The sequence below is a fragment of the Caulobacter sp. CCG-8 genome (assembly GCF_037402475.1).
Taxonomy (GTDB): domain Bacteria; phylum Pseudomonadota; class Alphaproteobacteria; order Caulobacterales; family Caulobacteraceae; genus Caulobacter.
On record NZ_JBBEUD010000003.1, the window covers coordinates 113,948 to 223,894 of the forward strand.

General features: G+C 69.5%; 111 protein-coding genes and 3 tRNA genes (1 of these 114 running past the window's edge). 46 read left to right on the plus strand and 68 right to left on the minus strand.

The window, feature by feature from the left end; translation table 11 throughout:
• The 5 genes from WAE60_RS03505 to WAE60_RS03525 all read right to left on the minus strand — a co-directional run.
• On the minus strand, positions 1 to 585 hold the 5' portion of the coding sequence (locus WAE60_RS03505; RefSeq protein ID WP_337684990.1) for an NAD(P)-dependent oxidoreductase. 336 nt of this gene lie to the left of the window's left edge; the window shows 585 of its 921 coding nt (coding positions 1-585); the start codon lies at positions 583 to 585; its stop codon lies off the left edge, out of view.
• A complete protein-coding gene (locus WAE60_RS03510; protein WP_029913910.1) occupies positions 582 to 1,235 on the minus strand; it encodes an acyltransferase in 654 nt (217 codons plus the stop codon). The genes WAE60_RS03505 and WAE60_RS03510 overlap by 4 nt, the downstream gene beginning before the upstream one ends.
• A 1-nt stretch (position 1,236) precedes the next feature.
• Positions 1,237 to 2,499 (minus strand): nucleotide sugar dehydrogenase, encoded by a 1,263-nt coding sequence (locus WAE60_RS03515; protein ID WP_337684991.1) that lies wholly within the window; start codon positions 2,497 to 2,499, stop codon positions 1,237 to 1,239.
• A gap of 312 nt (positions 2,500 to 2,811) precedes the next feature.
• Positions 2,812 to 3,816, minus strand: a complete 1,005-nt coding sequence (locus WAE60_RS03520; RefSeq protein ID WP_337684992.1) for a Gfo/Idh/MocA family oxidoreductase — start codon at positions 3,814 to 3,816, stop codon at positions 2,812 to 2,814.
• The gene (locus WAE60_RS03525; protein WP_029913901.1) at positions 3,813 to 4,340 is read right to left on the minus strand and encodes a GNAT family N-acetyltransferase; all 528 of its coding nucleotides are present in this window, start codon (positions 4,338 to 4,340) and stop codon (positions 3,813 to 3,815) included. Before WAE60_RS03525 ends, WAE60_RS03520 begins: the two co-directional genes overlap by 4 nt.
• Before the next feature lie 35 nt (positions 4,341 to 4,375).
• Here WAE60_RS03525 and WAE60_RS03530 point away from each other — a divergent pair, with 35 nt between their 5' ends.
• On the plus strand, positions 4,376 to 4,681 hold the full coding sequence (locus WAE60_RS03530) for a hypothetical protein (protein WP_029913899.1): 306 nt from the start codon (positions 4,376 to 4,378) through the stop codon (positions 4,679 to 4,681).
• A gap of 25 nt (positions 4,682 to 4,706) precedes the next feature.
• Here the strand turns inward: WAE60_RS03530 and WAE60_RS03535 are convergent, their stop codons facing one another.
• Genes WAE60_RS03535 through WAE60_RS03545 form a run of 3 tightly spaced genes read right to left on the minus strand, consistent with a single transcriptional unit; the run spans position 4,707 to position 6,417 of the window.
• Positions 4,707 to 5,252, minus strand: coding sequence for a tail fiber protein (locus tag WAE60_RS03535; RefSeq protein ID WP_029913897.1), 546 nt, complete (start codon positions 5,250 to 5,252; stop codon positions 4,707 to 4,709).
• Between the two features lie 33 nt (positions 5,253 to 5,285).
• A complete protein-coding gene (locus WAE60_RS03540; protein WP_029913888.1) occupies positions 5,286 to 5,840 on the minus strand; it encodes a tail fiber protein in 555 nt (184 codons plus the stop codon).
• A gap of 37 nt (positions 5,841 to 5,877) precedes the next feature.
• Positions 5,878 to 6,417 (minus strand): tail fiber protein, encoded by a 540-nt coding sequence (locus tag WAE60_RS03545; RefSeq protein ID WP_029913886.1) that lies wholly within the window; start codon positions 6,415 to 6,417, stop codon positions 5,878 to 5,880.
• A 433-nt stretch (positions 6,418 to 6,850) separates the two neighbouring features.
• On the opposite strand from WAE60_RS03545, the gene WAE60_RS03550 reads away from it, so the two are divergent.
• The 4 genes from WAE60_RS03550 to WAE60_RS03565 all read left to right on the plus strand — a co-directional run bounded on the left by WAE60_RS03550 (position 6,851) and on the right by WAE60_RS03565 (position 19,314).
• The gene (locus WAE60_RS03550) at positions 6,851 to 15,457 is read left to right on the plus strand and encodes a M10 family metallopeptidase C-terminal domain-containing protein (protein ID WP_337684995.1); all 8,607 of its coding nucleotides are present in this window, start codon (positions 6,851 to 6,853) and stop codon (positions 15,455 to 15,457) included.
• Between the two features lie 137 nt (positions 15,458 to 15,594).
• On the plus strand, positions 15,595 to 17,595 hold the full coding sequence (locus WAE60_RS03555; protein WP_337684996.1) for a ferritin-like domain-containing protein: 2,001 nt from the start codon (positions 15,595 to 15,597) through the stop codon (positions 17,593 to 17,595).
• An 8-nt stretch (positions 17,596 to 17,603) separates the two neighbouring features.
• Positions 17,604 to 18,509, plus strand: a complete 906-nt coding sequence (locus WAE60_RS03560) for a DUF692 domain-containing protein (protein WP_337684997.1) — start codon at positions 17,604 to 17,606, stop codon at positions 18,507 to 18,509.
• Positions 18,502 to 19,314 (plus strand): DNA-binding domain-containing protein, encoded by an 813-nt coding sequence (locus tag WAE60_RS03565; protein WP_337684999.1) that lies wholly within the window; start codon positions 18,502 to 18,504, stop codon positions 19,312 to 19,314. Before WAE60_RS03560 ends, WAE60_RS03565 begins: the two co-directional genes overlap by 8 nt.
• Before the next feature lie 9 nt (positions 19,315 to 19,323).
• Here the strand turns inward: WAE60_RS03565 and WAE60_RS03570 are convergent, their stop codons facing one another.
• Entirely contained in the window at positions 19,324 to 20,100 is a 777-nt protein-coding gene (locus tag WAE60_RS03570; protein WP_337685002.1) for a MipA/OmpV family protein, read from the minus strand.
• Between the two features lie 223 nt (positions 20,101 to 20,323).
• Positions 20,324 to 20,980, minus strand: coding sequence for a helix-turn-helix domain-containing protein (locus WAE60_RS03575; protein ID WP_337685003.1), 657 nt, complete (start codon positions 20,978 to 20,980; stop codon positions 20,324 to 20,326).
• 58 nt (positions 20,981 to 21,038) lie between these two features.
• On the opposite strand from WAE60_RS03575, the gene WAE60_RS03580 reads away from it, so the two are divergent.
• Positions 21,039 to 21,878, plus strand: a complete 840-nt coding sequence (locus WAE60_RS03580; RefSeq protein ID WP_337685004.1) for an oxidoreductase — start codon at positions 21,039 to 21,041, stop codon at positions 21,876 to 21,878.
• Between the two features lie 49 nt (positions 21,879 to 21,927).
• Here WAE60_RS03580 and purU read toward each other — a convergent pair whose 3' ends face one another.
• Together purU and WAE60_RS03590 are read right to left on the minus strand one after the other, a co-directional pair.
• Positions 21,928 to 22,797: a formyltetrahydrofolate deformylase gene (purU, locus tag WAE60_RS03585; RefSeq protein ID WP_337685005.1), complete on the minus strand. Its 870-nt coding sequence runs from the start codon at positions 22,795 to 22,797 to the stop codon at positions 21,928 to 21,930.
• Between the two features lie 171 nt (positions 22,798 to 22,968).
• A complete protein-coding gene (locus tag WAE60_RS03590) occupies positions 22,969 to 25,239 on the minus strand; it encodes a TonB-dependent hemoglobin/transferrin/lactoferrin family receptor (RefSeq protein ID WP_337685006.1) in 2,271 nt (756 codons plus the stop codon).
• Between the two features lie 172 nt (positions 25,240 to 25,411).
• Between WAE60_RS03590 and WAE60_RS03595 the strand changes: the two genes are divergently transcribed.
• The 4 genes from WAE60_RS03595 to WAE60_RS03610 all read left to right on the plus strand — a co-directional run bounded on the left by WAE60_RS03595 (position 25,412) and on the right by WAE60_RS03610 (position 27,663).
• Positions 25,412 to 26,209 (plus strand): DUF4198 domain-containing protein, encoded by a 798-nt coding sequence (locus WAE60_RS03595; RefSeq protein WP_337685008.1) that lies wholly within the window; start codon positions 25,412 to 25,414, stop codon positions 26,207 to 26,209.
• A 14-nt stretch (positions 26,210 to 26,223) separates the two neighbouring features.
• Entirely contained in the window at positions 26,224 to 26,685 is a 462-nt protein-coding gene (locus tag WAE60_RS03600) for an EF-hand domain-containing protein (RefSeq protein WP_337685009.1), read from the plus strand.
• A gap of 218 nt (positions 26,686 to 26,903) precedes the next feature.
• Complete coding sequence (locus WAE60_RS03605) at positions 26,904 to 27,350, plus strand: SRPBCC family protein (protein WP_337685010.1); 447 nt, start codon at positions 26,904 to 26,906, stop codon at positions 27,348 to 27,350.
• Positions 27,337 to 27,663 (plus strand): helix-turn-helix transcriptional regulator, encoded by a 327-nt coding sequence (locus WAE60_RS03610; RefSeq protein ID WP_337685011.1) that lies wholly within the window; start codon positions 27,337 to 27,339, stop codon positions 27,661 to 27,663. The genes WAE60_RS03605 and WAE60_RS03610 overlap by 14 nt, the downstream gene beginning before the upstream one ends.
• Positions 27,664 to 27,749: 86 nt before the next feature.
• Here the strand turns inward: WAE60_RS03610 and WAE60_RS03615 are convergent, their stop codons facing one another.
• Positions 27,750 to 28,433, minus strand: coding sequence for a VOC family protein (locus WAE60_RS03615; RefSeq protein WP_337685012.1), 684 nt, complete (start codon positions 28,431 to 28,433; stop codon positions 27,750 to 27,752).
• Positions 28,434 to 28,513: 80 nt separating this feature from the next.
• On the opposite strand from WAE60_RS03615, the gene WAE60_RS03620 reads away from it, so the two are divergent.
• On the plus strand, positions 28,514 to 29,677 hold the full coding sequence (locus tag WAE60_RS03620; RefSeq protein ID WP_337685013.1) for an alpha/beta hydrolase: 1,164 nt from the start codon (positions 28,514 to 28,516) through the stop codon (positions 29,675 to 29,677).
• 168 nt (positions 29,678 to 29,845) lie between these two features.
• Here the strand turns inward: WAE60_RS03620 and rnk are convergent, their stop codons facing one another.
• Positions 29,846 to 30,250: a nucleoside diphosphate kinase regulator gene (gene rnk / locus WAE60_RS03625; protein ID WP_337685014.1), complete on the minus strand. Its 405-nt coding sequence runs from the start codon at positions 30,248 to 30,250 to the stop codon at positions 29,846 to 29,848.
• A 369-nt stretch (positions 30,251 to 30,619) separates the two neighbouring features.
• Positions 30,620 to 30,709: transfer RNA gene (locus tag WAE60_RS03630), tRNA-Ser, on the minus strand.
• A 154-nt stretch (positions 30,710 to 30,863) separates the two neighbouring features.
• Here WAE60_RS03630 and msrA (WAE60_RS03635) point away from each other — a divergent pair.
• Positions 30,864 to 31,517, plus strand: coding sequence for a peptide-methionine (S)-S-oxide reductase MsrA (gene msrA / locus WAE60_RS03635; protein ID WP_337685015.1), 654 nt, complete (start codon positions 30,864 to 30,866; stop codon positions 31,515 to 31,517).
• A complete protein-coding gene (locus tag WAE60_RS03640; RefSeq protein ID WP_337685016.1) occupies positions 31,514 to 31,849 on the plus strand; it encodes an MmcQ/YjbR family DNA-binding protein in 336 nt (111 codons plus the stop codon). The genes msrA (WAE60_RS03635) and WAE60_RS03640 overlap by 4 nt, the downstream gene beginning before the upstream one ends.
• Before the next feature lie 163 nt (positions 31,850 to 32,012).
• Here WAE60_RS03640 and WAE60_RS03645 read toward each other — a convergent pair whose 3' ends face one another.
• The 8 genes from WAE60_RS03645 to WAE60_RS03680 form a co-directional block, all read right to left on the minus strand.
• Positions 32,013 to 32,750, minus strand: coding sequence for a DUF599 family protein (locus WAE60_RS03645; protein WP_029913857.1), 738 nt, complete (start codon positions 32,748 to 32,750; stop codon positions 32,013 to 32,015).
• Positions 32,751 to 32,862: 112 nt separating this feature from the next.
• Complete coding sequence (locus WAE60_RS03650; RefSeq protein WP_337685017.1) at positions 32,863 to 34,305, minus strand: MFS transporter; 1,443 nt, start codon at positions 34,303 to 34,305, stop codon at positions 32,863 to 32,865.
• Positions 34,306 to 34,417: 112 nt separating this feature from the next.
• Positions 34,418 to 34,573 carry a DUF3309 family protein gene (locus WAE60_RS03655; protein WP_081916837.1) on the minus strand — a complete coding sequence of 52 codons (156 nt, stop codon included), beginning with the start codon at positions 34,571 to 34,573 and terminating at the stop codon, positions 34,418 to 34,420.
• A gap of 89 nt (positions 34,574 to 34,662) precedes the next feature.
• Positions 34,663 to 35,493: a hypothetical protein gene (locus tag WAE60_RS03660; protein WP_337685019.1), complete on the minus strand. Its 831-nt coding sequence runs from the start codon at positions 35,491 to 35,493 to the stop codon at positions 34,663 to 34,665.
• Positions 35,494 to 35,601: 108 nt separating this feature from the next.
• Positions 35,602 to 36,003 carry a DUF983 domain-containing protein gene (locus WAE60_RS03665; protein ID WP_029913851.1) on the minus strand — a complete coding sequence of 134 codons (402 nt, stop codon included), beginning with the start codon at positions 36,001 to 36,003 and terminating at the stop codon, positions 35,602 to 35,604.
• A gap of 299 nt (positions 36,004 to 36,302) precedes the next feature.
• Positions 36,303 to 36,437: an entericidin A/B family lipoprotein gene (locus WAE60_RS03670; protein ID WP_029913849.1), complete on the minus strand. Its 135-nt coding sequence runs from the start codon at positions 36,435 to 36,437 to the stop codon at positions 36,303 to 36,305.
• A 274-nt stretch (positions 36,438 to 36,711) separates the two neighbouring features.
• A complete protein-coding gene (locus WAE60_RS03675) occupies positions 36,712 to 38,817 on the minus strand; it encodes an acylase (RefSeq protein WP_337685177.1) in 2,106 nt (701 codons plus the stop codon).
• 123 nt (positions 38,818 to 38,940) lie between these two features.
• On the minus strand, positions 38,941 to 39,186 hold the full coding sequence (locus WAE60_RS03680; protein ID WP_029913841.1) for a hypothetical protein: 246 nt from the start codon (positions 39,184 to 39,186) through the stop codon (positions 38,941 to 38,943).
• A 342-nt stretch (positions 39,187 to 39,528) separates the two neighbouring features.
• Here WAE60_RS03680 and WAE60_RS03685 point away from each other — a divergent pair, with 342 nt between their 5' ends.
• Positions 39,529 to 40,284, plus strand: coding sequence for a sensor histidine kinase (locus tag WAE60_RS03685; RefSeq protein ID WP_337685023.1), 756 nt, complete (start codon positions 39,529 to 39,531; stop codon positions 40,282 to 40,284).
• 222 nt (positions 40,285 to 40,506) lie between these two features.
• Here the strand turns inward: WAE60_RS03685 and WAE60_RS03690 are convergent, their stop codons facing one another.
• Together WAE60_RS03690 and WAE60_RS03695 are read right to left on the minus strand one after the other, a co-directional pair.
• Complete coding sequence (locus WAE60_RS03690; RefSeq protein WP_337685025.1) at positions 40,507 to 41,070, minus strand: hypothetical protein; 564 nt, start codon at positions 41,068 to 41,070, stop codon at positions 40,507 to 40,509.
• A 52-nt stretch (positions 41,071 to 41,122) separates the two neighbouring features.
• Positions 41,123 to 41,293: a hypothetical protein gene (locus WAE60_RS03695; RefSeq protein ID WP_197026716.1), complete on the minus strand. Its 171-nt coding sequence runs from the start codon at positions 41,291 to 41,293 to the stop codon at positions 41,123 to 41,125.
• Positions 41,294 to 41,307: 14 nt separating this feature from the next.
• On the opposite strand from WAE60_RS03695, the gene WAE60_RS03700 reads away from it, so the two are divergent.
• A complete protein-coding gene (locus WAE60_RS03700; protein ID WP_337685028.1) occupies positions 41,308 to 42,249 on the plus strand; it encodes a DUF3883 domain-containing protein in 942 nt (313 codons plus the stop codon).
• Here WAE60_RS03700 and WAE60_RS03705 read toward each other — a convergent pair.
• Positions 42,207 to 43,352, minus strand: coding sequence for an acyl-CoA dehydrogenase family protein (locus tag WAE60_RS03705; RefSeq protein WP_337685029.1), 1,146 nt, complete (start codon positions 43,350 to 43,352; stop codon positions 42,207 to 42,209). The two genes, WAE60_RS03700 and WAE60_RS03705, sit on opposite strands and share 43 nt — an antisense overlap.
• Before the next feature lie 173 nt (positions 43,353 to 43,525).
• Here WAE60_RS03705 and WAE60_RS03710 point away from each other — a divergent pair, with 173 nt between their 5' ends.
• Together WAE60_RS03710 and WAE60_RS03715 are read left to right on the plus strand one after the other, a co-directional pair.
• The gene (locus tag WAE60_RS03710; RefSeq protein ID WP_337685031.1) at positions 43,526 to 44,236 is read left to right on the plus strand and encodes a helix-turn-helix domain-containing protein; all 711 of its coding nucleotides are present in this window, start codon (positions 43,526 to 43,528) and stop codon (positions 44,234 to 44,236) included.
• Positions 44,237 to 44,302: 66 nt separating this feature from the next.
• Positions 44,303 to 45,148 carry a DUF3883 domain-containing protein gene (locus tag WAE60_RS03715; RefSeq protein ID WP_337685033.1) on the plus strand — a complete coding sequence of 282 codons (846 nt, stop codon included), beginning with the start codon at positions 44,303 to 44,305 and terminating at the stop codon, positions 45,146 to 45,148.
• A 9-nt stretch (positions 45,149 to 45,157) separates the two neighbouring features.
• Here the strand turns inward: WAE60_RS03715 and WAE60_RS03720 are convergent, their stop codons facing one another.
• Genes WAE60_RS03720 through lepA form a run of 3 tightly spaced genes read right to left on the minus strand, consistent with a single transcriptional unit; the run spans position 45,158 to position 49,268 of the window.
• Complete coding sequence (locus WAE60_RS03720; protein ID WP_337685034.1) at positions 45,158 to 45,781, minus strand: glutathione S-transferase family protein; 624 nt, start codon at positions 45,779 to 45,781, stop codon at positions 45,158 to 45,160.
• 26 nt (positions 45,782 to 45,807) lie between these two features.
• Positions 45,808 to 47,436 carry an NAD(P)/FAD-dependent oxidoreductase gene (locus WAE60_RS03725; RefSeq protein ID WP_337685035.1) on the minus strand — a complete coding sequence of 543 codons (1,629 nt, stop codon included), beginning with the start codon at positions 47,434 to 47,436 and terminating at the stop codon, positions 45,808 to 45,810.
• A 23-nt stretch (positions 47,437 to 47,459) separates the two neighbouring features.
• Positions 47,460 to 49,268 (minus strand): translation elongation factor 4, encoded by a 1,809-nt coding sequence (lepA, locus tag WAE60_RS03730; RefSeq protein ID WP_337685036.1) that lies wholly within the window; start codon positions 49,266 to 49,268, stop codon positions 47,460 to 47,462.
• A gap of 269 nt (positions 49,269 to 49,537) precedes the next feature.
• Between lepA and WAE60_RS03735 the strand changes: the two genes are divergently transcribed.
• Both WAE60_RS03735 and WAE60_RS03740 read left to right on the plus strand, forming a co-directional pair.
• The gene (locus WAE60_RS03735) at positions 49,538 to 50,143 is read left to right on the plus strand and encodes an EipA family protein (RefSeq protein ID WP_029913821.1); all 606 of its coding nucleotides are present in this window, start codon (positions 49,538 to 49,540) and stop codon (positions 50,141 to 50,143) included.
• A gap of 301 nt (positions 50,144 to 50,444) precedes the next feature.
• Complete coding sequence (locus WAE60_RS03740; protein WP_337685037.1) at positions 50,445 to 51,188, plus strand: hypothetical protein; 744 nt, start codon at positions 50,445 to 50,447, stop codon at positions 51,186 to 51,188.
• On the opposite strand, the gene WAE60_RS03745 is transcribed toward WAE60_RS03740, so the two are convergent.
• The 16 genes from WAE60_RS03745 to infC all read right to left on the minus strand — a co-directional run bounded on the left by WAE60_RS03745 (position 51,185) and on the right by infC (position 65,879).
• Positions 51,185 to 51,961 carry a transglutaminase family protein gene (locus WAE60_RS03745; RefSeq protein ID WP_337685038.1) on the minus strand — a complete coding sequence of 259 codons (777 nt, stop codon included), beginning with the start codon at positions 51,959 to 51,961 and terminating at the stop codon, positions 51,185 to 51,187. The genes WAE60_RS03740 and WAE60_RS03745 overlap by 4 nt on opposite strands.
• 51 nt (positions 51,962 to 52,012) lie before the next feature.
• Positions 52,013 to 52,546: a YqhA family protein gene (locus WAE60_RS03750; protein WP_029913812.1), complete on the minus strand. Its 534-nt coding sequence runs from the start codon at positions 52,544 to 52,546 to the stop codon at positions 52,013 to 52,015.
• 138 nt (positions 52,547 to 52,684) lie between these two features.
• Positions 52,685 to 53,206, minus strand: a complete 522-nt coding sequence (locus WAE60_RS03755) for a hypothetical protein (RefSeq protein ID WP_337685040.1) — start codon at positions 53,204 to 53,206, stop codon at positions 52,685 to 52,687.
• 70 nt (positions 53,207 to 53,276) lie between these two features.
• A complete protein-coding gene (gene msrA, locus WAE60_RS03760) occupies positions 53,277 to 53,873 on the minus strand; it encodes a peptide-methionine (S)-S-oxide reductase MsrA (RefSeq protein ID WP_035018589.1) in 597 nt (198 codons plus the stop codon).
• Between the two features lie 61 nt (positions 53,874 to 53,934).
• Positions 53,935 to 54,216 (minus strand): hypothetical protein, encoded by a 282-nt coding sequence (locus tag WAE60_RS03765; protein WP_337685041.1) that lies wholly within the window; start codon positions 54,214 to 54,216, stop codon positions 53,935 to 53,937.
• On the minus strand, positions 54,201 to 54,497 hold the full coding sequence (locus tag WAE60_RS03770; RefSeq protein ID WP_029913805.1) for a hypothetical protein: 297 nt from the start codon (positions 54,495 to 54,497) through the stop codon (positions 54,201 to 54,203). Before WAE60_RS03770 ends, WAE60_RS03765 begins: the two co-directional genes overlap by 16 nt.
• A gap of 116 nt (positions 54,498 to 54,613) precedes the next feature.
• Entirely contained in the window at positions 54,614 to 54,760 is a 147-nt protein-coding gene (locus WAE60_RS03775) for a hypothetical protein (RefSeq protein ID WP_197026715.1), read from the minus strand.
• A gap of 247 nt (positions 54,761 to 55,007) precedes the next feature.
• On the minus strand, positions 55,008 to 57,446 hold the full coding sequence (pheT, locus tag WAE60_RS03780; RefSeq protein ID WP_337685042.1) for a phenylalanine--tRNA ligase subunit beta: 2,439 nt from the start codon (positions 57,444 to 57,446) through the stop codon (positions 55,008 to 55,010).
• Positions 57,446 to 57,841 carry a hypothetical protein gene (locus tag WAE60_RS03785; protein WP_051695759.1) on the minus strand — a complete coding sequence of 132 codons (396 nt, stop codon included), beginning with the start codon at positions 57,839 to 57,841 and terminating at the stop codon, positions 57,446 to 57,448. The genes pheT and WAE60_RS03785 overlap by 1 nt, the downstream gene beginning before the upstream one ends.
• Positions 57,841 to 58,914, minus strand: coding sequence for a phenylalanine--tRNA ligase subunit alpha (gene pheS / locus WAE60_RS03790; RefSeq protein ID WP_337685044.1), 1,074 nt, complete (start codon positions 58,912 to 58,914; stop codon positions 57,841 to 57,843). Before pheS ends, WAE60_RS03785 begins: the two co-directional genes overlap by 1 nt.
• A 240-nt stretch (positions 58,915 to 59,154) precedes the next feature.
• Positions 59,155 to 59,514, minus strand: coding sequence for a 50S ribosomal protein L20 (gene rplT, locus WAE60_RS03795; RefSeq protein WP_018061453.1), 360 nt, complete (start codon positions 59,512 to 59,514; stop codon positions 59,155 to 59,157).
• Positions 59,515 to 59,529: 15 nt separating this feature from the next.
• Positions 59,530 to 59,730 carry a 50S ribosomal protein L35 gene (gene rpmI, locus WAE60_RS03800; protein WP_018061454.1) on the minus strand — a complete coding sequence of 67 codons (201 nt, stop codon included), beginning with the start codon at positions 59,728 to 59,730 and terminating at the stop codon, positions 59,530 to 59,532.
• A gap of 160 nt (positions 59,731 to 59,890) precedes the next feature.
• Positions 59,891 to 61,819, minus strand: coding sequence for a S9 family peptidase (locus WAE60_RS03805; RefSeq protein ID WP_029913792.1), 1,929 nt, complete (start codon positions 61,817 to 61,819; stop codon positions 59,891 to 59,893).
• Positions 61,820 to 61,876: 57 nt separating this feature from the next.
• Entirely contained in the window at positions 61,877 to 63,139 is a 1,263-nt protein-coding gene (locus WAE60_RS03810) for an MFS transporter (protein WP_337685053.1), read from the minus strand.
• 92 nt (positions 63,140 to 63,231) lie between these two features.
• Complete coding sequence (locus WAE60_RS03815; protein ID WP_337685178.1) at positions 63,232 to 65,145, minus strand: S9 family peptidase; 1,914 nt, start codon at positions 65,143 to 65,145, stop codon at positions 63,232 to 63,234.
• Positions 65,146 to 65,357: 212 nt separating this feature from the next.
• Complete coding sequence (gene infC, locus WAE60_RS03820; RefSeq protein WP_018061458.1) at positions 65,358 to 65,879, minus strand: translation initiation factor IF-3; 522 nt, start codon at positions 65,877 to 65,879, stop codon at positions 65,358 to 65,360.
• 256 nt (positions 65,880 to 66,135) lie between these two features.
• On the opposite strand from infC, the gene WAE60_RS03825 reads away from it, so the two are divergent.
• From WAE60_RS03825 to WAE60_RS03835, 3 genes are all read left to right on the plus strand, one after another.
• A complete protein-coding gene (locus WAE60_RS03825) occupies positions 66,136 to 66,747 on the plus strand; it encodes a YitT family protein (protein WP_029913785.1) in 612 nt (203 codons plus the stop codon).
• Positions 66,748 to 66,900: 153 nt separating this feature from the next.
• A complete protein-coding gene (locus tag WAE60_RS03830; protein ID WP_337685056.1) occupies positions 66,901 to 67,464 on the plus strand; it encodes a hypothetical protein in 564 nt (187 codons plus the stop codon).
• Between the two features lie 306 nt (positions 67,465 to 67,770).
• Positions 67,771 to 68,307: a hypothetical protein gene (locus WAE60_RS03835; RefSeq protein ID WP_337685059.1), complete on the plus strand. Its 537-nt coding sequence runs from the start codon at positions 67,771 to 67,773 to the stop codon at positions 68,305 to 68,307.
• 16 nt (positions 68,308 to 68,323) lie between these two features.
• Here WAE60_RS03835 and WAE60_RS03840 read toward each other — a convergent pair whose 3' ends face one another.
• Entirely contained in the window at positions 68,324 to 69,295 is a 972-nt protein-coding gene (locus WAE60_RS03840) for a glycosyltransferase family 9 protein (protein WP_029913783.1), read from the minus strand.
• The gene (locus WAE60_RS03845) at positions 69,292 to 70,458 is read right to left on the minus strand and encodes a glycosyltransferase family 4 protein (RefSeq protein ID WP_337685063.1); all 1,167 of its coding nucleotides are present in this window, start codon (positions 70,456 to 70,458) and stop codon (positions 69,292 to 69,294) included. Before WAE60_RS03845 ends, WAE60_RS03840 begins: the two co-directional genes overlap by 4 nt.
• A gap of 57 nt (positions 70,459 to 70,515) precedes the next feature.
• On the opposite strand from WAE60_RS03845, the gene WAE60_RS03850 reads away from it, so the two are divergent.
• Together WAE60_RS03850 and WAE60_RS03855 are read left to right on the plus strand one after the other, a co-directional pair.
• Complete coding sequence (locus WAE60_RS03850; RefSeq protein WP_337685065.1) at positions 70,516 to 71,388, plus strand: alpha/beta hydrolase; 873 nt, start codon at positions 70,516 to 70,518, stop codon at positions 71,386 to 71,388.
• Between the two features lie 5 nt (positions 71,389 to 71,393).
• The gene (locus WAE60_RS03855) at positions 71,394 to 71,927 is read left to right on the plus strand and encodes a hypothetical protein (RefSeq protein WP_337685067.1); all 534 of its coding nucleotides are present in this window, start codon (positions 71,394 to 71,396) and stop codon (positions 71,925 to 71,927) included.
• Here the strand turns inward: WAE60_RS03855 and WAE60_RS03860 are convergent.
• A complete protein-coding gene (locus WAE60_RS03860) occupies positions 71,924 to 72,784 on the minus strand; it encodes an SDR family oxidoreductase (RefSeq protein ID WP_337685179.1) in 861 nt (286 codons plus the stop codon). The two genes, WAE60_RS03855 and WAE60_RS03860, sit on opposite strands and share 4 nt — an antisense overlap.
• A gap of 203 nt (positions 72,785 to 72,987) precedes the next feature.
• Here WAE60_RS03860 and WAE60_RS03865 point away from each other — a divergent pair.
• The 6 genes from WAE60_RS03865 to WAE60_RS03890 all read left to right on the plus strand — a co-directional run bounded on the left by WAE60_RS03865 (position 72,988) and on the right by WAE60_RS03890 (position 77,987).
• Positions 72,988 to 73,062: transfer RNA gene (locus tag WAE60_RS03865), tRNA-Gly, on the plus strand.
• Between the two features lie 46 nt (positions 73,063 to 73,108).
• Positions 73,109 to 73,183 (plus strand) — tRNA-Gly (locus WAE60_RS03870).
• A gap of 132 nt (positions 73,184 to 73,315) precedes the next feature.
• The gene (locus WAE60_RS03875; protein ID WP_337685069.1) at positions 73,316 to 73,951 is read left to right on the plus strand and encodes a hypothetical protein; all 636 of its coding nucleotides are present in this window, start codon (positions 73,316 to 73,318) and stop codon (positions 73,949 to 73,951) included.
• A gap of 63 nt (positions 73,952 to 74,014) precedes the next feature.
• A complete protein-coding gene (locus tag WAE60_RS03880) occupies positions 74,015 to 75,769 on the plus strand; it encodes a DUF885 family protein (RefSeq protein WP_337685071.1) in 1,755 nt (584 codons plus the stop codon).
• A 207-nt stretch (positions 75,770 to 75,976) separates the two neighbouring features.
• Complete coding sequence (locus WAE60_RS03885) at positions 75,977 to 76,909, plus strand: sugar kinase (RefSeq protein ID WP_337685073.1); 933 nt, start codon at positions 75,977 to 75,979, stop codon at positions 76,907 to 76,909.
• Positions 76,910 to 77,039: 130 nt separating this feature from the next.
• Positions 77,040 to 77,987 (plus strand): IS1595 family transposase, encoded by a 948-nt coding sequence (locus tag WAE60_RS03890; RefSeq protein WP_337685075.1) that lies wholly within the window; start codon positions 77,040 to 77,042, stop codon positions 77,985 to 77,987.
• A gap of 160 nt (positions 77,988 to 78,147) precedes the next feature.
• Here WAE60_RS03890 and WAE60_RS03895 read toward each other — a convergent pair whose 3' ends face one another.
• The gene (locus tag WAE60_RS03895) at positions 78,148 to 78,993 is read right to left on the minus strand and encodes a hypothetical protein (RefSeq protein WP_337685077.1); all 846 of its coding nucleotides are present in this window, start codon (positions 78,991 to 78,993) and stop codon (positions 78,148 to 78,150) included.
• Between the two features lie 125 nt (positions 78,994 to 79,118).
• Between WAE60_RS03895 and WAE60_RS03900 the strand changes: the two genes are divergently transcribed.
• Together WAE60_RS03900 and WAE60_RS03905 are read left to right on the plus strand one after the other, a co-directional pair.
• Positions 79,119 to 79,505: a helix-turn-helix domain-containing protein gene (locus tag WAE60_RS03900; protein ID WP_029913761.1), complete on the plus strand. Its 387-nt coding sequence runs from the start codon at positions 79,119 to 79,121 to the stop codon at positions 79,503 to 79,505.
• Positions 79,502 to 80,227 carry a DUF6456 domain-containing protein gene (locus tag WAE60_RS03905; protein WP_337685080.1) on the plus strand — a complete coding sequence of 242 codons (726 nt, stop codon included), beginning with the start codon at positions 79,502 to 79,504 and terminating at the stop codon, positions 80,225 to 80,227. Before WAE60_RS03900 ends, WAE60_RS03905 begins: the two co-directional genes overlap by 4 nt.
• Positions 80,228 to 80,393: 166 nt before the next feature.
• On the opposite strand, the gene WAE60_RS03910 is transcribed toward WAE60_RS03905, so the two are convergent.
• From WAE60_RS03910 to WAE60_RS03920, 3 genes are all read right to left on the minus strand, one after another.
• Entirely contained in the window at positions 80,394 to 80,846 is a 453-nt protein-coding gene (locus WAE60_RS03910) for a PA2169 family four-helix-bundle protein (RefSeq protein ID WP_029913757.1), read from the minus strand.
• A gap of 42 nt (positions 80,847 to 80,888) precedes the next feature.
• Positions 80,889 to 81,245: a hypothetical protein gene (locus WAE60_RS03915; RefSeq protein ID WP_337685083.1), complete on the minus strand. Its 357-nt coding sequence runs from the start codon at positions 81,243 to 81,245 to the stop codon at positions 80,889 to 80,891.
• A gap of 64 nt (positions 81,246 to 81,309) precedes the next feature.
• Positions 81,310 to 82,248 carry a rhodanese-related sulfurtransferase gene (locus tag WAE60_RS03920; protein WP_337685086.1) on the minus strand — a complete coding sequence of 313 codons (939 nt, stop codon included), beginning with the start codon at positions 82,246 to 82,248 and terminating at the stop codon, positions 81,310 to 81,312.
• Between the two features lie 78 nt (positions 82,249 to 82,326).
• Here WAE60_RS03920 and WAE60_RS03925 point away from each other — a divergent pair, with 78 nt between their 5' ends.
• The gene (locus WAE60_RS03925) at positions 82,327 to 82,488 is read left to right on the plus strand and encodes a hypothetical protein (RefSeq protein ID WP_165185581.1); all 162 of its coding nucleotides are present in this window, start codon (positions 82,327 to 82,329) and stop codon (positions 82,486 to 82,488) included.
• A 149-nt stretch (positions 82,489 to 82,637) separates the two neighbouring features.
• Here the strand turns inward: WAE60_RS03925 and WAE60_RS03930 are convergent, their stop codons facing one another.
• Entirely contained in the window at positions 82,638 to 83,060 is a 423-nt protein-coding gene (locus tag WAE60_RS03930; protein ID WP_337685091.1) for a SufE family protein, read from the minus strand.
• Between the two features lie 38 nt (positions 83,061 to 83,098).
• Entirely contained in the window at positions 83,099 to 83,962 is an 864-nt protein-coding gene (locus WAE60_RS03935; RefSeq protein WP_337685093.1) for a HAMP domain-containing sensor histidine kinase, read from the minus strand.
• A 187-nt stretch (positions 83,963 to 84,149) separates the two neighbouring features.
• Here WAE60_RS03935 and WAE60_RS03940 point away from each other — a divergent pair, with 187 nt between their 5' ends.
• Complete coding sequence (locus WAE60_RS03940) at positions 84,150 to 85,904, plus strand: HAMP domain-containing sensor histidine kinase (protein ID WP_337685095.1); 1,755 nt, start codon at positions 84,150 to 84,152, stop codon at positions 85,902 to 85,904.
• A 149-nt stretch (positions 85,905 to 86,053) separates the two neighbouring features.
• On the opposite strand, the gene WAE60_RS03945 is transcribed toward WAE60_RS03940, so the two are convergent.
• A complete protein-coding gene (locus WAE60_RS03945) occupies positions 86,054 to 86,920 on the minus strand; it encodes a hypothetical protein (protein ID WP_337685097.1) in 867 nt (288 codons plus the stop codon).
• A 177-nt stretch (positions 86,921 to 87,097) separates the two neighbouring features.
• On the opposite strand from WAE60_RS03945, the gene WAE60_RS03950 reads away from it, so the two are divergent.
• Positions 87,098 to 87,436: a DUF1491 family protein gene (locus tag WAE60_RS03950; RefSeq protein ID WP_029913736.1), complete on the plus strand. Its 339-nt coding sequence runs from the start codon at positions 87,098 to 87,100 to the stop codon at positions 87,434 to 87,436.
• Positions 87,437 to 87,625: 189 nt separating this feature from the next.
• Here the strand turns inward: WAE60_RS03950 and WAE60_RS03955 are convergent, their stop codons facing one another.
• Positions 87,626 to 88,336 (minus strand): 2OG-Fe dioxygenase family protein, encoded by a 711-nt coding sequence (locus WAE60_RS03955; protein ID WP_337685180.1) that lies wholly within the window; start codon positions 88,334 to 88,336, stop codon positions 87,626 to 87,628.
• Between the two features lie 253 nt (positions 88,337 to 88,589).
• Between WAE60_RS03955 and WAE60_RS03960 the strand changes: the two genes are divergently transcribed.
• Entirely contained in the window at positions 88,590 to 88,970 is a 381-nt protein-coding gene (locus tag WAE60_RS03960; protein ID WP_029913729.1) for a hypothetical protein, read from the plus strand.
• A 57-nt stretch (positions 88,971 to 89,027) separates the two neighbouring features.
• Here the strand turns inward: WAE60_RS03960 and WAE60_RS03965 are convergent, their stop codons facing one another.
• Positions 89,028 to 89,171, minus strand: a complete 144-nt coding sequence (locus tag WAE60_RS03965) for a hypothetical protein (RefSeq protein ID WP_197026714.1) — start codon at positions 89,169 to 89,171, stop codon at positions 89,028 to 89,030.
• Positions 89,172 to 89,386: 215 nt separating this feature from the next.
• Here WAE60_RS03965 and WAE60_RS03970 point away from each other — a divergent pair, with 215 nt between their 5' ends.
• Complete coding sequence (locus WAE60_RS03970; protein ID WP_337685101.1) at positions 89,387 to 90,985, plus strand: hypothetical protein; 1,599 nt, start codon at positions 89,387 to 89,389, stop codon at positions 90,983 to 90,985.
• A 9-nt stretch (positions 90,986 to 90,994) separates the two neighbouring features.
• Positions 90,995 to 92,596: a peptide chain release factor 3 gene (locus tag WAE60_RS03975; RefSeq protein WP_337685103.1), complete on the plus strand. Its 1,602-nt coding sequence runs from the start codon at positions 90,995 to 90,997 to the stop codon at positions 92,594 to 92,596.
• 1,274 nt (positions 92,597 to 93,870) lie between these two features.
• Here WAE60_RS03975 and WAE60_RS03980 read toward each other — a convergent pair.
• Positions 93,871 to 95,133 (minus strand): pyridoxal phosphate-dependent aminotransferase, encoded by a 1,263-nt coding sequence (locus WAE60_RS03980; protein ID WP_337685105.1) that lies wholly within the window; start codon positions 95,131 to 95,133, stop codon positions 93,871 to 93,873.
• Between the two features lie 264 nt (positions 95,134 to 95,397).
• On the opposite strand from WAE60_RS03980, the gene WAE60_RS03985 reads away from it, so the two are divergent.
• The 4 genes from WAE60_RS03985 to WAE60_RS04000 all read left to right on the plus strand — a co-directional run bounded on the left by WAE60_RS03985 (position 95,398) and on the right by WAE60_RS04000 (position 98,420).
• Complete coding sequence (locus WAE60_RS03985) at positions 95,398 to 96,483, plus strand: hypothetical protein (RefSeq protein WP_337685107.1); 1,086 nt, start codon at positions 95,398 to 95,400, stop codon at positions 96,481 to 96,483.
• Complete coding sequence (locus tag WAE60_RS03990) at positions 96,480 to 97,049, plus strand: hypothetical protein (protein WP_029913712.1); 570 nt, start codon at positions 96,480 to 96,482, stop codon at positions 97,047 to 97,049. The genes WAE60_RS03985 and WAE60_RS03990 overlap by 4 nt, the downstream gene beginning before the upstream one ends.
• Before the next feature lie 69 nt (positions 97,050 to 97,118).
• Positions 97,119 to 98,012 (plus strand): hypothetical protein, encoded by an 894-nt coding sequence (locus WAE60_RS03995; RefSeq protein ID WP_156035792.1) that lies wholly within the window; start codon positions 97,119 to 97,121, stop codon positions 98,010 to 98,012.
• 36 nt (positions 98,013 to 98,048) lie between these two features.
• Positions 98,049 to 98,420: a methylglyoxal synthase gene (locus WAE60_RS04000; protein WP_029913708.1), complete on the plus strand. Its 372-nt coding sequence runs from the start codon at positions 98,049 to 98,051 to the stop codon at positions 98,418 to 98,420.
• Positions 98,421 to 98,427: 7 nt separating this feature from the next.
• On the opposite strand, the gene WAE60_RS04005 is transcribed toward WAE60_RS04000, so the two are convergent.
• From WAE60_RS04005 to WAE60_RS04015, 3 genes are all read right to left on the minus strand, one after another.
• The gene (locus tag WAE60_RS04005) at positions 98,428 to 99,228 is read right to left on the minus strand and encodes a hypothetical protein (protein ID WP_035018542.1); all 801 of its coding nucleotides are present in this window, start codon (positions 99,226 to 99,228) and stop codon (positions 98,428 to 98,430) included.
• 18 nt (positions 99,229 to 99,246) lie between these two features.
• Positions 99,247 to 100,380, minus strand: a complete 1,134-nt coding sequence (locus WAE60_RS04010; RefSeq protein ID WP_337685114.1) for an ankyrin repeat domain-containing protein — start codon at positions 100,378 to 100,380, stop codon at positions 99,247 to 99,249.
• 138 nt (positions 100,381 to 100,518) lie between these two features.
• Positions 100,519 to 100,989 (minus strand): ribonuclease H, encoded by a 471-nt coding sequence (locus tag WAE60_RS04015; RefSeq protein ID WP_029913703.1) that lies wholly within the window; start codon positions 100,987 to 100,989, stop codon positions 100,519 to 100,521.
• Positions 100,990 to 101,114: 125 nt separating this feature from the next.
• Here WAE60_RS04015 and WAE60_RS04020 point away from each other — a divergent pair, with 125 nt between their 5' ends.
• The 4 genes from WAE60_RS04020 (at position 101,115) to WAE60_RS04035 (ending at position 104,195) form a co-directional block, all read left to right on the plus strand.
• Positions 101,115 to 101,564 carry a DUF2214 family protein gene (locus WAE60_RS04020; RefSeq protein WP_337685117.1) on the plus strand — a complete coding sequence of 150 codons (450 nt, stop codon included), beginning with the start codon at positions 101,115 to 101,117 and terminating at the stop codon, positions 101,562 to 101,564.
• Positions 101,565 to 101,926: 362 nt separating this feature from the next.
• The gene (locus WAE60_RS04025; RefSeq protein WP_029913700.1) at positions 101,927 to 103,303 is read left to right on the plus strand and encodes a hypothetical protein; all 1,377 of its coding nucleotides are present in this window, start codon (positions 101,927 to 101,929) and stop codon (positions 103,301 to 103,303) included.
• 97 nt (positions 103,304 to 103,400) lie between these two features.
• On the plus strand, positions 103,401 to 103,670 hold the full coding sequence (locus tag WAE60_RS04030; protein ID WP_231499493.1) for a hypothetical protein: 270 nt from the start codon (positions 103,401 to 103,403) through the stop codon (positions 103,668 to 103,670).
• A gap of 102 nt (positions 103,671 to 103,772) precedes the next feature.
• Complete coding sequence (locus tag WAE60_RS04035; protein ID WP_337685119.1) at positions 103,773 to 104,195, plus strand: hypothetical protein; 423 nt, start codon at positions 103,773 to 103,775, stop codon at positions 104,193 to 104,195.
• 3 nt (positions 104,196 to 104,198) lie between these two features.
• Here WAE60_RS04035 and WAE60_RS04040 read toward each other — a convergent pair whose 3' ends face one another.
• From WAE60_RS04040 to WAE60_RS04070, 7 genes are all read right to left on the minus strand, one after another.
• On the minus strand, positions 104,199 to 104,480 hold the full coding sequence (locus tag WAE60_RS04040; protein ID WP_337685122.1) for a hypothetical protein: 282 nt from the start codon (positions 104,478 to 104,480) through the stop codon (positions 104,199 to 104,201).
• A 398-nt stretch (positions 104,481 to 104,878) separates the two neighbouring features.
• Positions 104,879 to 105,511, minus strand: coding sequence for a hypothetical protein (locus tag WAE60_RS04045; protein ID WP_337685123.1), 633 nt, complete (start codon positions 105,509 to 105,511; stop codon positions 104,879 to 104,881).
• A 53-nt stretch (positions 105,512 to 105,564) separates the two neighbouring features.
• Positions 105,565 to 106,656 carry a DUF2336 domain-containing protein gene (locus WAE60_RS04050; protein ID WP_337685124.1) on the minus strand — a complete coding sequence of 364 codons (1,092 nt, stop codon included), beginning with the start codon at positions 106,654 to 106,656 and terminating at the stop codon, positions 105,565 to 105,567.
• Positions 106,653 to 107,351 carry a hypothetical protein gene (locus WAE60_RS04055; RefSeq protein ID WP_337685125.1) on the minus strand — a complete coding sequence of 233 codons (699 nt, stop codon included), beginning with the start codon at positions 107,349 to 107,351 and terminating at the stop codon, positions 106,653 to 106,655. Before WAE60_RS04055 ends, WAE60_RS04050 begins: the two co-directional genes overlap by 4 nt.
• A gap of 122 nt (positions 107,352 to 107,473) precedes the next feature.
• Positions 107,474 to 108,229: an ABC transporter permease gene (locus WAE60_RS04060; RefSeq protein WP_337685126.1), complete on the minus strand. Its 756-nt coding sequence runs from the start codon at positions 108,227 to 108,229 to the stop codon at positions 107,474 to 107,476.
• A complete protein-coding gene (locus WAE60_RS04065) occupies positions 108,226 to 108,969 on the minus strand; it encodes an ABC transporter ATP-binding protein (RefSeq protein WP_337685127.1) in 744 nt (247 codons plus the stop codon). Before WAE60_RS04065 ends, WAE60_RS04060 begins: the two co-directional genes overlap by 4 nt.
• Positions 108,970 to 108,977: 8 nt before the next feature.
• Complete coding sequence (locus WAE60_RS04070; protein WP_156035807.1) at positions 108,978 to 109,937, minus strand: ABC transporter substrate-binding protein; 960 nt, start codon at positions 109,935 to 109,937, stop codon at positions 108,978 to 108,980.
• Between the last annotated feature and the right edge of the window lie 10 nt (positions 109,938 to 109,947).

Here is a 109,947-nt window from a genome sequence, read left to right on the forward strand (position 1 = left end):
GCCGCGATGCACCTCGATCGGCCGGCCGCGCGCCAGGTCGTGGGCGAAGCGGATCATGGCCGAGCGGTGGTCGCCGAAGTCCTCGTTCTCGTCATAGATCATGAACGGCCGCAGGGTGACCGCGCGCAGGCCGTGCTGGGCCACCTCGTAGTCGACCAGCTGCTCGCCCAGCAGCTTGGTCAGGCCATAGCGGTTGTTGGGGCGTGGGACGGTGTCGGCCTCGTCCATCGGCCCGTCGGTCGGGCCGTAGACTTCCGAGGTCGAGAAATAGACCAGCTTGGCGTCGGCGGCCTGGGCCAGCAGCACCACGTTGTTCAGCCCGCCCAGATTGGTGCTGACGGCCAGGCTGGAGGCCTGTTCGCAGGTGACCCGGCTGACCACGGCGGCCAGGGCGAAGATCACGTCGGGCTTCCAGCGCAGGGTGGGCATCAGGTCGGCCGGCTGGTTGATGTCGACCTGCAGGTAGTCCTTGCGCCAGCCTGGCTTGATGTCGGCGCACAGCACCTCCCAGCCCTGGGCGCGCAGATGGGCCGCCAGGGGCTTGCCGATATTGCCTTCCGATCCGATGACCAGGGCCCGCTTCATCCGACGCTCGCTGACTGTTCTTCACTGGAGTCTTCGGGCCGGTCCTCTCCGAAGCCCGAAAGGTTGATCACCCGCCGCAGCCCGTCCGGCCGCTCGGCGTAGCGGTCGCCGGTGCGGGGGCAGACCAGGTCCGCGCCCAGCACCTCGCCGGCGTGGCTGACCCAGCCGATCCGGCGGGCCGGGACGCCGGCCATCAGCGCCAGGGGCGGCACGTCGTGGGTGACCACGGCGCCGGCCGCGATCAGGCACCAGGCTCCCAGGTCGTGGCCGCAGACGATGGTGGCGTTGGCCCCGATGGTCGCGCCGCGTCCCACCCGGGTGGGCTTGAACTCGGCCTTGCGGTTGATCTCGGCCCGGGGTGTTGTGACGTTGGTGAACACGCAGCTGGGGCCGCAGAACACGCCGTCTTCCAGGACCACGCCGGCATAGAGGCTGACGTTGTTCTGCACCTTGCAGCGGTCGCCCACGACCACGCCGGGGCCGATGGCGACGTTCTGGCCGATCACGCAGTCGGCGCCGATCCGCGCGCCCGCCGCCACGTGACTGAACCGCCAGACGCGCGTGCCGGCCCCCAGCACCGCGCCGGGCTCGACCTCGGCCGACGGGTGGGCCCAGGCCGGCGGGCGGTCCGAAGCGTCGGGGGCGTCCATCTCAGGCCTTCACGATCTTTCCGGCCAGGGCGGGATCGACCTTGGCCAGGGCGTTGCGGGTGTCGATCACCACGGGCGTCTCGCGGGCCAGCCGCTCGTAGTCCAGCATGTCGTGGTCGGTGACGACGATGGCGCAGTCGAAGCCGGACAGCGCGTCGGCCCCGATGTCGACCGACTGCATCAGGGTGTCGCCGACCATCAACTCGGGCGCCAGGGGGTCGTGGTAGCTGACCCGGGCGCCGTGGCTGCGCAGGATCTCGATGATGTCGCGGGCCGGGGTCTCGCGGGTGTCGTCGATGTTGCGCTTGTAGGCCACGCCGACGACCAGCACGTGGGCGCCGACCGGCGACAGGCCGCGATCGGCCAGGGCCTGGAGGGTCTTGTCGACCACCCGCCGGGGCATGGCCTGGGAAATCTCGCCGGCCAGCTCGACCATCCTCAGCGCGGCCCCCTCGGCCTTGGCCCGCCAGGCCAGGTAGAAGGGGTCCACCGGGATGCAGTGGCCGCCGACGCCGGGGCCCGGGAAGAAGGGCATGTAGCCGAAGGGCTTGGTCTGGGCGGCCTGGATCACCTCCCAGATGTCGATGCCCAGGGCGTCGAAGCTGACCTTCAGCTCGTTGACCAGGGCGATGTTGACGAACCGGAAGACGTTCTCGGTCAGCTTGACCGCCTCGGCGGTGCGCATGTCGCTGACCGGCACCGTGGCGGTGATGGCGTCGTACAGCGCGCAGGCCGCGCGGCGCTCGGCCTCGCTGTCGGCGCCGACGATCTTGGGGGTCGAAGCGGTGGTGAAGGCGTGGTTGCCGGGGTCCTCGCGCTCGGGCGAATAGGCCAGGGCGAAGTCCTGGCCGGCGCGCAGGCCCGAACGCTCCAGGATCGGCTTGAGCACCTCGGCGGCGGCGCCGGGGAAGGTGGTGGACTCCAGCACGACCAACTGCCCCGGGCGCAGCACGGCGGCCAGGGTCTCGGCGGCCTCGACCACGTGGCTCAGGTCGGGCGCGTTATGCGAGGTGATCGGGGTCGGCACGCAGATCAGCAGCGCGTCGGCGCGGCTCAGGACGTCGGGCGCGCCCGTCGCGGCGAACCCGCGCTCGCGCATGGCCGCCACCCGCGCGTCGGCGAAGTGGCTCAGATAGGACGCGCCCCGGTTCAGGGTCGCCAGCCGGGTCTCGTCCAGGTCGAAGCCGATGACGGGGAAGCCGGCCGAGCAGAAGGCGTCCGACAGCGGAAGGCCGACATAGCCCATGCCGACGACCCCGATCACGGATTCGCGCCGCAGGATCTTCCGGATCAGACTTTGAAAGTCCGTCGCAATCTCATCGTCGTCGGGCAATGGAAACGTCGGAACGTGGACGTTCATCGGCCCCTCGCGCGGCCGGACTGCTGGGTTGAGATCGTTTCGCCCCTCGACATGGCCGAATCTTACGCGTTGGAAGCCTTCGGGAAAAGGGGCTTTGTCTTGGGTATATTTACCACAACCTTCCCGGTGTGCGCCTTAATGTTTCTTTTGGCGTCCATCTATACTTGGTATTGGAAAGTGTTGTAACGGCGTTATGCGAGTTTTCGCAAGATAAGGTCAGGGAATGGACGGCGCCGGTAGTTGGTCGAGGTGGCGCTTCAATTGAGCTTGGACCCGTTCTAATACCCGCTGTACGCGAAGTCCTTCATCGATGCCCGTAATGGGGGCGTTCCTGGTCTGGCAACACTGGACGAAGTGGCGGATTTCTCTGGTCAGCGGCGGCTCGGCCGGCAGGTCGACGAAGCGCGGCTCGCCGCCGGCGGCGAGCGGTCCGGCGTCGGTCAGGGCCACGGTGTGGTCGCGCCGCATCAGCTTTTCGGGCCAGGGGCGGACGTCGTCGAACACCAGGGAGCCGGTCTCGCCGACCACGACCAGCTTCTGCTCCTTGAACGGACTGAGCCAGCTGGCGGCGATGTGGGCGTGCAGTCCGCCGGCAGGGCCGAGAGGCGGGAAGCCCAGGTCGGCGTGGACCTCGTCGGCGACGCCGGGGGTGACGAAGGCGCGGCCGGCGGCCTCGACCGTCAGCGGCGCGGCGCCGGCCAGGGCCAGGATCATCGAGACGTCGTGGGGCGACAGGCTGAGGAAGGCGTTCTCGTGCGTGCGCACCCGGCCCAGGCTGAGCCGCGAGGCGGTGATGTAGCGCAGGGGCCCGATCTCGCCCCGGGCCACGATCGCCGCCAGGGCCTCGAACGCCGTGTGGTGGCGCAGCAGGTGGCCGACCATGAACACCCGGTCCGAGCGCGCGACGTGGGCGGCCAGGTCCTCGGCCTCGGCCAGGTCGGAGGCCAGGGGTTTCTCGACGAAGACGTCCTTGCCGTGGTCCAGGGCCAGGCGGCACAGGGCGGCGTGGGCCGGGGCCGGGGCGGCGACGATCATCGCGTCCAGCCGGGCGTCGTCGAGGGCCTGGGCCAGGGACGGGGCGGGGACGTTCCAGGCCCCGGCCTCGCGCCGGGCGGCGGCCGGATCGGTGTCGATCACCGCGCCCAGCACGCCCAGCTCCGCGCAGGTCCGGATCAGGTTCCGGCCCCAGGCGCCGCAGCCGACGACGGCGATCCGGGTCACGCGGTCGCCGCCGGGGTCGAGGACCAGCGCAGGGACAGGTGGGTGTCGTTGGCCTCGGCCAGGGCGAAGCCCAGCCGGTGGTACAGGCGCTGGGCGCCGAGGTTGTCGCGCGCCACCTGCAGGGTCAGCGGCGTCCCGGCGGCGGCGGCCTCGTCCATCAGCCCCCGCAGGATCGCCTCGCCGATCCCCTGGCCCCGACGCTCGGGGACCAGGGCGATGTCGATCAGGTGCACGCTGCGGGCGTCGCGGTCGGTGGCCAGCCGTCCGACCGGGGCGTCGTCGATCGTGACGATCTCGAGCCGGGCGTTCGGGAAGGTCGTGCTGTAGCCCTGGGTCTGGGCGCGGAACTGCTGCTCCATGATCCTGGCCAGCATGTCGGCGGGCAGGGGGACCTGCGCCCAGGCCGCGCCGCGCGACACGCTGAACAGCGCCAGGCGGAAAGGGGCGTCGGTCTCGACCTCCGGACGCAGGGCGAAGGGCGGCGAAGCGACGGGCTCTTCCCGTTCAGGTGGAGAGGTCGTCATAATGGCCGTGCTTCGATTCTGATCCGGGGAACGCCATGGCCGCCGAATTCGTCGTCCCGACCGCTGATGCCTTCGCTCCGCACAAGGGCGCGTCCTTCCGGATCGAAGGCGGGCGTCATGTCCTGTCGTTGCGGGAGATCGAGCTGTTCCAGCCCGAGCCGGGCCACGGGAGGCCGGATTTCCAGCCCTTCGTGCTGGTCTTCAGCGGTCCCCCCGGCGATGTGCTCGCCGAGGGGATGCACACGATGTCGGTCGAGGACGGAACCGCCTACGACCTGTACCTGATCCCGATCCACACCCCGGAGCGGGGGCGGCAGGACTATCAGGCGGTGTTCAACTGACGCCACGCCACGCAATCCCGGCAGCTTAGTTCCGCGAAGGATAGATCCCCGCCAGGGCGATGCAGATGTTCAGCGTCAGGAACGGCTGACGGTTCTCGTGCGGCTGGCTGCCGCCCGCATTGCCCAGCGCCTGGGGCGCCAGGGGCGCGGTGGGCGTCACCACGGTGCTGTACATGTTGTACGCCGGGGCCGTGCCCTCGTTGCTGCTGCTGCCGGTCTGGCCGAAGCTGTTGCCCGCCGCCGCCGTGCTGAGGTTGGTCGAGCCGGCCGCGGTGGCGTCCACCTTCAGGAAGTGCACGTGCTGCGGGATCTCGGTCTGGAGCAGGGTGTGGTTGTACTCGCCCGTGATCGCGCCCAACGGATAGGTCGAGCTCACGCCGCCCGGGGCGTAGGTCCGCAGGTCGGGCAGCTGGAAGGTGGTGACCCCGTTGCCGCCGTAAGTGGTGCCCAAGAGCGAAAACAGCGCCTGGTTCTGGGCGATCGACAGGACCTGCCCGTTGCACAGGGCCCAGTTCTTGGGCGGGAAGTTGAAGCCCATGATCCGGATTTCGCCCATATACTGCTGAGTCATCAGACTTGCTCCTCGTATTTGTCGCGATCGGGATCAGTTACGGGCGGGGAAGGCGCCCCGCAGGGCGATGCAGTAGTTCAGGAACACCGTCGGCATCATGTTGTTGTGCGGCTGGCCGCCGCCCGCCGCCGTGATGGTCTGGGGCGGCAGCTGCGTGGCCGGCGTGGCGACGGTGCTGTAGAGCAGGCCCTGGGTGTTCTTCGAGAAGTTGCCCGTGAAGGCCTTGGCGGGCTGGTTGTTGGCCGAGGTCGTGACGGTGCCGACCGCGGTGGTCACGACCGGCGAGTGGCTGTGCGCCGCCATTTCGGTGGTCAGCAGCGTCACGGTCTGCGAACCGCCCACCTGCCCCAGGTCGTAGACCTGCAGGCCGGGCCCGGGCTGGTTGCGGCCGATGTGGATCGGGATGTTGCCCATCAGGTTGGGCAGGGCGAAGTTGCTGGTGCCGTTGCCGCCGTAAGTGGTGCCCAGCAGCGAGAACAGCGCCGTGTTCTGCGAGATCGGCAGGATCTGGCCGTTGCACTGGGCCCAGCCGAAGGGCGCGAACGGGAAGCTGAAGATGCGGATTTCCGCGAGATATTGATCACTCATCTCTTTGAGTCTCCAAAGGATCTTCTAGCGGAATGGGTCAGTTCTGCGACGGGAAGATTCCGGCGATCGCGAGAATGAAATTGATGCCCAGATAGGGCTGCATGTTGTCGTGCGGCTGGTTGCCGCCGGCCGGCGTGGTCGAGGCGGCCGTCAGGGCGATCTGCTCGTTGCCGGCGTTGTAGGGCGCGTAGCCGAAGATGCCGGTCCCGCTCGGTCCCTGGTCCGAGATCATCGTCGCGGTGGTCGGCGTCGACACCGCGCCCGCCGTCGAGGCGGCGAAGAACGGGTGGGTGTGGGCCGGCAGCTGGCCGGAGGTCAGGGTGACCGACTCCACGCCCTGCTTCTGGCCCATGACGTAGGTCTGGCCGTTCTTGGTGCCCCAATGGGTGGGCGTGCGGCCGCGCAGGTCGGGGATGCCGAACGTGTTGATGCCGTCGCCGCCGTACGTTGTCCCTAGAAGTTGGTACAGCGCGTCGTTCTCGGCGATCGACATGATCTGGCCGTCGCACATGACCCAGCCCACAGGGGCGAAGTTGCCCCCGAACATGCGGATCTCACCAAGATAAGGCTCGGTCATGGTCGTTCCCTCGCTCCCAGAAAGTCTTAACTGCCCAAGCTTGTGGCGCCGGATCGACCAGGACTAAACCTTAAGTCGTCTCCGCTCTTAACCAAGATTAAGACAGGCGCCCCTACCCCCGCGATTGTCCCTCTCGTATCCCACTATCCTGAGCTGCACAATAGTTAGGAGAACGGAGTTCGCCGATCAGCGTGTGTCTACTTGTGCGCACATCGTCTCGTCGTTAAGGTTGCGTTCATGGCTTGACTAGAGCGAGGGGGGAGTGGGTTGCGTAAGATATGCGCTTTCGTGCGCGCTTTTCCGCCTCCGCGCCGTGCGCGGTCGCCCAGCGCCCCTAGCCCCTTCTTCCACCCATTTCCCGCGGAGCGTGTGCTCCGATGCCGTCGCACATGCGCGACGGCGCGTGGTCTTGCCTGAGGCAAAGGACTGATCCATGCCGTTCTCCGGCCAGTTGTGGTACATCACCGAAGGCGGCGACGCCGACACGAAGCTCGTCCGGATCAACGACGACGGCACCGGCAGCACCACCGTCGTCAGCAACGGCGGGGCGGGCACGGGCGATGACGCCTTCTCCAGCTCGTTCACGTCCGGCCTCGGCATCGACACCGCGGCGGGCTTCTATTTCGCCATCCTCAGCAACAGCATCGACGACCACGCCCTGCTGGTTCGGGGCTCGATCAACAGCGCCGCGGCCCCCACCACGGTGGTCGACTTCCCCGACACGATCATCGTCGAAACGATCGAGGTCGATGCGGTCAACCGCAGGATCTATGTCGGCTACCAGGACGGCGCGGCGACGCCGAACGGCAACATCACCGGCATCCGGGTCTACAGCTACGACGCGGCGGGCACCCTCACCGACCTCGGCTTCCTGACCACGGCGGTCAGCGACAACCGGGCCAACGAGGGCGGCTTCTTCGTCCTGGATCCGCGGGACTTCGCGATCGACACCACGATCGTGGCCGGCGGCCGGCTGTACTACACCGAGACGATCGGCGGCCTGGCGACCGGCCTCTTCCGCCTGGACCTCTCGAACCCGAACGTCGCGACCCCGCTGGTCTCCGACGCCCAGTTCAACAACACCACCTTCGCCGACGGCGTCTTCGTCGACGTCGAGGTCGATGAGACCACCGACCTCGTCTATTTCACGACCCACTCGCAGAATCCGTCGCCCAGCGGCAACTACGACGCCAACGACAACGCCCTCTGGTACATCAGCGGCAGCGCCACCAGCGGCACGGCCGTCAAGGTGACGCTGGTCGGCATGCCGGGCGGCAGCCACTACTACGGCGGCGACATGACGTTCGATCAGTCGACGCGCCAGATCTACCTCGAGAGCGAGGAGGTCGAGAACAGCGGCTCCGACACCGACGACGTCATCTACGTCTTCCAGCTGGACGGCGCCGGCACCACGGCCACCCTGATCCGCACGATCGACCCCGGCACCACGACGGTCGGGGCCACGACCGAGGGGATGGTCTTCGCCGACCTGGCGGCCCTGACCGTCACCGGCGCGGGCACGGCCGCGACCGAGCAGGCGGCCTCGGCGACCACCCTGCTGAGCGGCTCCCCGACGATCACCGACAACGACGGCGGCTACCTGACGGGCGCCACGATCCAGATCACCGGCGGCACGTTCAGCTCGAACGAGAACAGCACGGCCGACGACCATCTGGGCTACGGCGCGGCCAAGCAGATCACCGGCACGATCGCCGGCACCAGCATCACGGTCAGCTGGAACGCGGCGACCGAGACCCTGACCCTGTCCGGCTACGACACCATCGCCCACTACCAGACCGCCCTGGCGGGGCTGGTCTATTGGGCCACGGGCGACAACCCGACGAACTACGGCTCGAACACCAGCCGCACCCTCACCTGGACGATCACCGACGGCACGCCGGGCGTGCTGGCCGGATCGGTGAACAGCGGCACGACGACGATCAACATCACCGCGGTCAACGACGCGCCCGTCAACGGCACGGTCTCCAGCGCCACGGGCAACGAAAACGCCGACATCGCCGTCACCGGCCTGTCGATCAGCGACGCCGACGCCAATCCGGCCTCGGCCACCGTCACGGTCACCCTGAGCGTGACCAAGGGCATCCTGACCCTGCGGACCAACGTCTCCAGCGGCCTGACCGCCGGCAACATCAGCGGCAACGGCACCGGCACGGTGACCGTCACGGGCACGATCAACGCGATCAACACCACCCTGGCGGCCAGCAACGGCCTGCTGTTCCACGGCAACACCAACGTCAGCGGCACCGACACCCTGACCGTGGTCACCAGCGACGGCGGCTCGACGGGCACGGGCGGCACGCTGAGCGACACCGACAACTACACGATCACCATCATCGGCGTGAACGACGCGCCCACCGTCTCGGGCGACGGCACCGAGAGCGTGTCGGCCACCAACGAAGACATCAGCCCCACGACCCTGAGCAACACGGTCTCGAGCCTGTTCGGCGGCCAGTACGCCGACGGCGATGGCGACGCCATGGCCGGCATCGCGGTGATCTCCAACGGCTCCAGCGGCGGCACCGGCCAGTGGCAGTACTGGAACGGCTCGACCTGGGTGAACATCGGCTCGGCCTCGACCGCCGCGGCGGTCGAGCTGGCGGCATCGACGGCCATCCGCTTCGCCCCGGTCACCGACTTCAACGGCCCGGCCCCGACCCTGACGGTGAGGCTGGTCGACGCCTCCAACGGCGCCATCACCAACGGCACGGTCGTCAACACCACCACCAACGGCGGCACGACGGTCTTCAGCACTGGCACGGTGGTGCTCAGCCACACCGTCACGGCGACCAACGACGCCCCGGTCGTCATCAACGGCACGACCGTCAGCCTGACCTCGATCGCCGAGGATTCCGCGCCCGGCGCGGGCCAGTCGATCTCGTCGCTGTTCTCCAGCCACTTCAACGACGCCAAGGACACGGTCTCGGGCGGCTCGTCGGCCAACGCCTTCACCGGCGTGGCGGTGAGCGCCAACGCCGCCACGGCGGCCCAGGGCGTCTACCAGTACTTCGACGGTTCGGTCTGGCAGGACCTGCCGGCCGTCTCGACGACCAACGCCTTCGTCATCGGTTCGGCCACCCTGCTGCGCTTCGTGCCGGCGGCCGACTACAACGGCACGGCGCCGTCCCTTACCGTCTCGATGATCGAGGATTCGGCCGGCGCGGTCACCACCGGTCAGATCACCGACCTGACCAATGTCGGCGGCTTCACGCCATACAGCACGGCGATGACGCTGAACGTCGTGGTCACGGCGACCAACGACGCGCCGGTCGCCAGCGGCTCGGCCACCCTGGCCGCCGTCGCCGAGGACACCGCCAATCCGGCGGGCGCCACGGTCTCCAGCCTGTTCAGCTCGCACTTCAGCGATCCCGACGGCGACAGCTTCGCCGGCGTCGCGATTTCGGTGAACAACGCCTCGGGCGCCGAGGGCGTCTGGCAGTACCACAACGGCACGTCGTGGGTGACGATCGGCTCGCCCAGCGAGACCAACGCCCTGGTCCTGGCGGCCGGCGCCTCGCTGCGCTTCCTGCCGGCGGCCGACTACAACGGCGCGCCGCCCACCCTGGAAGCCTATCTGATCGACAATTCGGGCGGAGCGCTCACCACGGGCGCGACGCTCAACGTCACCAGCAACGGCGGCCAGACCCGCATCAGCGACGACACCGTCGCCCTGTCGACCAGCATCACGGCCGTGAACGACGCGCCGGTGGTCCCGGCCACGGCGACGACGGTGGGCGCCACCGAACAGACGGCGGCCGCTCTACTGGGGACGCTGGTCGTGTCCGACGTCGAACTCGACGCCCTGAACGGCGCTTCGGGCGACTATGCCGGCGCCAGCTTCACGGTGCAGCGCGGCACGCCCAACGCCGCCGACACCTTCGGCTTCAACACCAGCGGCGCCCTGTTCACCGTCAGCGGCGCCAACATCCAGGTCGGCGGCCTGACCGTCGCAACCTTCACGGTCGTGGGCGGCGTGCTGACGATCAGCTTCACCAGCTCGGGCGCGACGGCGACCACGGCGCTGGTCAACGACATCATCCAGCACATCACCTACACCAACACCAGCGACGCGCCGCCCAGCTCGGTGTCGCTGAACTACACGCTCAACGACGGCGGCGGCCAGGGAACCGGCGGCGCGCTGTCGGACAGCGGCTCGGTGACGGTCAACATCACCGCGACCAACGACGTCCACACCGGCGGCGCCAGCATCACCGGCACGGCGGCCGAGGACCAGGTGCTGACCGCGGTCTCGACCCTGGCCGATCCGGATGGCCTGGGCACGCTGCACTACCAGTGGCAGCACGACGTCGGCGGCGGCTACGTCAATGTCGGCGCCGACCAGTCGACCTACACCCTGGGCGACGGCGACATCGGCGGCGTGGTCCGCGTGGTGATCTACTACACCGACGCCGGCGGCACGGTGGAATCGGCGACCAGCACGGCCACGGCGGCGGTGACGGCGACCAACGACGCCCCGACCGGCGGCGCGTCGATCACCGGCACGACGACCGAGAACCAGGTCCTGACGGCCGACACCTCGACCCTGGCCGACTCCGACGGCCTGGGCACGCTGCACTATGACTGGCAGCGCAACACGGGTTCGGGCTTCGTCACGGCCGGCGCGGCCGACCAGGCGACCTACACCCTGGACGACGCCGACGTGGGCGCCACGATCCGCGTGGTGGTCAGCTACACCGACGGCCAGGGCTTCTCCAACAGCGTCACCAGCTCGGCCACGGCTTCGATCGCCGGGGTCAACGACCCGCACACCGGCGGCGCCTCGATCACCGGCACGGCGACCGAGGACCAGGTGCTGACGGCGGTCTCGACCCTGGCCGACGTCGATGGCCTGGGCACGCTGCACTACAACTGGCAGCGCGACGTCGGCTCGGGCTTCGTCAACACCGGCGCGGCCGATCAGGCCACTTACGCCCTGGGCGACGCCGACGTGGGCGGCCTGGTGCGGGTGGTGATCAGCTACACCGACGGCCAGGGCTTCTCGGAGTCGGCGACCAGCGCGGCGACCGCCGCGATCGCCAACGTCAACGACGCCCCGACCGGCGGCGTGTCGATCACCGGCACGACGACCGAGAACCAGGTCCTGACGGCCAACACCTCGACCCTGGCCGATAACGACGGCCTGGGCACGCTGCACTACGACTGGCAGCGCGACAGCGGCTCGGGCTTCGTCTCGATCGGCGCGGCCGACCAGGCGACCTACACCCTGGGCGACGTCGATGTCGGCAACCACATCCGCGTGGTGGTCAGCTACACCGATGGCGGGGGCACGGCGCAATCGGTCACCAGCTCCAACACCACGAACATCGCCGGGGTCAACGACCCGCACACCGGCGGCGCGTCGGTCACCGGCACGGCGACCGAGAACCAGGTGCTGACGGCGGTCTCGACCCTGGCCGACGTCGATGGCCTGGGCACGCTGCACTACACCTGGCAACGCGACGTCGGCTCGGGCTTCGTCAACACCGGCGCGGCCGACCAGGCCACCTACACCCTGGGCGACGCCGACGTGGGCGGCCTGGTCCGGGTGGTCATCAGCTACACCGACGGCCAGGGCTTCTCGGAGTCGGCGACCAGCGCGGCGACCGCCGCGATCGCCGGCGTCAACGATGCCCCGACGGGCGGCGCCGCGATCACCGGCACGGCGACCGAGAACCAGGTCCTGACGGCCAACACCTCCACCCTGGCCGACGTCGACGGCCTGGGCACGCTGCACTACGACTGGCAGCGCGACACCGGCTCGGGCTTCGTCACGATCGGCGCGACCGACCAGGCGACCTACACCCTCGGCGACGCCGACGTGGGCGCTACGATCCGCGTGGTGGTCAGCTACACCGACGGCCAGGGCTTCTCCAACAGCGTCACCAGCTCGGCCACGGCGGCCGTCGCCGGCGTCAACGACGCCCCGACGGGCGGCGTGTCGATCACCGGCACGGCGACCGAGGACCTGGTCCTGACGGCGGTCTCGACCCTGGCGGACGTCGATGGGCTGGGCACGCTGCACTACGACTGGCAGCGCAACACCGGCTCGGGCTTCGTCAGCACCGGCGCGGCCGACCAGGCGACCTACACCCTGGGCGACGCCGACGTGGGCGGCACGGTCCGCGTGGTGGTCAGCTACACCGACGGCCAGGGCTTCAACAACAGCGCGACCAGCGCCGCCACGGCGGCGATCGCCAACGTCAACGACCCGCACACCGGCGGGGTCTCGGTGACCGGCGCGGCGAACGTCGGCCAGACCCTGACGGCCAACTCCACCCTGGCCGACGTCGACGGCCTGGGGACGCTGCACTACGACTGGCAGAGCGACACGGGTTCGGGCTTCACCAGCCTCGGCGCGGCCGATCAGGCGACCTACACCCTGATGGCCGGCGATCTGGGCGCGACCATCCGGGTGGTGGTCAGCTACACCGACGGCCATGGCACGTTCGAGGACGAGACCAGCGCCGCCACCGCCAGCGTGCTGCCGGCCAACGGGCCGCACACCGGGACGGTGACCGTCACCGGCACGGTGACCGAGGACCAGGTCCTGACGGCCGACACCTCGACCCTGTCCGACCCCGCCGGCCTGGGGACGCTGCACTACGACTGGCAGCGCAACACCGGTTCGGGCTTCGTCAGCATCGGCGCGGCCGACCAGGCCACCTACACCCTGGGCGACGCCGACGTGGGCGGCACGATCCGGGTGGTGGTCAGCTACACCGACCTGCAGGGCGTGTTCGAGAGCGAGACCAGCGCCGCCACCGCGGCCGTGGCCAACGTCAACGACGCCCCGACCGGCGCGGTGACGATCACCGGCACGGTGGCCGAGGACAGTGTCCTGACGGCCGACACCTCGGCCCTGGCCGACATCGACGGCCTGGGGACGCTGCACTACCAGTGGCAGCGCAACACCGGTTCGGGCTTCGTCTCGATCGGCGCGGCCGACCAGGCCACCTACGCCTTGGGCGACGCCGACGTCGGCGCCACGGTCCGGGTGCGGGTCACGTATACCGACGGTCACGGCACGGCCGAGTCCGTGCTCAGCGGCGCCACGGCGGCCGTGGCCAATGTCAACGACGCGCCCACCGCCGCCAACGACTCCAATGCCGTGACCCAGCGCCTGACGGCGACGGGCTCGGTGCGCACCAACGACGGCGACATCGACAACGCCCTTACGGCGCTGACGGTGACCAACGTCGCCTACAACGCCACCCACGTGGACCAGACCGTCGCGGCCGGGGGCACGGTGGTCAGCGGCGCCTACGGCACGCTGACGATCAATCCGGACGGCACGTACAGCTACGTGGCCGACCACGAGGGCCTGGCCGTCGGCCAGGTCGCGACCGACAAGTTCGACTACACGATCAAGGACCCGTCCGGCGCCTCGGCGACGGCCCAGCTGACGATCACCGTCACGGGCTCGGACACCGGCGACGCCAACGCCAACATCCTGATCAGCGGCGGCGCGGCCCACACCCTGACGGGCAAGGGCGGCGCCGACATCCTGACCGGCGGCGGCGGCGCGGACGTCTTCGCCTATGAAGCCATCGGCGACAGCACGACGACCGCCGTCGACACCATCACCGACTTCACCCATGGCGTGGACACGCTGCGCCTGACGCCGCTGATGACTCCCTCGACCAAGCTGACCCTGAATATCGACGGGGCCAACAAAATCCTGGTGATCGACCAGAACGGCGACGGCGTGCCGGATGGCTTGATCGGCTCTCTCGGTCTGGGTCTCGAAATTTCGGACATCGTCACAGGCGTGTCCAATCTCGGCTTCACCCTCAACGGAAGCGGCAACGCCGACGTCCTGACGGGCGGCTCGGGCGCCGACATCATCAACGGCGGGGACGGCGCCGATATGATCCGCGGCAACGGCGGCGGCGACACGATCAGCGGTGGGGCCGGAGCCGACACCTTCGTCTATGACGACGGCGACTCGCCCATCCTGCACTGGGACGTCATCACCGACTTCCAGACCGGCCAGGACAAGCTGGACCTCAGGGCGGCCGACGACGGCGTGGTGATCCTGGCCCGCTTCGGCGCCAGCACCTTCATCTATTTCGGCGCCCCCGGGAATGCGAGCGTCGTCCAGGTCTTCGGCGACATCCGGACCTCGGACCTGCTCGTCACCGCCGGCGTCAAGTTCTCGATGTACGGCGACGACGGCGCCGGCGGCGCCAGCGGCCGCAGCAGCGACAGCCTGACCGGCGGCGCCTCGGACGACGTCCTGGTGGGCGGCACCACCGACTCCACCCTGAACGGCGGCGACGGGGCCGACCTGATGTACGGCGGCGACGCCCACGACACCTTCCTCTACACCTCGGTGTCGAACTCGAACTTCAGCGCCTACGACAGCGTCATCGACTTCACCCCCGACCAGGACAAGATCGACATCTCGGCGATCGACGGCGGCAAGGTGACCATCGCCCACTTCGGAGGGACGACCTTCATTTATTCGGCCCCGGATTCCGGCGGGAACTTCCAGTCGGTGATCACGGTGTCGGGCACGACGCTGAAGGCCACCGACGTCATCGCCAGCGGCGGGGCCACCCAGGCCTTCACCATGGTCGGCGACGGCACGAGCAGCAACATCGCCGACACCCTTGTGGCGGGCGCGGGCAACGACATCCTTTACGGCATGGACGGGAACGACACCCTGATCGGGGGCGGCGGCGCCGACTTCATGCTGGGCGGGGCGGGGGCGGACACCTTCGTCTACAACGCCCCGACGGACAGCGCGCCCTTCGCCCAGGACCTGATCTTCGACTTCAGCCAGGCCGAGGGCGACAAGCTGAGCCTGACCGGCATCGACGCCAATTCGGGCACCGGCGCCAACGACGCCTTCACGGTGGTGACCAGCTTCTCCAACGTGGCGGGCCAGCTGGTCATCGCCGCCCCGGACGCCTCGGGCTATTACCACGTCTCGGGCGACGTGAACGGCGACGGGGTGGCCGACTTCGTGATCGCCCTGAAGGTCACCGGAACCCTGACCTCGGCCGACATCCTGCTGTAGCGAGCGACGCCCAGATCAATCTTGAGTGTTGATCTGGGCGTTACGCAACCTAAGATGCCGATCGATCGGGGAGAGTCGGCCCGGTCGCGCCGGCCGCCCCTCGACGGGCGCCCGCCGGACAAGGATCGGAGGACGCCGTGACCCGCACCCTCAGCGCCAGCGCCCAGGCGCCGCGCGACCCCGCGCTCAAGAAGATCGACAAGATGGCGCTGCGGGCGATCGCCCAGGCGGCGGTCGACGTCGAGCTGTTCACGATCCCGCTGTACATGACCAGCCTCTATTCGATCCAGGGCATGCACGCGATCACGGGGCAGGGGAACGACTTCTACCAGGGCCGGCTGTGGCCCGGATCCAAGACCTCGGCCAATCCGGTCACCGCCAACGAGCAGGCCTTCAACCTGGTGTTCTCGGTGTTCATCCAGGAGATGCTGCATCTGCAGATGGCCGCCAACATGGCCACGGTGCTGGGCGTCAGCCCCAACTTCACCGACACGGCCCTGCAGGACGACCGCCATGGCTGGACCTGCTACGGCCCCTCCAACAGCGTCATCCCCAACATCATCGACCTGAAGGACACGATCCACCACGAGGACGTGCCGGTGAACGTCGGGCCGCTGTCCGACGTGCTGCTGCGCCTGTTCATCGCCATCGAGCAGCCCGAGGCCGACGCCCGCGCCAACATCAAGTACGGCAAGGAGAAGGACTACTTCCCCGAGGCGCCGTTCGCCGACTGGAAGCCGGGCGACCCGCTGCCGCGCTTCGGCACCATCGGCTGGATGTACCAGTGCTACTACGACTATCTCAGCCTGGAATACACCGACGGCAGCACCCTGTGGGACGCCATGTTCACGGCCACGGCCGTGCAGAACGACCTGTTCAACAGCTTCTCGTCGCCCGGCCACCCCATGCGCGAGTTCATGGGCTTCGAGACCACGATCGCCACCACCGACAAGTCCATCGCCTTCGAGCAGATGGTCTCGATGATGGACGCCATCACCGACCAGGGCGAGGGCAGCGAGATCAAGCGCCGGCCCCAGCTGCTGCAGGCAGTCAAGCCCAAGTACCAGCCGTCGAACACCGCCCTGCGCGCCGACTATCCCAGCTATGACGACGCCGGGAAGCAGATCCCCTCGGCCGACGCCGTGGCGCGGTCCGACAACGATCCGATGGACCACTACGAGCGCTTCAAGAAGGTCGCGGACCTGCTGCCCCAGGTCGTCACCTGGCCGCAGTGGCTGGAGACCCACAAGACCTGGACCGCCCAGGAACTGCAGGGGTCGGACTACGATCCGACCAACCCGCTGAAGCTGCCCACGCCCGACGAACTGGCGGCGGCGCTGAACGCCCTGAACGCGCCCGACGCCCGGGCCGAAAGCCACAAGCTGCTCAGCCAGGCGGTGATCGGCGCGATCGCCGGCGTGACCACCGTGCTCAACGACTACTGGACCCCGCCGTCCACCGGGCCGGTGCTGTTCCCGTTCCCGTCCATGGCCGGTTCGGGCGACCGCATGTCGATCGCCTGGGCCGTGCTGGGCCAGACCCCCGACCTGTCGATCGGCCTGGACCCGGCCACGCCGAATAAGCTGTACCACTCCTGCCAGGCCCTGGACCTGGACGGGACCGGCGACAACACCTGCGCCGCCGTCGAGATCTTCCACACCTGCCGGGGCTCCAATAACTGCCACGCCCAGGGCGGCTGCGGCTTCGTCCAGCCGGTCAGCGGCGGCGGCAACTGCGGCTCGGCGGTGGTGACGCGCGGCGGCGTGGTCGGGGGCGGCGGCAGCTGCGCAGGACCCGGCGGGGCCGGCGGCTGCGGCGCGCCGACGCAGAAGCTGTACTCGGCCCCCAGCGACAACCGATGCAGCGGCTTCGGCGGCTGCGCCGTGCCGATCTCGGCCTCGCAGGTGTTCCCCAACACCGGCCAGATGCAGCTGTACGACTTCGTCCAGGACAGCTCGGGCAAGGACGGCTGGATGTCCGTGGCGTTCGGCGACCCGATGCTCTACGAGCGCGGCGAGAAGGTGCACGACGTGGCCTATCGCGCCTATCAGGCGGTGATGGCGCACCGGGGCAAGACGGTTCCGGCCGATCCTCCGGACCCGGACAATCTGCGCCTCGTCTTCCCGCCGTCGACGTGATGGCGTCGATGACCCTCGTCGGCTCGCCGGCCCCGCGCCTCGGCCTGCCCCATCTGGGCGACGGGGTGGGCCTGCGCGAGCCGCATTTCCCGCACCTGATGTCGACCGCCCCCGCCGACTGGGGCGTCGACTGGTTCGAGGTGATCAGCGAGAACTTCCTCGACCACGCCGGCTACGCCGCCCACGTGCTGGAGGTGGTGGCCGCGCATCGGCCGGTGGTGATGCACGGGGTGTCGCTGTCGATCGGCGGCGCCGATCCCCTGGACCGGGTCTATCTGGACAAGCTGGCGGCCCTGGCCGACCGCGTCCGGCCGGCCTGGATCTCGGACCACCTGTGCTGGACCGGTGTGGCGGGGATCAACACCCACGATCTCCTGCCCGTGCCCCTGACCGAGGCGGTGCTGGCCCACGTGGTCGACCGCATCAAGGCCGTGCAGGACCGGCTGGGCCGGCCGCTGATCCTGGAGAACCCCAGCAGCTACCTGGAATTCCGCGCCTCCCAGATGCCGGAATGGGAGTTCCTGGCCCGCATGGCCGAGGCGGCCGACTGCGGGCTGCTGCTGGACGTCAACAACGTCCATGTCAGCGCCTTCAACCACGGCTTCGACGCGGCGGCCTATGTCGACGCCATCCCGGCCGAGCGGATCGTCCAGGTGCACCTGGCCGGGCCCAGCGACTTCGGCACGCACCTGATGGACACCCACGACGCCCCGGTGCTGGACGCCGTCTGGTCGCTGTACGCCCAGGTCCAGGCCCGCACCGGCGGGGTGTCGACCCTGCTGGAGTGGGACGCCAATATCCCCGCCTGGCCCGACCTGCTGGCCGAGCTGGCCAAGGCCGACGCGGTGCGGGGCGGCTGGCTGCCGGACGGGTTCCGGACACCGGCGCGGGCCCCCTTGCACGCCCATGGCTGAGCCCGACCTGACCGACCTGCAGCGCTGGATGCAGGGCGCGATCCTGGGGCGCGCCGCGCCGGCGGGCCTGGACGCCGTCGTCGTCGGCGAACCCCGGGGCCGGAACAGCCTGACCGCCGCCCAGCGCCTGACGCTCTACGCCCGCGGCTACCGCGCCCGGCTGATGGAGTGCCTGGCCGCCGAGTTCCCGTGCCTGCGGGCCCTGGCCGGCGAGCAGGTGTTCGAGCTGTTCGCGGCCGGCTACATCGCCGAGCGGCCCTCGAACGATCCCAGCCTCTACGGCCTGGGCGCCGGTTTCGCCGACTATCTGGAGGCCACGCGGCCGGCCGGCGACGACGGGCCCTGCGCCTTGTCGGCCATCCCCGCCGATCTGGCCCGGCTGGATCGGGCCCGAGCCGAGGTCCAGCGCGCCGTGGGCGTGGAGCGCCAGGCGGGCCCCCTGGCCGCGGCCGACCTGATGCTGATGCCCGGCGCCCGCCTGCGGCGACCCGACAGCGTGCGGCTGCTGACCCTGGGTTTCGATCCCGGGCCGGTGCTGGCCGCCGTGGACCAGGGCGGGCCGATCGATCCGCCGCCGCCGTGTCCGACGCCGGTCGCCGTGGCGCGCAGCCGCTGGCGCGTCGCCGTCCACGCCCTGCCGGTCTGGCGCCACGCCTGGCTGGAAGCGCTGGGGGAGGACGGGACCGACGTCCACGCCGCCGCCGCCCGCGCGGCCCAGGCCACCGGCCGCGAGACCGGCGCGGTGATCGCCGACCTGACCCTGTGGCTGCCGGTGGCGGCGGCCCAGGGCCTGGTGACGGTCTGAGAGCGGCCGTCATCGTCCCAGCGTGTAGCGGACGCTCAGCGACGCGCTGAACTGGTCCGGCGAGCCGAGGTCCGCGACGATGGGGCTGTCGGCGATGTCGCCCAGCCCGCGCCGGTAGCGGGCGGCGGCGACCAGGTTCCAATGGCGGTTCAGCGGGAACTCGGCGCTGGCCGTGACGCCGGCGGCCAGGGCGGGACCGTCCGGGGCGTAGGGCGCGATGTCGAACGGGCTGCGGGCGGCTTCGGCGGGATCGACCGCGAAATAGGTGCGGGCGAAGGCGTCGTCGGCCCAGGTCAGGCGCGGCCCCAGCGAGGCGACGAGCCCGCCTTCGCGCCAGACGATGTCGGCCCCCGCGTCGGCGATCCACGCGGTGTGGCCGCCGACCCCGCGCCGCAGCTCGCCGCGCAGGCGCAGCCAGTCCCTGGGCCAGTAGGCCGCGAAGACGCCGCCTTCGGCCGCCCAGTCGACCTTGTCGAAACCCTGCAGGTCGCCGTCGTTCTCGCGGGGGCCGCGCAGGCGTCCGACCAGGCCGGCGGACCATCGGGCGTCACCGATCAGGCCCAGGCTGGCGCCGTCGTCCGGCGCGCCGAAGCCCGGCTGGGTCCCCCGCCGGGCGAAGTTGATGCTGCCGCTGGGGAACAGCCGATAGTCGTTCGAGCCCATGTAGTCGGGCGCGAGGCGCGCGCCGAAGCGGACGTTGTGCAGCGACCATCCGAGGATCGTGATGTCCGTCAGGTCGGCGCGGGCCTGGACATGGGCAGGAAGCGCCGAGACGACGACGGCCATCCCGATCGCCGCCGCCCAGGAACGGGCGCGGGGCGCCTCCACCGCCGAACCAAGCACGGCTTGCCTCTTCATGGCAGGGAGAATTGGCCGCAAACCGAGCCCCGCCAATGCGGGCAACCCCCGAGACGTCGCTCAGCGAATCCGGGGCTAGGCCGAGGCCGGCGACCGCCGGCTATCGAAATCGGCCTTCAGCCTGGGGTCGATGATCGCTCTTCCTTGCACGTCACGACCACAGCAGGCCGGCGCGCCTGTCGGGCTCGACGAAACCCAGCAGGGTGGTGAGGGCCGTCGTTCGCGCCTTTTCGGGCAACTGCGCATCGGTGATCTCGTCGGCGATCCAGAAGGACAAGCAGCCGCGAAAGGCAATCGCCAGTTGCTCGGGCACGCGCTCGGCGGCGACCATGGCCAGGGCGGGATCGACGCCGTCGCCCTCGCCGAATGCAGCGGCCCATAGGGCTCGTGATTGAGCGCTGACTTCGCTCGGCTTGGCGCCGGGGAAGCCGAGCGACCGGATGATCGCCCGGTTGATCTGGGGCTCCTCGAGCATGACGGCGACCGCGATCGATACGGCGGCGAGCACGCGGCTGATCGCGTCGCCGGGCGGCGCGGTCTCGGAAAAGCGCTCGCTCATGAGATCAATCCGGCGAGCCGACAGCGCCTGCGCGATCGCCGCCTTGCTTCCGAATTGATTGAACGGGGTGGCGAAGCTCACGCCGGCCTCGGCCGCCAGCTCGCGCATCGAGAACGAAGCGGCGCCATCGGCGCGGAGCAGGCGCTCGGCGGCGTCGAGCACCGCCTCGCGCGCCCGTGTTCGCTTCTGCTCTCGAACCGACATCTCAACCATGTGGGCAAAGGTGGTCCGCCCTGCGTCTTGCGTCAAGAAATTATATCATGATATAAATTTGTACCCCCCCCATCTGACGACTTCGAGAACCGCCATGACCGCATCGACCAAGACGTTTTTGATCACCGGTGTCAGCTCCGGCTTGGGCCGCGCCTTCGCCAGCGCCGCCTTGCGGGCCGGCCACGTTGTGATCGGTACGGTCCGCAACACACAGGCCGCGTCGGCGTATGAGGCGCTGGCGCCGGGGCGGGCTCATGCGCTCGTGCTCGACGTCACCGATTTCGACGCCGTGGCCGCCCAGGTCCCCGACGCGGAGCGCCGGTTCGGCGCGGTCGATGTCCTCGTCAACAACGCCGGTTACGGCCAGGAAGGCGTGGTGGAGGAGTCGTCGATCGACGATCTGCGCCGCCAGTTCGACGCCAATGTCTTCGGCGCGGTCGCGATGATCAAAGCCGTGCTGCCAGGCATGCGTGAGCGCGGCTCGGGCCGCATCATCAACGTCACCTCGATGGGCGGCTTCATCACCATGCCCGGCATCGCCTACTATTGCGGAAGCAAGTTCGCGCTGGAGGGTATTTCCGAAGCCCTGGGCAAGGAGGTCAAGCCGTTCGGCGTCCACGTGACCGCCTTGGCGCCGGGTCAGTTCCGCACCGACTGGGCCGGACGTTCGATGGACCGTGCGCCGCGCAGCATCGCCGCCTACGACGCGATCATGGATCCGATCCGTTCGGCGCGTCAGGCCAAGAGCGGACGCCAGCCGGGCGATCCAGCCAAGGCCGCCCAGGCCTTGCTGACGCTGGTGGAATCCGAGGCTCCGCCAACGCGGCTGTTTCTTGGCGAGGACGCGCTGGCCGTGGTCGAGCAGAAGCTGGACCTGATGCGAACCGAGATCGCCGCCTGGGATGCGCTCTCCCGGTCAACGAACTTCGACTAGATGGAGGAGGCGGGGCATTGCCGGCGTGAGCGGCGACGCGACGCCCCGCCTAGTCGAACACCACCGTCTTGGCGCCCGCGATCAGCACGCGGTGCTCGACGTGCCAGGTGACCGCCCGCGCCAGCACGGCGCACTCGACGTCGCGGCCCAGGGTGACCAGGTCCTCGGGGGTGTGGCTGTGGTCCACGCGGTGGACGCCCTGTTCGATGATCGGGCCCTCGTCGAGGTCGGTGGTGACGTAGTGGGCCGTGGCCCCGATGATCTTCACGCCGCGCTCGTAGGCCTGGTGATAGGGCTTGGCGCCCTTGAAGCTGGGCAGGAACGAGTGGTGGATGTTGATGCACTTGCCCGACAGCCGCGCGCACAGGGCCGGCGACAGGATCTGCATGTAGCGGGCCAGCACCACCAGATCGACGTCCAGGTCGTCGACCAGCTTCAGGAAGGCGTCCTCCTGCTCGGCCTTGTTGGCCTTGGTGGTGGGCAGGTGGAAATAGGGCAGCCCGCTCCATTCGGTGAACGAGCGCATGTCCTCGTGGTTGGACACCACCCCGACGATCTCGACCGGCAGCAGGCCGGCGCGCCAGCGGTGCAGCAGGTCGAACAGGCAGTGGCCGAATTTCGAGACCGCGATCAGCACCTTGGGCTTGGCGCCGGCGTCGTGCAGGGCCCAGGTCATGCCGAACCGCTTGGCGATCAGCTCGAAGCCTTTGCGCAGGTCGTCGATCCCCGGCATGTCGCCGTCCGGGCGGAACACCGTGCGCATGTAGAACTGGTCGGCCAGGCCGTCGTTGAAGTGGCTGCTCTCGACGATCGAGGCGTCGTTGTCGGCCAGGAAGCCGGAAACGGCGGCGACCACGCCCTTCCGGTCGGGGCAGTGCAGGATCAGGATGTAGCGGTCGGCGGCGGTCTGGGAGTCCATGGCGGGCGTGGTAGTCGACCGCGCGCGCGAGGCCAAACGCATTGTTCTGGCGGGGCTTTCACAAAAAGGCCCGCCCTTGACGAAAACGGGCCGCGATCACCGACATGATCGCGGCCCGCGCCTCCGGCCGGTCGAAGGGGATATCCCGGCCGAAAGCCCCCCAAGGGACCCCTAGAACCGCACCGCCAGAGAGACGGCGTAGTTGCGGTCGGGCTGGGTGTAGGCGTCCTTGACGGTGGAGTTGTCGGCCAGGCCGCGCACGTCGCTCCACCAGGCGTAGGTCTGGCCGGTGATGTTGAAGACGCCGCCGCGCAGGGTGACGTTGTCGGTGACGTTCCAGTAGGCCGTCAGGTCGAACACCGTGAACGCCTTGGGCATCCAGCAGTAATCCGAACCGGTCTGGGTCAGGGGCGGCAGGGGCGCGGGACGGGTGATCGTGACGCTGCAGCTGACGCCCGAGCGACCGGCGGACTCCTTGGCCGAGTGGACGGCGTTCAGCGCCCCGCCGAACCGGCCGGCCGGATCGCGGTACGACAGGCCCGCCACCAGCTTGACCGGGTCGATCGAGACCAGCGGCGTCTTCTTGCCGGCGTTCTCGGAATTGCCCCGGGCGTAGGAGGCCGCGCCCTGCAGGGTGAAGCCGCCGCCCAGCTCGGTGATGAAGCGGGCTTCCGCGCCCGAGATCTCGGCCTTGGACTGGTTGATGTACTGGTAGACCGCCGGGTCGGTGGGGGTGAACGCGCCGCGCACCTGCACCTGCTCGATGAAGTCGTCGTACTTGCCGGTGAAGCCGGTGACGCTGGCGTTCCAGGTCGGACGGTTCAGCCGGAAGCCCAGTTCGAAGGTCTCGCTGGTCTCGGGCTTCAGGTCGGGGTTGGAGATCGACATATAGTTCGAGGCCAGGTTGGCGAAGCCGTTGTTCACCTGGGACGGGGAGGGGGCCTTGAAGCCGGCGGCGACGTTGGCGAACACCGTCACCAGGTCGGTCGTCTTCCACACCACGCCCAGCTTGGGCGAGACGTGGCTCTCGCTCTGGCTGGCCGGGACGTTGGCGGTGAACAGGGCGTCCTGCTTGGGGTCCAGCTTGTAGTAGTCGAAGCGCACGGCCGGATAGAAGGTGACCGGGCCGAAGGCGACCTCGTCCTGCAGATAGGCCCCGGCCAGGGTGTAGTCGGTGGTCGGGAAGGCGCGGGTGGGGAAGGTCTCGCCGGCCGGCGGCACGGTGCCGTCGCGCACGCCCTCCTGGCGGGTGATCGAGGCGTCGCCGCCCCAGACGAACTTGTTGGCCACGCCGCCGATCGTCGCGTCGCTGTGCAGCTCCAGGGCCGCGCCCCAGACCTCATTGTCGAAGGTGGCGTCGCGGGTGCGGTCGACGGCGGTGTTGCGGTCCTCGGCCGAGTACTGCCGGGTGGTGCTGTCCTGGTAGTAGATCGTGGTCTGGGCCGACTGGATCAGGCCCTGGCCGCCGTTGAAGCGGTGGTCCAGGCTGACGCGGTCGCGCCGCATCTTGTCCCAGGCGGTCAGGCCCAGGACGCTGGTCGAGGCCAGCGGCGGCTTGGCGATGGCGCTCAGCACGTTCCAGGTCGTGTCGCTGTCCAGGTGGTCGTAGGTCAGGCGGAAGCGGTTCTGGTCGTTGGGCGCGTAGACCACCCGGGCCAGCACGGCGTTGGACTGGTCGTCCTCGGGATTGGCGGTGGTGCGGTCGGTGTTGGCGGAGTCGTTGGCCCCGGCCGTCTTCTGGCCCTCGCCGTCGCGGCGGGTGTAGGCGATCATGCCTTCCCAGTTCCCGCTCTTGCCGGCGGCGGTCAGGCTTTCGGTCCAGCTCTCGTCGGCCGAGGCGTAGGCGACCTTGGCGCCGCCCGCGAAACTCTTGCCGCCCTTCAGGAAGTCGGACGGGTCCTTGGTGAAGTAGTTGACCGAGCCGGCCAGGCCGTCGCTGCCGTAGAGGGCCGAAGCGGGGCCGCGCACGATCTCGACCGACTTCAGGGTGTCCAGGTCCACATAGTCGCCGCGGCCCATGTTCTGCGCCCCGAAGGCGTAGCCGTCGGGCACGCGCACGCCGTCCACCATGATCAGGACGCGGTTGCCTTCCAGGCCGCGGATGTTGAAGCCGGCGTTGCCGTCGCGGCCGGTCGAGGCGCCCGCGGCGGTGAAGCGGGCGGGGGCGCGGCGCACCGAGACGCCGGGCTCGAAGCGGACCAGGTCCTTGATGTCCTTGACCAGGGCGTCGTCGATGTCCTGGTCGGAGATGACGCTGGCGGTGACCGGGGCGTCCTGCAGCTTCTTCTCCGAGCGGGTGGCGGTGACCGTCACCTTGTCCAGCTCCACGGCGTCGGCGCCCGGCGCCGCGTCGGCGGCAAAGGCCGCTTGGGCGCAGAGCAGGGCGGTGGCCGAAGCGGCCGCGAAGATCGCGGACTTTCTGGCGAGCTTGGAGCGAGACATCGAAGACCCCCGGGTCTGTTGTTTAGATGCGAACCGTTCGCATCTCGTTGGGGTCGAGCTACGGCCATCGGGCGGCTCGGTCAAGCTAAATGAGATTGATTCTTAGAATCACTAGCATTAGGGATTTCGGCAACGCTTCCCGAAACCGACCTCGAATCCGGAGATCTGGCCCATGCGCCGCTCGCTTTCCTTCGCCGCCTTCGCGACCGGCGCGGCCCTCGCCGGCGCCCTGGCCGGCGCGGCCCAGGCCCATTCGCCCTACCTGCTGCCCACCGTCTTCGACGTCAGCGACCGCAAGCTGGTGACGGTGGAGGGCTCGTTCACCGAGAGCTTCTTCACGCCCGAGGTGGTGATGAAGTCGGACGCCTGGGCGGTGGTCGGGCCGGACGGGACGCGCAAGCCGCTGACCGCGACCAACCTGCGCGAGCTGGCCCTGGTCGAGGTGGCCACCGAGGCCCCCGGCACCTATCGCATCACCAGCGGCCAGCGCACCGGCCGCACCGCCAAGGCCGTGCTGGTCAAGGACGAGTGGGTGTTCATCGAGGACCCCAGCAAGGCGCCCGCCGGGACCACGCCGGTCGACATGCAGAGCCTGACCCTGGCCGACGTCTACGTCACGCGCGGCGCGCCGACCAAGGCGGCTCTGGAGCCCATCGGCAAGGGCTTGGAATTCGTGGCCGTCACCCATCCCAGCGAGATCACCACCGGCCAGGACGCCCGGTTCGTGGTGCTGTTCGACGGCAAGCCGGTGAAGGGCCAGGCGATCACCCTGCACGGCGCCGACGACCGCTACGCCGACGCCAAGGCCGCGCCGGTCACCGTGACCAGCGACGATCAGGGCCGCTTCACGATCAAGCCGGACCACTCGGGCGTCTACCAGATCCAGGCCCGCTATCGCGTCGCGCCGACCGCCGCCGACCCGGTCGGCCACTCCTACACCTACGCCCTGACCTTCGAATCCCTGCGCTAGAGAAAGCCTCCCCGATGAACACCAAGACCGCCCTCCTGGCCGCCGCCGCGCTTTGTGTGGCCACGCCCGCCTTCGCCGCCTCGCACGCCCGCGACACCTTCATCAAGGAGCAGGACCTCAACGGCGACGGCTCGGTCAGCAAGGAAGAGTTCAAGACGGGCCGCGAGAAGCAGTTCGCCAAGATCGACGCCGACCACAACGGCGTGCTCTCGCACGACGAATATGTCGGCGAGTTCAAGGCCCGCCTGACCGCGCGCCTCGCCGCCTCGACCGACACGGCCGAGAAGAAGGAAGAGGAGCGCATGCGCCAGGAGCGCCAGGCCGAGGTGCGCTTCGGCGTGCTCGACACCGACAAGAGCGGCGGCATCACCCCGGCCGAGTTCGACTATTCCGGCTGGCGGATGTTCGTCACCCACGACACCAACAAGGACGGCGCGGTCTCGGCGGCCGATCCGGTGGCGGAGGATACGAACTAGGGTCTCCGCCCTTTATATCCGCTCATCCCGGCGAATGCCGGGACCCAGATGGAATGGCCCTGAGACTGACGCCAACAGCGCTGAGCCCTTCCAGTCAGCTACCCCGCTATAGGGTCTGGGTCCCGGCATTCGCCGGGATGAGCGGGTTTATTTGCAACTCAATGGTTGCCTATCCGGTTTCCCGGAGTCATGAATGCGCAATCAGGAGGTTGCCTATCATGACCCATCGCATCGAGAAAACCATCGACCTGAACGCGCCGATCGAGCGCGTCTGGCGCGCCGTCAGCGACCACAAGGAATTCGGGACCTGGTTCAAGGTCGACCTGGAGGCGCCGTTCGTCGTCGGCCAGGAGGCGCGGGGCCAGATCACCCATCCGGGCTATGAGCATGTCACCTGGAAGGCCAAGGTCGTGGCCATCGAACCCACCAGGCGCCTGGCCTTCACCTGGCATCCCTACGGCGTCGATCCGGACATCGACTACGACCAGGAAGAGCCCACCCTGGTGGAGTTCCTGCTCCAGCCGAACGGCGACGGCACCCGGCTGACGGTCATCGAGTCCGGCTTCGACAAGGTGCCCGCCAACCGCCGCGAGGAAGCCTTCCGGATGAACGACGGGGGCTGGACGCAGCAGGTCCAGAACATCAAGGCCCATGTTGAATCCTAGCGCCGCCGACCCCGCGCCGATCTTCGCCGCCCTGGGGGATCGCACCCGCCTGGCCCTGCTGGGCAAGCTGGCCGACGGCCAGGCGCGGTCGATCTCGGCCCTGTCGCTCGACACCGCCCTGACCCGCCAGGCGATCACCAAGCACCTGCACGTGCTGCAGGACGCCGGCCTGGTCGCGTCCTTGCGCGTCGGCCGCGAAAGCCGCTTCGCCGCCCGGCGGGAGACCCTGGACGAGGCGCGGGCCTATCTGGATCGCGTGTCGCGCCAGTGGGACGAGACGCTGGGACGGCTGAAGGCGTTCGTGGAGGGGTAGGGTCGGGGACATGCCCTTGCGGCGTGTCCCCATCAGCATCCACTGCGCCAAGACTTGGGGACACGCCCAAGGGCATGTCCCCGGCCCTACGCCTTCACCGGCGGCTCCGCATACGAAGCCGACGCCGTGATCACCTCGTCGGGCGCGGCCAGCATCTGCAGATAGGCCTTCTTCGGATAGGCCATGTGCGGCTTGTCCTCGGCGTATTCGGGCTGCGGCACGGGGCTGGGGCCGTCATAGGGGGCGGGGGCCTTGAAGCGGGCGGCTTCCTCGGGGCTGATCCCGGCCTTGGCCAGCACGGCCGGGTCGACCCAGCGGGCCGGGTCGATCGGCTCGCCCGGGGCGGCGACCTCCAGGGTCATCTGGTCTGGGCCGGCGAAATAGATCGAGCGGCACATGCCGTGGTCGATGGGGCCCAGCACGTTGACGCCGTGGCTGCGGATGCGGTCGCGCAGGGCCAGCAACTCGGCTTCGGTGTCGGCGCGGAAGGCCAGGTGCTGCAGCGTGCCCGGCGCGCTGGGCAGGGCCCCGTTGCCGGCGTGGGTGACGCCCAGCTGGACGGGGATCTTGTCGACGTCCGGCAGCTGGACGATCGAGAAGTAGCTGTGATCGTTCATCCGCAGGAAGGCGTGCAGGCCGCCGGGCACGCCGTGCATGTCGAACAGGGCCACCAGCGGGCAGCCCATCACCTCGCTGAAGAAGGCGATGTGTTTCTTGATGTCGCCGGCCATGAAGGCCAGGTGGTGGATGCCCGTGGGATGCTGCGCCATGGCGGTGGTTCCTTGACTTCCCCGGGGACAGTCGCCGTCCCTTTTGTTCCGGATAACGATGTTACGTTGCGGGAGGCAAGATGGCGAAGGATCCGGTCCGCGTCGTGCGCGAACCCTACGGCTACACCTATGCCGAACAGGCCCGCCTGAAGGAGACCTACGGCGGGCCGGCGGGCCAGGTGTTCGTCGAGTGCATGCGCGTTCGCCCTGAAACAGGCGAGTCCGACACCGTGATCCTGTTCAGCCATCCGATCGGCGGCGGCTCGTTCCTGCCGCTGGTCACGGCCCTGGCCCGGTCCGGGCGGCACGTCGTCTATTGCAACACCCGCTACCGGGGCAACGACACGGCGCTGATCCTGGAGAAGTGTGTGCTGGACCTGGGGGCCTGCGTCGCCGATCTGAAGACCCGCTTTGGGTACAAGAAGGTGGTGCTGGGCGGCTGGTCAGGCGGTGGCTCGCTGTCGCTGTTCTACCAGGACCAGGCGACGAACCCGACGATCACGCGGACGCCGGCCGGCGACCCGGTCGACCTGGTCGGGGCGGGGCTGCAGCCGGCCGACGGGGTGATGCTGCTGGCCGCGCACGTCAGCCGCTCGGTGACCCTGACCGAATGGCTGGACCCCTCGATCCTGGACGAGGACCGGCCCTTCGACCGCGATCCGGCCCTCGACATCTACGCGCCGAACTGCCCGCACCAACCGCCCTATGACGAGGCGTTCGTCACGGTGTTCCGCCACGCCCAGCTGTCGCGCAACCGCCGCATCACCGCCCGGGTGCGCGAGACGCTGGCGGCGCTGAAGGCCCGCGACCCGGACATGGAGCGGCCGTTCGTGATCTACGGCACCATGTGCGACGTGCGCTGGACCGACCCGGCCCAGGACCCGTCCGACCGACGGCCCCACACCTGCTATCTGGGCGATCCGCGCATCGCCAACGACGGTCCGGTGGGGCTGGCGCGGTTCACGACGCTGCGCTCGTGGCTGTCGCAATGGAGCTATGACGAGAGCCGAGCCAACGGCGTGCTCAACGCCGCCAACGTCTCGTGCCCGGCCCTGGTGATCAGCAACACCGCCGACCTGGCCTGCACGCCCAGCCACGCCCGCCGGCTGTTCGACGCCCTGGCGGGCGCCGACAAGTCCTATGTCGAGATCAAGGACGCCGACCACTACTACATCGAGCGGCCGGACCTGCTGCCCCAGGCCGTGGCGGCGGTGGGGGGCTGGCTGGACGAGCGGGGGTTCTGAGGGGCGGCTATTGGGGTTCTGGTTCCCCAAAGTTGTCATCCCGGAAAGCGCGCAGCGCTTGTCCGGGACCCAGGGCAACCGCACCGCCTTCGCCCAGTCTCCTGGGTCCCGGACAGCCCCTGCGGGGCTTCCGGGATGACAACGGTTTGGGCGGGGGCGAAGCGGCCCTTAGTCGCGCACCGCCAGCACGCGCACGCCGCGGGCCCGGCCCTCGGGGTCGGTCCAGTGGAAGGCCTCGCCGGCGGTCAGGCCGATCAGGGCCGCGCCCACGGGGCTGAGCACCGAGATGCGGTTGTCGTCGATGCTGGCGTCGCGCGGCAGGCTGATGCGCACGTCGCGGACCTGGTCGTTGGACAGGTCTTGGAACTGGACCCGCGAGCCGATGCGGACGAACGCTTGCGGCGCCTCGCCGGGCTCGACGATCACGGCGCGGGCCATCTCGTCGGCCAGCACGCGGCCGGCCGGGGCGCGATCCGCCGTGGCCTCGGCCAGGTTGGACAGCACCTCGAAGTCCGCCTCGGTCACGTAGATTGCGGGCAGGGCTTGGGTGGTTTGGGTTTGGGTATTCAACATAGTCTTTTGCTTTTCTGGATGTGTTCCGAGCCCGGGCCGGCGCTTCTGTGCGCGGGCCTGCTGAGGCTCGAGGCGCTCCGCGAGACGCGGGCGTTTTCATGAAGACCGGAAGCTTCGGGGAAAGAAGCCGCGTGCCGGATCAGGTTCGTGCGTGGCCTTGAGCGACGCGGGCCGTGTTACGGCCGAGCTGAAACGGGCATGGCGGGGAAACGTTCCTGTTCATTCCAGGCCTCAAGGCCAGATGTTCTGGCGCTTGGCGCGGCCTGGATGTCGGAAGCCTGAGGTCAGGCGTTTCGGCGCGATGTCCTCGCGGCCGATGAGGGATAGGTGGGGACGATGGCCGCCGATGTCAAATGGAAGGGAGAGCGGTGGCGGTGAGAGAGGGATTCGAACCCTCGATAGAGTTTCCCCTATACACGCGTTCCAGGCGTGCGCCTTCAACCACTCGGCCACCTCACCATGCGCACCAGATGCGGAAGGCGGTTGAGACCCCCGACGCAGGAAGGGGCGCAATATACTCAGGACGATTGCGGTAGCAAGCGGCCATACGAGGTGAAACGAGATCGCGAAGGTCCTAGTATCGGCGGCTCAGTTTCGATCCCGAGATACCGCCATGGCTTCCGCCACCAAAATCCTGGACATGCCGACCGTCGACACCGCCCTGCCGGGGCGGGAACAGGCGATCCCGACGGCCCGCAGCCACTTCGTCAACGGCCACCCGCTGAAGGGGCCCTATCCCGACGGGACCGAGATCGCCGTGCTGGCCATGGGCTGTTTCTGGGGCGTGGAGCGGGTGTTCTGGAAGATCCCGGGCGTCTACGTCACCGCCGCCGGCTACGCGGCGGGCGTCACGCCGAATCCCACCTACGAGGAGGTCTGCACCGGCCGCACGGGCCATACCGAGGTGGTGCAGATCGTGTTCGACCCGCGCGTGGTCACCTACGAGGCCCTGCTCAAGACCTTCTGGGAGAACCACGACCCGACCCAGGGCATGCGCCAGGGCGGCGACATCGGCACCCAGTACCGCTCGGGGATCTATGTGACCTCCGACAGCCAGGCGACCGCGGCGGTGGCCTCGAAGGAGGCCTACCAGCAGGCGCTGGACGCCCAGGGTCTGGGGACCATCACCACCGAGATCGGCGCGGCCGGGCCGTTCTACTTCGCCGAGGACTATCACCAGCAGTACCTGGCCAAGAACCCCGAGGGCTATTGCGGCATCGGCGGCACCGGCGTTGTCTGCCCGATCGGGATCGGGGTGGAGGCATGACGCCCGAGCAGTTCGACAAGGCCGCCCTGGCCCTGCCGGCCGCGACCATGACCGTCCAGTGGGGCGCCGACCAAGTCTACAAGGTGGGCGGCAAGATGTTCGCCGTGCTGGGCGAGGGCGGCTTCTCGTTCAAGGCCTCGGACGTGGCGTTCGAGGTGCTGACCGAGACCGGCCCCGGCGTGCCCGCGCCCTACATGGCCCGGGCCAAGTGGGTGCGGTTCTACGACCTGGCGGCCGCCGACGAGGCCGAGGTGGCCGACTGGCTGAAGACGGCGCACGCGCTGATCGCCGCCAAGCTGACCAAGAAGGCGCGGGCGGAGTTGGGGCTGTAGGTAGAGCGGCTCACCCACTTGCCCCCACCTGACCGCTTCGCGGTCTGTCCGCCCCCACAGGGGGCGGAGCCTTCGCGCCGCGCCCGCCAAGCAGGCTCTTCCCCCTATGGGGGAAGACGATCGCGAAGCGATCCGTAGGGGGCAAGTAAGCGTGGCTCCGAGTTTAAACCTGCTCGCTGTCCTTGCCCGCCAGGTGCGGGCCCACGACCACCGGCTGGTGTTCGAGGATGTGGCGGATCTTGCGCACGGCGGCCGAGGCGGGGCTGCGGCGCTGGCGCCAGAGCAGCAGGGCCATGGCCCCGCCGGTGGCCACGGCGAAGGCGATCGGGCCCAGCAGCCAGGCCGCCGCCGCCAGCGCGAAATAGTAGCCGCGCACCCCGGCGTTGAAGGCCGACAGGGCCGGGTTGAGGATCGCGCCCGCCGCCTCGGCGTACTCTTCCAGCACCGCGCGCGGGGCCCACATCGGGGCCGCGCCGATGGCGGCCAGGCAGTAGTTCATCTGGCGGATGGCCCAGATGAAGTCCAGCAGGCCGCGCGCCAGGGCGACCAGCACCACGCCCAGCTTGATCTGGAACACCAGGGCCGAGGCCGGGGCCAGGACGGCTATGCCCTCGATGCTCTTGAGCGCGCTGTCGCCGCCGAACAGCACCCCGGCCGCGGCGGCGATCAGGATCAGGTTCGACGAGGCGAAGAACGAGGCCGAGTTGATCGCGTGGCCCAGCAACTGGCCATCCAGCAGAGCCACCTCGCGCACCGCCATCTCGGCCATCCACCGCCGCCGGATCACCGTCATGTCGGTGTTGATGACGTTCTTCTCCTTGCCCAGCTGCTTGAGCATCGGCTCGTAGAACAGCCAGCAGAACAGGAAGAAGGCCAGGACGACCAGGTCGATGACCGGCATGGCCAGGAACTGCTTGGACAGGGCGTGGGTGAGCGAAGAAGCCATGGCGCGAACTTAGGTCGATAACGAGAGTCGATGAAAGAGGGCCGGAGGGGCCAAGCTGTGAGCGGTATCAGTCCTCGAGGATCAGGCTGTGCTTGCCCGTGTCCTTCAGCAGCAGCGAGACGGTCAGGCCCACGGCCATGATCGCCGCCACATAGAGGTAGAAGCCGCTCTCCATCCCCTCGGACTTGAACCACAGGGCGACGTACTCAGCCGTGCCGCCGAACGCGGCGTTGCCGATGGCGTAGGGCAGGGCCACGCCCAGGGCGCGCACGTGGGTGGGGAACAGCTCGGCCTTCACCACGGCGCTGATCGAGGTGTAGCCCGACTGGACGAACAGGGCCGCGAAGATCAGGCCGAAGGCGACGAGGGGGCTGCCGGCCTTGGCGGTCAGGGTGAACACCGGCCAGGCGATCAGGGCGCCCACCCCGAAGGCGAAGACCAGCATCGTCTTGCGGCCCAGGCGGTCCGACGCCCAGCCGAACAGCGGCTGGATCAGCATGAAGCCGGCCAGGGTGGCCAGGTTCACCGCCCCGGCCGTGGCCTTGTCGAAGCCGGCCGTGTTGACCAGGAACTTCAGCATGTAGGTCGTGTAGGCGTAGAAGGCCAAGGAGCCGGCGGCGGTCAGGCCGATGATCGCCAGGGTCTGCTTGGGATGGCGCGAGACCAGGGGCGCGGCCAGGGCCACATAGGTGGCGACCAGCAGGACGACCGCGCCGTACTGGGCCGTGGCGGCGAACGCGGCTTCGGTGAAGCTCCACACCATGGACGCCACCGTGGCCAGCAGCAGGCCGGTCACCCAGGCGATCTGCCGGCGGCTGACGGGATCGCGGGGCGCCGTGACGTTCTGGTGCGAGATGCTCTCCTCGATGCCGGTGCGGATCCAGAACACCACCACGGCCAGGGCCGCGCCCACGAAGAACGGGATGCGCCAGCCCCACTCGGCCAGGTCGGCCTTGCTCAGGCTGTTCTGCAGGATCACCAGCACCAGGGCCGCCACCAGCTGGCCCATGATCAGGGTCACGTACTGGAAGCTGGACCAGAAGCCGCGGCGCTTCCGCCCGGCCATCTCGCTCATATAGGTGGCGCTGGCCCCGTACTCGCCCCCCACCGACAGGCCCTGCAGCAGGCGGGCCAGCAGCAGGATCACCGGGGCGGCGTCGCCGATCGTGGCGTGGCCGGGGCAGAGGGCGATGATCAGCGAGCCCACGCACATCAGGCCCACCGCCAGGGTCAGGCCGGCCTTGCGGCCCTTGCGGTCGGCGTAGAGGCCCATCAGCCAGGCCCCGACGGGCCGCGCGCCGAAGCCGACGGCGAAGATGGCGGCGGTCTGCATCAGCTGGGCGGTCTGGTCGCCCTTGGGGAAGAAGACCTTGGCGAAATAGATCGAGAAGGCGGCGTAGGCGAACCAGTCGTACCACTCGACCAGGTTGCCGGCCGATCCGCCGAGGATGGCCCGGGTGCGCCGCCAGGCGCTGAGGGGCGGCGTCGCCGTCGCGGCGGTGTCGGTCATCTGGCCCCCCTCAGGTCATCCTTGCGACGACCTTAGGCGAACATCGGTCGCCCGGGGAGGGGGTGCGATCGGGGACACGCGCGGGCGCGTGTCCCCAGCAGGCTTTGGGTCGCTAGATCCTGCCGAGCAGGACCAGGATGATGATGATGACCAGGATCAGGCCCAGGCCGCCGGAGGGGAAATAGCCCCACGAGCGGCTGTGGCCCCAGGTCGGCAGCGCGCCGATCAGGGCCAGGATCAGGATGATGATGAGGATCGTGCCGAGCATGTCCGTCTCCGTTGCATTCGTGCGCCCTGCGCGCCGGGGTTAGGCGGAGGGAATGCGAGAAGCGCGGCCAAGGTTCCGCGAGCGGAGCTTCAGGGGGGCGGCGGCGCGGGCGGGGGCGGAGGTGCGGGCGGATGGCTCCGCCGCCACCAGCGGCGCAGCTTGGCGCGGTTGGCGAAGGCGGTTCCTAGCAGGGCCAGCAGGCCGCCGATCACCCACTGCAGGCCCTTCATGCGGTCCATCTGCCACGACAGCCAGTCCAGCAGGCCGATCTTCACCGACATCTCGTGGACCAGGGCCGGGCGTTCCAACTCGATCGGTCCGTCGGGCGTGACCAGTTCGTTGAAGATGCGCAAGGTCAGGGTGGTCCGGCCCGGGCGGGTCGGCTTGACCAGCCAGACGAAGGTGACGTTCTGCAGGGCGGTGACGTCGCGGACCTGCTCGGGCTTGTCGATCTCGACCTCCAGCCCGGAGAGTTCGGCGCGCACCCGGCGGCCGATCGCGACGGGCTTTTCCTCGACATGGGCCCCGCTCTTGGCGGTGGCGCTGTCGAGGGCGGCGACGGCCGCCGCACGGTCCGCCGAGGCGATGACGGCGGTGATCGGCGTCTGCCGGCCCCAGGGCAGCTGGTCGCGCCAGCCGACGAGGACGGGCAGGGTGCGGATCTGCCGCCGGGCCAGGTCGGCCAGGTAGCTGGCGCGTTCGGCGTCGTCGCAGGCCGGGTCGGGCGTCTCGGCGGCGCAGGGCGAGGGGTGAGGCGCCTCGCTGGCCGCCTCGTAGCGGGCGTCGCAGCCGGCCAGGATCAGCGCGACCAGGGCCAGGAGCGTGGCCGGACCCCGGGCGAGGCGGCGCGTGAGCGGCCGGTCGGGAAGGCCCGCGGCCGCGATGGCGACAAGGATGAGCAGGACGAGCAGGCCGGCCATTTCACGCCTCCCCGGCGGATGGTCCGATCCTCGCCCTATCGGCGCTGGTTGGCAACCATGGCGCGCGTCGTGGCGATTGATCGCCTGTCGCGCGCTTTCAGGGCGACGTCAGCCGCCGGGGCAGTCCTCGGCCTTGCGCAGGCCCACGGCCCACAGGGCGCCGATCACCGCGCCCTTGACGCGGGGCAGCAGCAGCAGGGTCAGGCCGGCCAGGGGCAGCACGGTCAGCGGCACCACCAGGGCCGGCGTCATCTTCCAGATGAACGGGAACAGCAGCAGCGGCGCAACCACCAGGTGGCCGATGATCAGGATGGTGAAATAGGCCGGGCCGTCGTCGGCCGGATAGCGCGCTAGGTCATGGCCGCAGACCTCGCAGTCGAGGTCGACCTTCAGATAGCGCGTGTACAGCCGGCCCTCGCCGCAGTTGGGGCAGCGATGGCGCACGCCGCGCTTCATGCCGGTCAGCATGCTGACCGTCGGAGCGCTGGAGGAGGACGGCTGGTCGTTCATGGGCGTGCATATGCCTCCGCGACGGTCCTGAAGGAAGGGGGCGCGGGGTCGCATGCGCCATTTTGAATCAGGTTTCGTTGAGATGAACGACGGTTTCGCAAAGCATTCGCCCGAAAGGCGAGCGAGTAGAAACGCTGTTACCTGGGCGGGTTAACCACGACTGCTTTGGGGTTCTGCGGCTAAGCCACGGTTCGCTTGGGGAAAACGCGACGGTTGCGGCGTCGCCCGGCGGAGCAGCTTAACTATACCGAGGTTCGCGGACTCCGGTCGGCCGGAGCCCGCAACCCTCGATCCTGCGACTATTTGGCGTCCTTGGCGGTGTTGGTCACGGCGCGGCCGGCGGCCGAGACGTCCTGGCCGACGCCGGCGATGGTGTTGCAGGCCGAAACCATCAGGGCGGCGGCCACGGCGGCCAGGATCACGATCTTGCGCATGGAGAGGTCTCTGAGTTGAATGGCGGCGGACCTTAACCTTGGCCCGTGGCGACGTTCAAGCGTGCGACCACGGCGAAGTCATGGCGCCGGGGCGCTAGCGCTGGGTCCGATCCAATTGCCGCTTCCCCAGCCGTTGTCATCCCGGAAAGCGCGCAGCGCTTGTCCGGGATCCAGGTGAACCGCACCGCTTCCACCCAGTCCCCTGGGTCCCGGACAGCCTCTGCGAGGCTTCCGGGATGACAACCTTTTGAGGTGTTCGCTAGCGAATGCGAGCTCACCGCTTCCCGGGCCGGTAGTCCTCCTTCACGTGCCCTCGAAGTGCGTCTTCCGTGAACAGCACCGGCTTGGTGCGCATGGCCGCGAACAGCGGGGTCTGGTCGGCGTAGTGGGGCGAGGCGGCGTCCAGGGTGGCCGAGCCGAACTGGTGGATGCTGTCGGAATGCACCGCCCCGGCCGCGTCCCAGCGCACGAACATGATGAAGGTGTCGCCGGCGTCGGCGGTCAGCGTGCCGTCCTTCTGCGGGATGCCCCAGACCGAGCGGTAGGTGTCGGCCCCGCCGTCGATGGGCAGGTCGACCTTGCCGCGGCGGATGCGGTTGACCTGGCCCCATTCCGGGTCGAGGCGCCCAAAGTTCGTCTTCAGCGTCTTGATGGCGGCCTTCAGGCTGTCGATCGGGGCGGGCGGCGTGTCGCCGTTGATCTGGGCCACCAGGATCGGCTGGATCGTCAGCGAGGCCAGGGCCGCGGCGCGGTTGTGGACGTCGGTGCGCCGGTCCCAGCCGCGCAGGATCGCCTGGGCGGCCTTGAGGTCGGCGTCGGTCCCGGGATCGAGCGCCGTCAGCGCCTTGATCATCGTCACCTCGGACGAGTGCTCCGAATAGGTGATGTCGAACTTGTAGCGCCGGAACGCCTCGTCGGTGATCGCCGGATCGGCGCCGACCAGTTCCTGAATGCGCAGGGCGCGGTTGGTGACGTTGGTCTGCAGGCCCTGGCTGGCCGGGAAGTCGGCGGGCTTGAGGTTGTCGGCCGGATCGCTGGCCAGGAACGGGCTGTTGTTGGAGTTGTAGACGTAGCCCGACTTGGGGTTCCATAGCTGGGGAATGGCGTCGACGGGACGATAGCCCTGCCAGATCAGGTCGGAGCGGTCGCCCGGCAGCACGCCGCTCCAGTCGACGCCCTCGCGGCGGTTCGGATACTGGCCGTTGTGGACGAAGCCGATGTTCCCGCCCGCGTCGGCATAGATGTAGTTCAGGCTGGGCAGGGCGTGGGTGGCGATGCCGGCCCGCCATTCAGCCAGGTTCCGCGCCTTGTTCAGCCGCCAGTACTGCAGCGGCTGGCGGTATTCGCCCATGCCGGCGTAGCGCAGGGCGAACAGGCCGTGCTTGGTCTCCAGCACCGGGCCGTGGACGGTGCGCAGGGCCTGCTTGGTCACCGGGATGACGATCGGGCCCCACAGCCGGACCTTCAGCTTCACCTCGTGGCGCTGGAAGTCGCGCCAGGCGCCGTCCAGCCGGTACTGGTTCTTGTTCCGCGGATTGATCGTCAGGCGATAGGCGTCGAACAGGTCGGGCTTGGAGACGGTGTTGGCCCAGCCCAGGTTGGCGTTGTGGCCGTGCAGCATGAACGGCGCGCCGGGGAAGAAGCCGCCGGCCACGTGCCAGCCGTCGCCGCTCTCGACCACGGCCTCGTACCAGGCGACCGGACCGGTATAGGGCTGGTGCGAATTGACCAGCAGGCGGGGCAGGTGGTCGGCAGTGCGCGAGGGCGCCAGGGCCAGGCCGTTCGAGCCCTTCGGCGGGGCCTTCTGCGGCTCCTCCGGCGCGTTCAGCCGCTTCAGCTCGCCGTCCAGGCCGTAGAAGAACGGCTGCTTGAACACGAAGCCCGCCAGCACGTCCTTGCCGGTCATCGGCAGCAGGCCCGGCGTCACGGCCTTCGGATGGGTGGCGGCGTAGTAGTTCGCCCCGTCGGCATAGGCCTCGAGCACGGCGCGCAGGTCGGCCGGCAGCTTGGGATAGCCCGCCTCGACCGTCGGCCAGACGTCCAGCAGGCCCACCAGATAGTCGGTGACGGCCGCCTTGGGGCCGTCACGGCGCGCCAGCGTCCCCCGCGTGGCCAGCACCACCGACTGCAGGGTCGCGAAGTCGTCCTCGGACTGGGCGTAGGCCAGGCCGAACGCGGCGTCGGGATCGTGCTTGCCCAGGACGTGCGGCACGCCCCATTCGTCGCGGCGGATATGGACGTCATAGGCGTCGGCGCGGGCGATCAGGCCCTGGGTGTCGGGCTGAGGCGGCTGGTCGGCCAGGTCCAGCGCGATCAGCACCAGCACGGCCGCCAGGGCCAGGCCGACGACGGCCAGCAGGCCGCGCGCAATCCACCGCATCATGTTCCGCCCCGATCCTTGTTTTGGGGCGATGATGAGCGCGGATCGCCGCCGGCGATAGGCGGACCTTAGGGAAAGGCGAGCTTTGGCTGGAAACGGCCAGGCATGACGCCCGGCCTGGCGTCAGCCTTCGCCGTCCGCGCCGCTGGAGCCGGAGCGCAGCGGGCCGTCCACCACGCCGAAGTCGCGCGAGCGCATCTTGCCGTCGGCGAGCTGGACGCCTTCGGCCTCCAGGCCTCGCTTCAGCAATTCGCGCACGGCGGCGGCTCGGCTGGGCATGCGGCGCGCGAAGCGCCAGTCATCCAACGCGGCGAGCTCATCCTGCGTGAGCATGATCTGCAGGCGTTCGGGTCGGGTCAGGTCGTTCATCGGTCTCGGCCCCCGGAAAAGGGGCGGCTCTCCTCTAGTTCGGTGGAGCTAACGCGCGAGGGCCGCCACCGGGTTCCATGATAACGCCAAAGCCGTAACTGGCCAAGAATGGGCCACTTACTCATTAAGTGCATTCAGCGCCTTTCACTAAGTTAACGCCAAGTGATTGATCGGCTGAATTTAAGTCAAAGATCAGTCGAGTTTCCGACATTGGGGGTTGTGATTGTGATCACTAAATAAAACTCGGATTCTTCGTCAAACAAAACCATCGCTTTTTACCTCGATTTGTGTTTTCTTGGCGGTGACGGAATATCCTGCCGCCTTACCGAAAGCCCCCGAGCCATGGACGTCGAGCACCGAGAATTCGGTGATGCGGCCGTTCGCCATGTCGGGTCTGACGACCGGCTGAGCGAAGCCCAGCATCGCATCGCCAACAACCTGGCCCTGATCGCCGGCTATACGCGGCTGCAGGCCACGCGGCTTCACAAGTCCGGTCAGCCCCTGTCGGCCCGCGAGGCCTGCATCGCGCTGGAGGAAGTGGCGACCCGGATCGAGACCGTCGGCGAGCTGCACCGCCTGCTGTCGGCCGCGCCGGGGCATGGCCCGGGCTCGAGCGACGGCCGCGTCGACCTGGGGCGTTTCCTGTCCAAGCTGTGCCGCAGCCTGATGGAGACCGTCAGCTTCGCCGGCGAGACCGTCATCACCCACAGGGATGCCGGCGGCTGCGTCGTCCGGCCCGACCAGGCCACGCCCGTGGCCCTGATCGTCAGCGAGCTGGTGACCAACGCCCTCAAATACGCCCACCCCACCGGCGTGGCGGGCCGCATCCTGGTGTCGTGCCGGTCGACCGGCGGCGGCCTGGTCGTCGAGGTGACCGACGACGGCGTGGGCCTGAGCGAGGACTTCGACCCGCTCACCGACGGCGGCCTCGGCTTCCGGGTCGTGCGCGGCCTGGCGCGCCAGCTGGGCGCGGACTTGGTCTACGAATCCCGCGGCCTCGGCCTGACCGTGCGCCTGACGCTGGGCGCCGACGACGAGCACCGGGTCATCCCGCTCTGGCCGGATCGCGGCGCCGGATCGAACGCGGATCGGGACTAACCGCTCGCGTTCTAGGGTTTTACCCGATGGCAGGCCCGATACGGATGTTGCAACCTGAACGGGCTTGCAGACGTCGAGGTGTCCTCCCCCGATTCCCCTCGACGCGCCGGGCCGCCTACTTCCGACGGGGCGTGTCCAGCCGCAGGCCGAGAGCCGGCCGGGGTGTCCCGACGCACGAATTCGGCCGGCTCTCCCCCATCCTTTTCCCAGATCAGGTTCGGCTCAGGGCGCCGTCTTGCGGGCGTCCGGCGCCTCGTCGACCGGCATGTCCAGGCCGCCCAGCCCGGCGGCCTTCATCGCGTCGCGCAGGTTGGTGACCGGGTCGCCGGTCCCGGTCGTGAACGACAGGCTGCTGGGCGCGGCGCGGTTTTCGGCCAGGTTGCTGAAGGCCGGACCGCCGGGCGCGGCCGGGTTCAGGGCGACGGCGTAGGTCTTGCCCGGCAGGGCCGTGCACAGCAGGACGAAGGTCTTGGCGTCGTTGAGCAGGCGAGGGGTCCGCAGGCAGTCCAGCTTGTCGCCGCCCGCGCTGCCCAGATCGTAGGCGAAGTCGCGCGGCGTCATCTGCTGGTCGAACACCATCTTCAGCACCAGCACGCCCGGGGCCACCGTCTGGCCGTTCTCGGGCCAGGTCGCGACCAGCTTGGGCTTTTCGGTCGGCGGCATGACCGTGACGGGCGAGACCGGCGTCGGCGTCTCGGCGGGGGGCTTCGTCGGCGGTTTGCCGGCCTGGGCCAGGACGGGGCCGGCCGCGAGACTCAGGAGCAGGACGAGGGGAAGGGCGCGCATGATCCGCAAGGTGTGGTCAAAGCACGGCGTTCTCAAGGCGCCGCTTCGCACGCTAGCGCGTCATCCAGGGCTTGCTCTTGCTGCTCGAGGCGGCCGCGGCGGCCTGCTCGCGCTGGAACCGGCCGCCCCGCGGCGGCTTCGGCTTGGCGGCCAGGGCGGCCTTCTTCAGGCGCAGGGCGCGCTGGATCGGGGTCTCGTTGGGATCTTCGGGCTGGTCGGTCATGGCGGGCTTCTAGCATGCTCCGGGCGATCTGTCCGGAGGCCGGCGAGCAACATGGCGACCCAATCCTGGCGTTGCGCTCCCGCATCGGGCATCGTCGCCGCGTGGGCGACTCGGCGATCAACGGCAAGACCTGGAACGAGGCCGAGCAGGACATGGTGGTCGGCGACTACCTGGTCATGCTCGACAAGGTGATGACCGGTCGCGCCTACGATCCGGCCAACCATCAGCGCGCCCTGCGTTTCGTCACCAACCGCTCGGGCGGGGCGATCACCTTCCTGCAGGGCGAGATCTCGGCGGTGCTGACCCTGATCGGCCTGCCCATCCTGAAGGACCATCCGCCGCGCTGGGACTTCGGCGACGGCCTGGTGGATTCGGTGGACCGCTGCCTGACCGCCAAGCCCGCGGCCCTCAAGGACCTGGCTCAGCCGCCGGCCCTGCTGGGCCGCTCGGTCGCCCCGACCCTGGCCGAGGGCGCGCCGTCGCGGGCCCACCACGCGCCGCCCAGCGAACGCACCGAGCGGCTGGTCGCCAAGTTCGACCCCGCCGCCCGCGACCTGGAGGCCCGCATGCTGGCCCGGATCGGCGTCGCCGCCGCCCCGGTCTACGAGCAGCGCCGGCTGGAGGAGCGCGGCCGGGCGGACCTGGCCGAGCAGGTGCGCCTGATCCAGCCGACCGATCCGGAAGGCTGCGACCTGGTCAGCTTCAGCCGCACCGGCGCCCCGCGCCTGATCGCGGTCAAGACCACCACCGGCGGCCCGGCCACGCCCTTCCGGCTGACCCCCGCCGAGGACGCCCTCCGCGAAGCCCAGCCGGGGGCGTTCATCGTCTATCGCCTGTACGACGTGGCCCGCGAGGCCCGGGTGTTCCGGGTGCGGGGCCAGCCGCAGGTTTCCCAGGATCAGGCGTCCCAAGATCAGGCGTCGATGTCCCAGCCCAGCGCGATCCTGCCCGAATAGCGCCGCTGCGGTCCGTCCTGCAGGGGATGGAAGCGCGCGCCCTGGACGTCGCGGAACGCCCGCTCCAGCCCCGTGTCGCGATAGAACGACGCCCCGCCCGCCGCCTCCATGGCCCGCTCGACCGTGGCGATCGCGTTCTGGGCCAGCAGGGTGCGGCCGATCATGACGCGGCTGGTGGTCTCGGGACCAGGGACGCCGGTCTCGGCGGTGTCGACCATCCGCTCCCAGGCCATCTCGGCGCCGGCGAAGGCGTTCTCGATCGACCCGACCAGCTCGGCCGCGGCGGCGTCGGGCGACTTGCGGCCCACCAGTTCCAGCGCCTGGGCCCGCGCGCCCTCGGCCACGCCCAGATAGGCCGAATAGATCAGGGGGAAGGCGATCATGCCGATGATGTGGAACAGCGGATGCCACGGCCCGCTGGGCCGGCGGCCCGAGATCGCCGCCTCGGGCACGAAGACATCGGTCAGCACCACGTCGTGCGAACCCGTCCCGCGCATGCCCAGGGTGCGCCAGGTCTCGATGATCTCGACGCCCGGTCCCTTCAGCGGCACGGCGAAATGCAGCACCGTGGGGCCGCCTTCCGGATCGTTCCACACCGCGCTGGTCGACAGCAGGTCGCCGGCCAGGCAGCCGCTGGAGAAGGCCTTGCGGGCGGTGATCGCAAAGCCGCCCTCGACCTTGACCGCCGTCCCGCCGCTGGCCAGCCAGTCCGACCCGCCGCTGGAGACCAGCACCAGGTCCTCGGCCGCCACGCGCTTCAGCAGGCCCTCGGTCGGCGCGCCCTGCTTGCGCCAGCGCCACGCGGCGGCGGCGACCAGGTGGCTGTGCATGGCGAAGGCCAGGGCGGTGGAGCCGCAGGCCGCGCCCAGGCGGCGGATCACCCGGCAGACCTCGGCGACGCTCGCCCCGCCGCCGCCGAACTCGATGGGGACCAGGGCCTTGAAGAAGCCCTGCGCCTTCAGCTGGGCGTAGGCGTCGGCCACGAAGCTGTCGTCGGCGTCGTGGGCGGCGGCCTGGGCCGCGATGATCTGGGCCAGCGCGTCGGCGCGCGCCAGCCAGTCGATCGAGGCGGTGATTTCCGGAGTCGCGGTGTCGAGCGGCATGTCTTGAACCCTGTTGTCGAAGGCGGGTCCTTCGCCCGCCGGTTCCGCGACCTTGCCCAGGCGGGCGACCGGCCAGCTAGTTCAGCAACTGAATCTGGCCGGTACAGTCACTGAACTAGTCCGCCCGGCACGGTGGGCTTAATCTAACATCGTTATGTCTTCGGGAGGTGGCGATGTCGCAGCGCAGCTACGGGCAGTTCTGTCCTGTCGCGATGGCGGCCGAGATTTTGTGCACGCGGTGGACGGTGGTGCTGCTGCGCGAGATGGTGGCCGGCTCGACCCGGTTCAACGACCTGAGGCGCGGCGTGCCGCGGATGTCGCCGGCCCTGCTGGTCCAGCGCCTGCGCGACCTGGAGGACCACGGCGTGGTGCGCCGCGTGGCCGGCCGCGACAGCGGGGTGCTGGAATATCACCTGACGCCGGCCGGCCAGGAGCTGGAGACCCTGGTCGGGGCCATGGGCCATTGGGGCCAGCGTTGGGTGACCAGCGAGCTGTCGCTGCAGCAGCTCGACGCCTCCCTCCTGATGTGGGACATGCGCCGCCACCTCGACCTGGAGCCCATGCCCCGGCGGCGGAGCGTGATCCAGTTCCTCTACGCCGAGCAGGCCGCCGTCGACCGCTCCTGGTGGCTGATCGTCGAGCCTGACGCGGCCAAGGCCGGCGCGCCGATCGACCTGTGCTCGGTCGAGCCCGGCTTCGACGTCGACCTCTACGTGGCCTGCGATCTGAAGACCATGACCGGCATCTGGATGGGCGTGGACACCGTCCGCGCCGCCCTGGACAGCCAGCGCATGCACCTGACGGGGGACGCCGAGCTGGCGTCGAACATGCAGTCCTGGCTGGGGCTTAGTCCGTTCGCCAAGACGCGGAAGCTGGCGAGTTGATCAGACGTCGGCCAAGCAGAGACGCTTTGGCTTCTCAAGTGCTCCGGGATACGGCACGGTAAAGCTGTGGCGGACCAGAATCTCATTGGCACACCCTGGGGCGAGACTGAGCTCGATCTCATTGTCGCTGATCACTTTGCGATGTTAGCCGCGCAACTGGAAGGCCGCCCATTCGTCAAAGCGCACCATCGTGCCGCGTTGATGCAGCATGTCGACCGAACCAATCGCTCGGTCGAGTACAAGCATATGAACATCTCGGCAGTGCTGACCGAGTTAGGACACCCCACGATCCAGGGATACAAGGCCAAGGATCACTATCAGGACGCTCTGGTAGACGCGGTTGCGCGATACCTAAGCGCTCATCCTGAGGTGCTCGAAGTACCTGTCTTGGCTCCTACCCAAGATGGCTTTTCAGAACCGCCGACTCTTTTTGAGACCGAGCCCCCGCCCCTTGTCGCCAAGGCGAAGCTCCGTTCGGAGCCGTTGGAGCGATTGGTTCGGAAGTTCGACCCGGTGGCGCGTGATTTTCGAAACCGCGCCCTCGGGAAGGCGGGGGAGGAGGCTGTCTTCTTCGCCGAGCAACAACGTTTGCGTAGCGCCGATCGTGCCGATCTCGCGCGCAAGGTTCGCTGGACCGCTCAGGAGGATGGCGACGGAGCTGGCTACGATATCGCTTCCTTTGAGCTATCGGGCTCAGAGCGGCTTATCGAAGTGAAGACTACAACTGGCTCGGATCGGACGCCGTTTTTCCTGACTCGCAATGAAGAAGCATTGTCACGCGAGCGGCCTGACGCGTTCAGGCTCTACCGCCTCTACGATTTCCACCGAGCCCCCAGAGTTTTCACACTGACTCCGCCGCTTGGTGATCACGTCGTGTTGGAAGCAGAGACGTGGCGTGCGGGGTTCGGGTAATCGCGGGTGCTAAGGAACCTCGTCCAGCGCCCAGCGCCCGAACTCCGGACGGTCCTTCAGGCGCGCGTAATAGGCCCGCACCGCCGGCAGGTCGGCGTGGTTGATCGGGGTGCGCACCCAGCGATGGACCGAGACGCCCAGCACGATGTCGGCCAGGGTGAAGTCGTGGCCGGCGGCGTGGGCGTCGGTCTGGTCCAGGCGCTGATCGAGGATGGCCATGGCCTTGTTCCAGGCCTGGGCGCTGGCGGCGATCTTCTCGGGATTGTCGTAGCCCGGCGTCGGGCGGCCCAGGGCCAGGAAGGCGTAGCCCCAGGTCGGGTTCAGGGTGGTGGCCTGCCAGTCCATCCACTGCTCGACCCCGGCGCGGTGACGCGGCTCCACCGGCAGCAGGTGGCCATGGCCGAAGCGGGCGGCCAGATAACGGCAGATGGTGTTGCTCTCGTAGAGCGCGCCCTGCTCGTCGATCAGCACCGGCACCAGGCCGTTGGGGTTCAGGGCCAGGAATTCGGGCGACCGGGTCGAGGCGAAGCCCGTCCCCCAGTCCTCGCGCTCATAGGCCAGGCCCAGCTCGTCGCAGGTCCACAGCACCTTGCGGACGTTCAGCGAGGAGGTGCGGCCGAGGATCTTGAGCATGGGGGTCTCCGTCTCGATGGAGCGGTCTAGGCGACGCTTCCAACATAGGAAGCCGCCACCGCTTCGGCGACCTTGATCCCGTCCACGGCCGCCGAAAGGATGCCGCCGGCATAGCCCGCGCCTTCGCCGGCCGGGAACAGGCCGGCGACGTTGAGGCTCTGGAAGTCTTTGCCGCGGGTGATGCGGATCGGCGAGGAGGTGCGGGTCTCGACGCCCGTCATCAGCACGTCGGGATGGTCGTAGCCGGCGATCTGGCGGCCGAACACCGGCAGGGCCTCGCGCATGGCCTCCAGCACGAACGGCGGCAGGCATTCGGCCAGGTCGGTCATCTTGATCCCCGGCTTGTACGAGGGCTCGACCACGCCGAGCTCCTCGGACGGCCGGCGGGCCAGGAAGTCGCCGACCTTCTGGGCCGGGGCCCTGTAGTCGCCGCCGCCCGCCGTGAAGGCCAGGCTCTCCCACTTGCGCTGGAACTCGATGCCGGCCAGCGGGTGGCCGGGATAGTCGCGCTCGGGATCGATGGCCACCACGAAGCCGGAGTTGGCGTTGCGCTCGTTGCGCGAATACTGGCTCATGCCGTTGGTGACGACGCGGTTCGGCTCGGACGTCGCGGCCACCACCGTGCCGCCCGGGCACATGCAGAAGCTGTAGACCGTGCGGCCGTTGCTGCAGTGATGCGACAGGCTGTAGTCCGCCGCGCCCAGGTCCGGGTGGCCGGCGCAGGCCCCGAAGCGGGCCTTGTCCATCCACGACTGCGGATGCTCGATCCGCACCCCGATCGAGAACGGCTTGGCCTCGATGTGGACGCCCCGGTCGTACAGGGTCTGGAAGGTGTCGCGCGACGAGTGGCCGACGGCCAGCACCACGTGCTCGGCCGCCAGATAGTCGCCGCCCGCGATGTGCAGGCCCTTCAGCTTGCGCGAGCCGTCGGCGGCGGTCTCGATGTCGAAGTCCTCGACCCGGTGCTGCCAGCGGTACTCGCCGCCCAGGCTCTCGATCAGGGCTCGCATCTGCTCGACCATGTGCACCAGGCGGAAGGTGCCGATGTGGGGGTGGGCCTCGGTCAGGATCTCTTCGGGCGCGCCGGCCGCGACGAACTCCTCCAGCACCTTGCGGCCCAGGTGGCGGGGGTCCTTGATCTGGCTGTAGAGCTTGCCGTCCGAGAAGGTGCCCGCGCCGCCCTCGCCGAACTGGACGTTGGACTCCGGGTTCAGCACGCTCTTGCGCCACAGGCCCCAGGTGTCCTTGGTGCGCTCGCGCACCACCTTGCCCCGGTCCAGGATGATCGGCTTGAAGCCCATCTGGGCCAGGATCAGCCCGGCGAACAGCCCGCAGGGGCCGGCGCCGATGACGACCGGACGCGGGCCGTCGAAGCCCTCGGGCGCCCGGGCCACCAGGCGATAGTCGGCATCGGGCCGCAGCCGCACCTGGCTGTCGCCGGCGAAACGCTCCAGCACGGCCGCCTCGTCGCGCAGCTCGATGTCGACCGTATAGACCATCAGGATCGCCGCCTTCTTCCGCGCGTCATGGGCGCGGCGGGCGATGGTCCAGCCGATCAGGTCGCGCTCGGGGATTCCCAGGCGGCGGCAGATCGCGGGCCCGATGTCTTCGAGCGGGTGGTCCAGAGGCAGGCTAAGGTTCGAGAGGCGCAGCATGGCGCTAACTCAGCTCCCTCGGATCAATCCTCGTCCATCTTCAGGGCCGCGATAAACGCTTCCTGCGGGATCTCGACCTTGCCGAACTGGCGCATCCGCTTCTTGCCGGCCTTTTGCTTGTCCAGCAGCTTGCGCTTGCGGCTGGCGTCGCCGCCGTAGCACTTGGCGGTGACGTCCTTGCGCAGGGCCCGCACGGTCTCGCGGGCGATGATCCGGCCGCCGATGGCCGCCTGGATCGGGATGACGAACATGTGCTGGGGGATGAGCTCCTTCATCTTCTCGCACATGCCCCGGCCCCGGCTTTCGGCGCGGTCGCGGTGGACCAGCATCGACAGGGCGTCGACCGGTTCGGCGTTGACCAGGATCGACATCTTCACCAGGTCGCCGACGCGGTAGTCCTCCAGCTGGTAGTCGAAGCTGGCGTAGCCCTTGGAGATCGATTTCAGGCGATCGTAGAAGTCGAACACAACCTCGTTCAGCGGCAGGTCGTAGATGATCATGGCGCGGCTGCCGACGTAGGAGAGCTCGCGCTGCACGCCGCGACGGTCCTGGCAGAGCTTGATGATGCCGCCCAGATATTCGTCCGGGGTGAAGATCGTGGCCTTGATCCAGGGCTCGGCGATGCTCTCGATCTGCATCACGTCGGGCAGGTCGGCCGGATTGTGCAGCTCCATATGAGAGCCGTCGCGCATGTTGATCTTGTAGACCACCGACGGGGCGGTCGCGATCAGGTCGAGGTCGAACTCGCGGCTCAGGCGCTCCTGGATGATCTCCAGGTGCAGCAGGCCCAGGAACCCGCAGCGGAAGCCGAAGCCCAGGGCGGCGCTGCTTTCCATCTCGTAGGTGAAGCTGGCGTCGTTCAGGCGCAGCTTGCCGACGGCGGCGCGCAGGTCCTCGAAGTCGGCGGCGTCGACCGGGAACAGGCCGCAGAACACCACCGGGACCACTTCCTTGAACCCCTTGAGGGCTTCGGAGGTGGGCTTCTTCTCGTCGGTGATGGTGTCGCCGACGGCGGCGTCGGCCACTTCCTTGATCGAGGCGGTGAAGAAGCCGACCTCGCCTGGGCCCAGCTCGGCCACGTCGGTGGCCTTGGGCGTGAAGACGCCGACCTTGTCCAGCTTGTGGGTGGCGCCGGTCTGCATCATGCGGACCTGCTGGCCGGCCTTCAGCGTGCCGTCGAAGATGCGCACCAGCACGACCACGCCCAGATAGGCGTCGTACCAGGCGTCGACCAGCAGGGCCTTCAGCGGGGCGTTGCGGTCGCCCTTGGGGGCGGGCAGGCGGGTGACGATGGCTTCCAGCACGTCGGGGATGCCGACGCCGGTCTTGGCCGAGCACTCCACGGCGTCCGAGGCGTCCAGGCCGATGACCTCCTCGATCTGGGCCTTCACGCGATCGACGTCGGCGGCCGGCAGGTCAACCTTGTTGAGGACCGGGACGATCTCGTGGTTGTTGTCGATGGCCTGGTAGACGTTGGCCAGGGTCTGGGCTTCCACGCCCTGCGAGGCGTCGACGACCAGGATCGAGCCTTCGCAGGCGGCCAGCGAGCGCGACACCTCGTAGGCGAAGTCGACGTGACCGGGGGTGTCCATCAGGTTCAGGACATAGGTCTCGCCGTCATTGGCCTTGTAGTTCAGGCGCACGGTCTGCGCCTTGATGGTGATGCCGCGCTCCTTCTCGATGTCCATGTTGTCCAGCACCTGGGCGCTCATCTCGCGCGCGGTCAGGCCGCCGGTGGTCTGGATCAGACGGTCGGAAAGGGTGCTCTTGCCATGGTCGATGTGCGCGACGATGGAAAAATTGCGGATCTTGTCGAGAGGCGTCGAAGTCATGGCGCTGCGTCTAGCATATTTGCGGGCATTCGCGAGGGTCGTTGCGAAGTCCCTCCCCCTGTGGGGGAGGCGGGCGAAGGCCGGTGGGGGGAGTTCCGGGATCGATTATCCGGAACCCGGCCGTCATCCGATCACTTCCCCCTCCGTCGCCCTGCAGGCGACACCTCCCCCACAGGGGGAGGGATGGTTAACTCGCCATTAAGTTCCAGGCCGCAAACCCGACTCAATGGGTTGAGACAGTCAAGACTGTCAGAATCGCGAGAGAGACCATGGACCGCCGCAAGCTGATCCTTTCGGGCATCGCCACCGCCGGGCTGAGCGCCTGCGCCAGCACGGCCCAGGAGCAACCGGGCGCTCCGCCGGCCAAGTCGCAGTACGACACCGGCCGCGCCCAGACCTATTCGGCCGACGAGATGATCCGCAGCGGCTCGGACTTCCTGGGCGTGACCGCCGAGAGCATCGGGGCGGTGATCGAGCGCGCCTTCCGCGACAACGGCCAGCCCACCGGCTACGTCGCCGGCGAGGAGGGCTCGGGCGCCATCGGCGTGGGCCTGCGCTATGGCCGGGGCCTGCTGTACATGAAGGGCCGCGACACCCAGGAGGTGTTCTGGCAGGGGCCGTCGGTGGGCTGGGACTGGGGCGGCAACGCCAGCCGGGTCTTCACCCTGTGCTATAACCTGCAGTATCCGGACGCGATCTTCCGCCGCTTCCCGGGCGTCGAGGGCTCGGCCTACCTGGTGGGCGGCCTGGGCGTGAACTATCAGAAGGCCGACACCATCACCCTGGCCCCGATCCGCGCCGGCGTGGGCCTGCGCCTGGGCGCCAACGTCGGCTACCTGGCCTATAGCCGGCAACGGAACATCCTGCCGTTCTAACCTTCTTTGAGGGCGGTGGTTCTCGCCACTTGCCCCCTACGGACCGCTTCGCGGTCGTCTTCCCCCATAGGGGGAAGAGCCTCGATAGCGGCCGCGCGCGTGGCTCCGCCCCCTACGGGGGCGGACAGGCGGCGAAGCCGCCAGGTGGGGGCAAGCGGGCGCGAACACCCCAGACCTAGCGCTTGGATTCGCGCGAGTTCCCTTGCAATATCAATCCCAACGAGAATGAGTCCGCCTGGAGCGGTCCGTCGGTCGACGGCCGACCGTTCGCCCTCGGCGCGCTCGCCCGCAGGGAAGCGCCATGTTCGAGCGGCTGAAGCGTACCTGGTTCGTCTGGCTGCTGCTGGCGCTGGTCTGCGCCGTCTTCCTGCCCCGGCTGATCGACGCGCGGACGACGTCGACCGCCCCGCCGTCCGCCCAGGTCCCCGCCGCCTCGCGCTTCGTCGTCCATGACCCCGGCGGGGCGACCATCGGCTGGCTGAACATCAAGTATCCCCGCACGATCCGCGAGAACGAGGAGGGGGTGCTGGAGGCCGAGTACACCACCGGCGACACGCACTGGACCGGGGCGGCCAAGGGCGGGCCGGGCGACGTCTACGACAAGGCCTATGACCACGCCTACGGCTACGTCCAGCCGCCGGCCGGCATGAAGGTCGAGCTCAGCGGCGCGGACCTGGCGATCACCCCGGCCCCGACCCACGAGTTCGACGTCCAGCGCATCGCCGCCACCGGCGTCGAGCGGGTCAAATGGATCGTCTCGCCCAAGGCCGAGGGCGACCACGTGCTGCTGGTGCGGTTCAACGTCAGCCCGGCCACCTTCAAGGCCATCCCGATCTCGGCCAACGGCCAGCCGCAGGGGGCGGACCCGCAGATCCTGCTGCCGGTCAAGGTGTTCACGATCTACGGCGTGCCCAAGGCCACGGTGCTGATCGCCAAGGGCGGGGTGGGTCTCGTCTCGTTCCTGCTGACCCTGCCGGCGGCCTTCGTGCTGTTCGAGCGGTTCTTCAGGAAGAAGCCGAAGGCGCGGCGGAAGAAGACGGTCTAGACCGCCGTCACCGTCACGCTCTGCGCCACCATGGTCGCCTTGCCGAAGATCGTCAGGAACGCCACGTCGGCCGCGTCGCGGCCGTAGGCGATGCGGACCAGGCCGTCGATCGGCGCCAGGCCCGTCGGGTCCAGCAGGCGCCAGCGGCCGCCGACGAACACCTCGACCACGGCGTGGAAGTCGGGCGGCTCCAGGGTCAGGGCGTAGACGCTGGCCACCCGGGCGGGGATGTCGCTGGCCCGGCACAGGGTGATGGCCAGGTGGGCGAAGTCGCGGCATACGCCCGCCCGCTGGACATAGGTCTCGAGCGCCGTGGTGCGGGCGTCGCTGCAGCCGATCCGGTATTCGAGGTGGCCGGCGATCCAGGCGGCGACGGCGGCCACCCGCGCGCCGCCCTTCAGGACGCCGAACTTCTGGTCGGCGATGGTCTCGAAGGTGTCGGACGGGCAGTAACGGCTGCCGCGCAGATAGGGCAGGGTGTCGATCGGCAGCTCGGCGATGGGGTGCTGGGCGGCCTCGGCCAGGGCCATATCACGGTGGTCGATCTCGACGACGGCGTCATAGGCGATCGCCAGCCGCCCCTGGTGGGTGAAGGCCACCCGGCGCTCGCCCGAGACCGGGTCGTCGCGGCGGGTGACCTGGACCGGCGGATCGAAGACCAGGCGCTCCTCGACCACCGTCTGGTCGTCGGCCACGGCGGCCTCGATCTGCAGCAGGGATTCCACCCGTTCGGGGAAGTCGTAGTCCAGCCGCGTCTCGAGGCGCACGCGCATGGTCGTCTCCCGGCGGTCCAGCCGGCACAACGGCTCGTGGACGAGGAAGGTTCAGTGCCGGGTGACCTTGCCGGAGATCCAGTCCATCGTGGCCATCAACACGCCGGAAACGATGAACGCCACGTGGATCCCGACCAGCCAGCCCAGCCGGATCTGGTCGAACTCCACATCGGGGTCCTCGCTCATCTTCAGGCACAGTTTGAGCACCGAAACGGCGGAGATCGCGGCGACGGACGCGATCAGCTTCATCTTCATGCCCGAATAGTCGACCCGGCCCATCCAGCTGGGCCGGTCGCCGGAGTTGGTCTCGATCTGCGAGACGAAGTTCTCGTAGCCGGCCAGGATGACGATCAGCAGCAGGTTGCCGGTCAGGGACAGGTCGATCAGCGACAGGGCCAGGATGATCGCGAACTCGGGCTTGGAGCCCAGGGCCTTGGGCAGGTCGTGGGCCAGTTCCCGGAAGAAGACGACGACCAGCAAGCCCAGCATGAAAACCAGGCCCAGATAGATCGGGACCATCAGCCACCGCGAGGCGAAGAGCCCCTTTTCCAGCGTGTGCTCGAACGACCGCTTCTCCAGGGGCATGTGCGATCTCCAGCCTTCGTCCAGCGGCGCGTTTGCTGGACGTACTCCGGAGGCAAGCGGCCTGAGCGTCAATCAGGGGAAGACCTGAGTTTCCGGGCGGTCGGCGCTAGCAAGGCGCGTTCGGATTTCTCGTGTCGCTCAGCGCTTGCCCAGCTCGACGACTTGGCGGGTCGGCCCCACGATGCGAACCCGTCCCTGGAGGGCGCCCGCTGATCCCGAAGCGCCGCGCTTCATGTGTGACCCCGTGAACGGCGCCACGAGGGTCGCGCCGTCGCAGCGGGGTGCACCGAAATCCAGGTGCAGGTGTGAGTTGCCTGGCCACCGCGCGTCCATCGCCCGATCGATCAGAGCCACCAGGTCGACGGCCTTGTCCTCGGCGACGAACAGCACCTGGCCTTGGGCCTCGATCACCGGCTCGGCCTCGACGAACAGCATGTCGCCGCAGGCGAAGGTCCTCCAGCCGTGGCAGACGTCGGTCATGACGAGGGCGGGATGGCTCGCGGAACGACCGCCGCGGATCTCGGTGCAGGCGCCGCCCTTTTCCTGGGCGATCCGCAGCGCCGTCTCGACCGTGGGAGGCTCGAGCGCTTCCGCGGTCGCCGCTCCGCCGGACAGGAGGCACAGGCCCAGGGCGACCAGGGGCGGCGAAAGGCGGGACATGGCGGTGCTCGTCAGGGGAAAGCTAGAGCTTGCATGAGCCCACCGGGAAGTCGAGCCGATGCGACGACGTCTAGCCGCCCCACACCTGCTTCAGCCGCAGGTCGCGGCCGCAGCCCATGCGGTAGGCGTGGTACTCGATCGAGTGGTTCCGAGCGTAGTCGCGGTGATAGGCCTCGGCCGGCCAGAAGGTCTTCAGGTCCAGGATCTGGGCCTTCATCGTGCCGGTCTTCAGGCGCTTGGCGGCCTCGGCGCGGGACTTTTCGGCGATCGGGCGCTGGTCGGGCGTGACGAACACGGCGGGGCGGTACGAAGGGCCGCGGTCGCAGAACTGGCCGCCGTCGTCGGTGGGATCGACCAGCTTCCAGTACTTGTAGAGCAGGAAGCCGTAGTCGAGCTTGGCCGGGTCGTAGGTGACGCGCACCGACTCGTAGTGGCCCGAGGTCTCGCTGGTCACGTCGCGATAGGTGGGCCGGTCGACGTGGCCGCCGGTGTAGCCGCTCTCGACCTTCAGCACGCCGGGAATGCCGCGCATGTCGTTCTCCATGCACCAGAAGCAGCCGCCGGCGAAGACGGCGGTGGCGGGCGGGGCGGGCTTGCCGGCCGCCAGCACGTCGGCGGGCAGGACGATGGCGGCGAAGCTGGCGATCAGGACAAGGAGACGGCGGATCATGGGGGAACTCCGGGGAACCTGTCCCTAGATACGGATCAGGCCGGCGAAAGGTTACACCCTAGCGCCAGCCGAATCCGACGCCGCGCACCGACGGGCAGGCCGACAGGCGGGCGGCCAGGGTCTGGGCCCGCTCGTCGCCCTGGTCGTCCAGCTCCAGTCGGATGCTGAGGCCCGCGCCGTCCGGCTGGGCCGTGAGGGCCCGCAGCCGGGTCTGCTGGACGTTGGCCACGCCCAGCACCCGCATCAGGGCGTCGGGCGTGTCGTCGGCGATCACCAGGAAGAGGCGGCGTTTGTCGCCCTCCGGTTTGGCGGCCTCCGCGAGGCTCAAGGCCGCACCCACTGATGCTCGACGCTGGCCGAGGTGACGCCGGGCCAGGCGGCCAGGTCGCGGGCCAGCAGGCGAGCCGCCTGGTCGCTGAGGTGGCGGACGCGCAAGGACCCTTCGACGATCTGGCCGACCGGCTTCATCGTCAGGCCGCACAGCTCGGCGCCGCTGTCGGCCAGGCCCTGGCGGACGGCTTCCAGCGCGGACGGGGCGTCCTGGGCGGCCAGCAGCAGCTGGTGGACGGTGACGCCTTCGGGGTCGGAGTGGAAGGCGGGTGGGGAAGGCAGGTAGCTCATGGGTGTTCTCGGATCCTTTGGTTTGAAGGGAGGACCGATGACCGCACAGCAAAAACCCCGCTCCTGGTGGGAAGCGGGGCTTTGCGGATCTTGCGATCTTTCGGCTTTTTGGTCGTCTAGTCGACCGCGCGCCTGTGCTGCCCCGTTCGCACACGAACGGTTTTAATCTTGGCCTGCATCATAATGGCGCGCGCGCACGAGATCGCGACGCCGGCGGTGAGGCCGGTGGCGATCAGAACGTTCATGGCCAGCTGCGAGAGCATGATGGCGGCGAAACTCCGTGTGCGATTACACAGTTAGCGTGGGCGTAGGGTTAGCGCAAGGCTTTGCCGGGCGCGTGCGGCGATTGGAGCCGGGTGCGCAAGAAATATGCGGCGGGCGCCCAATAGGTCCTCCCCCCATGGGGGAGGTGTCGGCGAAGCCGACGGAGGGGGGAGTTCGCCGACGCGGGTCTGCTCCCCCCACCGGCCCATTCGGGCCGCCTCCCCCACAGGGGGAGGGCCTTTGATCCTAAGACCGCAGCTTCCCGCCGGCCTTCTCGACCGCCGCCACGATCTTGGCCGACAGGGCCTCGATCTCGGCTTCGGTCAGGGTCTTGTCGCGCGGCTGGACCACCACCTCGAGGGCGATCGACTTGGCGCCGTCCGGCACGCCGGGGCCCTCGTAGACGTCGAACACCCGCACGGCGTCGATCAGCGCCTTGTCGGCGCCGGCCGCGGCCTTGACCAGGTCGCCCGCCGCCTTGGCCTTGTCGGCCACGAAGGCGAAGTCGCGGGTCAGGGGCATCAGGGGCGAGGGCGAGAACGCCGGACGCGACTTGATGGCCTTCTTCTTCGGCTCGGGCACGGCTTCCAGGGTGATCTCGAAGCCGTAGACCGGGCCCGCCACGTCCAGGGCCTTGAGGACCGCCGGATGCAGTTCGCCGAACTCGGCCAGCACCGCCTTGGGGCCCAGCTGCAGGCGGGCCGAGCGGCCGGGATGCCACCAGGACGAGGCCGAGCCCTGGGCGGTCTGCAGCGAGGCGACCGGCGCGCCGATCTCCTCCAGCAGGGCCAGCAGGTCGGCCTTCACGTCGAACAGGTTCTCGGCCGGCGCCTTGTCCCAGCCGCGCGGCGCGCGCGGGGCCAGGATGGCGGCGACGGCGGTCTTCTGGTCCTGCGGGCGGTCGCCGAAGAACACCGGGCCGATCTCGAACAGGGCGATGTCCGGGAAACCCTGGCGGGCGTTGCGGCCGGCCGCGTCGATCAGGTTGGGCAGCAGCGACGGGCGCATGCAATCCAGCTCCGAGGCGATCGGATTGGCCAGCATCAGCACGTCCTGGCCGCCGCCGAACAGCTCGGCCGTCTTGCGGCTGGTGAAGCTGTAGGTCAGGGCCTCGGCGTAGCCGCCGGCCGCCAGGGCGCGGCGCGCGGTGCGGGCGCGGGCCTGCTTGGCGGTCAGCACGCCGCCGACGGCGCGCGGGACCTCGGGCAGGGCCGTCGAGGGCAGCTCGCCGTAGCCGGCGATGCGGGCCACTTCCTCCACCAGATCGGCCTTGCCTTCCACGTCGCGGCGGAAGGTGGGCGGGGTCACGCAGACCACGCTCTCGGCGTTCGTGGCGAAGGCCGCGGTCGAGACGTCCTTGGGCGGCTCGATCGTGAAGCCCAGGTCCGTCAGGATCTTCAGGGAACGCTCGGGGGCGATCTCCAGGCCCGACAGCTGGCCGACATAGGCCGGGTCGAACAGGATCGGGCCGGGCGCGGCCGGGGCCTCGCCGGCGACGACGACGTCCGACGGTTGGCCGCCGCACAGCTCCAGGATCAGCTTGGTGGCCAGCTCCAGGCCCGGCACGACCGAGCCGGTGTCGACCGTGCGGGCGAAGCGGTACTGGGCGTCGCTGGCGATGCCGGTGGCGCGGCCCGTCTGGGCGATGCGGATCGGCTCGAACCAGGCGCATTCCACGAAGACGTCGACGGTCTCGTCCGAGCAGCCGGTGCTTTCGCCGCCCATCACGCCGCCCAGGCCGATCGGCCGCTCGCCGGCGGCGTCGGAGATCACGCTCATCTCGGGCGTCAGCTCGTAGGTCTTGCCGTCCAGGGCGATCAGGTGCTCGTCGCCGTTGACGCCGTGATGGCCCAGCCGCGCCTCGATCACGGTGCCGACCAGCTTGGCCGCGTCATAGACGTGCAGCGGCCGGGCGCGGTCGTACGAGATCAGGTTGGTGACGTCGACCAGGGCGTTGATCGGGCGCAGGCCGATGGCCTTCAGGCGGTCCTGCAGCCACTTGGGCGAGGGGCCGTTCTTGACGCCCTTGATCAGGCGGCCGGCGAACACCGGACAGGCGTCGCCGTCGACCTTGATCGCGATCGGGCAGGGGAAGGTCCCCGGCACCGGGGCGATCGACAGGTCCTTCAGCGTGCCCACACCCGCTGCCGCGAGATCGCGGGCGATGCCGGCCACGCCCAGCCAGTCGGGGCGGTTGGGGGTGACCTCGAAGTCGATCACGGCCTCCAGGCCCAGGGCCTGGGCGGCCGGGGTCCCGACGGCCAGGTCGTTCGACAGCTCCAGGATGCCCTCGGAGCCGTCGTCGGCCTCGAGCTCGGAGCCCGAGCACAGCATGCCGTTGGAGACCACGCCGCGCACCGGCTTCTCGACCAGGGTCACGCCCAGGCCGGGCACATAGGCGCCGATCGGGGCGTAGACGGTGGTCAGGCCCGGACGGGCGTTGGGCGCGCCGCAGACGATCTCCTTGCGGCCGTCGACGGTGTCGACCTGGCAGACGCGCAGGCGGTCGGCGTTGGGGTGCTGCACGGCCTCGACGATCTTGGCCACGGTGAAGGCGGCCAGCTTCGACGCCGGATCGGTGACGTGTTCGACCTCGAGGCCGGCCATGGTCATGGCGGCGACGACGTCGGTGGCGGACGCCTCGGTGTCGAGGTGGTCCTTGAGCCAGGAAAGGGTGAACTTCATTATCGCGTTTCCAGCGCCAGCAACTGATCGAGGAATTGGGCGGGGCCGGTGAAGCCCAGGCCGAAGAACTCGCAGTTGATGAATTGGCAGTCCTCGACGGGGATCGTGCCGATTACGGAGGTGGGACTGGCCGGGCGCAGCACGAGGTTGCGCACGTCGCCGCCGTTGGGGCCGAAGTTGGTGGCGTCGAAATTGCAGTTGTCGAGCACCAGCATCACCGCCGGACCCTCGATCCGGCAGTTGCGGAAGGTGCGGCCCGAGAGGGTCCGCTGGCCCGCCGCGAAATTGGCGCGGTACAGGTCGTAGAGCGACAGGTCGAGGTTCTCGAACACCTTGGCCAGGGCGTCGGTGGGGATGCGGCCCGGGCGGCCGCCTTGTTGGAAGCTCTGGGTCATCAGCTCAGTCCCGAGGCGGCGTTGGGGGCGGCGAAGGCCGAGAAGCCGTAGTGGCTCAGCCAGCGGCTGTCGGACGCCCACATGTCGCGGAGGTCCGGCATGCCGTACTTCAGCATGCCCAGCCGATCGACGCCCATGCCGAAGGCGAAGCCCTGGTACTCGTCCGGATCGATGCCGCAGGCGCGCAGCACGTTCGGATGGACCATGCCGCAGCCCAGGATCTCGAGCCAGGACGTGCCCTGGCCGATCTTGATCTCGCCGCCCGAGCGGTCGCACTGCACGTCCATCTCGGCCGACGGCTCGGTGAACGGGAAGTGGTGCGGCCGGAACTGGGTCGTCACCGCGTCGGTCTCGAAGAACCGCGCCAGGAAGGTCTCCAGGGTCCACTTCAGGTGGCCCATGTGGATGCCCTTGTCGATCACCAGGCCCTCGACCTGGTGGAACACCGGCGTGTGGGTGGCGTCGTTGTCGACGCGATAGGTGCGGCCCGGGGCGATGATCCGGATCGGCGGCTTCTGCGACACCATGGTCCGCACCTGCACGGGGCTGGTGTGGGTGCGCAGCAGCATGCGCTCGCCGTCTTCTTTCGTGTTGAAGAAGAAGGTGTCGTGCATTTCCCGCGCCGGGTGCTTGGGCGGGAAGTTCAGGGCGGTGAAGTTGTGGAAGTCGTCCTCGATGTCCGGACCCTCGGCCACGGCGAAGCCCATCTCGGCGAAGATGGCGATCATCTCGTCCATGGTCTGCATGGTCGGGTGGACGCTGCCGCGGCGGCGGTGCGGGGCGGGCAGGGTCAGGTCCAGGGTCTCGCTGGCCAGGCGCGCGTCGAGGGCGGCGGTTTCCAGCGCGGCCTTCTTGTCGTTCAGCGCCGTCTGCACGCGGTCGCGCAGGACGTTGATGGCCGCGCCGCGCTCCTTGCGCTCGTCGGGGCTCATGGCGCCCAGGGTCTTGAGCAGGCCCGAGATCGAGCCGGTCTTGCCCAGGGCGGCGACGCGCACGGCGTCGAGGGCGGCGAGATCGCCGGCGGCGGCCACCTGGGCCAGCACGTCGGCTTCGAGAGTGGTGAGATCGGTCATGACGGGGTTCCGTCTAGGCGGTTTTGATGATCGTTGAAACCAGGGAAGCTTCCCCAATTCCGCTCATTCCCGCGAAAGCGGGAAACCAAGCCGCGTTGGCTTCTCGTCCGCGCCATCCATCTGCTCAGCTTGGGTCCCCGCTTTCGCGGGGATAAGCGGGATAGGGCGCAGCAAAAAGCCCTCCGGTTCGCACCGGAGGGCTCTTCAGATCGCAATCGGGTCGAAACCCGAAAATAGACCTTAAGCGGCCAGGGCGGCGCGGACCTTGTCGGCGATGGCCTTGAACGCGACCGGGTCGTTGCCCGCGATGTCCGAGAGGACCTTACGGTCGATCACGATACCCGCCACGTCCAGGCCGTGGATAAACTGCGAGTAGGTGAAGCCCTCGGTGCGGGCGCCGGCGTTGATGCGTTGGATCCACAGCGAACGGAAGGCGCGCTTGCGCACCTTGCGGTCGCGATAGGCGTACTGGCCGGCCTTGTCGACCGCGGCCTTGGCCGTGCGGATGGTGTTCTTGCGGCGGCCGTAGAAGCCCTTCGCCTGTTCAAGAACCTTCTTGTGCTTGGCGTGGGCGGTGACGCCACGTTTAACGCGAGCCATGTGTCAGCGCTCCTCTTAAAGGCCGTAGGGCAGGTACGAACGGATGGTCTTGGCGTCAGCCTCGCTCATCACCTTCGTTCCGCGGTTTTGGCGGATGTACTTGCCGTTGTGGCCGATCAGACGGTGGCGCTTGCCGGCGACGCCGGCTTTGAGCTTGCCCGTGGCGGTGATCTTGAAGCGCTTCTTAGCGCCCGACTTCGTCTTCAACTTAGGCATTTCGCGTCGGAGCGTTTAACGGCCCCGTCCTCTGGATAGCATGACGAACCGCCATGGCATGCCAAACTGGCCAGGCGGTTCCGGAAAGGCGGGGTTAGTACGGGAAAGGGGCGGAGAAGGCAAGCGCCGTCTCCGCCCCTCGCGCAGGTCCGCCGTCGGACTAGTTCGGCGGGTTGTTCTTCTCGAGGAAGGTGATCAGGGCGGACAGCATCTGCTGGCGCGTGGCTTCGCGCGAAAGGAAGTGATCCTCCTCGCGCAGGGTCACGAACTCGACGGGCTTGTGCGCCTTCTCCAGGGCCGAGCGCATCGCGGTGCTTTGGCTGTATTGGACGCGGGTGTCGTCCTTGCCATGGATCAACAGCACGGGGCCGTCGGCCTGATCGGCGTGGCGGGCCGGGGAGCGTGCGCCCAGCTTGGGGTCGGAGATCGAGGTCACGCCGAACCAGCGCTTGCGGTAGCGCACGATCGAGCTTTCCTCGTTGTAGCGGAGAGTGTCGAACTTGATCAGTTCGGCGACGTCGCTGATTCCGGCCACCGAGGCGGCGCAGCGATAGACCCCCTTGTCGAGCGTGATGCCCGCAAGAGCCGCGTAGCCGCCATAGCTGGCCCCGGCGATGCAGACCCTCTTGGGATCGACAAGGCCTTTGCCGGCCAGGAAGCGGACGCCGTCCGAAAGGTCGGTCTGCATCTTGCCGCCCCATTCCCCGTCGCCCGCCCGGATGAAGCTTTCGCCATATCCGGTCGAACCGCGGAAATTGGGCTGCAGCACGGCATAGCCGCGCGAGGCCATGGCCTGGGCCCACCAATCGAAGCTGGCTTCGTCCCGGTCTTCCGGGCCGCCGTGGGGGAAGACGATCAGTGGCAGGTTCTTGACGGCCTTCCCGGGCGGCAGGGTCAGGTAGGCATGGATTGGCAAGCCGTCGGCGGCTTTGTAGGTGATCGCCCGCACTTCGGCCACGTCGGCGGCGGTGAGGCCCGGATAGGCCGAGCCGACCTTGCTGAGCTTCTTGGCGTTCAGGTCCAGCAGATAATAGCCGCCCGGCTCGCCCGTCCCTTCGGCGTAGAAGACGACCTTGGTGTAGTCCTCGGTGTGTGACGACAGGCTCAATTGGCGACCCGGGAAAACACCGCTGATCGCGGCCCAGGCGGCGGCCAGGCGCGGTTCGTCGAACGCGTACTGCTTGTAGCCGGCCTCGGTGACGCGCCCGATCACGTGATTGGCGTCGTCGTAGACCATCTTGAAGGACTCGTTCGGACCGTAGAAGTCGCCCAACTTGCCGGTAGCGATGTCCAGGTCGGCCAGGCGGTAGTCCTTGGTCTTGTCGTCGAGGATCGACATCACCACCGACTTCTCGTCGAGCGACAAGCCCAGCATCGACGGGCCGTCGATCGGCGCGGTGACGACATAGGCGTCGACCCATTTGCCGTTCTTGCGCAGTTCCATCGACCAGCGCGAGTTGTCGCGGTCGTAGCGCGTTCGGCCGATCACCGAGCCGTCCGTCTTGAACAGGTACTCGGTCGTGTTGAAATCGCCCATCTGCACCATCGTGGCGCTGCCGGTGTCTGGATCGATGCGATAGAGGTCGAAGCGCCCTTCCTGCCAGGAGTTGCTCTGTTCGCCGGCGTAGAGTTGGGCGAACACCGTCGGCTTGCCGCCGACAACGCCGCCCACCGGGGTGGAGCTGAGCACGTTCTGCACGGTCTCGGCCGACTTCTTCGGCAACTGTACCGAGGCGCCGGTCTTGATGTTGATGCTCGTGGCCTGGAACATCTCGCCGACATAGGTCTGGTTCTCGACCGACCCCGTACGGGAAACCAGCGCCACCACATGGTTCGGATCGCCCCACATCACGCCGCGCATCTTCACCTTGCCGAAATCCACGCTCTGGACCTCGCCGCCGTTCAGGGGCTGGATGATGACCCGGCTGGTTCCGCCGTCGTGGGCGATATAGGCCAGGTTGGCACCGTCGCTCGAGATTTCGACGTCGGTGATGGCCGGCAGGCGGCCGTAAGCGTCGAGCGAGGCGCCCAGGGCGGCGCTCGACGAAACCAGCGCGGCCAGGGCGGCGCCGGCGAACAACTTCAACATGAACTCCCCCAACTCAATGTTGAGAGGATTAGCGGCCCACGGTGAAGCTGTCGAGCCTCAGGCCGCGGCCTTGACCCGATGCTCGATGGTCAGGGCGAAGGCGACGGCCGGCAGCATCAACACCGCGCCCAGCCAGTAGGGACCGCCGATCGCCAGGCCGAACAGGGGCCCCGCGATCATCGGGCCGGTCATCCGGGCCAGCGAGCCGGCGGCCATGTTCAGGCCCAGCATGGCGCCCTGCTTGTCGGGCGGGGTGGCGCGCGAGATCAGGGCCGCCACGCAGGGGAAGACCAGCGACTGGCCGAAGGCGGTGCAGCCGACGGCCAGCGGCACGAAGGCGCTGGTCGGCACGAACGGCGTCAGGGCCAGGCTCAGCGCGATGATCGCCAGGCCCGTGGTCAGCACCTTGGCCTCGCCGAACCGGCGGGCGAGGCGTCCGGTGATCAGGCCCTGGCCGACCGAGGCGATCACCCCGATCACCGCGAAGCACAGGCCCACCTGGCGCGGACCCCAGTCGAAGCGGGCCTGGGTCCACAGGCCGAAGACCGACTCCATGCCGGCGAAGGCGGCGGTCGAGACCAGGGTGACCAGCAGCACGCGCGACAGCACCGGGTGGGCGGCGGCCGCCGCCAGGTGGTCGCGGCGGCGGATCACCGGGGCGTCCTTGTGGCTGGGCGCGCGGCTCTCGACCACGAACAGGAACACGCCCAGCGAGGCGATCGCCGCCAGGGCCGCGGCGGTCAGCAGCGGGATCTGGAAGGCCAGGCGTCCGGTGTCGGAATGGCCGAAGAGGTGGGCCAGGCCCGGCAGCAGCCCGCCCAGGGTGGGGCCGACGACGAAACCCATGCCGAAGGCCGAGCCCAGCAGGCCCATGCGTCCCGCCCGCTTCTCGGGCGGGGTGACGTCGGCCATGTAGCCCTGGATGGTCGAGATGTTGCCGCCGCCGAACCCGCTGAGGAGGCGCACCAGGAAGGCCATGCCGATGGTTGGGGCGAAGGCCAGGGCCACGTAGGACAGGGTGTTGGCCAGGATGGTGACGATCAGCACCGGCCGGCGGCCGATGCGGTCGGAGAGCCGGCCCCAGAACGGCTCGGCCAGGAACTGGCCCAGCGAATAGGCCGAGAACAGCGCCGTCACCTGCCAGGGACTGGCGTTCAGCGACTTGGCGTAGAAGGGCAGCAGCGGGATCACCAGCCCGAAGCCGACCAGGTTGATGAACACCACCAGCAGCAGCACGTAGAGCGCGCGCGGGCTGGCGTCCGGCGTCGTCTTGAGGCCGGCGGGGGCGGTCGGGGCGTCGGGCGGGGAAACCGTGGTCATCAGGCCGCGCGGTTTACGCCTCATCGCGCGTCCTGGCGACCGCTATCTGAAATTTCAGACGGCGGCCGCCCTGACGGTCTTCCGATCCGCCGTCAGTTGGGCGGGTTGTTCTTCTCCAGGAAGCCGACGACCGAGTTCAGCATCTGCAGGCGAGTGGCGCCGCGCGACAGCCAGTGGTCCTCACCGGGCAGGGTGACCAGCTCGACCGGCTTGCCGGCCTTCTTCAGGGCGTCGGCCATCAGGGTGCTCTGGACGTAGGGCACGACCGTGTCGTCCTTGCCGTGGATCAGCAGGATCGGGATCTCGACCTTGTCGGCCATCTGCGACGGCGAGATCGCGGCCAGGTCGGGGTCCTTCAGGCCCTCGGCGCCCATGTACTGCAGCCAGAAACGCATGGTCGAGTTCTTGCTGCTCTCGTAGAGGCGGTTCTTGTCGACCAGGAACCGCTTCATGTCGGACGGGCCGGCGATCGAAGCGGCGCAGCGATAGACGCCGCGATCCAGGGTGGCCCCGGCCAGGGCCGCGTAGCCGCCGTAGCTGGCGCCGACGATGCAGACCCGCTTGGGATCGATCACGCCCTGCTTGGCCAGATGGCGCACGCCGTCCGACAGGTCGGTCTGCATGGCCTTGCCCCACTGGCCGAAGCCCGCCTCGACGAATGGCCAGCCAAAACCGGACGAACCCCGGAAGTTGGGCCGCAGCACCGCGTATCCGCGCGAGGCCAGGGCCTGGCTCCACCAGTCGAACTCCAGGGTGTCGCGGGACTTCGGACCGCCGTGGGGCAGCACCACCAGGGGCAGGTTCTTGGGGTCCTTGCCGTAGGGCAGGGTCAGGTAGCCGGTGATCTCCAGGCCGTCAGCGGCCTTGTACTTGATCGGCTCGACCTTGGAGACGCCCTGCGGGGTCAGGCCCTGATAGACCTCGGCCAGGAAGCGCGCGCTCTTGGTGTTCAGGTCGACCAGGGCGTAGGCCGGGCCCAGGGTGGCGGAGTCGACCTGGACCACCAGCTGGCGCTTGTCGTCGGACCACGAGGCCAGGGACACCTGGTCGCCGGGGAAGGCCTTGACCACGGCGTTCCAGCTGGCCTGCAGCTTGGCGTCGAAGAAGGTGTAGCGGCGGTCGTCGCCGACCAGGCTGAACGCGCCCACCAGGCTGGCGCCGTCCGGGGCGTGGATCAGGCTGTCGAACTTGGCGCTGTCGGGGATCACGACGTGGCTGCCGTCCGGCGCGTACTCGTTCAGGACGGTCGTGTCCTCGTCCTTCTCGTCGTCCATCCAGACCAGCACGGAGCGTCCGTCGCGGCCGAGCCCGGCCAGGCCCAGGGATCCCATCTTCGAGACGACGCGCTCGGCGGTGTTCCAGCCGCGGTCGCCCTTGATCTGCAGCGACCAGGCGCCCGCCTTCTCGTCGTATCGCGACTGGGCCAGGGGCTCGCCCTCGGGCGTCACCAGCCAGCCGTCGGTGTCCTTGTTGCCGGCGCCGCCCATCATGCGGGTGACGCCGGTCTTCAGGTTGGCCTTGTAGAGGGTGTTCTGGCCGTAGTTGTCGACGAAATGCACGCCCTCGACGAAGGCGTAGGGCACGCCGTCGAGGATGCGCACGGTCGGCGTGTCCAGCACGACGTTCATCGCCTCGTCCTGGCCCTCCATCAGCGGCCGCTGCTTCTTGGTGACCAGGTTGAAGTCGAAGGCCATCCAATATTCCTGCCGGGGCCCGGTCAGGCCGTAGGGCTGGGCGGTGCTGGAGATGGTGACCAGGACGTGCTCCGAGCCCGCCCACTGCACGCCGCGCAGCTTGGTGTCGCCGAAGTTCAGCGCCGAGATCATCTTGCCGCCCTGGGCGGCCTCGCGGATCAGCAGCATGCGCTTCTCGCCGTCGGTGACGGCGATCGCCAGCTTCGCGCCGTCCGGCGAGATCTCGACCTGTTCGATATTGGGCAGGCGCCCGTAGACCGACAGCGGCGGAACGCCGTCCGGCGCGGCCTGCGCGCCCACCGCCGCGGTCATGACAAAACCGGCCGCGACCACGGCCAAGACACTCTTCAACACGCTTAGTCCCCCAAACTGAGGCCAAGCTAGAAAAGCCGAATATTATTGTCGAGCTTGTTTTCGCCGTCCGGTTGCGCGGGCGGGCGGGCAAGGCAAGGGATCGGGGCAAAGAAAAACGCCCCGGCCTTGCGGGCCGGGGCGTTTTCTCGAGCTCGGTTGGAAGCCGGCGCTTAGCGCGGCGCCAGGATCATGATCATCTGGCGGCCTTCCATGCGCGGCTCGTATTCGACCTTGGCGACCTCGTCGAAGTCGGCCTTGACCTTGAGCAGCAGCTTCATGCCCAGTTCCGGGTGCGCCATTTCACGGCCGCGGAAGCGCAGGGTCACCTTGACCTTGTCGCCTTCCTCGAAGAACCGGTGCATCGACTTGGCCTTCACGTCGTAGTCGTGAATGTCGATGTTGGGGCGCAGCTTGATTTCCTTGAGCTCGACGATCTTCTGCCGCTTGCGAGCCTCGTTCTTCTTCTTCTGCTCCTGGAACTTGAACTTGCCGTAGTCCAGGATCTTGCAGACGGGAGGGTTCGCGTTGGGAACGATCTCGACCAGGTCCAGGCCAGCTTCCTCAGCCGCTTCCAGGGCGGCGGAAATCGGCATCTCGCCTTGCTTCTCGCCGTTCTGGTCGATCAGCAGGACGCGGGGGACCCGGATGTCTTCGTTGATACGCGGACCATCCTTGACGGGCGGCGTTTGCATAGGACGGCGAATAGGGCGGCTCCGGTGTTGTTAAAGGGCGCTGTGCAATAAAACGGTATCGTTGAACAGGTTCGCGCGGAGTCCGGGGGACGCCGCGTTCGCAAGTGATATATGACGAAGGAGTCCCGCGCTATCAAGGCGCATGCGCGACGGAACCCGCCTTTTAACGGGCCGGGCGCTTCAAAAGGGACCGGGGGAGCGGAACGCCGGGGTCGGGTCGGCCTCCATCCCCAATCCTGATCCGTTCCACGCCTTCATGAGCACGCCCACTTCCGCCGCCCGCCACACCCCGATCGAGGACGTCCACGCCCTGCTGATCGGCTCCAGTTTCATCGCCGTGGGCCTGACCCTGCTGAAGGCGGCCGGCCTGTCGACGGGCGGGGTGGCGGGCATCGCCCTGATCGTCTCCTACGTCACCCATTGGCCGGTCGGGGTGCTGTTCCTGCTGATCAACATCCCGTTCTACGTCCTGGCCCAGCGCACCATGGGCTGGACGTTCACGGTCAAGACCCTGGTCACCAACCTGCTGCTGGCGGGCCTGGCCCTGGGGCTGCCCCGGTGGCTGCGCGTGACCGAGGTCGATCCCTTGTTCGCCGCGGTCTTCGGCGGCACGATCATCGGCATGGGCATCCTGGCCCTGGCCCGCCACAAGTCCAGCGTCGGCGGCATCGGGGCCCTGGCCCTGTGGCTCTACGAGAAGCGCGGGATCAGCGCCGGCAAGGTGCAGATGGCGTCGGACTGCCTGATCCTGGCCTGCGCCTTCGCGGTGCTGAACTGGGACAAGCTGTTGCTGTCGATCCTTTCCGCCGTCGCCTTGAGCATCGTGATCATCGCGAACCACAAACCTGGTCGCTACGAAGGCTATTGAGGCGCGGGCGCCCCCTGCGGTGAAGCTCCCTGTTAAGCTTGGTTAACTTGGTGTAAAGCTTAGGCTTTAATCGCCGAGTTTGGGCGCGACCTTGGTCTGATCGAGCGCCGCACGTCGGAAACCTGCGGGCTTGATCCTTTGGGGGCTACGAACGTGCGAAAGATCCATATCCTCATTGCGTCCGCTTGCCTGGTCCTGGGCGCGGCCACCGCCTATGCGGGGCAGTCCGGCCGCGGGCGACACGCCGAGCCCAGCGTCGGCGACCAGGCCCTGTCCCTGATGGCCAAGGGCAACAACTGGCTAGGCACCAACGTCTTCAAGCGGCTGGTGGCCAAGGACAACTCGCCCTTGAACCGCTTCAACCTGGCCACCGGCTATCAGCGCACCGGCCGCCTCAAGCAGGCCGAAAGCATCTATCGCGACCTGCTGGTCGAGGGGCGCAACACCAACGTCGTGGCGACGCCGTCGAAGGACGCGCCGGACGTGCGGGTCTTCAACCTGGCCGAGGAGGCCGCCTCGCGGCTGCTCTATTTCGACTGGCTGAAGTCCGAGAACGGCCGCCGGGCGATGGCGGCGCGGTCGGGCCCTGGGGCGCCCTCGGCCGAGGCCTTCGGCGCCGAGGCGTCGGTCACGATCGGCGGGCCCACCTATGGCGATGTGTCCGACGAGAAGGCCATGGCGCTGGACAGCCAGGCGGGGCAGGGCGCGACCGAGTAGCCGGGCCTATGGCGGCGCGGCCAGGGACGCCGCGCCGCCAAGGTGTCGACGACCCCGACGAATACTTGCGATCGCTTGCACATATCGGTGTTCGAAAGGCGAGAAATACAACTTCGAACACACCGCGTTTCAACCTGAGGGTTAAATCAGCGACTGCCGAGGGGTTCCCTTGGCCATGATTAATAGAATGTGAAACTATTCGGCGCCTCGCGCGCTCCTCCGGCCTCGCCAAGTATCCACGCGTCGGAAGCCTGTGGACTTGGAATTTTGGGGAGAGCGGACGTGCGAAAACTTCACGCTATTATTGTGTCTGCATGTGTAGGCCTTGGCGGTACGGCGGCCTATGCGCAACAGGCGGCCGTCGCCCCGGCGACCCAGGCCGCCGTCGAGGTGAAGAGCCTCGGCGAGGTGTCCGCGATCGAGGCCGTGAGCTTGATGGCCAAGGGCGACAACTGGGCGGGGACCAATGTCCTCAAGGCGAGACTGGTCAAGAACGACACGCCGCTCAACCGGTTCAACCTGGCGACCGGCTATCAGCGGACGGGCCGCATCGACCAGGCCCAGGCGCTTTACCAGGACCTGCTGAAGAGGGGCCGCACCACCAACGCCGTGGAGACGCCGGCCGCCGGAGGAGGCCTCCGGGTCTTCAACCTGGCCGACGAGTCCGCGTCGCGCCTTCTCTACATCTCATGGCTCAAGTCCGGACGGACGCCGAACGCGCCCGCCTCGGCCGACACGTTCGCCACCGACACCTCGGCCAGGGTCGGCGGGCCGACGCACGGCGATGTGACCGACGAACAGGCGCTGGCGCTGGACCGCCTGGCGCACGAGGCGACGCACTAGACGCGGACGCGGAAGGCTACTGCGGCAGCAGGGCGATCGCCGCGCTGGCCACCGTGCTGACGGGCAGGGCCTTCAGGTCCGGCGAGCGGATCACCGCCACGTGGCCGCGCGGGCCGCACAGCTCGGGGTCCGAGGCGTCGGAGAACAGGGCGATGGTCGGCGCGCCGGCCGCGGCCAGCAGGTGGGTCGGGCCGGTGTCGTTGCCGACGGCCAGGGCCGCCTTGGCGCCCAGCACGGCCAGCTGGGCGAAGTCGGTGCGGCCGGTCAGGTCGCGGGCCTGGCCCACGGCCTTCTGGATCTGGCGGGCCATGGCGCTTTCCTGCGGGCCGCCGATGATCACGATGTCCAGCCCGCGCGCCTTCAGCAGGGCCGCCAGCTGGGCGTAGCTCTCGACCGGCCAGCGCTTCTCGGGCCGATGGGCCGAGCCGCCCGGGACCAGCAGGACGTAGGGGCGCGGGGCGGCGGCGCCGGCCACCGGGCGCGGCTCCTTGATGCGGCGCAGGATCCACGACAGGTCCGGGGCCGGCGCGCCGCCGGGCTCGGTCGGGGCGTCGGGCCAGATGCCGGCCTGCTTCAGCTGGTCGGCCTGCCGCTCCAGCGTGTGCATGTGGTAGCGGGCCTTGCCGCGCTGGGGCAGCGAGCAGCCGGCGGCGATCCCCGACCATTGCGGCGGGAAAGGCCGCAGGGCCTGGAAGTACCAGTTGGTGCGGCTGTTGGTCTGCAGGTCGTAGACGCGGTCGTAGCGGGCCTTGCGCAGCCGGCCGAGCAGGGCGGTCAGGTCGCCGAAGTCGCTGGGACGCCCGTCGGTCTCGACGCTGTTGAAGTAAGGCGACAGCTTGGCCAGGGCCTCGAAGGGCGGCGTCGTCAGCAGGGTGATCTTGGCGCGCGGGTGGGCCTCGCGGATCTTCTTCATCGCCGCCAAGGCCAGTACGAAATCGCCGAGGGCGCCCAGCTTGATGACCAGGACCTTCTTGATTTCCTTGCTCAACTTTTCGTCTCCAGAACGCGTGCGTAGACCTTGAGCGTTGCTTCGACCATCGCGTCAACAGAATACAATTTCCGGGCGCGCGCCCGGGCGGCCATGCCCATGACCTGGCGGCGCGCCGCCCCCGCCTCGCAGGCGTTCGAGAGGGCGGCGGCCCAGGCCTCGACGTCGCCGGGCGCGACCAGCCAGCCGGTCTCGCCGTCGACCACGGTCTCGCGCGCCGCGCCGTGATCGGCGGCCAGGACGGGCTTGCCCATCACCTGCGGCTCGACCGCCGTGCGGCCGAAGGCCTCGGGCTCCAGCGAGGGGGCGATGGCCAGGTCGGCGACCAGATAGGCGGCCGGCATGTCGTCGCAATGGCCCACCAGCTTGACGCTGTCCTGCAGCCCGGCCTGGGCGATCATGTGCTCCAGCTCGGCCCGATAGGCCTTGCGGCCCTGGTCGTCGCCGACCAGCAGCAGCAGGACGCGGGTGTCGGAAACCGCCTTCAGCCGCGCCACCGCCTCGATGACCAGAGCCTGGCCCTTCCAGCGGGTCAGGCGGCCGGCCAGCAGCACCTTCAGCCTGCGGTCCTCGGACGACACGCCCCAGGCGTCGCGCAGCGACTTGACCCGCTCGGCCGAGACCAGGCCGGGCTCGAAGCGGGTCAGGTCGACGCCGCGCGGGATGGCCACCACGCGCTCGGACGGGATGCCGTGCTCGGCGATCACGTGGGCGCGGGTGTATTCCGAATTGGCGATCACCAGGTCGCCCTTGGTCATCACCGCGTTGTACCAGCGCTTGAGGCTGGACTTGGCGTTGTAGACGCCGTGATAGGTGGCCACGAACGGCACCTTGGTGGCGTGGGCCGCCCACAGGGCGCTGAAGGCCGGAGCGCGCGAGCGGGCGTGGACCAGGCTGACCTTCTCGCGGCGGATCAGGTCGATCATCCGCGCGGCGTTGCCCAGCATGATCAGCGGGTTCTTCGACTGGGCCGGCATCTGGGCCAGGCGGCCGCCGTCGGCCTCCAGCCGCGCGGCCATGCGCCCGCCCTTGGTGGCGACCAGGGCCTTGCCGCCCTGCGCGATCACGCCGTGGGCCACGTCGATCGTCGTCTGCTCGGCGCCGCCCGTTTCCAGCTCCGGGGTCACCTGCAGAAGAGTGAAATCGTCGGGAAGGATGGACACGCGTTGCTCTGACGAGGTTTGAGGGGTCGTAGTTATCGAAATGAACAAGGCCGCGCCATGACCGATTCCCTTCAGCACCTCGTTCGCAACGACAATCTGCGGTTGGCGTACCGCGTCGTCCACGGAACCCATCCCACGGTTGTGTGGCTGGGCGGATTCCACTCGGATATGACGGGAACCAAGGCCCAGGTCCTGGCCGACCAGGCGCGGGCGACCGGCGGCGGCTACCTGCGGTTCGACTATTTCGGCCACGGCCAGTCGGACGGCGCGTTCGAGGACGGCACGATCAGCCGCTGGCGCGAGGACGCCCTGGCGGCGATCGACGAGCTGACCGAGGGACCGCTGGTGCTGGTGGGCTCGTCGATGGGCGGCTGGCTGGCCTGCCTGGCGGCCATCGCCCGGCCCGAGCGGGTCGAGGCCCTGGTGCTGATCGCCCCGGCGCCCGACTTCACCGAGAAGCTGATGGAGCCGGAACTGTCGGACGAGGCCCGCGCCGCCATCGCCCGCGACGGCCGCTGGATCCGGCCTTCGGAATACGACGACGGCGGCTATCCGATCACGCGGGCGCTGCTGGAGGACGGCGCGCGGTGGTCGATCCTGGCCGGTCCCGTGCCGATCGAGGTCCCGGTCCGCGTGCTGCAGGGCGGGGCCGATCCCGACGTGCCCTGGACCCACGCCCTGGAGCTGGCCAACAGCCTGACCTCGACAGACGTGGTCTTCACCCTGATCAAGGACGGCGATCACCGCCTGTCGCGACCCCAGGACCTGGAGCGGCTGGCCGCGGCCGTGGCCGAGGCGCGCATGCTGGCCGAGCCGGTCGATGACGACCCCGTGGCCCGTCGCCTGGCCCGCGCCGCCCGCGCCCGCGCGGCCGGCCAGGCCCCCGCCACCGCCTGGGCGGCGGCCGACATGGGACCGGAGGAGGAGTAGGGGACATGCTGGCGCGAAAGATCGCTTCCATCCATCCGGTGATCGTCCTGGTCTTCTGGATCGCCTTGGCCCTGGCGTCTCCGATCCTGGTGATGACCCTCGGCGGCTCGGCCGGCATGTTCGTCGTGAACGCGTCCACGCTGGTGGTGGGCGCGTGTTGGTGCGGATGGATGTGGGCCATTCGAACGGCGGCGCTCGAGGAGGCGTCGGGCAATGCGACTCCGCGGCGTCCTTGGCTGTACGCGGTGCCGCTCCTGGCGTTTCTGCCCTTCCTGATTTTGCCAGAAGGGGCGCTGGAGGCGGGCGGCCTGCTGGCCGTCGCGGCGAACCTGGCGGCCATCCTCCTCCTCGGCAGCGGCGTCTTCTTGCTCTGGAAAACCGCCGAGGCGCTGGAACGCATGGTGGCGCCCGGCTTAGCGCCGCCGAAGATGAAGGTCTTCAGCACGACGGTGCTGCTGGCCATGATCTATGTCGCGCCGTTCGTCGTGGCGCGACGGTTCGCGGCGCGCGCGAGGCCGGCGGAAGCGGCCGCCGCCTAGCCGCCCGCCGCCAGGATCGCCGCCAGGCCTTCGCGATAGGTCGGATATTTCGGCCGCCAGCCCAGCTCGGCCTTGGCCAGGGCGTTCGAGACGCGCTTGTTCTCGGCGTAGAAGCGGCGGGTGGCGGGCGACAGGCCCAGTTCATTGAACGGCAGGTCGGGCGGCACGGGCGCGCCCAGCAGGCTGGCGGCGTGCTCCATCACGTCCTGCGGCGGGGCCGGCTCGTCGTCGACTAGGTTGTAGACGCCGCCGGCCCGGGGGCGGTCCAGCGAGGCCAGCAGGCCCGAGACGATGTCGTCCAGGTGGATGCGGCTGAACACCTGGCCCGGCTTGACGATGCGGCGGCCCTCGCCGGCCCGCAGGCGGTCCAGGGCGCTGCGGCCGGGGCCGTAGATGCCCGGCAGGCGGAAGGTGGTCACCGTCAGGCCCATGCCGCGCCCCACCTGGCGCCAGTCGCGCTCGGCCCCGACGCGGCGCGCGCCCTCGACCGACTGGGCCTTCAGGGGACTGCTCTCGAACACCCAGCGGCCCTCGAAGTCGCCGTAGACGCCTGTGGTCGACAGATAGCCGATCCAGTCGGGGAAGGCCTGCGCCGCCGCCAGGGCGGGGATCGTCGCCTCCAGGCCCGGACAGCCGTCGGCGGTGGGCGGGGCGGTGACCAGCACGGCGTTGACGCCGGTCAGGGCCGCGGTCATGGCGGCGCGGTCTTCGGCGTCGACGGGCTCGATCCCCAGCGCGCTCAGCTCAGCCGCGCGCACGGCGTCCCGCGCTGTCGCCGCCACGCTCCAGCCCCGGCCGATCAGCGCCTGCGCGAAGGCCTGGCCGACATAACCCAATCCGAACACGAACAGACGCAAGGCGCTCAAGTCCCCGAAACGAAGGGGCGAATGAGTGTATGAAACCGAGGTTTGCGCAAGGGCGGATCCTCCCCCGAGGGGGGAGGTGCGACGCGTTGTCCACAATGACGCGTTCGAACCCGCTTCAGACCGCTTGCCAACCGCAAGGCGCTCTGCCATAAGCCGCCTCCTCGTCGCGGGGCGCTGTTTCAGCCCCCGCCGATGCGGGCGTAGCTCAGTGGTAGAGCACAACCTTGCCAAGGTTGGGGTCGAGAGTTCGAATCTCTTCGCCCGCTCCATTCTCCGGTCCTCCGGCGGTGGAACGAGACCCGAAATATCCCGGATGCGGGCGTAGCTCAGTGGTAGAGCACAACCTTGCCAAGGTTGGGGTCGAGAGTTCGAATCTCTTCGCCCGCTCCAATTTCCCCCAAATTGAAGCGTGACGCATCCGGTGGGCGGCTGTTAGCTCTGCCATGGAACCCCGTTGCGCGCCCCACCGTTCCTGAGCGGTGATCACCTGCGCGGAGCGGGCGGGACTGGGGATGTCGGACAATGACCTGTTTCAAGCTTGAACGAACGCGAGCGGCCCACGTGGCGGCGCTGGCGACCCTGTTGGCGCTGACGGGGGCGGTCCACGCCCAGGCGGCCCAGGCCAAGCCTGAATATCCGACCCGGAAGCCCGCGGCCGAGGCCGGGAGCGCCAAACCCGCCAAGCAGGTGACGCCCCCGGTTTCGTCGACGACGCCGGAAAGCGCCGAGCCCAACCCGGGCGGCTGGACCGAGGTGCGCAAGAAGTCGGTGGACATCGGCACCCAGCCCGTGCGCGACGTCGGCATCATGAAGCGCCAGGTCCCGCCGATCCTGGTCAAGGCGCAGAACGATCCCTACAGCCTCAAGGGCCTGAAGACCTGCAAGCAGCTGGCCGCCGAGGTCAGCGATCTCAACGCGGTGCTGGGCGACGACTTCGTGGTCGGCAACGAGATCAAGGAGAACCGGGCCGGCAAGCTGGCCGAGGCCGGCGGCAAGACCGTGATCAACTCGATCATCCCGTTCCGCAGCCTAGTCCGCGAAGTCACCGGCGCGGCCCCCGCCGATCGCCGGCTGAACGCCGCTCTCGACGCCGGCTACGCCCGCCGGGGTTTCCTGCGCGGCGTGCACGCCAACCGCCGCTGCAAGACGCCGTTCTAGGTCGAGCTTCTAGTCCCTGGCGATTCCTGATCTAACCTCGTGGTGAACCTGCGGGGAGTTTCCATGTCCAAGCGCGTCCTTCTGGGCCTCGCCCTGGTTCTGGCCCTGAACGGCGTAGCCGTCGCGGCCGCGCCCAGCGCCGCCGACCAACTGGCCCAGGCGGTCAAGGCCTACGAGGCGGCCGGGGCGGGCGAGGACGACGGCGAGGGCGGGGCCGACGACGCCTCGCGCTTCAAGTTCCCGCCGGTGGGCCCCAAGGCCGACGCCGACCGCAAGGCTCTGCTGGCCTCGGCCCGCCAGGCGCTGGACGGCGTCGACCTGGCCGCGCTGAAGCCCGACCAGCGCCTGACCCACGCCATCCTGAAATGGAGCCTGGACGAGCGGCTGGAGGGCCTGTCGTTCGACGAGGCGCGGATGCCGTTCAGCACCGACGGCGGCTTCGACGTCATCCTGCTGTACCGCGCCAACGGCATGCACCTGAAGTCCGAGGAGGAGGCCAAGCAGTGGATCGCCCTGCTGGCCCAGACGCCCGACTGGTACGCCGCCAACATCGCCAACGCCCGGCGCGGGGTGTCGACCGGCTTCGTCCAGGCCGTGCCGACCGCCCAGGCGGTGCTGGACCGGGCCCGCCGGACCGCCGCCACGCCCCTGGCCGACGAGCCGCTGCTGGCCCCGCTGCGCGACCTGCCGTCCAGCATCCCCGCAGATCGCCGGGCCGCCCTGCTGGCCTCGGGGACCAAGGTGGTGACCGACCGGGTCGCCCCCGCCCGCGCCGGCTTCGTCACCTTCATGGAGCAGGAATACCTGCCGCACGCCGCCAAGAGCCTGGCGGTGTCGGACCTGCCGGACGGCGCGCGCTACTACGCCTTCCTGGTGCGCCGCCACACCACCACCACCATGACCGCCGACCAGGTCCACGCCCTGGGCCAGTCCGAGGTGGCCCGCATCCGCGCGCGGATGGAGGTCGTGATGAAGCAGGCCGGCTTCCAGGGCGACCTGCCGGCCTTCATCGCCTATCTGCGCAAGGACCCGCGCTTCTACGCCACCAGCCGCCAGCAGCTGCTGGAGAAGGCCAGCGAGATCGCCAAGCGGGCCGACGACCAGCTGCCCGCCCACTTCGGGACCCTGCCGCGCCTGACCTATGGCGTGCGCCCCGTGCCGGCCAGCATCGAGCAGGGCTACACCACCGGCCGCTATTTCGGGGGCGATCCCAAGACCGGCCGCGCGGGCGGGCTGATGATCAACACCTCGGCCCTGGACCAGCGGCCGCTGTACGAGCTGCCGGCCCTGGTGCTGCACGAGGGCGCGCCCGGCCACCACATCCAGACCGCCCTGGCCCAGGAGCAGACCGGCGTCCCCGACTTCCGCAAGACGGTCTATTTCAACGCCTACGGCGAGGGCTGGGGCCTCTATTCCGAGTGGCTGGGCGAGGAGATGGGCATTTATCGCGACCCCTATGAGCTGTTCGGCCGGCTGTCGTACGAGATGTGGCGCGCCTGCCGGCTGGTGGCCGACACGGGCCTGCACGCCAAGCATTGGACGCTGGACCAGGCCAAGGCCTGCTTCGTCGAGAACACCGCCCTGTCGCCCACCAACATCGACGTCGAGGTGGCCCGCTACGTCTCCTGGCCGGGCCAGGCCCTGGCCTACAAGGTGGGCGAGCTGAAGATCCTGGAGCTGCGGAAACGGGCCGAGACGGCGCTGGGCGACAGGTTCGACGAGCGGGCTTTCCACGACGCGGTGCTGCTGAACGGCTCGCTGCCGCTGGCGGTGCTGGAGGCCAAGATCGACGCGTGGATCGCGGCGCGGAAGAAGTAGGTCTGTAGAGCACTTACTTGCCCCCACCTGACCGCTTCGCGGTCTGTCCGCCCCCATAGGGGGCGGAGGCTGATCGGCGCGGCGCGCCTCTTCCCCCTGTGGGGGAAGACGACCGCGAAGCGGTCCGTAGGGGGCAAGCGTTCGCCGCCTGGATCGTGGCCGGCAAAGCGCCTATCACCGCGCTCGATAACAAGGGGACCCCGTCACATGGCCAAGATCACCGTCCTGGGCGAATGCATGGTCGAGCTGTCGCCGGAGGGCGAGGGCTTGCATCGGATGGGGTTCGCGGGCGACACCTTCAACACCGCCGTCTACATGGCCCGGCTCGGCGACGACGTCGCCTACTGCACGGCCCTGGGCAAGGGCGATCCGTTCAGCGACGGCGCCCTGGCCGCCATGCGCCGCGAAGGGCTGGACACCCGCCTGGTGCGCGAGGCCGAGAACCGGCTGCCGGGGCTCTACGCCATCGTGCTGGACGAGAACGGCGAGCGGAAGTTCCACTACTGGCGTGAGCGGGCCCCGATCCGCGACCTGTTCTCGCAACACACTGCCGACCAGCTGATCGCCGCCGCCAAGGCCAGTGACCTGGTCTATCTGTCGGGCGTGACCCTGGCGGTGATCGGCGACATCGGCCGCGCGCGGCTGAAGGACATCCTCGCTTACGTCCACTCGCTGGGCGTGGCCGTGGCCCTGGACTTCAACTACCGCCCGGCCCTGTGGGCCTCGCCCGAGGCGGCGCGCGAGGCGTTGGACGGCGTCGTGCCGTCGTGCCGTTTCGTCTCGCTGAGCAGCGAGGACAGCCGGCCGCTCTACGGCCGCGAGGCCGAGGACCTGGCCGCCGAATGGGCCGCGGCCGGCGCCGAGGTGGTGGCGCGCGACGAGAGCCACGCGGTCAACGTCCACACGCCGGCCAATTCTTCGCAAGGAGGCCGGATCGCCACCCCGGCCCCGGCCCGGGTCAAGGCCCTGGACACCACCGGCGCGGGCGACAGTTTCAACGCCGCCTACCTGTCCTCGCGCCTGGCCGGCCTGCCGGTCGAGACCGCCGTGGCGCGCGGCCACGACCTGGCCGCGGCGGTGGTGACTCGCAAGGGCGCGATCATCCCGACGGCCTCGATGCCCGTCTGGCCGCGGGGATAGAGCGGGGTCAGGTCCAGTGCAATCAAAGGTTTATATTCCTACTGGACGCGCGCAATAGGAAAGTTATGGGCACGTTATACTTGACGTACCCACTTGGCCTGATAAGGTAGGTGCATCAAAGGATTGCACCATGTCGGCTCTTTCAGCTCCGCACTTCCATAACGAAGAAGCCGCCTACGCCTACGTCGAGGCGCGCATCTGGCCGGAAGGCCCTGTTTGCCCCCATTGCGGCGGCTGCGAGCGCATCTCCAAGATGGGCGGCGCCAGCACCCGGATCGGCACCTACAAGTGCTACCAGTGCCGCAAGCCCTTCACCGTGAAGGTGGGGACCATCTTCGAAGCGTCGCACGTCGCCATGCGCCTTTGGCTGCAAGCCATGTACCTGATGGCCGCGAGCAAGAAGGGCATCAGCAGCCAACAGCTTCACCGCACCCTAGGCGTGACCCTCAAGACTGCCTGGTTCATGTCGCACCGCATCCGTCTGGCGATGGAAAATGGCGGCGATTGGACCCTCGGTGGCGAAGGCAAGATCGTCGAGGCCGACGAGACCTACTTCGGCAAGACCGACGACATGCGCGGCGTGAAGCCCGCCAAGCCGAACCCGAAGAAGAAGGGCCGCACCAAGAAGAACATCCGCCCGATCATCGCCCTGGTCGAGCGCGGCGGCATCGCCAAGGTCTTCCACGTCAAGAACGCCGACAAGGCCACCGTCTCGGCGCTGGTCATGGCGAACGTCCACCCTGACACCCGCCTCCACACCGACGAGAGCCGTCTCTACACCGGCGCCGATCAGGTGTTCGCCACCCACGAAACCGTCCGCCACATCGCCAAGGAGTACGCTCGCGGCGACGTCACCACCAACACCGTCGAGGGCTTCTTCTCGGTGTTCAAGCGCGGCATGCGCGGCGTCTACCAGCATTGCAGCGAGAAGCACCTCAACCGCTATGTGAGCGAGTTCGGCTTCCGCTATAACAACCGCATCGCCCTTGGCGTGAACGACCTCGCCCGCGCCGACAACCTCCTGTCGGGTGTCGTCGGCAAGCGCCTCACCTATCGAACAGCTCGTGAGCAAGTCTGATGGCAGACCAAAAGAAGCGCCCTCCGGACGAGGACGAGGCCCAGAGCAAGCGGTTCATAGAAGCCGTTCGCCAAATCGAGGCCGATGGTGGGTTAAGCCGGGAGGAGGCGGAGCAAGCCCTCGATAAACTGATCGAAAGCACCGTCCCGCAACGTAAGCCCTAGCCTAGCGCGGCGGCTTCCTGCGCCATGCGTATAGCTTCTCGGGTCGCGTGGCGGTCAACTTCTAGATCCTTTAGCGCAGCCTCCAGGCGAACGAGATCGCCGCGCGTGTAACTCCTCACCTCATCGGTGTCCCGGAGCAAGGCCCGTAAATCGGCGCGAGGCGGATATTTGCGGTTTGGGTCCAGCTTCCGAACGGCCTCCAGTCGCCACTGCCAAGCAAGGTAGTCGGCGGGGTGGAGTGACTCGACGTGCTTCGGTACGAAGGCGTGGCCGTTGTAGCCGTACTTTGCCGCGATCTCTGGAACCTCTAGCAACCACGACAGGAAGGCGTGCGCGTCTCCTTGATGCTTGTGGCCCTGCTCAAAGAAGAACGCCGTTGGCCCCTCGGCCTGATTCTTCTCCTTCCACCGCCGAACCATCCCTATGCAGGCCTTCAGCGCAAAGGCGTATGCCGTTGGCATACCTTCCCGGGCCGAGACGATCTCCCGGTATTCATCTTCGTTGACGGTGACAGCAAAGCCGTAGGCCGCCTTGTCGTGGGTCAAATGAATAAGCTTCCGGCATAGCGCGTCCTTGTCGCAATCAGCGAAAAGGCTCCCCGGCTTGCTGCTGGATAGCTCGTTGGTGTGGAAGTACGGAAGGCCGCGCGCCTTCAGGTAGCGCCGCCATTCCTTGGTGAATTCGACGGCCCGCGTCTTACGGAAGAGATATCCAGCAATACACAAGACCTTGGGGTCTCGGTCGCTGTAGCTCTCGTCGATATAGGCTTCCGACACGGTCAAGGCCCAGCCGCCTCCAGGCAACATCACGTCCAGGAATCGGGGGAACGCGGAGGGGATCATATCTCAAACCTCCCCGATCTGGGTACGCGAAGTACAACATGCCCAAAGTTATCCTCACCCCTGGAATATCGACCTAGGATTCGGGTCGAGGGCGTCACGGGGACGCCGTTCGCAGGGGGAAGCCGATGCTGGCTCAAGCTCTCGAGGATCTGTGGGCCATCTCGCCCGACCCGCGCCGCGACAAACTGACGGCGGCCTTCATCACCCACGCGGTGGCCCTGGCCACCGGCGTCGCGCCGTCCGACATCGCGTCGACCAAGCGGACCAGCAAGGCGGCGGCGCGGGCGCGGCAGATCGCCATCTATCTGGCGCACGTGAACTTCAACTGGCCGCTGATCCGGGTGGCCTTCGCGTTCAACCGCGACCGGACCACCTGCGGCCATGCCTGCCACCGCATCGAGGACATGCGCGAGAACGCCGACTTCGACGCGCGGATGAGCGTGCTGGAGGCCTGCATCAAGCAAGCGCCGGACGCCATTCCGGAACTGACCGAACTGGGGCCGGAGCGATGAGCGGCGCGGCGACGGAGGCGGCGTTCCAGCGCATGCTGGAGGCCGAGCGCCTGGCCGGCCGGGCCGAGCGGCTGCTGCGGCGGCCGGGGGCGCTGATCGAGGTCAAGGGCCTGGGCTACGTGGTCCGCTTCGGTCCGCGCCGGGCGGCCATGCTGACCGTGGACGAGGCGGCGTTCCGGGTGCTGGCCCGGGACGGGGCCCTGGCCGCGCGGCGCGAGGGCGGGTGGCGGCTGGTCAAGCCGCTGGCGCCGTCAGTTCCGCCGCCGGGACGTCCGGGCGTGATCGAGGGCGAGCGGGTGGTGATCGAGGGCAGCGACCAGCACGTGGTGCTGAAGGCCAACCTCGGCGAGTCGCCCCTGGCCTGGCTGGCCCGGCGCGGCGGGCTGGAGGACGTGGAGTTGCTGGCCGGCGAGCGGCTGCGCGAGGACTTCCAGAAGGCCGGCTCGATCGGCCGCCTGACCATGGATTGGGACGCCCAGCCGCGCGGCGACGGCGGCGGCCAGAGGCTGGAGCCGGCCCTGCGGGCCCGGGCGGCCAAGGACCGCATCGCCGCGGCCCTGGCGGCCGTGGGGCCGGGCCTGCGCGAGATGCTGGAGCGGGTGTGCCTGGCCGAGACGGCCCTGCAGGTCGCGGAGCGCGAACTGGGCCTGCCCAGGCGGGCCGGCAAGACGGTGCTGAAGCTGGCGCTGCAGCGGCTGGCGATGCACTACCGGATGGCGTGATGACGCCCAGAGCGTCTGTCCCTCCCCCTTGTGGGGAGGGTGGCCCTGGCGGAGCCAGGGTCGGGTGGGGCTTACTGAGTCAGCAGCCCCCACCCACCAGCTTCGCTGGTCCCCCCTCCCCACAAGGGGGAGGGAAGAGCCAAGATTTGGAAAGCTCTGGCGGGACCTAGTGCTTCATCATGTGCTTGATGTCGCGCATCTGGTCGTGGCCGGACTTGACCGAGGTCCAGGCCTTCTCGATGGCGGCGCGGGTCTGGGCGTCGACGTCCGTGTCGGCCAGGGCCTTCTCGAACTTGCCCTTGATGTAGTCCTCGCCGGACTCGACCTCGCTGACGATGGCTTCGTCGCCCTTGGTCAGGCTGTCCTTCAGGTTGACGAAGGCGCGGTGGGCGGCGGCCAGGATCGTGCCGTCGTCCTTGGCCTGGCCGCCCAGGCGGCGGACCTCGTCCTGCAGGTCGGAAGCCACCGAGCGGCGCTCCTGGGCGCGCTGGGTGAACAGGGTCTTGAAGCGGGCGCCGTCGGCGTCCTTGGCGGCCTCGGCGTAGCCGTCGGCGCTGTCGATGGTGGTCTCGACCAGGCTGTTGATCAGCTTGATGTGGTCTTCGTTGGTGTGGGCCATCGGGGGCTCTCCTTGATTGGGGACGGGTTGCGTGGGGGAGGCCTAACGCGGGGCGGGCTCGGAAGGTTCGAAGCGCGACTTCAGCGTCGAGGCCTGCGCGCCCAGGAAGCCCCAGGCGGTGGTGGCGGCGGCCAGGGTCGGACCGCGCGTGCGGCGGTTGATCAGCAGGGCGGCCACGGCGCCGGCGCCCACCAGGGCGAGGGCCAGCGGCACCTTGCGGCCGGCCAGCGTGATCCGGCCCTGGGCGTCGGGCTTGAGGGCGTAGTCGGCCGGCGGCTGGACCGCGTAGGGATCGGCGGGCGCCTTCTGGAAGAGGCCCGAAATCTTGTCGGACAGGCTGGACAGCAGGCCCTGGCGGGCGGCGGCGGGCGTGCCGTAGGAGGCGTCGTAGGCGGCCATGGGTGGCTCCTTGGAGAAAGAGGAGCCTCGATAACGCGGGGCCGGCGGGGATGATCCGCCGCCGTCAGTCCGTTTCGCGCGGCGGCATCACGGCCCCGACGTGCTCGATGCCCAGTTCCTTCGCCCGGGCCGCCTGCCTGTGCCGCTCGGCGTAGCGGGCCTTGGCCTCGTCGTCGCGGGCATCGTGGCAGGCGGGGCAGGAGACGCCCTCGACATAGTGCGCCGAGGCGCGATCCTCGGGGCTGACCGGCATGCGGCAGCCCCGGCACAGGGCGTGGGTCCCGGGCTCCAGGCCATGGCCCACCGCCACCCGCTCGTCGAACACGAAGCATTCGCCATGCCACAGGCTCTGGTCGGCGGGCACGGTCTCCAGATAGTTCAGGATGCCGCCCTTCAGGTGGAAGACGTCCTGCACCCCCTCGCTCTTCAGAAACGCCGTGGATTTCTCGCAGCGGATGCCGCCGGTGCAGAACATCGCCACCTTGGGCGGAGCCGCCGGGTCCCAGGTCTCGCGGAAGGCGCGGAACCAGGCGGGGAAGTCGCTGAAGCTGGCGGTGGCCGGGTCGATCGCCCCCTCGAACGTGCCGATGGCGGTCTCGTAGGCGTTGCGGGTGTCGATCACCACCACGTCGTCGCGGGCGATCAGGGCGTTCCAGTCGGCGGGCTCGACATAGGCGCCGGCGTTGGCGGCGGGGTCCAGGTCGCCGGCCCCCAGGGTGACGATCTCGCGCTTGATCCGCACCTTCATGCGGTGGAACGGCAGGGTCTCGGCCGTTGCGAATTTCAGCTCCAGCGTGTCGCAGCCGGGCAGGGCGCGGATGTGGTCCAGCACCTGGTCGATCGCCTCGGGCGTCCCGGCGATCGTGCCGTTGATCCCCTCGCGGGCCAGCAGCAGCGTGCCCTTCACGCCCAGGCCGCAGCACAGCTTCGACAGCGGCCGCATGACGGTCAGCGGGTCGGCGAAGGTGGTGAAGCGGTAGAGGGCGGCGACGCGGAAGCTCATGGCCTGGGCTGATAGGCGCTGCAGCGCGGGTTCTCAAGCACGACTGGAACTATCGCAAAGCATGGCGGTTAAACCGGCATGAGCATCCTGATCGTCGTCCTCGTCGCCCTCATCCTGCTTGGCCTGGCGCTCTATGCGGTCCAACGCAGCCCCATCCCGTCGCCGGTCAACTGGCTGATCCAGCTGGTGCTGATCGTCATCGCGATCTGGTTCATCGGAACGCGGGCGGGGTTCTTCTGAACCTAGAAACACCGCTCATCCCGGCGAATGCCGGGACCCAGATCCTATGGCGGTGTAGTGGGCTGGAAGACCTCGGCGCTTTTGGCGTCAGCCTCAAAGCCAATCCATCTGGGTCCCGGCATTCGCCGGGATGAGCGGATTTTATAGGATCAGACCAGCGCCGACGCGTCCCGCTGGATGCGCGCCACCATCGCCTTCAGACCGTTCGACCGCTGCGACGACAGCGCCTCCGACAGGCCCAGCCGGGCCATGGCGGCGGCGGCGTCGAAATTGACGATGTCGCGCGCCGGGCGGCCCGAATAGAGCCGCATCAGGATGGCGATCAGGCCGCTGACGATGTGGGCGTCGCTGTCGCCCCGGAACCGGATCGTGCCGTCGGCCTGGGGCTCGGTCACCAGCCACACCTGGCTGGCGCAGCCGCGCACCTTGTTGGCGTCGGAATGCTCGGCCTCGCTCAGCGGGGCCAGTTCCTTGCCCAGCTCGATCACGTAGCGATAGCGCTCTTCCCAGTCGCCGAGCAGTTCGAACTCGTCGGCCAGTTCGTCGAGGGCGGCGTCGATGGGGCGTTGCATGGCGGGGACTTAATGCCCCACGGCCCAAAGGGGAAGGCCTAAGGCCGCGCCCGCGCCAGCGAATGCCGCGCCGAGGCTTCCGGCAGGGTGACGATGGCGGTGAAGCCGTGGCCCGGCGTCGATTTCAGCCGCAGGCCGCCGTCCATGGCCCGGGTCAGCAGATCGACGATCGGCAGGCCCAGGCCCGCGCCCTCCGACTCCCGGGTCAGGGTGGCGCCGCCCTGCTCGAACGGGCGGATCAGGCGCGGCAGGTCGGCGGGGTCGACGCCCTCGCCGTGGTCGCGGATCTCGATCTCGACGTTTCCGCCGATCTGCTTGGCTTCGATCAGCACCAGCCCGCCCTGCGGCGAGTGGGTGAGGGCGTTCTGCAGCAGGTTGGTCAGGATGGTGCGCAGGCCGCGACCGTCGGCGCGCAGGCAGGGCAGGGTCCCGGCCTCGGGCGCGACGATGCTGACCCCACGCGCGGCGGCTTCGCCCCGCAGCTGCAGGATCACGTCCTCGACGGCGTCGTCCAGGCTCTCCTCGCCCAGGTCCAGGTCGGTGACGTGGCCTTCCAGGCGGGCGATCTCGACGATCTGGTTGACCAGCCGCAGCAGCTTCAGGCCGCTCTCGTGCACCAGGGTGGCGTATTCCTTGTACTGCGGCGCGCCCAGGGGGCCGTACAGCTCGCAGGACAGAATCTCGGAAAAGCCGATCACCGCGTTCAGCGGGGTGCGCAGCTCGTGGCTGACCATGCGCAGGAACGAGCGCTTCTGGTCGTCCAGGGCCTGCTTGCGCCGCGCGCGCGCCGCCGCCCGCCGGAAGGCGGTGGTCTGCGACATCAGGCCGGTGTCGGCGCCGGCGCTTTCGCGCGGCGTCTCGGCATGGCCCGACGCGTCGGTGATCGCCGGAGGTGGCGGCATGAGGACTCCCGGACCTTCTGTCCGTAACTTCGATGGGCCAGAATGAACCAAGGCGCTTACGAATCCGTTTCCGTCCACAAGAAGCTCTGGCGTTAACGATCCCGCGCAGATTGTGCGGCCTTGGGCGACTCCCCGGCCCGCGTTAAGCTTTGACGACGAAGACTCACCGAAAGGGATTCTCGCGGCCTTGCCCATCGACGGCGCCCCGCTCCAGACCGGCTCCAGGCCGGGTCAGGTCTCGTCTTCGACGGGAGCCTTCGGCGCGGCGCATCTGTGGCGGCTGGGCTGGCTGGCGACCGTGATCTTCGCGACCGGCGCGGCGGCCTTCACGCCCGGCGTGGTCGGCGGTCCGGTCTGGCTGGCCCTGGCGGCCGGCGCGGTCCCCGCCCTGGCCGCCCTCGCGGTCGGCGACCGGCGCGACGAGCGCCTGCAATCCCTGATCCTGGTCCTGTGGGCCACCTGCGGCGCGGGCGCGGCGGTGGTGACCGGCGGCGTCTCGGGCGCGATGAGCGCCTGGATCCTGGCCCCGGTGGCGGCCGCTTCGACCCTGTCGTCGCCGCGACGCCTGGCCGAGGGCGCCAGCCTGTCCCTGATCGGCGGCGCCGTGGCCGCCCTGACCCAGCTGTCGGGCCTGGCCCCGCCCGCGCCCACCGGCCCCCTGGCCTTCATCCTGGGCTTCCTGTCGGTGGCCACCGTCGGGGTGGGCCTGGCCTCGGGCCTGATCCTCACCCACCGCCGGGCGGGCGAGCGCGACAATCGCCACGTGGGCGAGCTGAACACCCTGCAGACCCTGGTCGACGGCGCGCCGCAGCTGCTGCTGGTCGTGGCCAGCAACGGCCTGGTCAGGACCGTGCGCGGGGCCGCCCCGCGCGGCGTCGCCACCTCCAACCTGGTCAGCGAGGGCCTGGCCTCGGCCGCCGTGGCCGGCGACCGCCAGAAGGTCAGCGCCGCCCTGGCCTCGGCCCTGGACGGCGGCGAGGCCAGCGTCGCCTTCGCCCCGCTGCTGGACCCCACCCGCACCGTCTGCCTGGACCTGCGTCAGGTCTCGCCCGACCTGCTGGTCGGCGTCATGCGCGACGCCACGATCGAGCGGGCCCGCGAGACCGCCCTGCAGCAGGCCCGCGCCGAGGCCGAGGGCCTGGCCGCCGGCCGCGCCCGCTTCCTGGCCAATATGAGCCACGAGCTGCGCACGCCGCTGAACGCCATCATGGGCTTCTCCGACATCATGCGCGCGCGGATGTTCGGCCCCCTGACCGACCGCTACGGCGAATACGCCGAACTGATCCACGAGAGCGGCCGCCACCTGCTGGACCTGATCAACGACGTGCTGGACATGTCCAAGATCGAGGCCGAGCGCTTCGAGCTGCAGCGCGGCGAGTTCGACGCCCGCGAGGCGGTGACGGCGGCCATGCGCCTGCTGCGCGTCCAGGCCGACGCGGCCGGTGTGCAGCTGCGCGGCGTGCTGCCCCCGGGCGAGCTGGAGGTCGACGCCGACCGCCGGGCCCTGAAGCAGATCGTGCTGAACCTGGTGTCCAACGCCCTGAAGTTCACCCCGCGCGGCGGCCAGGTGACGGTCACGGCCGACGGCCACGACGGCGAGTTCGAGCTGGTGGTCGCCGACACCGGCGTCGGCATTAGCCCCGAGGATCTCGAGCGCCTGGGCCGTCCCTACGAGCAGGCCGGCGGCGTGGACCAGCGCGCCAAGGGCACGGGCCTGGGCCTGTCGCTGGTGCGGGCCTTCGCCAAGCTGCACGGCGGCGAAATGAACATCGAAAGCCGCCTGGGCGCGGGGACCAGCGTCTCGGTCCGCATGCCGGTGCTGCTGCGGGCCTCGCGTCCGGCCATGGAGGCCCCGCTGCTGGAGCCGATGTCGTTGCCCGAGGTCGAGCCGGAAGAGTCCGAGCTGGGCCCGAACGTCGTGAAATTCGCCCCGCCGCGCTGAAGCGGCTCACCCACTTGCCCCCACCTGGCGGCTTCGCCGCCTGTCCGCCCCCGTAGGGGGCGGAGCCTTTGCGCCGAAGCGCTCTTCCCCCTCAGGGGGAAGACGATCGCGAAGCGATCCGTAGGGGGCAAGTGCTAGCCGCTCAAACCCTACCGCAAAAACGCCCGTCCCGCCGCGAAGTCCCCGACCTCCACATAAGCGCGGCGCACCGTGTCTACGCCGGTCCGGCTGGTGAACACGAACTCCACCGTCGCCGCCTCGCGCGGGTCGAGCCGGCTCATGGCGTCGGCGGCTTCGCGGGGGAAGCGGAACGACAGGCCGGTCTTGGCGCCGGTGGGCAGCAGGGTGACGGGCGCTGTGTCGCGGGTCTCGGCGGCGAACACCCGGCTGGCGTTGCGCGGGGCGGCGTTGGCGGCCAGGCCCTTGGCGTTGCGGGCGTTCAGGTACGGCCCCTGGGTGCGCAGGGTGTCGCGCAGCACCAGGCGGGCGGCGTAGGGCTGGGCGTCGTCGGCGAAGGTCGCCACGGCCAGCATGTCGTTGGCCCGGCCCGACAGGCCGAAGACCAGCCGGTCGCGGCCGAAGCCGGCGGGCTGGGACAGCCGCCAGACGGGGATCGTCGCCGAGACCGAGCGGTCGGCCTGCCAGGTGGCCCGGTCGCCGGGATAGGTCATCCGCAGCATGGTCGAATAGCCGTCGAAGGCCTGGCGCACGCGGCCGGCGGCGGTCTGCATGTCCTTGGAGGCGCAGGCCGTCGCCCCGGCCTTGGCCCGGGCGCGCTGCTCCACCGCCTGGACCTGGACCTCGCTGGCGCCCGAACGCAGGGTCGCGCCGCGCGCCTGGGCGCGGGCGGCGTCCAGGGCCGAGCCCACGGCGGGCTTGAACAGCCGGCAGCGCGCGTCGGCCGAGGTCATCAGCGTCCGTTCGTAGAGCTGGTCGGCGGCGGTGGCGGCATGGGCCTGGCCGCAAACGCCGAGGGTGGCGATCGCGACGAAAATCCCTGGCCACCGCGCCGTCATGACCGGCAGAGCCTTTCCCTTTCGAATGAAATTCGAAAGGGGCGAAAAGGCTCTACAATAGGGGGGCGAACGCGCGTAGGCGCGTTCGGCGGTCTTTCTCGACGTCATTTTCTCGTATTCTGCGAGAGCGGTTTCAGCCGGCAGCCTTAGGGCGCCGAGGTTGCGGTTCGGTTAGCGATGCTTCTTTCGACGGATATCTGGGTCGGGGCGCTGATCCGCCGCGCCGAACTGGGCGGGGCCTTCGCCACGGTGGCGCGCAAGGGCGACCCGCGGGCCGGCGCCGTGCTGGTCAAGGCCGTGGACCGCCGGGCCAACACCGCCAAGCTCTACAGCGAGGCCACGCGCGGCGACGGCGAACGCTTCTGGATGCAGCCGGTGCGCTCGGACTTCGAACCGGACCTGGACGCCTACGCCGAACGCGCCGCGCGGATCGATCCGGACATCTGGGTGGTCGAGATCGAAGACCGCGAAGGCCGGCATTTCCTGACCGAGCCGGTGGAGGCGGAGAAGGGGTAGGGGGCGGCGAACCTCCGCCGGGGTCCACTCAAATGTTGTCATCCCGGAAAGCGCGCAGCGCTTGTCCGGGACCCAGGTGAACCGCAAAGCGCTGGCCCAGTCCCCTGGGGCCCGGACAGCCCCTGCGGGGCTTCCGGGATGACAACCGTTTGGGACGTCCGGCGATCACCTTGAACAACGAGAAGGGCGCTACTCCCGCCGGAACGTCGCCACCAGCACGTCCCGCCGCGCCGGCTGGCCCGGCTCCAGCGGGTGGATCGCCGTCACCCCGTGCAGCACGCGGTGGTCGTCGAGGAAGACCGTGTCGCGAGGCTGTTCCAGGGTGAAGGCCCCCAGGCGCGCGCCGTCGTTGGCGTAGATGTCGGTGACGCCGCTGGCCGCGTTGCGGCGCTCGACCAGCATGACGATCACCCAGTCGACGCCGTCGCGGTGCGCGCCCTCCGGCGTGGGCAGGCCCGCCTCGCCCTCGCCGGCCTCGATGCGGAACTGGTGCAGCTCCACGTGCCAGCGGGCGGGCGGATCGGCCGTCAGGGGATGGAACAGCGCCAGGCCCCGCGCCAGCACGGCCCGGGTCACCGGGTGGTCGGCGATGGCGTCGGTGATCGGCTCGAACCAGCGCTGCATCCCGCCGTTCAGGCTGTTGTAGTCGCGGCTCTGGTAGTGGGGCTGGTGCGGCTTGCGCGCGACGCCGCCAGAAAGGTCCGGGGCGGGCGACGCCGAGAAGGCCGCGAATCGCCGCCGCCGGTAGCGGCCGCCGTCGGCCATGAAGCGGTCCAGGCCCAGGTCGTTCCAGCTGTCGGCGAAGCGGTCCCACCCCGCCACGGCCTCGGGACCCAGCAGGGCGTCGGTCTCGGCCGGGAGGACGCGGCGGAAGCCCGTGTCCCGCAGGTCGGCGGCGATGTCGCGCGCCAAGGCGGCGGAGGGCGTCGTGTCGGACTGGATCAAGCTTGGCCTCCGGCGGAACGAGACTTCCAGATGGGGCGCGAAGGCCGCCGCGCCAAGCCTTGTTCCGTGTCCAGAAGGTTATCCAGGAATCCCAAATCTTACCCCGTTAACCCTGCTCCTAAACCGGACCGAAAGCACGATGCGGCAGGGTGACGCACGTCTCCCCGACGAATCCCATCAGCCGCCGCGAGGCCCCGGCAAGGTCCCTATGCTCTTCCTGCTCAACGACGTCGTCCTTAGCCTCGACGCGGCCGAACTGGCCCCGCCGCTCACCAGCGAACGTTTCGCTCAGGTGTCGCTGAGCTATGTCGCCAAGCTGGGCCAGGAGCTGTACGCGGCCGAGCCGCTGCTGCACCACAAGGACGTCGAGAAGGCCCAGCGCCTGGCCGCCCTGATCATCGCCAAGCAGCCCACCGTCAACGCGGCCCTATTCATCGCGCCGTCGCGCGGCTGCCTGGTCGAGCAGGTGCAGGTGCGCTACGCGCAGCTGGGGCCGGAGATCATGGGGGCGCTGTTCTCGCGCCAGAAGGCCGGCATCCTGACCAACCTCGAGGCCGACCGCCACGTGTGGCGGCGTCTGGCGGCCTGATCGCCGCACGCCATCCACAGCCTTGGGGCCGCGTTCCGGCCCGGGATTTCCGATCGCCTAGAGGAAGGCGATCAGGCTGAACAGCCAGCTCAGGATCATCGCCACGATCACCAGGCCGGCGAACGCGACGCCGAAGCAGAGGGCGTTGCCTTGAGGGGTGCAGACTCCGCGCTGGTGGCGCGGCTCGTGAACCATAGCCATTGTCGTTTCCTCTCTCGTGGCCGCTCCTCTGACGGAAGTGGTCCACAGTAACGTGAGCATGACTCCAAAACCCCGCACTGACTAGGGTTGTTCCCGGATTTTCAGAAGGTCGGTATGGGCCACGATGTCGCGGCCCGGAGATGACCTTTCGTCACCCTTGCGCCTGGTAGCGCTCACCGCTTAGCTTCGACGTCAAGTTGTGAGGAGGCGTGTTCTTGGGGGGATATCGAGGCGGGCGGCGCATCGCGTCGGCGCTGGTCGCGGCCGGCGTGCTGATGGCGGGGGCGTCGGCGCGGGCCGAGTGGCTGCGGGCCGAAAGCGATCACTTCGTGGTCTACGGCCGCAGCGAGAAGTCGGTGCGCGAGTACGCGACCCAGCTCGAGGACTTCGATTCCCTGCTGCGCCGCCTGCACGGCCGTCCCAAGGACGAGGTCACGCCCCGCAAGCTGCCGGTCTATCTGGTCTCGGGCCTGGGACAGCTGAAGCGCGTGCTGCCCGACGCCCGGGAGGGCATGGCCGGGGTCTATCTGTCGTCGGTGCCGGAGGTCTTCGTCGTGGCGATCCGCGACGGCGCCGGCGAGATGGACCAGAACAAGGGCGACGACACGGTGCTGCACGAATACGTGCACCACTTCATGCTGCAGTACTATCCCAGCGCCTATCCGGCCTGGCTGGTCGAGGGCTACGCCGAATATTACATGACCGCCGACCTGGCCAAGACGCGCATGGTGGTGGGCGGGGTGAACCGCGGGCGGGCCTACAGCCTGACCGAGCCGGGCGGCTGGATCCCGATGCAGGACGTGCTGGGCAAGCGCCCCGGGGCCCTGAAGGAGCGCGAGGTCTACGCCTACTACGCCCAGGCCTGGCTGCTGACCCACTACATCCTGTCCGATCCCGAGCGACACAAGCTGCTGGCGCCCTATCTGGACGCGGTGCGCGGCGGCGACGATCCGGTGAAAGCCTGGAAGAAGATCTATGGCGACGAGCCGGACGAGCTGCGGCGCAAGCTGCGGGTCTATATGAGCAAGCCGATCCCGGCCGGCGCGCTGCCGCGGACGGGCGCGACGGAGCCGACGATCACCGTGACTCGCCTGACGCCGGGCGCCGACGACCTGCTGCTGGAAGGCCAGCGCCTGAAGCTGGGCGTGTCGAAGGACGATCGGGCCGAGACCCTGGCCGACATCCGCGCGGCCGCCGCCAAGCGGCCGACCGACCGGTTCAGCCAGCTGGTCCTGGCCCGGGCCGAGACGACCTTCGGCGACCGCAAGGCCGGCGAGACGATCCTGAACGCGCTGCTGGCCGCCAATCCCAAGGACGAGGAGGCGCTGGTCGCCCTGGGCGAAAGCCGCCTGGGCGCGGGGGAGGAGGATCCGGCCCAGCGCGAGGCCGACTTCGCCCAGGCCGGCAAGCTGTTCGCCCGGGCCTTCAAGATCAATCCGGACAATCCCGAGACCCTGCACGGCTATGTCGAGGCCCACAGCCTGGAGCCGATGACCGACGCCCTGGCCGACATCCGGGTGCGGGCGGTGGTCCTGGCGCCCCAGGTCGGCCATCTGCGGCTGGACGCGGCCCGGGCCCTGATCGAGGTCAAGGACACCGCCATGGCCAAGGTCGTGCTGACGCCGCTGGCCAGCAACCCGCACGGCGGCGGCGAGGTCGAGGCGGCCCAGGCCATGCTCAAGACCATCGACCCCAAGGCCGCCGACTCCGACAAGGCGCTGGCGCCGACCGAGGCCAGCGAAACCACGGGAGCGGCGCCCAAGCCGGCGGCCAAGACGTCGGCAGAGGGTGACAAGGCGGCCTCGGGGAGCTAACCCCCGGGGATGAGCACCTCCCTCGCCCTCGAGGCCGCCCGTCGGCGCACCTTCGCCATCATCAGCCACCCCGACGCCGGCAAGACCACCCTGACCGAGAACCTGCTGCTGGCCGGCGGGGCCATCCGCGCGGCCGGCGCCGTGCGCGCCCGCGGCCAGGCCCGCCGCACCCAGTCCGACTGGATGAAGATCGAGCGCGAGCGCGGGATCTCGGTGTCGGCCTCGGTCATGACGTTCGACCACGACGGCCTGATGTTCAACCTGCTGGACACCCCGGGCCACGAGGACTTCTCGGAAGACACCTACCGCACCCTGACGGCCGCCGACGCGGCGATCATGGTGCTGGACGCCGCCAAGGGCATCGAGCCCCAGACCCTGAAGCTGTTCGAGGTGTGCCGCCTGCGCGACATCCCGATCATCACCTTCATCAACAAGATGGACCGCGAGGCCCAGGACCCGTTCGAGCTGCTGGACGAGGTCTCCTCGAAGCTGGCTCTCGACCCCGCGCCGCTCTACTGGCCGGCCGGCTCGGGCGGGCGCTTCAAGGGCATGCTGGACCTGCGCGGCCAGAAGTTCATCCCCTACGCCAAGAAGAGCTCGACCGACGAGGAGGGCCATCCCGATCCGGTGGCCCTGAAGTCGAACGCGGTGGTGCAGTACCTCGACCCCGAGGAGCTGGCCGAGGTGGAGGAGGGCGCCATGCTGGTGTCCGAGGCCGCCAAGCCGTTCGACGTGCAGTCGTTCCTGGAAGGCCACATGACGCCGGTGTTCTTCGGCTCGGCCCTGCGCCACTTCGGCGTCAACGAGCTGCTGGCCGGCATCGGCAGCTACGCCCCCGCGCCGCATCCGGCCAAGGTCAGCAAGGCCGGCGTCGACACCCACGTGGCGCCGGGCGACCCGGAGGTCTCGGGCTTCGTGTTCAAGGTCCAGGCCAACATGGACCCCAACCACCGCGACCGGATCGCCTTCCTGCGCCTGACCAGCGGCCGCTTCACGCGCGGCATGAAGCTGAAGGCCCAGAACACCGGCAAGGCCATGAGCGTCAACGCGCCGATCATGTTCTTCGCCAGCGACCGCGAACTGGCCGAGGACGCCTTCGCCGGCGACGTGATCGGCATCCCCAACCACGGCGTGCTGCGCGTGGGTGACAGCCTGTCCGAGACCGGCACCCTGCGCTTCGCCGGCCTGCCCAACTTCGCCCCGGAAATCCTGCGCCGCGTGCGCGTGAAGGACCCGCTGAAGGCCAAGCACCTGAAGAAGGCGCTGGAAGGCCTGGCCGAGGAGGGGGTGACCCAGCTGTTCCGCCCGATGATCGGCAGCTCCGACTTCATCGTCGGCGCCGTGGGCCAGCTGCAGTTCGAGGTCATGGCCGACCGCCTGGGCAACGAATACGCCCTGGACGTGATCTTCGAAGCCGCCCCCTACGCCGAGGCCCGCTGGATCAGCGGCGACCGCGCCGACGTCGAGGACTTCACCAACAAGCACCGCTCGGCCATGGCCCACGACATCGACGAACAGCCGGTGTTTTTGGGGAAGTCGTCGTGGGAGATCGGCTATGTGGCCGAGAGGTTCCCGAAGGTGCGGTTCGAGCGGACGAAGGAGCGGGGGTAGGGGGCTGCTCGCTGCCGGCGTGCGGTGAAGCCGGCGATGGGCGAAGCGCTGGCGATGCTGAAAGCGGACTTGTCCAAGGTCAGCTAAGGGTGGTTAGCGGACGCCGTGAAAACCCCTCTCTCATAGAGAGAGGGAGGGGCCCGCCGCGAAGCGGTGGGAGGGTGAGAGGTTTCACCGCTAGCCGGAAAATCCAGAGCCGCTGATCCGCGCCTTCGAGACTCCGACAGAGGCTCACCAGGGCCGCCACCGTGGATCGAGCAACTATCCGAAGACCGGCTGAAACAGCCGCGTTTCATTCGGTGAGAGTGTAACCTCTCACCCTCCCATGGCTTCGCCATGGGCCCCTCCCTCTCTCAAAGAGAGAGGGGTCAAGAGGGCTGCCCACTGTCCGACATGGGTCGAAAGCCGACGAAGGCGCCCGGTCTGGATACGGACTTCGCCGTATCGTTGGTCCGTGAAAAACTTATCCCCCTCTCTCCCGGTGTGTTTCCTCAACGAAAACAACGCCCCGAAATCACTTATCCTCCCCCTCTCACGCCGCCGCATAATCAGACCACCTCGAGGCGATGGGGAGGGCGCTAAGGCCTGCGACCTTCGCGGCCTTGGGGGGCGGTCGAGCGGGCGTGCTCGTCGGCGGCGGTCTCGTGAGGGGCCGCGACCCTCGTCATCTGGTGCTGGCCGAGCCCGGAACACGGATACGGCGTTGACGAAGGGGCCGGCGGGGGCGGCAGGCATGGGGTGACCCATGCGTTCCGGGACCGGGCGACGCAAGCCCGGCCCGCCCGTCGGGGGCTAAGATCGGCGCGGTTCGAACAGGACCGAACGCCGGACGCTCCCGGATAACGATCGCGCGGAGCGTCGGTCCAAGTCGAAACGGTATTTCTTCAAAAGCTTCCGGGCCTGGCCCGGCGCTCCGCAGCTCTCCCCGAACTTCAGCGGCTTTCCGCGTGAGGCGGCGAAGTCGTGGCCAGAACAAGGAAGCGCCATGCCGCGATCCAAGACACGAGCCCTTATCCGCGCCGCCAGGCGGCCGCCTCGCGACAGCAACGATCCCATGGATGACGACAGCGGCCGCACGGCGGCGCGCATGGACTATCTCCGCCGCGACATCAGACGGCGGCTGAAAATGGTCGCGGCGGCTCGGACGGCGCAAGGCGGAGCGCCTTCTGGCGAAGGCTAGGGCGACGTCCACGGCGGTTGAACCCAGGTTCCTCATCCTGAGCTTGTCGAAGGGCGAGGAATGCGTTCGTCAACGATGCGGCTGTCCACGAATCCTAGCCCAGGGCGCTGCGTCCCAGGTCGGCGAAATGCCCGCCCGCGTCCCGCACGCCCATCGCCACCGCCGGGCTGTCCATCACCGCCTTGAACGCCGTCTTGAACGCCGCCATCTCCTCCGGCGTGCCCACCGACACCCGCACCGCATTCGGCCAGATGGGCCAGGTGCGGCCGATGTAGACGCCTTGGGCCTTCATGGCCGCGATCACGCCCTTGCCGTCGCGACCGGTGTCGATCATGAAGCAGTTGGTCTCGGGCGCGCCGATGACCTTGTAATTGTTGGCTTTCAGCCAGGCCAGGGTGTCGCGGCGGGTGTCGCCGATCAGCTTTTTGCGCTCGGCGACCAGGCCCTTGTCCTCCAGCGAGGCGCGGGCGGCGGCCGAGCCGGTGATCGGCATGGCGTTCTGGCCGTAGGGCTTGAGCTTGGCCAGCAGGTCGGGGCGTCCCACCGCGAAGCCGCAGCGGATGCCGGCCATGCCGTAGATCTTGGAGAAGGTCCGCAGCACGATCAGGTCCTTGCCGGCGGCCACCAGGTCCAGCGTGTCCTGGGCGTCGGACAGGTGGATATAGGCCTCGTCGACCAGCAGGATCGAGCCGGCCGGCTTGTTGTCCAGCGCCCAGACGATGTCCTGCTTGTTGGTGGTCGTGCCGGTCGGATTATTGGGATTGCAGATGTAGATGACGCCGGCGTTGGGATCGGCGGCGACCATCGCCTTGACGTCGTGGGCGTAGTCGGCGGTCAGCGGCACCTTCACGACCTTGGCCTGGCTGGTCCGGGCCGCGTACATGCCCGCCTCGTAGGAGGGGTCGGCGGTGACGAAGCTGCGGGTGGGCGAGGTGAAGGCCAGCACGCTGTAGTGCAGCGGCTCGGACGAGCCGGCGTAGACCGCCACGTTCTCGACCTTCAGCCCGTTCTGGGCGGCGAAGGTCATGGTCAGCAGCTCGGTCTCGCCGTTGCGGTCGTAGCGCCCGCCCAGCGGGGCCATGCGGGCGATGGCGTCGCAGGCGGCCTTGGACGGGCCCAGCGGGTTCTCGTTGGCGTTGATCAGCACCGCGCCGGGCGGCGGGATGTTCGGACCCTGGCCGTGCAGGGCCAGGCCGGTGGGCGCAGCGCTGGGCTTGGCCGGATCGGCGGCGGCGGCGCGCGCCAGGGCGGCCTCGGTCAGGATCGGCGTCGCGGCCGCCAGCGCCGCGGCGCGCAGAAAGAACCGGCGGCCCATGGCCGGTGAGGTCGCCGATTGGTCGGATGGGCGCTGATCCATGGTCGTTCCCCGCTCGTCGTGCGGGCCCGCCTGCCACGGGCGCGTCCAGCACAGGCCCTGGCGCCGGCGAGGGCAAGAGCGGAGCCGGGCGCCGGGCCCGCCTGCCCGCCGCTTGGGCAAAGGCCGTGGTCCGGAGGGCCGTCGAGGCGGCGATTGCCTGAAGTCCCGGCGTTCGCCTCGGTTGCTGTCGAGTTTCAATTCTACTTGACCGCGCATCCGTGCGGACGGACGCTAGCGGTCCTCGCGATTGAAGGAGCGTCTGGAGTGACGCGGTATCAGGCCAGGGGCGGGTGGCTTCGGACCGGCGGCCTGGCCGCGGGCCTTCTGCTGGCGTTCGCCGGGCCGGCCGCGGCGTTTCAATCCAGGACGACGCCGGCGGTCACGACCAGCCCGGCGGCGGCGGGGCCCAGGACCTATACCGAGTGCATGCGCGCCTACGCCAACCGGCCGGACGCGGCGACCACCTGCGCGCGCCTGTTCCCGGCCACGGCGCCCGCCGCCTCGACGCCGTCGACCTCGTCGACCTCGACGCCTTCCACCACCGCCACGCCCGCCTCGACGTCCACGCCCGCCCAGACCACCCAGCCGGTCGACATCACGCCCCAGTTGGACAAGCTGCTCGACGCCTGGAAGAACCGCCCCAGGACGACGCCCAAGCCGCCCGCCGATCCCCTGGCCGTGATCCCCGACATCCAGGCCAGGTGCGGCGCCTACGCCGGCGTGGTCGAGCGGTGGCGGCGTTGCGTCGCCGACGCGTGGCGGACGGCGGGGCTGAGGGGCGAGCCGCCGCTGGTGCTGCAGAATCCCCCCGCCGTCGAGCCGCCCCCGGTCCAACCGCCGGTCCAGCCGCCCGTCACGACCCAGCCGCCGGTGACGCCTCCCGTCCAGCCGCCGGTCGTCCAGTCCAAGCCCCCGGTCCAGACGCCGGCGCCGCTGACGCCGCAGACGGTCGAGCCCGAGCCCGTGGTCGCCGCGCCGGTCGCCGTGCCCGAACCGCCGCCGGCCGCGATCGTCCCGTCCCCGCCCGCGCCGCCCCCGGCGGTGGTTCCCCCGCCGCCGCCCGCGCCGCCCGGGACGCCGATCTGGTTCTGGCTGGCGGCCCTGGTCGCGGCGGCGGGCGCGGGCTTCGGCGTGGCCAAGCTGCTGAGCCGCGCGCGGACGCCGCGCCCCGCCAAGTCCTCTCCCGCGCCGCCGTGCCCGGAGATCGCCCTGGTCCCCGATCCCGGCGTGGTGGTCCTTACGCCCGACGGCCCGCCCCGGGCCGGCATGGCGGTGTCGTTGCGCGTCGAGCGGGCGGCCGACCGCGACGCCGTTCGCCTGGACTATCCCACGCTGGAGACCGCGCCATGACCGATGCGGCCGCGAACCCCGTCGTCGCCGGGACGACCTGGCGGGCCCTGTTCGCCGAGGACGGCGGCGATCCGCTGGACGTCCTCAAGGACGCGCCTCCCCTGACCCAGGCGATCTCGGACGCCGCCCACAAGTTCCCCAGCGCCTGCTGGGACGACGTCGAGACCGGGTGCCGGGACGAGGTCGGCAAGCTGCTGGACCTGTCGGTGGAACGGGTGCTGTTCGACGGCTGGATGAAGCTGGAGCGCTTCAAGAAATGCGTCGAGGAGTCCAAGGCGCGGCCGGACGACGCCTTCTTCCAGGACCTGGACGACCACCAGATCGCCTCCACCCACAAGCCGCGCATCGAGCTGCGCTACGGGGCGGTCAAGGTGGCCGACCTCGACTTCGAGATCGAGCTGGCCCTGAAGATCAAGGGCGTGCGGCTGGAGGTGCGCGGCGGCAAGGTGGTGTGCGCCACGGCCGGGGTGTTCGCGGCCAGCGCCAAGCTGTCGCTGCACGACCAGGTGCTGGTGGAGAAGGGGACGCCGGAGTTCTCGGCCCCGACCAGGATCCGGTTCGCCTAGGACGGGGCTTCTCAGGCGGGCGAGGCTGGTGCAGCTTGCCGCCGCCAGTTGGGGAATCGCATGCCGTTCATGATCACCTTGCTCGCCGCCGCGCTGTCGGCGGAGACGCCGGCGGGCGAGGTTCCGCCCAAGGTGCCGTTCCAGCTGCTCCTACCCGCCGAACGGTTCTACCCCGACGTGGCCCAGCGGATGGAGGTCGAGGGGTGGGCCGTTCTGCGCTGCACGCCCCAGGCGGACCGCACGTTCGCGGATTGCGGGGTGACGGGCGAGGGGCCGGGCGACGTGGGGTTCGGCCAGGCCGCCCTGCGCATGGCGCCGTATCTGCGCGTGGCCTTGAAGGGCAAGGCTCTGGACACCGTCGTCGGGCGACCGGCGGAGATGACCCTGCGCTTTCAGGTCCCGGCTTCGGAGCGGGCCCCGACAGGGGTGAAGGCGCCGGCGGCGGCCGTCGTGGACGCGGCCCGTCCGCCGGGCGCTCCGTCGGACGGCGTCGCGACCGTGGTCTGCCATGCGTCGTTCGCCGGCGGCGGCCCGCTGACGGACTGCTCGTCCGGCTTCCAGGCGCCCAGGGACGCCGGCTTCGGCAAGGCCGCGGTCGACCTGGCGGCCAGCGCCTATGTCTCCACGCTGGGAGCCGCGCCGCGCCGCGTCCAGGCGTCGCTCTACCTGTCCGACACGACGGGCACGAACGGCTCGTCGATCCGGTCGCCGGATCGGAGCCTCGGCGTGCGGTGGCCGGAGGGGGTGTGGGCCGATCTCGTCGCGCCGGCCGGAAGCGCGCGGACCACCCAGGCGGCCAACCCCGCCGTGTTCGACTGCGATCTGGACGCCAAGGGCGCCTTGTCGGCCTGCACGCCCCAAGGCCAGCTCCCGGCGGAAGCGGCGGCCGCGTCCCAGGCGCTGCTCAGCCAGGCGATCGTCGAGCGCAAGGTCTATTTCAACGTGGTCTGGTCCGGCCGCTAGGCCGCCGGTCGAACCTGTCGTCGTTCAGGAGTCCTCATGTCCCGTCTCGCCATCGGCCTGGTCGCCCACGACGACAAGAAGGCGGCGCTGGTCGACTGGTCGGTGGCGCACCAGACCTTCCTGTCGCGGCATACGCTGTACGCCACCGGCACCACGGGCGGGCGCATCCTGCAGGCCCTGCCGGACCTGGACCTCACCCGCCTGAAGAGCGGTCCGCTGGGCGGCGACCAGCAGCTGGGCGCCCTGCTGGCCGAGGGGCGGCTGGACCTGCTGGTGTTCTTCGTCGACCCGCTGTCGCCCCAGCCGCACGACGTCGACGTCAAGGCGCTGATCCGGATGGCGACCCTGGCCAACATCCCGTTCGCCTGCAACGTGGCGACGGCCGACCTGATCGTGGCCGGCCGTTGAGCCTGTCCTAGCTGGTCGGCGTCGCCGGGGCGACGGCGGCGGCCGGGGCGGCTTCCGAAGCGGGCGCGGCGGCGGGGGCGGCTTCCGCGGCCGGCGCGGTCGTCGTGGCGGCGACCGACGCGGCCGGAGCGGCCGGCGCGACAAGCGCGGCGCCCACCTTGTCGGCGATCTGCGCCCAGCAGGCCTTGCGGGCGTCCTCGTCCATCTTGTCGAGGGAGTCGTGGAAGTGAGGGTCCTTGATCTGGTGGTAGTTCGGGATCCGGCCCGCCACCTCGGCGTCGCAGCTGAAGGTCTGGCCTTCGACGACCACGTCCATGTGCGAGACGAAGTACAGCGGCACCGTCGCCGGCGCGGCGAGGCCGAAGGTGAAGCCGGCCTTCAGGGAGTCGCCCCACAGGTTGCCCTGGTCGATACGGGTCTTGTCCACGAAGCTGGCGGTGACGACCACCGAGCGCGGCGCGGCCTGGCCGGCGGCGCGGGTGCGCAGGTCCTCGGCGGCGAAGCGCACGAACTTGACCAGGTTGCGGCCGTCGACGGTGTTCAGGGGCACGGCCAGGCCGCGCTCCTTGCGTTCGGCCCGGGATTCGCCGGGCACGGGCATGGTGGAGTACCAGCCCATCCCCGAACCGGCGTCGGCCGCCTTGACCGTGACCTTGAGCGTGGGGCCGTCGGTTTCTTCATTGAGCGGCAGGCTGATGGTCTGGCCGGCGACCAGAGTCTGCTTGGCCGCCTGGGCCGGGGCGGCGACCAGGGTGAGGGCGGCGGCGGCCAGGGCGGCGATCGAGATCGACGAGCGAAGCATGTTCATGAGAGGTTTTCCTGAAGATCAGTTGGCGGCGAGTTGGACGCGCAGGGCCTTGGCCCGGGCGGTGAACTCGGTGGATTCGGCCTTGAGGGCGGCGATCGCCGCCTCGTCCTGTTCGACGACGTCCGCCAGGAGCGGCATGAAGGCGGTGATGGTGTTGCCTCCGGCCCCCAGGGTCAGGGCGACGCTCAGGACCGTGGCCACGCCGGCGGCGGCGCGCTGGTTGTTGCGGGACTGCTTATCCTTCACGAGCTTGGCTTCGTAGACCTTGATCAGGCGGGCGCTTTCGGCGGCCGCGGCGTCGTAGTCGTCGGCGGCGCCGGCGAAGGCGATCTTGGCGGCGGCTGGATCGCTCTTGCGGGCCGCGTACTGGCCCCACCAGTCGGCGGCCAGGGCGTTGGCGCGGAACGACATGTCCTGGACCAGTTCGGACTTCGCGGCCGCTTCGTCCGGCTTGAACTGGATGCGGGCCGGCCGGAAGCCGCGCGCCATCAGGTAGTCGGCGTTCGAGCGTTGATGGTTCTGGGCCGCCATCATCAGGACGTTGGCGCCCGAGACGGTGGTGACGCCGGTGTCCTTGGTGGCCGCCAGCAGCAGTTCGAGCACCTTGCGGGGCTCGCCCACATAGGCCGCGTAGTGCAGGGGCGCGGCGCCGGACGTGTCGGCCAGGTTGGGATCGGCGCCCGCCTTGAGCAGCAGGCTGACCATGGCGACCTGGCCGTCGGTGTCGAGAACCTGGGGCGCGCGGAGGACGGCTTCCATCAGCGGGGTGCGCCCGCCCTGGTCGGCGGCGTTGATGTCGGCGCCCTTGCCCAGCAGGAACTGGACGACCTCGGCCTGGCTGGTCGGATTGCGCAGCGCGGCCAGCAGCGGCGTGGCGCCGCTCTTGTCGCGCAGGTCGACGCCGGCGCCCTTATCGGCGAACTTCTGCATCAGCGAGAGGTCGCCCTTGGCGGCGGCGTGGAAGAAGGCCGAGCGGCCTTCGGTATCCACCTCGTCGATGGCCGCCCCCGCGGCCAGCAGCTTGTCGATCTTCTTGATGTTCTGGTCGGCGGCGGCCTTGGCCAGGTCCGCCGCGGCGAACGCCGGCGCCGCCGAGGCGACGAACAGCAGCACGGCCGCGCCCACGGCGGCCGTCGAAACGGTGTTACGCAATTGATCCCCCTAGTACACATCCGTTTCAGCACGGACATGTTTCCACCCCAGGTTTCACCCTAGGCGGAAAGGCGGAACACGCGCAAGACGGTCAAGCTTCTCGATCCACTGGATTTTAGTGGGCTCGGATGGAGGCGATCAGCCGGGGAACTTCATCAGGTTGGGCCGGGGGATCGCGGCCTTGAAGGTCCCGCGCGTCTTGGCGGTGTCGAGGCCGAAGTCGGCCCAGGCCTTGAGGAAGCCGGCGACGGGCGTCGTGTCCGGCAGCGGCGCCAGGCTCAGCACGGGGCGGGCGGCCAGCAGGGCGCGGGCGGCGGCCCAGGCCTCGGGTTCGGCCGTGGCCCAGGCGCCGTCGGCGGTCACCAGTTCGGCGGCTAGGTCCGGATCGGCGAAGTGCAGGGTGACGGCCGTGTCGGCCGGCAGGTCGGCCACGGCGCCCAGCGCCTCGATCACCCCGGTCAGCACCATCTTGATCCCGGTGGTCCGCCGCTCGCCGCCGGCCGCGCCCGCCAGGCTCCCGTCGGCGTTGCGCCGCACGTGGGCCCAGCCGCCGTAGCCGGGATCGGGTTTGCAGAGCGAGGCGGTCCAGAGATCGACGGAAGCGGTCATGGCCCTTGTTTAGAGCCGGGTCCCGAAACTGGCCAGAGGGGCGGCCGGAGGGGGAAGGGCGGTCGCGTGACGAACGTCGTTCTCCCAGGCATGCTCGGCGCGCGCACATCGAGTCGGAGCCCGCCATGCTGGATCTCGTCCTGGCCGTCCTGCACCACCTGCTGGTCCTGTCGCTGGCCGGGCTGATGATGGCCGGTTTCGTGCTGGTCCGGCCGGGCTTGGGCGGCGGGGCGCTGAAGACGCTGGGCGGGATCGACGCCAGCTACGGCGGGACGGCGGTGCTGATCCTGGTCGTGGGCTTCAGCCGGGTCTTCCTGGGCGCCAAGGGGGCGGACTTCTATCTGCACAACCCGGTGTTCTGGGCCAAGATCGCCGCCTTCGCGGCCGTCGGGCTGCTGTCGATCCAGCCGACGATCTCGATCCTGAAATGGCGCAAGCAGGCCGCCGCCGACCCCGCCTTCGTCCCGTCCGACGCCGACGTCGCCAAGGTGCGCAAGGTGATGCTGGTCGAGCTCCTGGTCTTCGCCCTGATCCCGATCTTCGCCGCCGCCATGGCGCGCGGCTACGGCCTCTAGCCGCCGTTCGGACCCCGCTCGGGCGGCGGTTCGACGGCTGGGCCGGAACAGAAGGTAAACCCGGTCTTAAAAACTATGGTTAACGTCATTTTCACTTGAGTGAACAATGTTCTAACAAGTGCGGCGACGCTCGCTCTCCCGCTCGGATCCGGTAAGCAAGAAGTGTGCCAATCGGTGCGGAAACAGGGGGTTGAGGGGTATTCGGGAACGAAGTGTAAACACGACCCAAATATTTATGGTTAACGCCATCTTCAGACCTATTAACCGCTTGTTAAGCGCGTTGGCTCCGGCTTTGCTACTCGTGCGTTGAACCCTTGCCGGACGTCCCGGCGTGGGACGGTCCGTGTGCGGAGTGCGCAGCGATGTTTGATTTCGGTCGTGATCTGAAGAAGCTCTTTGGAGTCGACGCCGGAGCGCCCGCGAGGGCGGCGGCGCATCGCGACGGACTGACCGGCGGCGACACCTCGCTGCTGGAGCTGCTGGACCTGAGGCTGCTGGTCAACGAGGCCCGCTCGGCCGACGTGGCCGCGGGCCGGATCGGCGCCAAGGACCGCGGCCACCGCCTGCTGGAGGCCGCCGTGGTCTGGCGCGAGCTGGCCCGCCGCTCGGGCGACGCCGCCGCCCTGCGCAAGGGCGCGGCCCAGGCCGAGGCCGCGGCCAAGATCTTCGAAGCCGAGCACAAGACCGACAGCCTGGCCGCTGCCCGCTGCGAGCAGGCGACCCTGGCGGTGCTGGGCGCCGACCTGTTCGGCGACGAGGGGCTGCACGCCGCCGCCGGCGCCACCCTGACCCTGGCCAAGACCGCGCCGGGCCACCGCTGCGCCATGGCCGAGGCCCTGCTGGCCGGGCTGGAGGGCCGCGTGGCCCTGGGCGAGAACGACATCGACCGCGCCCTGGCCGCCGCCGAGGCCTTCGAGGCGCCGCTGCGGGGCCTGTCGGCCGCGCGCCGGGTCAAGGGCGGGGCCTCGCGCCTGCTGCTGGCCGACCAGCGCGCCGCCCGCGTCGAGCTGCTGCTGGCCTGCGCCGCCCGCCTGAAGGACCGCGCCCTGACCGAGGTGGCCCTGGAAGAGGCCAAGGCCGCCGAGGCCGGCCTCGATCCCGATTTCGAACCCCTGGCCTGGTCGCGCCTGGAGTCCCTGCGCGGGACGGCCCTGGTGCAGCTGGGCGAGCTGGACGGCGAGATCAACCACATCGCCGACGGCGTCGAGGCCCTGGCCGCGGCGCTGGAGCCGGTCTCGGCCGACCACAGCCCGATGGACTGGGCGCGCGGCCAGGCGGCCCTGGGCGCCGGCCTGCAGGCCATGGGCGAGGCCACCACCTCGGACCGCTGCTTCGAGCGGGCGGTCACCTGCTACGACCGCGCCTCGCACATCCTCAAGACCCAGCCGGCCCTGGCCCTGCGCGCCGTGGTCGCCAACAACCGCGCGCTCAGCCTGGCCCGCTGCGCCGAGCTGACCGCCGACCTGGCCGTGCTGGACGCCGCCGAGATGGCCTTCAAGGCCGAGCTGGCCTCGACGCCGGGCGCCCGCGACCCGGCCGCCTGGGCCGTGACCCAGATGAACCTAGCCCGCCTCTACGAGGCCCGGGTCGAGATCACCGGCCGCGACGACGGCCGCCTGGACCGGGCCGCCATGGCCCTGGCCAGCGCCTTCGACATCTTCGCCGAACTGGGCCTGAGGTCTCTGACCGACCTGGCGGCTCAGGGGTTGCAAAGGGTGAAACAGGCGCACGCCGCCTGACCCAAAATGAAACCGGACGGCCTCGAACGGGCCGGACCCAAAGACCAGTAGGGAAGACCCAGTGATCGCTTCGTTGCTCGCCGCCGCCGCTGTCTCGATCGTTCCGACCCCTGTCGCCGACCAACCGGCGGTGACCCAGGTCAAGGACGTCCAGCCCCAGATCGCCGAAGCCATCCTCAGCTGCATGGTCAAGCGCGACGGCGGCCTGACGGCCTGCTCGGTGCAGAGCGAATTCCCCGCCGACATGGGCGTGGGCAAGGCGGCCGTGACCATGGCCTCGCAGTTCCAGGTCGACCTGATGGGCCCCGACGGCAAGAGCCGCGCCGGCTCGTTCATCGACGTCCCGGTCCGCATCCGCATCCGCTAGGGCGCTTCCCCGGCTCGACCCGAAGCGCGACACCGCCTAGCTTGGCCGCGTAGCGTTTCGGGGGACGACATGGGTCAGGGTTGGGGCGAGGCTTTCAGGGACGTGGACGTCTCCCGGGCGATCTATCTCCTCCTTTATCTGTTCATCGTCGTCCTGGGCATGCGCGGCCTGTCGCCGAGGGTTCGCCGTCGCGCCGAGCCGCCGCGCTGCAGGGCCTGCGACACGCCGCTGGGCGCGGACGCCACGCCGCAGGGGCCGTGGGGCGGCTGGGCCTGCGGATCGTGCGGCGGTCCGGTGGAACCCGCCGTCGAGCCGCCGCCCCGGACCGGCCTGCGCGGCTGGATGGACCGGTATCCCTGGGCGATCTACGGCGCCGTCTGGGGCCTGCTGATCTGGGGGATGCTGGCGGGCCGCGATCTGTGGCTGCACCAGCCCACGCCCGATCTCCTGACCTTGCCTCTGACCGTCGTGGGCGGCCTGGGCGTCGGCTGGCTGTTGACCCTCATGCACGCGCGCCGGGGCTAGGCCTCACCAGCCCGGCGGAGGGCGGTCGTCTTCGGGCGGCGGCGCATAGCGATCCTCGTCCCGCCGCTCGTCCTCCCAGCGTTCGCGGTCGCGTCGGGCCTGTTCCCAGGCGGCGCGGGCCTCGCGGTCGCGGCGGGCCCAGCGCTGCTCGTCCTCCCAGCGCCGGCGCTGGGCTTCCTCGTAGCGGTCCCGCCGCCAGGCGTCGCGTTCCCAGCGGTCGTCGACCGGTTCGGGCGGCGGCGCGAGGTCTTCCTCCGCCCCCTCGTCGATCTGGGCGACCTGCATCGGCGCGGGCGGGGCTCGGGCCGCACGGGCGGCGTCCTGACGAACAGGGCCTCGCGGCCCTTGGCCATGGCCCGGGCGGCTTCCGACAGGCCCACGTCCAGGGGATTGGCCAGCGGGCCGGCGCCCGCGACCAGCGCCTTGGGCGGCTGGACCAGGCGGATGCGCAGGCCGCCGTCGCCGCTGGCCTCGGCCGGCGGGTCGGGCCGTGTCAGGGCGGGCCAGAGGGCCGCCGCCACGGCGGCCGTCGTCACGATCCCGGCCACGACCACGCCGGCCGCCAGGGCTGTTTTCTTTTTGGGCGGTTCCACTAGGGCGCTCCGGAGACGGAAGGCCCCTCGACGGGAAGGGAACGACGGCGGACGGCGCCAGTTCCCGGCGATGGGGATGCGCCGATCCGGTCAGCCGGAGGTCTTGCGGTCCCGGAAGCGGCGCGCCAGGAGTTCGACGGCCGTGTTGGCGAACGTCCACAGCAGCATCGCATAGATGGCGGCCACCACGGCGTACATCGTCCAGAACCCGGCATCCATGCTCAAGGTGCTGTAGCGGCCCCGCTTCGAATTGTAGAACGTCGTCACGTTGCGCCACGCCTTGGCTTGACCGCTGGGCGTGACCAGGTCGCGCTGTCCCAGCCTGGCGTGGGTGATGATGTTCCTCTGCACGCCGCCCGTAAGCGTCTCGGTGTGGTAGGCGACGGTGAGGCGATAGGTCTGGCCCGGCGTCAGTCCCGGCTGGTGCAGGCACAGCTCCTCGTACGGCCAGGGGCCGCAGTACAGCGAGACCCACCGCCCGTCCGACATCCGCAGGGAATAGTCGCCCTTGCTGTCGGGATCCCAATGGTTCGAGATCCAGACGTCGCCTTCCACCGCCTTCTGGGCGGCGGGAACGACTACCGGCTTCGGGGAAAGCAGGCCGGCGACGGGGCCGAGCGCCTCGTTGCCCAGGATGACCAGCCCGAAAAGGCATGCCGCCGCCCGCCAAAGAAGGCTCTGGGCGCTTTGCTCGGAAATGGGGATGCGTTTGCCGGCGATCATCGGCCCGTGGACTACAGGGGTTCGCGTCAGGCGGACAGTCGAAACGCTCCGGCCTAGGCCGCCGCCACGTCGCCCGTCGTGCGGCGCATGCGCCAGAAGCGGAGGGTCCGCAGGGCCGTGTCGCGGGGCAGGGCGGCGTAGAGCTCGCCATAGGCCTTGGCCTTGCCCATGGCGTTGTCGTTCGGGTCCAGGATCAGCAGGGCGAAGGTCAGGAACAGGGCGCGGTCGAAGTCCGCGGCCTTGCAGACCACCGACAGGGCGTCCAGCTCGCGGCGCTCGATGATCTTGCGGGCGGTGTGGAAGTCGATGTCGGCCAGCTCGGCCAGGGCCACCAGGAACTGGCTGGTGCGGTTGGCGCGCAGCATGGCGACCAGGGCCTGGGGCGTGATGGCGCCGCGCCGCTTCAGGGCCACGATCTCGTCGACCGCCGCCTGGTAGTCGTCGGGCAGGGCGCCGTCGCCGGCGGCGACGCGGTTGCGGCCGGCCTTCAGCGCGGCCTCCAGGATGGCCGGATCGACATTGGCGTTGCGCTCCATGATCCGGTCGCGCAGGCGCGCCTCGGCCACGAAGTACATCTCGTTGAGCAGGTCCATCGGCATGGCCTTGCGGTCGATGACCGCCTCGTGCAGCTCGGGATTGGCCGCCGCGCGGTCGACCGCCGCCTCGTGGGCCTCGCGCGACAGCACCGCGCCCTCGTTGCGCAGCAGCACGCCCAGGGTGGTGTCGTCGCCGCGCTCGACGATGGCGTCGGACACCAGGCTGGGCACGACCGGACGCTGCGAGATGGCCCGCAGGTGGTCCTGGCCCTGGGTGCGGGCCACGTGCAGCAGGTCGGCCTCGCTGAGCTGGGGCGCGCCTTCCAGGATCGGACGGGCGATGGCGATGCTGTCGCTGGCCAGGGCCCGGGTCAGGGCCGGCGGCGGAGCGGCGGTCTGGCCCAGGCGCTCGGCCAGCTCGATGCGCACGGCCTCTTCCATCTCGCCGGCCAGCTGGCCCATCACGTCGTCGAACAGGCCCATCTCGACGTCGCCGTGACCCTCGCCCGTGAAGAACAGGTCGGTGACGCCGCGCAGCAGTTCGCGGCGGCGGGCGCTGGAGGGCTCGTCGGCCAGGGCGATGAGGTCGTGGAGGCGCGACTGGATCACAGGCCTTCGTTCCGGGTCTTGGCGCGGCGGGCCGCGCTGTCGTCATCGTCGTTGTCGTCGTCGCCGCGCGCGCCGGCCGCCAGCCAGTCGGCCGAGCCGTGCATCGGCACGGCGTCCTTGGGCTCGGGCGGCGGTTCGGTCGCGGCGACCAGGACGCGGTTGTCGGGGCCCGGACGCGGCGCGGCGTCGGGCGTCAGGCCGTAGTCGCGGTCCACCGAATAGAAGCGGGCTCCGGCGGCGGCGCCCGAGGTCGCGGCGACCGGCTGGGGCGGCGGCGGAGCGGGCGCGACGCGGGCGCTGCGGTAGGTGGACCAGTCCTTGACGGGGGCGGCGGCGGCCTGAGGCGGCGCGGCGGCGGCCGGCGCGGGACGCGGCGGGGCGTAGAGGCTGGTCGGCGTTGCTTGGGCGACCGAGGGGGCGGCCGCGGACGGGGCCTGATACGCGGCAGGCGTCTGGTAACCGGCCCAGGCGGCCACGGGGGCGGGCTGGGCCGGCGCCGAGGTCGCGGGCACGGCCGGAGCGACCTGGCCCTGGCGCTTGTTGGCCCAGCCCAGCATCGGGCCGTCGTAGCGCGCGGCGGCGGTCGCGGACGCCTGGCGGGGCGTGGTCGGGCCGTAGCGGCTCTCGCGCGCGCCCTCGGCGTACGCCGGGGCGGCGACGCAGAACAGCACGGGCAGGAGCAGGGCGAGACGCATGAACCGGTCCGACAGAGGCGCGGGATCGGCTGGATTGATAGGCGCTCGGGCTTAATCTTGGCCTAACGCGGCCCGATCCCGCGCCCCTTGTGTCACTTATGCGACTCTCGGGCGCATCCGGTTCAGCGGCCGCGCCACCAGGCCAGCAGGCGGCGCTCGATCAGGCTCAGCACGCCGTGCAGCGCCACGCCCAGCACGGCCAGGACCGCCAGGGCGGCGAACACCCGCGCGGTCTGCAGCCTGTTGGACGCTTCCAGCAGGCGCCAGGCCAAGCCCTGATTGCCGCCCGAGCCGGCCACGAACTCGGCGACCACGGCCCCGACCACGGCCAGGCCGGCGGCCACCTTGTGACCCTCCAGCAGGGCGGGCACGGCCGAGGGCAGGCGCAGCCGCCACAGGCGCTGGGTCCGCCGCGCGCCATAGAGGTCGAACAGGCGCGACAGGTCCGGATCGACGGCCTTCAGGCCGGTCAGGGCGCCCGAGAAGATCGGGAAGAAGGCCGCCACGGCCGCCAGGGCTACCACGGCGCGCTGCGGATGCTCGATCCCGGCCCAGATGGTCATCAGCGGGCCGATGGCCACCAGGGGCGTGACCTGCAAGGTGACGGCCACCGGGCGCACGGCGTCCTCGACGACGGGGTTCAGGCTGACCAGCAGAGCCAGGCCGCAGGCCAGCAGGCTGGCCAGGACCAGGCCGACCAGGGCGGTGGACAGAGTGGTCCAGGCGCTGGCCAGCAGCAGCGGCCAGCCCTCGGCCAGAGCCGTCCCGATCGCCGATGGCGCGGGCAGCAGGTAGACCGGCACGCCCAGGACGCGGCAGGCGGCCTCCCAGGCGGCCAGCAGCAGAAGGATCAGGATCGCGGGGGCGAGCAGCTTCATGCCGCCGCTCCCACGCCCGTCGCCAGCAGCCGCGACACCGCCTCGGCCGTCTCGCGGAAGGCCGCCGTGGTGCGGAAGCCCGGCGGGCGGACCACCGGGCCGTCGACCGCCACCTCGCCGGCGATCCGGCCGGGGCCGGCGCTCATCACCACGACGCGGCGGGCCATGTAGACGGCCTCCTCGACATTGTGGGTGACGAAGACCACGGCCGGGGTCAGCTCGGCCGCCAGGGCCAGGACGTCGTCGGCGAGGGCGCGGCGGGTGATCTCGTCCAGGGCCGCGAACGGTTCGTCCAGCAGCAGCATGCGCGGGCGGGTGACGAGGGCGCGGGCCAGGGACGCGCGCATGGCCATGCCGCCCGACAGCTGGGCGGGGCGGGCGGCCTCGGCGCCCTTCAGGCCCACCTTGGCCAGGGCCTCCACCGCCTGGGCGCGGGCCTGGGCCTTGGGCGCTCCGGCCAGTTCCAGCGGCAGGGCGACATTCGCCGCGGCGCTCATCCACGGGGCCAGGGTGGGGGCCTGGAAGACGACCGAGGTCTCGCCCCGTCCGGCGGCCCGGGCCACGGTCCCGCGCGTGGGCGCCTCCAGCCCGGCCAGCAGCCGCAGGGCCGTGGACTTGCCGCAGCCGGAGGGCCCGACCAGGGCGACGATCTCGCCGGCGTTCAGCGCCAGGTCGACGGGCCCCAGGGCGCGGCCGCGTCCGGGATAGTCGACCTCGACCTGTTGGAGGGACGCGATCACCTCCGGCGTCACTTCGGCAGGAAGTCCAGCGTGTAGGCGCTCTTGTAGTCCATGTCCTTGGGGTAGACGCCCTGTTCGGACGCCACCTTGAAGAACTCGGCCCAGCGGGCGTCGTCCATCTTGCCCACGCCCTGGCGCGGCACGATGCCGTAGCTGCGCATCTTCTCGCGGGCCTGGTCCAGGACGTCCTGGGTCATTTCCGGATTGTCCTTGAGGATCAGGGCGTCGCCCGGCTTGGCGTCGCCGTACAGGTACGACGTCCAGCCGGCGGCGGTGGCCTCGACGAAGGCCTTCACGGCGGCCGGGTTCTTGTCGATCAGGGCCGTCGGGACCAGGGCGAACGAGGCGTAGGCGGGATAGCCGTCGTCGGCCAGCAGGAAGACCTTCGGGGTGATCTTGCCCTCCTTCTGGATCAGGTAGGGCTCGGAGGTGGCGTAGCCCTGCTGCACCACGCTCTTGTCGGCCAGGAAGGGGGCGGCCGAGTAGTTGTACTTGCGCACCTGGGCGTCGGTGAAGCCGTGCTTGGCCTTCAGCCACACCCAGAAGGCGGTGATCGAGGCGTCCGACAGCAGGATCGGGTGGCCCTTCATGTCGGCGATCGAATTGATGCCCACGCCGTCGTGGGCGATCAGCACCTGCGGGTCCTTGTCCATGAAGGCGGCCACGGCTTTGACCGGCACCTTCTCCTTGGCCAGGTTCAGCACGATGAAGCTGTTGGAGCCGACGCCGACATCGACCGCGCCGGTGGCCAGCAGCTGGGGCACGTTCACGCCCGGACCGCCCTGGATCAGGGTCACGTCCAGCCCGCGCTTGGCGTATTCGCCGGTGGCCACGGCCTGGTAGTAGCCGCCCAGCTCGGCCTCGCCCTTCCAGTCGGTGGCCAGCTTCAGCGCCGTGCGGCCGGGGGGCGGAGCGGCTTCCTTTTTCGCGGGCGAGCAAGCGGCCAGGGCGGCGCACAGCACCAGCATGGGGGCCAGG

Excerpts from the sequence above, each read along its gene's own strand:
- WAE60_RS03510 (WP_029913910.1), bottom strand. The coding sequence starts at position 1,235 with ATGGACGCCCCCGACGCTTCGGACCGCCCGCCGGCCTGGGCCCACCCG.
- WAE60_RS03525 (WP_029913901.1), bottom strand. The coding sequence starts at position 4,340 with ATGACGACCTCTCCACCTGAACGGGAAGAGCCCGTCGCTTCGCCGCCC.
- WAE60_RS03530 (WP_029913899.1), top strand. The coding sequence starts at position 4,376 with ATGGCCGCCGAATTCGTCGTCCCGACCGCTGATGCCTTCGCTCCGCAC.
- WAE60_RS03535 (WP_029913897.1), bottom strand. The coding sequence starts at position 5,252 with ATGACTCAGCAGTATATGGGCGAAATCCGGATCATGGGCTTCAACTTC.
- WAE60_RS03540 (WP_029913888.1), bottom strand. The coding sequence starts at position 5,840 with ATGAGTGATCAATATCTCGCGGAAATCCGCATCTTCAGCTTCCCGTTC.
- WAE60_RS03545 (WP_029913886.1), bottom strand. The coding sequence starts at position 6,417 with ATGACCGAGCCTTATCTTGGTGAGATCCGCATGTTCGGGGGCAACTTC.
- WAE60_RS03550 (WP_337684995.1), top strand. The coding sequence starts at position 6,851 with ATGCCGTTCTCCGGCCAGTTGTGGTACATCACCGAAGGCGGCGACGCC.
- WAE60_RS03560 (WP_337684997.1), top strand. The coding sequence starts at position 17,604 with ATGACCCTCGTCGGCTCGCCGGCCCCGCGCCTCGGCCTGCCCCATCTG.
- WAE60_RS03565 (WP_337684999.1), top strand. The coding sequence starts at position 18,502 with ATGGCTGAGCCCGACCTGACCGACCTGCAGCGCTGGATGCAGGGCGCG.
- WAE60_RS03570 (WP_337685002.1), bottom strand. The coding sequence starts at position 20,100 with ATGGCCGTCGTCGTCTCGGCGCTTCCTGCCCATGTCCAGGCCCGCGCC.
- WAE60_RS03580 (WP_337685004.1), top strand. The coding sequence starts at position 21,039 with ATGACCGCATCGACCAAGACGTTTTTGATCACCGGTGTCAGCTCCGGC.
- purU (WP_337685005.1), bottom strand. The coding sequence starts at position 22,797 with ATGGACTCCCAGACCGCCGCCGACCGCTACATCCTGATCCTGCACTGC.
- WAE60_RS03590 (WP_337685006.1), bottom strand. The coding sequence starts at position 25,239 with ATGTCTCGCTCCAAGCTCGCCAGAAAGTCCGCGATCTTCGCGGCCGCT.
- WAE60_RS03595 (WP_337685008.1), top strand. The coding sequence starts at position 25,412 with ATGCGCCGCTCGCTTTCCTTCGCCGCCTTCGCGACCGGCGCGGCCCTC.
- WAE60_RS03600 (WP_337685009.1), top strand. The coding sequence starts at position 26,224 with ATGAACACCAAGACCGCCCTCCTGGCCGCCGCCGCGCTTTGTGTGGCC.
- WAE60_RS03605 (WP_337685010.1), top strand. The coding sequence starts at position 26,904 with ATGACCCATCGCATCGAGAAAACCATCGACCTGAACGCGCCGATCGAG.
- WAE60_RS03610 (WP_337685011.1), top strand. The coding sequence starts at position 27,337 with ATGTTGAATCCTAGCGCCGCCGACCCCGCGCCGATCTTCGCCGCCCTG.
- WAE60_RS03615 (WP_337685012.1), bottom strand. The coding sequence starts at position 28,433 with ATGGCGCAGCATCCCACGGGCATCCACCACCTGGCCTTCATGGCCGGC.
- WAE60_RS03620 (WP_337685013.1), top strand. The coding sequence starts at position 28,514 with ATGGCGAAGGATCCGGTCCGCGTCGTGCGCGAACCCTACGGCTACACC.
- rnk (WP_337685014.1), bottom strand. The coding sequence starts at position 30,250 with ATGTTGAATACCCAAACCCAAACCACCCAAGCCCTGCCCGCAATCTAC.
- msrA (WP_337685015.1), top strand. The coding sequence starts at position 30,864 with ATGGCTTCCGCCACCAAAATCCTGGACATGCCGACCGTCGACACCGCC.
- WAE60_RS03640 (WP_337685016.1), top strand. The coding sequence starts at position 31,514 with ATGACGCCCGAGCAGTTCGACAAGGCCGCCCTGGCCCTGCCGGCCGCG.
- WAE60_RS03645 (WP_029913857.1), bottom strand. The coding sequence starts at position 32,750 with ATGCCGGTCATCGACCTGGTCGTCCTGGCCTTCTTCCTGTTCTGCTGG.
- WAE60_RS03650 (WP_337685017.1), bottom strand. The coding sequence starts at position 34,305 with ATGACCGACACCGCCGCGACGGCGACGCCGCCCCTCAGCGCCTGGCGG.
- WAE60_RS03655 (WP_081916837.1), bottom strand. The coding sequence starts at position 34,573 with ATGCTCGGCACGATCCTCATCATCATCCTGATCCTGGCCCTGATCGGC.
- WAE60_RS03660 (WP_337685019.1), bottom strand. The coding sequence starts at position 35,493 with ATGGCCGGCCTGCTCGTCCTGCTCATCCTTGTCGCCATCGCGGCCGCG.
- WAE60_RS03665 (WP_029913851.1), bottom strand. The coding sequence starts at position 36,003 with ATGAACGACCAGCCGTCCTCCTCCAGCGCTCCGACGGTCAGCATGCTG.
- WAE60_RS03670 (WP_029913849.1), bottom strand. The coding sequence starts at position 36,437 with ATGCGCAAGATCGTGATCCTGGCCGCCGTGGCCGCCGCCCTGATGGTT.
- WAE60_RS03675 (WP_337685177.1), bottom strand. The coding sequence starts at position 38,817 with ATGCGGTGGATTGCGCGCGGCCTGCTGGCCGTCGTCGGCCTGGCCCTG.
- WAE60_RS03680 (WP_029913841.1), bottom strand. The coding sequence starts at position 39,186 with ATGAACGACCTGACCCGACCCGAACGCCTGCAGATCATGCTCACGCAG.
- WAE60_RS03685 (WP_337685023.1), top strand. The coding sequence starts at position 39,529 with ATGGACGTCGAGCACCGAGAATTCGGTGATGCGGCCGTTCGCCATGTC.
- WAE60_RS03690 (WP_337685025.1), bottom strand. The coding sequence starts at position 41,070 with ATGCGCGCCCTTCCCCTCGTCCTGCTCCTGAGTCTCGCGGCCGGCCCC.
- WAE60_RS03695 (WP_197026716.1), bottom strand. The coding sequence starts at position 41,293 with ATGACCGACCAGCCCGAAGATCCCAACGAGACCCCGATCCAGCGCGCC.
- WAE60_RS03700 (WP_337685028.1), top strand. The coding sequence starts at position 41,308 with ATGCTCCGGGCGATCTGTCCGGAGGCCGGCGAGCAACATGGCGACCCA.
- WAE60_RS03705 (WP_337685029.1), bottom strand. The coding sequence starts at position 43,352 with ATGCCGCTCGACACCGCGACTCCGGAAATCACCGCCTCGATCGACTGG.
- WAE60_RS03710 (WP_337685031.1), top strand. The coding sequence starts at position 43,526 with ATGTCGCAGCGCAGCTACGGGCAGTTCTGTCCTGTCGCGATGGCGGCC.
- WAE60_RS03720 (WP_337685034.1), bottom strand. The coding sequence starts at position 45,781 with ATGCTCAAGATCCTCGGCCGCACCTCCTCGCTGAACGTCCGCAAGGTG.
- WAE60_RS03725 (WP_337685035.1), bottom strand. The coding sequence starts at position 47,436 with ATGCTGCGCCTCTCGAACCTTAGCCTGCCTCTGGACCACCCGCTCGAA.
- lepA (WP_337685036.1), bottom strand. The coding sequence starts at position 49,268 with ATGACTTCGACGCCTCTCGACAAGATCCGCAATTTTTCCATCGTCGCG.
- WAE60_RS03735 (WP_029913821.1), top strand. The coding sequence starts at position 49,538 with ATGGACCGCCGCAAGCTGATCCTTTCGGGCATCGCCACCGCCGGGCTG.
- WAE60_RS03740 (WP_337685037.1), top strand. The coding sequence starts at position 50,445 with ATGTTCGAGCGGCTGAAGCGTACCTGGTTCGTCTGGCTGCTGCTGGCG.
- WAE60_RS03745 (WP_337685038.1), bottom strand. The coding sequence starts at position 51,961 with ATGCGCGTGCGCCTCGAGACGCGGCTGGACTACGACTTCCCCGAACGG.
- WAE60_RS03750 (WP_029913812.1), bottom strand. The coding sequence starts at position 52,546 with ATGCCCCTGGAGAAGCGGTCGTTCGAGCACACGCTGGAAAAGGGGCTC.
- WAE60_RS03755 (WP_337685040.1), bottom strand. The coding sequence starts at position 53,206 with ATGTCCCGCCTTTCGCCGCCCCTGGTCGCCCTGGGCCTGTGCCTCCTG.
- WAE60_RS03770 (WP_029913805.1), bottom strand. The coding sequence starts at position 54,497 with ATGAGCTACCTGCCTTCCCCACCCGCCTTCCACTCCGACCCCGAAGGC.
- WAE60_RS03775 (WP_197026715.1), bottom strand. The coding sequence starts at position 54,760 with ATGCTCTCGCAGCTGGCCATGAACGTTCTGATCGCCACCGGCCTCACC.
- pheT (WP_337685042.1), bottom strand. The coding sequence starts at position 57,446 with ATGAAGTTCACCCTTTCCTGGCTCAAGGACCACCTCGACACCGAGGCG.
- WAE60_RS03785 (WP_051695759.1), bottom strand. The coding sequence starts at position 57,841 with ATGACCCAGAGCTTCCAACAAGGCGGCCGCCCGGGCCGCATCCCCACC.
- pheS (WP_337685044.1), bottom strand. The coding sequence starts at position 58,914 with ATGACCGATCTCACCACTCTCGAAGCCGACGTGCTGGCCCAGGTGGCC.
- rplT (WP_018061453.1), bottom strand. The coding sequence starts at position 59,514 with ATGGCTCGCGTTAAACGTGGCGTCACCGCCCACGCCAAGCACAAGAAG.
- rpmI (WP_018061454.1), bottom strand. The coding sequence starts at position 59,730 with ATGCCTAAGTTGAAGACGAAGTCGGGCGCTAAGAAGCGCTTCAAGATC.
- WAE60_RS03805 (WP_029913792.1), bottom strand. The coding sequence starts at position 61,819 with ATGTTGAAGTTGTTCGCCGGCGCCGCCCTGGCCGCGCTGGTTTCGTCG.
- WAE60_RS03810 (WP_337685053.1), bottom strand. The coding sequence starts at position 63,139 with ATGACCACGGTTTCCCCGCCCGACGCCCCGACCGCCCCCGCCGGCCTC.
- WAE60_RS03815 (WP_337685178.1), bottom strand. The coding sequence starts at position 65,145 with ATGACCGCGGCGGTGGGCGCGCAGGCCGCGCCGGACGGCGTTCCGCCG.
- infC (WP_018061458.1), bottom strand. The coding sequence starts at position 65,879 with ATGCAAACGCCGCCCGTCAAGGATGGTCCGCGTATCAACGAAGACATC.
- WAE60_RS03825 (WP_029913785.1), top strand. The coding sequence starts at position 66,136 with ATGAGCACGCCCACTTCCGCCGCCCGCCACACCCCGATCGAGGACGTC.
- WAE60_RS03850 (WP_337685065.1), top strand. The coding sequence starts at position 70,516 with ATGACCGATTCCCTTCAGCACCTCGTTCGCAACGACAATCTGCGGTTG.
- WAE60_RS03855 (WP_337685067.1), top strand. The coding sequence starts at position 71,394 with ATGCTGGCGCGAAAGATCGCTTCCATCCATCCGGTGATCGTCCTGGTC.
- WAE60_RS03875 (WP_337685069.1), top strand. The coding sequence starts at position 73,316 with ATGACCTGTTTCAAGCTTGAACGAACGCGAGCGGCCCACGTGGCGGCG.
- WAE60_RS03880 (WP_337685071.1), top strand. The coding sequence starts at position 74,015 with ATGTCCAAGCGCGTCCTTCTGGGCCTCGCCCTGGTTCTGGCCCTGAAC.
- WAE60_RS03885 (WP_337685073.1), top strand. The coding sequence starts at position 75,977 with ATGGCCAAGATCACCGTCCTGGGCGAATGCATGGTCGAGCTGTCGCCG.
- WAE60_RS03890 (WP_337685075.1), top strand. The coding sequence starts at position 77,040 with ATGTCGGCTCTTTCAGCTCCGCACTTCCATAACGAAGAAGCCGCCTAC.
- WAE60_RS03895 (WP_337685077.1), bottom strand. The coding sequence starts at position 78,993 with ATGATCCCCTCCGCGTTCCCCCGATTCCTGGACGTGATGTTGCCTGGA.
- WAE60_RS03900 (WP_029913761.1), top strand. The coding sequence starts at position 79,119 with ATGCTGGCTCAAGCTCTCGAGGATCTGTGGGCCATCTCGCCCGACCCG.
- WAE60_RS03905 (WP_337685080.1), top strand. The coding sequence starts at position 79,502 with ATGAGCGGCGCGGCGACGGAGGCGGCGTTCCAGCGCATGCTGGAGGCC.
- WAE60_RS03910 (WP_029913757.1), bottom strand. The coding sequence starts at position 80,846 with ATGGCCCACACCAACGAAGACCACATCAAGCTGATCAACAGCCTGGTC.
- WAE60_RS03915 (WP_337685083.1), bottom strand. The coding sequence starts at position 81,245 with ATGGCCGCCTACGACGCCTCCTACGGCACGCCCGCCGCCGCCCGCCAG.
- WAE60_RS03920 (WP_337685086.1), bottom strand. The coding sequence starts at position 82,248 with ATGAGCTTCCGCGTCGCCGCCCTCTACCGCTTCACCACCTTCGCCGAC.
- WAE60_RS03925 (WP_165185581.1), top strand. The coding sequence starts at position 82,327 with ATGAGCATCCTGATCGTCGTCCTCGTCGCCCTCATCCTGCTTGGCCTG.
- WAE60_RS03930 (WP_337685091.1), bottom strand. The coding sequence starts at position 83,060 with ATGCAACGCCCCATCGACGCCGCCCTCGACGAACTGGCCGACGAGTTC.
- WAE60_RS03935 (WP_337685093.1), bottom strand. The coding sequence starts at position 83,962 with ATGCCGCCACCTCCGGCGATCACCGACGCGTCGGGCCATGCCGAGACG.
- WAE60_RS03945 (WP_337685097.1), bottom strand. The coding sequence starts at position 86,920 with ATGACGGCGCGGTGGCCAGGGATTTTCGTCGCGATCGCCACCCTCGGC.
- WAE60_RS03950 (WP_029913736.1), top strand. The coding sequence starts at position 87,098 with ATGCTTCTTTCGACGGATATCTGGGTCGGGGCGCTGATCCGCCGCGCC.
- WAE60_RS03960 (WP_029913729.1), top strand. The coding sequence starts at position 88,590 with ATGCTCTTCCTGCTCAACGACGTCGTCCTTAGCCTCGACGCGGCCGAA.
- WAE60_RS03965 (WP_197026714.1), bottom strand. The coding sequence starts at position 89,171 with ATGGCTATGGTTCACGAGCCGCGCCACCAGCGCGGAGTCTGCACCCCT.
- WAE60_RS03975 (WP_337685103.1), top strand. The coding sequence starts at position 90,995 with ATGAGCACCTCCCTCGCCCTCGAGGCCGCCCGTCGGCGCACCTTCGCC.
- WAE60_RS03980 (WP_337685105.1), bottom strand. The coding sequence starts at position 95,133 with ATGGATCAGCGCCCATCCGACCAATCGGCGACCTCACCGGCCATGGGC.
- WAE60_RS03990 (WP_029913712.1), top strand. The coding sequence starts at position 96,480 with ATGACCGATGCGGCCGCGAACCCCGTCGTCGCCGGGACGACCTGGCGG.
- WAE60_RS03995 (WP_156035792.1), top strand. The coding sequence starts at position 97,119 with ATGATCACCTTGCTCGCCGCCGCGCTGTCGGCGGAGACGCCGGCGGGC.
- WAE60_RS04000 (WP_029913708.1), top strand. The coding sequence starts at position 98,049 with ATGTCCCGTCTCGCCATCGGCCTGGTCGCCCACGACGACAAGAAGGCG.
- WAE60_RS04005 (WP_035018542.1), bottom strand. The coding sequence starts at position 99,228 with ATGAACATGCTTCGCTCGTCGATCTCGATCGCCGCCCTGGCCGCCGCC.
- WAE60_RS04015 (WP_029913703.1), bottom strand. The coding sequence starts at position 100,989 with ATGACCGCTTCCGTCGATCTCTGGACCGCCTCGCTCTGCAAACCCGAT.
- WAE60_RS04020 (WP_337685117.1), top strand. The coding sequence starts at position 101,115 with ATGCTGGATCTCGTCCTGGCCGTCCTGCACCACCTGCTGGTCCTGTCG.
- WAE60_RS04025 (WP_029913700.1), top strand. The coding sequence starts at position 101,927 with ATGTTTGATTTCGGTCGTGATCTGAAGAAGCTCTTTGGAGTCGACGCC.
- WAE60_RS04040 (WP_337685122.1), bottom strand. The coding sequence starts at position 104,480 with ATGCAGGTCGCCCAGATCGACGAGGGGGCGGAGGAAGACCTCGCGCCG.
- WAE60_RS04045 (WP_337685123.1), bottom strand. The coding sequence starts at position 105,511 with ATGATCGCCGGCAAACGCATCCCCATTTCCGAGCAAAGCGCCCAGAGC.
- WAE60_RS04055 (WP_337685125.1), bottom strand. The coding sequence starts at position 107,351 with ATGCGTCTCGCCCTGCTCCTGCCCGTGCTGTTCTGCGTCGCCGCCCCG.
- WAE60_RS04060 (WP_337685126.1), bottom strand. The coding sequence starts at position 108,229 with ATGAAGCTGCTCGCCCCCGCGATCCTGATCCTTCTGCTGCTGGCCGCC.
- WAE60_RS04070 (WP_156035807.1), bottom strand. The coding sequence starts at position 109,937 with ATGCTGGTGCTGTGCGCCGCCCTGGCCGCTTGCTCGCCCGCGAAAAAG.